We start from the raw sequence: 111,840 nt of genomic DNA on the forward strand, positions 1-111,840 counted from the left end.
AGAACAGCGTCACCGGCATGCCGTACGCGCAGGACGAGATCACCAAGCAGCTGCTGCCCCAGTCCCGCAAGCAGAGCGACCGGGGCACGGTCGCCAAGGAGTTCGAGCGGGCGCAGAAGATCCTGGTGGACGACGTGCGGCTGCTGCCGCTGTGGCAGGGCAAGCTGTACGTGGCGGAGGGCGAGGACATCGGCGGCGGCGAGCGCGCCCTGGACCCGCAGACCGTCATGCAGATGTGGGAGCTGTACCGCAAGGCCAGCTGGTGATCCCGCGGTCCCTGCGGGCCCCGGTGGCCCGCCCGGACCGCGTTGTCAGTGGCGCCCGGTAGGTTCTGGAAGCAAGAACGGATTGCTTACCGGAGGTTGTTCACGTGACCGACACCGACCTGCTGCCCGAGTCCTGGCGCGGCGTCCTCGGCGAAGAGCTGCAGAAGCCCTACTTCAAGGAACTCACCGAGTTCGTCGAGGAGGAGCGCTCCGCCGGACCGGTCTACCCGCCCCGGGAGCAGGTGTTCGCGGCCCTCGAAGCGACCCCGTACGACAAGGTGAAGGTCCTGGTCCTCGGCCAGGACCCCTACCACGGCGAGGGCCAGGGACACGGCCTCTGCTTCTCCGTGCGGCCCGGCGTGAAGACCCCGCCCTCGCTGCGCAACATCTACAAGGAGATGCAGGAGGAGCTGGGCCTGCCCGTCCCGGACAACGGCTATCTGATGCCGTGGGCCGAACAGGGCGTCCTGCTGCTCAACGCCGTGCTCACCGTCCGCGCGGGCGAGGCCAACTCGCACAAGGGCAAGGGCTGGGAGAAGGTGACCGACGCCGTGATCCGCGCCGTCGCCGCTCGTCCCGACCCGGCGGTCTTCGTCCTCTGGGGCAATTACGCGCAGAAGAAGCTCCCCCTGATCGACACCGAGCGCCATGTGGTGGTGAAGGGCGCCCACCCCTCGCCGCTGTCCGCGAAGAAGTTCTTCGGCTCCCGCCCCTTCACCCAGATAAACGAGGCCATCGCCCAGCAGGGCCACCAGCCCATCGACTGGCGCATCCCCGACCTGGGCTGAGCGCCCTTGAGCCTCCACGCGTCCGCCCGTCCCGGCGGCTAGCGTCGGAAGCCGGACCGCCGGTTTCGGGCGGACGGGCGCGAGGAGGCCGTGGTGACGGAGCAGCGGGAGGCGTCGGAGGACGTCTTCATGACCAGGATCGGCCAGGCGGTCATGCTGCTGCACGGAGGGGACCGGGAGGAGGCCCGCAACCGCTTCACCGTGCTCTGGTCCGAGATCGGCGACGAGGGCGACGCCCTGCACCGGTGCACCCTGGCGCACTACATGGCCGACACGCAGGACGACCCGGCCGACGAGCTGGCCTGGGACCTGCGTGCGCTGACGGCCGCCCGCGCCCTGGCCGACGAAGGCGCGGCCGGAGAGCGGGACGCCCTCGCGATGCGCGCCTTCTACCCGTCGCTGCACCTCAACCTCGCCGCGGACTACATGAAGCTCCAGCGGCCGGGCGCCGCCCGGGACCACCTGGAGCGGGCCCGGGCCGCCTCGGCGGTGCTGGCCGACGACGGCACGGACGACGGATACGGGGGCGGCGTCCGGGCGGCGATCGGCCGGCTGGAGCGGCGGCTGCGCGAGTGGTGACCGGCGACCTCGGAGCTCCGCCGCGTCACCGCCCGTAGGCGCGGTCGCAGATCCGGGACTGCGGGCTGCCCGCCGGCCAGTGGCCGTAGCCCCGGCCGAGATCGCACACCCCGGACCCGCCGCCGGGCGCGGGCAGGACCGGCGCGGGGCCGGGCGGGGCGATCCGGCGCGGCAGCGGCAGGTCCGGGGCGGGCACGGGCCGTCGCGGCAGCGGCAGCCGCGGTGCGCCGGGACGCGCGGCCGGGCGCCCCGGCGACGTCGTGTGCGCGGCGGACGGCGGGGCCGCGCGGGACGGCTTCGCCTTCGGTACGGCCTCCAGCGTGTCGTGCACCGGCGGCCCGGCGGTCTGCGGGGCCAGGTCGTGGGCCGGCCGGCTGACCCCCGGGCGCGGCGGGGCGGCCGGGTGCGGCTGGACGGACACGCACCCGGACAGGGCCGCGACCGTGAGGCAGACCAGGAGTTTCACGGCGGTTCTCGTTCGTTGCACGTGATCAACTCTGCGGGGCCAGGGACTGGTCCGTGCCGCCGTCGCCCCCGATCCGCCCGCACGAGTGACGTCGGTCAGCACGGCGCCGCGGGAACGGGGCGTCAGTGCCCCAGCATCCCGCGCAGCAGCTCACCGAATCCCGTCCGCAGCTCCGCCTCGCCGGGCACGTCGCGGTGGTAGGAACCGGCCGCGCACGAGAACATCAGCCCCTCGCACCAGGCCACCAGGGACAGCGTGTGCCGTTCCGGCTCCGGCGACCCGGCCGCCGTCATCAGCGCCACCAGCGGGGCGCGGAACTGCGTGCCCGTCGCGTCAAAGAACTCCCGCAGCTCGGGGCGTCGGGTGGCCTCCAGCGCCAGTTCGTACCGGCAGACCAGCAGCTCCGGGTGGTGCGTCAGATAGCGGTGCAGGGCCCGGGCCAGCCCCGCGACCAGCTCGGCGGTGTCCGTTCCCGCCCCCAGCCCGCCGGGTGCGAGGACCCGCCCCTCGCGCTCCGCCAGCCGTCGCACCGCCGCCTCCAGCAGTGCCTGCCGGGTCCGGGCGTGGTTCGACGTCGAGCCCTGGGGCAGCCCGGCCCGCTCGTCCACCGCCCGGTGCGTCAGCCCCCGCATGCCGCGCTCCGCGAGGAGGGCGAGCGCGGCGTCGGCGATCAGTTCGGCCCGGTCGGAGCCGGTGGGGCGTGCGGTCATGGGCCCAACCTACCGTCGTGACTACAGCTGTAGTAGGTTGGATGGTGGCACTACAGGTGTAGTCGCCGTGCTCCTCGGACCGGAGGGAAGTCATGGACAAGCACCGTGCGGTCGTCATCGGCAGCGGGATCGGCGGGCTCACCGCCGCCCTCGCCCTGCACCGGTCCGGCTGGCGGGTCACCGTGCTGGAACGCGCCGCCTCCCTGGAGCCCGTCGGCGCCGGCATCGGGCTCGCCCCCAACGCCCAGCGCGCGCTCGACGTCGTCGGCCTCGGCGACGAGATCAGGTCCCTGGCCGCCTGGCAGGGCGAGGGCGGGATGCGCGCCCCGTCCGGCCGCTGGCTCTCGCGCACCGACGCCTCGGCCGCGGCCGAGCGGTTCGGCGGCCCCCTCGTCCTCGTGCACCGCGCCGTTCTCATCGACCGCATCGCCGCCCGGCTCCCCGCCTCCGCCCTCCGCACCGGCTGCCCGGCCCGCCTGACCGACCCCGGCACCGCGGGCGGCGCCCCCGCAGTCGTCACCACGCCGGCCGGGGCGATCGAGGCCGAACTCGTCGTCGGCGCCGACGGCATCCACTCCGGCGTCCGCGGCGCCCTCTTCCCGGACGCCCCCGGCCCCTCCTACGCCGGCTTCACCACCTGGCGCGTCGTCGTCCCGGCACCGGACCGCCCCTTCCCGCCGCACGAGACCTGGGGGCGCGGCGCGCTCTGGGGCACCCAGCCGCTCAAGGACGGCAGGATCTACGCCTACGCGGCGATGACCGCCCCCGCCGGGGACCGGGCGGCCGACGACGAGAAGGCCGAACTCCTGCGCCGCTTCGGCGACTGGCACGACCCGGTCCCCGAGATCGTCGCCGCCACCGCACCCGAGGAGATCCTCCGCAACGACGTGTACCGGATGGCCGACCCGCTCCCCGCGTTCCACCGGGGCCGCACCGTGCTGCTCGGGGACTCCGCCCACGCCATGGCCCCCACCCTCGGCCAGGGCGGCAACCAGGCCATCGAGGACGGCATCGTCCTCGCCCACCACGTGGCCCCCGGCCGGGACCTGGGCGCCGGCCTCGCCGCGTACACCGCCGACCGGCTGCCGCGTACCTCCGCCGTCGTCCGCAAGGCCGACCGTGTCTCCCGGCTCATGAGCCTGAGCAGCGCCCCGGCCGTCGCCGCACGCGACTTCCTCATGTCCACCGTCTCCCGGCTCGGCCCCGGGCTCGTCCTGCGCACCTTCGACGGGATCGCCGACTGGCGGCCGCCGGGCGCCGCGTATGCTGCCGGGACCACGGAGGAGGCGCCCGGCACACGGCGCTGACCAGCGAGAGGAACACCCTGTGAAGGTCGGCTGCATCGGGCTCGGGGACATCGCGCGGAAGGCGTACCTGCCGGTGCTCGGCAGCCTGCCGGGCATCGAACTCCACCTCCAGACCCGTACCCAGGCCACCCTGGACGCGGTCGCCGCCGCCCACCGCGTCCCGGCGGACCGGTGCCACCAGAACCTGGACTCGCTGCTCGCCCAGGGGCTCGACGCCGCGTTCGTGCACGCCTCGACCGCCGCCCACCCCGAGATCGTGGGCCGGCTGCTCGACGCCGGCGTTCCCACTTACGTCGACAAGCCGCTCGCGTACACGCTGGAGGAGTCCACCCGGCTGGTGGAGCTCGCCGAGGCGCGCTCCACCGCCCTCGCCGTGGGCTTCAACCGCCGGCTGGCCCCGGGCTACGCCCAGTGCGCGGAGCACCCGCGCGAGCTGATCCTCATGCAGAAGAACCGGGTCGGGCTCCCCGAGAAGCCCCGGACCATGGTGTTCGACGACTTCATCCACGTCGTGGACACCCTGCGCTTCCTGGCACCCGGCCCCGTCGAGCGCACCGTGGTGAGCGGCCGGCTCGTGGACGGTCTGCTCCACCACGTGGTGCTCCAGCTCTCCGGCGACGGCTTCACCGCGATCGGCGCGATGAACCGGCTCAGCGGCTCGACCGAGGAGCGGCTGGAGGTCTCCGGCCAGGACTCCAAGCGCGAGGTGCTCAACCTCGCGGAGGTCATCGACCACAAGGGCCAGCCGAGCGTGCGCCGACGCGGCGACTGGGTCCCGGTGGCCCGTCAGCGAGGCATCGAGCAGGCCGTGCTGGCCTTCCTGGACGCCGTACGCGAGGGCCGACAGCTGAGCGCTCGCGACGCCCTGGAAACCCACGAGCTGTGCGAACGCGTCCTCAGGGAACTCGACGCGGCCTAGGTCCTGTCTGACAATTCCCGTCTGCCGGGCGACGCCATGCATGCACTCTCGCCGCACCGGCCCCAGACCCCAGTACATCCAGTACAGGGGTCTGGGGCCGGCACGCCGAGAGCACGCACCTGACGCCGCCCGGCCCGCCCTCCGGGCGGACGACGGGAATTGTCAGACAGGCCCTAGACAGCCTGCGCCGCCGCCCGCGTACGCCTCCGGGCCCGCACCCCCCGTACGCCCTCCGCCGCGCAGAAGACCGCCAGCACCCCCAGCGCCCCGTACACCGGCCAGTCGCCCAGCCGTACGTAGAGCGTCGTGCCCCGGGCCAGCGGCACCCCGTAGACGGCGGCGCCGCTGGTGTCCGTGCCGAGCCGGGGCCCGACCGCCTCGCCGTGCGGCCCGTACACCGCGCTCACGCCCGTGAGGGTGGCGTGCACCATCGGGCGGCCGCTCTCCGCAGCCCGCAGCGCGCCGAGCGAGGCATGCTGGCCCGGGGCCCAGCCGTGCTGGAAGGACGAGGTGGAGGACTGGGCGACCAGGATCCCCGCCCCGTCCCGGACCAGACGCCGGCTCATGTCCGGGAACGCGGACTCGAAGCAGACCAGCGGGCCGATGCGCAGTCCGTCCGCGCCGGGCACCCGCATCGTGACCGGGCCCGTACCGCGCAGCCGGTCCTCGCCTGCCGCCCGGCCCATCGAGGTCGCCCAGCCGAGCGCCGCCCGGGCCGGGATGTACTCACCGAACGGCACCAGCCGCATCTTGTCGTACCGGTCCCCGGTGAGCCCCTGGGGCCCGACCAGCACGGCGCTCTTGAAGATCCCGGTGCGCCCCACCGCGTCGGTCTGCCGGGCGTCCACGTTCACCAGGACGTCCGCGCCCACCGTCCGCGACAGCGCCGCCAGCCGGGCCGCTGTCTCCGGCCGCCGGACCGGATCGACACCGACGCTGCTCTCGCCCCACACCACCAGGTCGACGCCCTGGCCGGCGAGCGACCGGGTCAGCTCCTCGCTGAGGGCGAACCTGCGCTGAATGCTCCCCGGTCCCTCCACGATCCCGGGCTGCACGACGGCCACCTTGGCCGTCCCCGCCCGTTCCGGCTGCGGCGCCCACACCCAGGCCGCACCGACCACCAACGCGCCCACCAGGAGCGACACGGCGGCCACGGCCCGGGCGGCGGAGTGCACAAGCAGCACGGTGACCGCCGTGTTCACCGCCACCACCAGCAGGCTCACCAGCCACACCCCGCCCACCGAGGCCAGCCGCAGCGCCGGTTCCACCTGCCACTGGCTCGCCCCGAGCAGCCCCCACGGGCCGCCCAGAGCCTCCCAGGACCGCACCAGCTCGATCACCAGCCAGCCGCACGGCACCACGACCACCGCCGCGACCGCAGCCCGCCCGCTCACCGGACCCCGCAGCAGCCGGTGCGCCAGCAGCCCCCACGGCGCCCACAGCAGACCGAGCAGCGCCGCGAGGATCACGATGAACACATGCAGGCTCGGCATCAGCCAGTGGTGCACGGCGATCATGTAACCCGTGCCGCCCAGCCACGCGTCCCGCGCCGCCGCGCGCCCCGTCCCGGCGGACCGGACCAGCAACAGCAGCGGGACCAGGCAGACATAGGCGAACCACCACAGCGAGGGCGCGGGGAAGGCCAGGGCCGGCAGCGCACCGGCCACCAGCGCGGCGGCCGCGCGCCCCGGGGTCCGGTCCAGCACGCGCGCGCCCCGTTCGCGCCATCCGGTCCGCGCATCCATGCCGCACCTCCTCGCCCCGCCCGCCGGCAGGTCCGTCCGCCGTCCGGTCCCGATCTTCTGCCCAGTGTGCGGCAGCGGACGCGGCCCGGGCGTCAGCAGGGGACCACGGCCACCGGGCGCATCGCGTGCGTGAGCGTCGTGTGTGCCACCGGGGACAGCCCGAGGCCCAGCGACTCACCGCCGCGCCGCCGCCCGATGACGGTCAGCGAGGCCGTCGCCGAGGCGGTGACCAGTGTGCGTGTGGCGGAGCCGTTCACCGGCTCCTTCATGACCTCGACCTGCGGATACCGGGCACGCCAGCCGGCCGTCAGTTCCGCCAGCGACCGCTCGGCCGCGTTCGCCGCCGCGTCCCGGTCGAAGACCGGCCCGCCGGACAGCATGGACGAGAACATCGTCCAGCCGTGCACGATCCGCAGCCGGGCGCCCGGGTGCGCTGCCGCCGTCTCGAAGGCGAAGTCCAGCACCCCTTCGCTGCTCTCGTCGGCGGCCACCCCGGCGACGATGTCCGGGAAGACCTCGCCCGCGCCCTCACCGGCCGGTTCCTCGTCGTCCCGGCCGCCGTGCACGATCACCACGGGGCACTTCGCCATGGACGCCGTCGCCAGGCTGTTGGACCCGAGCATCAGGGACCGGAATCCGCCGAGCCCCCGCGAGCCGAGCACCAGCAGCGAGGCGTCCCGGCTCAGCGAGACCAGCGCCGCCGACGGGAAGTCGAGCGGGGCGAGCGTGGTGGGCCGCAGCCCCGGAGCGGTCCCGGCGACCCGGCGCACGGCCGAGGCCAGCAGTTCGCCCGCCTCCCGCTCCTGGACCTCCTGGTCGGTGCGCCGGGCCAGCTGCCTGACATGCACGATGAGCAGCGGCCAGTCCCGTACGACCGCCTCACGGGCCGCCCAGTCCAGCGCGTCCCAGCTGTGCGAGGAGCCGTCGACCGCCGCGATCACGGGAAGCTCGGTGCCGCTCATGGGTTCCTCTCCGCCGTCCTGACCTGCTCCGTACGCTACGGCGGCCCGGGCACCGGTGCCGAGGCGGAGGCGGCCGTCCGGGCCCCGGCACGGCATGACCTTGCACGTCGTTTGTCCCTCTGGGCCGGTCCGGCTGCGCCTATGCTCGCCGTATGGAGCAGAGCGAAGTGGTGAAGCGTGTGGTCGGCATCCTCACCGAAGCGGGGGAGATGCGCCGGCTGCTGGAGGAGAACCCGGACCGCGAAGACGCCGACACCGACTCGACCGTGGTGACCGCCCTCCTCAACGAGACCATGCCCCGGATCGCGATCCCGGAGGACGCCACCGTCGAGGACGTGGTGGTGGTCGTCGGGCGCGAGGTCGGCGGTGCGGTGGAACAGCTCGTCGGCGCGTTCACGCTGGCGTTCGCCATGCTGGCCCAGGTCCACGACTCCGGGCAGACGGACGTCACCTCGGCGGACGTGCTCCAGGACCTCGCCCTGCGCGCCGAGCAGTTCGGCGCCGAGGGCCCCGACGACACGGAGATCTGACGCGGTGCGCCGCCCCCGGTCACGGCCGGGGGCGGCACCGTATGCACGTCAGCCCGCGGACTCACCCGCGTGCGGGGACAGCGCGCCGGCACCGATGAGGATGAAGAGCAGCACGCCCAGCGCGATCCGGTAGATCACGAACGGCATGAAGCTCTTCGTCGTGATGAACTTCATGAACCATGCGATGACCGCGTATCCCACCCCGAACGCGATCACGGTCGCGAAGATCGTCGGGCCCCAGGCCACATGCCCCTCGCCCGCGTCCTTCAGCTCGAAGACGCCCGAGGCGAGCACCGCGGGGATCGCGAGCAGGAACGAGTAACGGGCCGCCGCCTCACGGGTGTAGCCCATCAGCAGACCGCCGCTGATCGTGGCGCCGGAGCGCGAGACGCCCGGGACCAGGGCGAGCGCCTGGCAGAACCCGTAGATCAGGCCGTCCTTGACGCCCAGTTCGCGCAGGGTCTTGCGCTGCTTGCCGGCCCGGTGCCGGCCGCCCGACTCGTCGCGCGCGGCCAGCCGGTCCGCGATGCCGAGCACGATGCCCATCACGATCAGGGTGGTGGCGATCAGCCGCAGATCGCGGAACGGACCCTCGATCTGGTCCTGGAACGCCAGGCCGAGCACACCGATGGGCAGCGAGCCGACGATGACCAGCCAGCCCATCTTCGCGTCGTGGTCGCCGCGCATCGAACGGTTCGTCAGCGACCTGAACCACGCCGAGACGATCCGCGCGATGTCCTTGCGGAAGTAGATGATGACCGCGGCCTCCGTGCCGATCTGGGTGATCGCGGTGAAGGCCGCACCCGGATCGTGCCAGTCGGCGAACGCTGCGGTGAGCCGCAGATGCGCGCTGGAGGAGATCGGCAGGAACTCGGTCAGTCCCTGGACGAGGCCGAGGACGAACGATTCGAACCAGCTCATGGGGCTTGGGCCATCCCGGGATACTCGTGCGCCGGCCGCCGGCGTCGGGCGCAGGCGGCGTGCGGTGTGCGGTCACGCGAGAACAGGGCCCGGCCGGGCCCTGTCTCGTCTGTCGGTCGCGGGCAGCGTATCGCCCCCGGGTGAACGCCCGGCGACAACCCCCGCGCGCCCCGCCCCGTCGTCCTCAGCCGCCCAGGCGGTGGCGGCGGCGCCAGGCGACCACGGCCGCGCCGGCCCCCGTCAGCACGATGAAGCCCATCGCCGCCAGGAACGCGGGCGAGGTCGGCGACGACGCCTCGCTGCCCGCCACCACATAGGCGGCGGTGTTCGGGATCGAGCCCAGGCCCGTCGCCACCAGGAACGGCGGATAGCCCATGCGCGAGACGGCCGCGCAGTAATTGGCGGCGGCGAACGGCACCCCGGGGAAGAGCCGCAGCGCCAGCATCGAGCGGAAGCCGTGCCGGCTCAGCTGCCCGTCAGCCGCCCGCAGCCAGCGCCCCCGGACCAGGGTCCGCAACGCGTCCTGGCCCAGGACCCGGCCGAGCATGAAGGAGACCCCCGCGCCCAGCACCGTGCCGCCGATCGCCGCCGCGAGGCCCGCCTGCACCCCGAACAGGGCGCCCGCCGCGAGATTCAGCAACGGACGCGGCACGAACGCCACCGTGCAGACGCCGTACGCGAGTCCGAAGAGCACCACCGCCGTCGAGCCGCCGCTCAGCTCCCCGAGTCTCCCGGAGGTCAGCAGCTGCTGCGGGTCCAGCAGCAGCATGGCCGTCGCGGCGGCCACCAGCACGGCGACGAGCAGCGAGAGCCGGGACCACGGCGAGAGCAGCACCCGCGTGCAGCGCACGGCGAGGCCGGGGGCGGGCCGGGTGGCGGGGACGACGTCGAGCATTCGGGGAGAGTAACCGAAAAGGTGTGTGATCGCCGTAATGCGCCCCCGCCGGTCCAACGGCCGCCCGCGCCCAATCCCCGTACGCCCCGCCGTAATTCGCTCGACGGGCGGGCGGCCCTTCGGAGATGATCGGCGCATGTCCCGGTACGCCTTCCTCGCCGCGCCGTCCGCAGTCGCGGACGCGCCGAAGGCTGCCGTGTGCGCACTCGCAGCAGGTGGCGCCGCAGCGGTCACCGCTGCCGCAGCGCCCCTCGGCGGCGCCCGAAGCTGACCCTCCCCCGACTGTCCGGCGGACCCCGCGAGGGGAGGGTCGGCCGGGCCCCGGGGTCCTCACGTCACGCTTCGCATCCCAAGGAATGAACCCATGCCCAAGACGGCATACGTGCGCACCAAGCCGCACCTCAACATCGGCACCATGGGCCACGTCGACCACGGCAAGACGACCCTGACCGCCGCCATCACCAAGGTGCTCAGCGACCGCGGCACCGGCACCTTCGTCCCCTTCGACCGCATCGACCGCGCGCCCGAGGAGGCGCAGCGCGGCATCACCATCAACATCGCGCACGTCGAGTACGAGACCGGCACCCGGCACTACGCGCACGTCGACATGCCCGGTCACGCCGACTACATCAAGAACATGGTCACCGGGGCCGCCCAGCTCGACGGGGCGATCCTCGTCGTCTCCGCGGTCGACGGGATCATGCCGCAGACCGCCGAGCACGTCCTGCTCGCCCGCCAGGTGGGTGTCGACCACATCGTGGTGGCCCTCAACAAGGCGGACGCGGGTGACCCCGAGCTGACCGACCTCGTGGAGCTGGAGGTCCGCGAGCTGCTGTCCGCGCACGGCTACGGCGGCGACACGGTGCCCGTCGTACGGGTGTCGGGGCTGCGGGCGCTGGAGGGCGACCCACGCTGGACGGGTGCCGTGGAGGCGCTGCTCGACGCCGTCGACACGTATGTGCCGATGCCGGTGCGCTACACCGACGCGCCGTTCCTGCTGCCGGTGGAGAACGTCCTGACCATCACCGGCCGGGGCACGGTCGTCACCGGCGCCGTGGAGCGCGGCACGGTGCGTGTCGGCGACCGGGTGTCGGTGCTCGGCCCGGACATCGAGACGGTCGTCACCGGCCTGGAGACCTTCGGCAAGCCGATGGAGTCCGCCGAGGCCGGCGACAACGTCGCGCTGCTCCTGCGCGGCGTCGAGCGCGACCGGGTGCGACGCGGCCATGTCGTCGCGGCGCCGGGCAGCGTCACCCCGAGCCGGCGCTTCACCGCGCGGGTGTACGTCCTGTCGGGGCGCGAGGGGGGCCGCACCACCCCGGTCACCACCGGGTACCGGCCGCAGTTCTACATCCGCACGGCCGACGTGGTCGGCGACGTGGACCTCGGCGAGGCGGCGGTCGCGCGGCCCGGCGACACGGTCACCATGACCGTCGAGCTGGGCCGGGACATCCCGCTGGAGCCGGGCCTCGGCTTCGCGATCCGCGAGGGCGGCCGCACGGTCGGCGCCGGCACGGTCACGGAGCTGCTCTGAGCCGTACGGGCCCCGGGCCCGCCTTCCCCGACCCCGGGGGAGGCGGGCCCGTCCGTCGTCGGCCCGGGCGGGCCCCTCCACCGGGAGCCCCCACAATGGGGGAGTGAACGAGTCGATACCCGTCATCCGGGACGTGGACCACGGCACCGCACGCCTCCTCCCGGACGTGGACCGGGAACGGGCCTGGCTGCTCACGGTCGACGGCGCCCCGCAGTCCTACGTCGACCTCGACGCGCCCGAGCACCTGGAGTTCGAGTACGCCCGTCGGCTCGGCCACGTCGTGGACTGCGCGGCGGACCCGGACGAGCCGCTGGACGTCCTGCACCTGGGCGGCGGCGGCCTCACCCTGCCCCGGTACGTCGCGGCCACCCGCCCCGGCTCCCGGCAGGAGGTGGCGGACGCGGACCGCGGGCTGCTCGGCCTCGTCGCGGAGCACCTGCCGCTGCCCGAGGACTCCGGCATCACCGTGCACGCGGCGGACGCCCGCGCCCGGCTTGAGGGGACCGCTCCCGGCTCGGTGGACCTGCTGATCGCGGACGTCTTCGGCGGGTCCCGGGTCCCCGCCCACCTCACCTCGGTCCCGTACGCCAGGGCGGCGGCGCTGGCGCTGCGCCCGGACGGGGTCTACGCCGCGAACCTGGCCGACGGGCCGCCGTTCGGCTTCCTGCGCTCGCAGCTGGCCACCTTCGCTGAGGTCTTCGGCGAGCTGGCGCTGATCGCGGAGCCGGGGGTGCTGCGCGGCCGCCGCTTCGGCAACGTGGTCCTGGTCGCCTCCCGCGCCCCGTTCGACACGGCGGCGCTGGCCCGCCGGTGCGCGGCGGACGCCTTCCCGGCGCGGGTGGAGCACGGCGCGTCGCTGGCCGCGTTCGTCAACGGGGCCCGGCCGGTCGGGGACGAGGACGCGGTGGCGTCACCCGAGCCGCCCGACGGCGCCTTCAGCCTCGGCTGAGGTGGGCGGCAGGAGCGGGGCGGCGGCGGCCACCTCGACCGTCGCGGTCCGGCGGGTCAGGTTGCGTACGTCCGGAACGAACAGCACCGCACCCGTGACGAGCACGACCAGGCCCGCGCACCCCCACAGCGCCTCGGAGCGCCCGACCAGCGACTCGACCGGTCCGGCGAGAGCGGTGGCGACCGGCACCATCGCCACCGAACCGAACCAGTCGTAGGCCGAGACGCGCGACAGCTTCTCCTCCGGGATCTCCTGGTGCATGGCCGTCATCCAGGAGACGCCGAACACCTCGATCGCCGTACCGCTGACGAACATCACCAGGCAGAGCCAGCTCGCCGACAGCGGCACCGCGAGCCCGGCCGACGGCAGGGCCAGCGGGAAGACGCAGAGCGTTCCGGCCAGCAGCAGCCGGCGCGGCTTCCACCGCATCATGAGCAGCGCCCCGGCGAGGTTGCCGACGCCGAACGCGGCGAGCGCGAAGCCCCAGGGCCGGGCGCCGCCCAGCTCGTCGCGGGCGACCAGCGGTCCGTAGACCGCCTCGGCGGCCCCGACTGCGGCGACCACCACGGAGAACTGGGCGACGATGGACCAGAGCCACGGTCGGCCGATGAACTCCTTCCAGCCGTCCCGCAGGTCCGCGAGCAGCCCGCCCCCGGGCTCGCGGGCCGGGATGTGGCTGACGTCGAGGAAGGCGCGCAGGGCGCCCGCGACCGCGAAGGCCGCCGCGTCGACGGCGAGCACCCAGCCCGGGTCCATGGCCGCGATCATGGCGCCGCCGAGGGCCGCGCCGCCGATCGCGGCGCCCTGGGTGGACATCCGGAAGAGCGCGAAGGCCCGGCTCGCCTGTTCGCCGCTGACGCTCGACATCAGCATGCCCTCGGCCGCCGGACTGAAGAACGCCTGCCCGGTGCCGCAGAGCGCGGTGAGCAGCATCATCTGCCACAGCTTCGGGTCGCCGGCCAGGACCAGCAGGGCGAAGAGGCCCTGCGAGACGCAGTTGAGGGTGTTGGCCGCGACCATCACCCGGTGGCGCGGCATCCGGTCGGCTATCGCCCCGCCGATGAGCAGGAACAGCACCAGCGGCACCGTCCTGGCGGCGGCGACGAGACCGACGTCACCGCCGTCGCCGCCCGCCTGGAGAACCGCGAACGCCGCCGCGATCAGCGCGCCGTGGGTGCCCAGGGCGGTGATGATCGAGGCGGCGGTCAGCAGCCGGTAGTTGCGGCCCGCCGGGACGGGACGGGTGGTGCGGGGGGCGGGGGCGGCTGCGTCGGTCACCCAGGGACTATCGCGGCCGCCGCCCGGTTGTGCAAATGCGTTGCCGGACCGGGGTCAGGAATCGCCGTCGGGGTCGACGACGGGCACCAGACGCACGGTGCTGAGGATCTTCTCGATCGTCGCGTTCGGCAGCTCGTCGTCCACGCCCGCGGCCGCGTACAGCACCCACGAGGCGAACTCGTTCTTCTTGTTCTTGAACGTGAAGGCGTACGTCTTGCCGTCACTGCTGCACTTGGAGCGCTTGGTGACATTGGGCGCGGTCGCGGTGACCAGGCTCCCGGTCACCCCCGACTTGGTGGTGTACTGCTTGGCCTTGCTGATCTTGATGGTCTTCTTCGGCATGTGCTGCGCGAACGCGGCCCAGGCCCAGGTGCCCGCCTCGTTACGGGCGTTCAGGTCGGGGTCCGTGGCGCCCTGCGCGCCCCGGGTGCCGGCGCCGGCCAGGCTGTACTTGTCCTCGACGCCGTCCTTGTCGGCGTCGTCGGTGCACCACTTCTCCTTGAGGTCCGCGGGACCGGTGAAGCCGATGAGCGGCGGGGCGTCGTCCTTCTTCTCGTCGTCGAAGTAGGAGAGCACGTCGGGCGCGGACACCTCCCAGTCGCCGGGCACGTCGAACTGGGTGCCCCACTTGGGGTTCGTCACGACCTTCCAGCCCGCGATCTGCGGCTTGGCGTCCTCGCCGCCGCGCGGGTTGTCCTCGGGCGACGCGGAGCCGGACGGCTTGACGGGCGCGGACGACTTCTTGTCGTCGGCGACGTTCTTTCCGTCCTTGTCGTCGTCCTTGTTCAGCACGATGACACCGGTGACCGCGGCGGCCACCACGACCGCGGTCGCCGCGACGATGGCGATGACCGTCGTCTTCTTCTTGTCGTTGCCCGGCTGCGGGTCACCGGGAGGACCGGGCACCGCGTACTGCGGAACGGTCGGCTGCTGGTACGGGTTGGGCTGTCCGTACCCCCCCTGCCCGCCCTGCTGCGGGTAGCCGTAACCGGGCTGCCCCGGCTGGCCGGGCTGCTGGCCCTGCTGCTGATATCCCGGCTGTTGATAGGGATTCGGCTGCTGGTACCCCGGCTGCTGGTACGGGTTCTGGTTCTGGTCCTGCGGGTTCTGCTCGCCCCCGGGCGGCTGCTGTCCTGGCCACATGGCGAGTAACGATAGAGGGGCCCCGCCCGGCGTGCTACGTCCGCCCCCGTGTGCGAACGGTGAAGGAGCGGGCGCGGCCCGGCCGGTGAGTGTCAGGAAGGCATGGCCAAAGCTGTCTACTCATGAGTAACATCCCGTCCATGAGCGCTGAACAGATGACCGCGGGCGAGATGCTCGCCGCGACGGTCCCCATGGTCCGGACCCTCAACCTCGAATTCCTGGAGTCCACCGCCGACCGCGCGGTGGTCCGCATGCCGGACCAGGCCGACTACCACAACCACGTCGGCGGACCGCACGCCGGAGCGATGTTCACGCTGGCCGAGTCGGCGAGCGGCGCCATCGTCATCGCCGCCTTCGGCGACCAGCTCTCCCGGGCCGTACCGCTCGCGGTCAGCGCCGAGATCGGCTACAAGAAGCTGGCCATGGGCGAGGTCACCGCGACCGCCGTCCTCGGCCGCCCCGCCGCCGAGGTCGTCGCCGAACTCGACGCGGGCGAGCGCCCCGAATTCCCGGTGACCGTGGAGATCCGGCGCGCGGACGGCGCCGTGACCGGTGAGATGACCGTGGTCTGGACGCTGCGCCCGAATTCCTGAGCCGTAGCCCCGCATCCGTACGAGAAGGGCCGCCCCGCACCGGCGGCCCTTCTCGCTGTCCGCCTCCGTGAAGCTGAGGGTAGGCTTCCCGGCGGTGCGCCGATGAGTGTCCGGCGGGCGACAGCACATCGACACGGAGGAAACGGCGTTGCACATCCAGGAGTGGCTGGAGACCGTCCCCGCGATCAGCGTCTACATCCTGGTGGGCGCCGTCATCGGGCTGGAGAGCCTGGGTATCCCGCTGCCGGGCGAGATCGTCCTGGTCAGCGCCGCGCTGCTGGCCGCGAGCCACGACGGAATCAACCCCTGGATCCTCGGCGCCTGCGCCACCGCCGGAGCCGTGATCGGGGACTCGATCGGCTACGCCATCGGCCGCAAGGGCGGACGGCCGCTGCTGGCCTGGCTCGGCGGGAAGTTCCCCAAGCACTTCGGCGAGAGCCATATCGCCATGGCCGAGCGCTCCTTCCAGAAGTGGGGCATGTGGGCCGTGTTCTTCGGCCGCTTCGTCGCCCTGCTGCGCATCTTCGCCGGTCCGCTGGCCGGTGTGCTGCACATGCCGTACTGGAAGTTCCTCATCGCCAACGTGCTCGGCGGGATCGCCTGGGCCGGCGGCACCACGGCCGTCATCTACTCGGTGGGCGTCGTCGCCGAGGCATGGCTCAAGCGGTTCTCCTACCTGGGCCTGGCCATCGCGGTCCTGATCGGCCTCGCCTCGATGCTGATCCTGAAGAACCGCGCCAAGAAGGCCGCCGCCGCGCACTCCGCCGAGGCCGCCGAGCCGGATACCGTGCCGGTCGCGGACTGAGCGGCAGCCCTCAGCCCTCGCAGGCCGCGCGGTGGGCCTTGGCCAGCTCCACGTAACCCACCGCGTTGAAGCGGACGCCCTCCAGCTCCTCCCCGGTCAGCTGCCGCTTCACCTTCGCCGGGACGCCCGCGACCAGCGACCCCGGCGGTACGCGCATCCCCTGCGGTACGAGGGCCTGCGCCGCGACCAGCGAGCCCGCGCCGATGTGCGCGCCGTTGAGGACGGTCGCCCCCATGCCGATGAGGACGTCGTCCTCGATGGTGCAGCCGTGCAGGACCGCGTTGTGGCCGACCGAGACCCGCTCGCCGACCGTCACCGTGAAGCCGGGGTCGACGTGGACGCTGCAGTTGTCCTGGATGTTGGAGTCCGCGCCGATCACGATGGGCCCGCAGTCCGCGCGCAGCACCGCCTGGTACCAGAGGCTGGAGCCCGCCGCCATGGTGATGTCGCCGATCGCCACCGACGTCGGGGCGGTGAACGCCTCCGCGTCGATGACCGGCTCCTTGCCGCCGATGCCCATGATCATCGCCTGCTCCGCCATCGCCCGTTCCTCCGTGCTCCGGTGCCGTCGGTCGCCGCCGGGGAAACCGTATGCGACGCGACGGCGCGGCCCCCTGTTGGGGTGAAGATCACAGGCCGGTCCCGCCGCCCGCCCGGTGGGCGCGGCTTACGGTGAGCGCGTGCCGAAGAACCGGAATCCGCTCGCCCCCCTGACCGCCTGGCGGCGGCGCGCCCTGTCCGGGGCCGTCCACCGCTGCTGGCGCTGGGCGCGCGAGGCGGGCGCGGTCACCGCCGAGCACCCCGGGGGGCTGCGGTTCGCCCGGATCGGCGAGGGCACACGCCTGGCGTTCCCGCAGGGCACGGTCTTCGGGGAGCCGTGGATCCGGCTCGGCGACCACTGCATCATCGGCGAACAGGTCACGCTCACCGCGGGCCTCATGCCCGATCTGGACCTCGGGCCGGACCCGATCCTCACCCTGGGCGACGGTGTCGTCCTCGGCCGGGGCAGCCATGTCGTCGCGGACACGACGGTGACCATCGGCTCGGACACGTACTGCGGTCCGTACGTCTACATCACCTCGACCAACCACAGCTACGACGACCCGCACCAGCCGGTCGGCAAGCAGTGGCCCCGGATGGAGCCCGTCTCCATCGGCCCCGGCTGCTGGATCGGCACCGGCGCGGTGATCCTGCCCGGCGCCCGCCTCGGCCGCAACGTCGTCGTGGCCGCCGGGGCGGTGGTCCGGGGCGAGGTGCCCGACCGGGCGGTGGTGGCCGGAGCGCCCGCCCGTGTCGTACGCGACTGGGACCCGGAGAAGGGCTGGCAGCCGCCCCTGCGGACACCGCCCCCGGTCCCGATCCCCGAGGGTGTCACCCCGGAACAACTCCTCGCCGTGGCCCAGCTCGAAGAGGGCTGAAGGCGCTATCCCGTCGCGAGCAGCACCGTGCCCACCAGGGCCAGCCCCGCGCCCGCCGCCTGCACGCGCCGCAGCCGCTCCTTCAGGAACCCGCGCGCGGCCAGCGCCGTCACCACCGGGTAGAGCGAGGCCAGCACGGCGGCGACGGTGACCGGGCCGTGCTGCGCGGCCACGGAGTACGTACCGTTGGCCGCGACATCCGCGAGGCCGACGAACGCCAGCGCCGGAAGCGCCGCCCGGACCGCCGAGGCGCCCCCGTCCTCCGGCAGCGCCCGGCCGCCGCGCCGCACGGAGACGTACAGCGCCCCGCCGCCCACCGCCACGTTGGTGACGCGCTGTACGAGCAGGGCGAGGAACAGCCCGGTCACCGTGGTCGACGCCTCGGCGATCAGCGACATCACGGCCCCGAAGCCGAAGGCCGCCGCCAGCGTCAGCAGGACCGCCCGCCGCTGCACCGGCGCCCCGCGCAGCTGCGGGCCGCCCGCCAGCACGATGCCTACGACGGCCACCGCGACCCCGGCGCCCTGGAGGAGGTCCGGGCGTTCCCCGGCGATCAGCCCGACGCCCACCGGCACGGCGACGCCGAGCGAGCCGAGCGGGGAGACCACCCCCATGGGGCCGAGCGCGAGCGCCTGGTAGAAGCAGAGCATCGCCACCGGTCCGACGACCCCCGCCGCGACCGCGTACCAGAGCCGGGGTCCCGCCTCGCTCCAGCCGCCCGTGACGGTCACGATCACCCCCAGCACCGCCGCCGCGATGCTCTGCGAGACCACGATCACGGTCAGCGCGGGCGTACGCCGGGTCAGCAGACCGCCCCCGAAGTCGGCCAGCCCCCACAGGATGCTGGTGGCCAGGGCGAGCAACGCGGTCATGGGGGCCTCGCAGTACAGTGCGGCGAACGGGTGGGTGCACCACACCGTAGTGCAGGATGATGGACCGCGTCATACAGAATATTGGACGGAATGTGACCGACCTCGATCAGCTGACCCAGTCCCTCGCGCGCAATCTCAAACGCTGGCGCGGTGAACGCGGCTTCACCCTGGACCAGTTGGCCACGCGCGCCGGAGTCAGCCGCGGCATGATCATCCAGATCGAGCAGGCCCGCACCAATCCGAGCGTCGGCACCACGGTCAAGCTGGCCGACGCGCTCGGCGTCAGCATCACCAGCCTGCTCGACTACGAACAGGGCTCCCCGGTCCGCCTGGTCCCCCCCGACCAGGCCGTCCGCCTCTGGTCCACCGACGCGGGCAGCGCCACCACGCTCCTGGTCGGCACGGACGCCCGGGGCCCGTTCGAACTCTGTTCCTGGCGGCTGATGCCCGGCGAGGGCACCCGCTCCGACCCGCACCCCGAGGGCACGGTCGAACTCCTCCACGTCACCGCCGGAACGCTCACGCTCGTCGTCGCCGACACCCCCTACGAGATGGGCACCGGCACCTCCGCCACCTTCGAGGCGCACCACCCGCACGCCTACCGCAACGACGGCACCGAACCGGTCGAACTCACCATGGCCGTAAGCGTTCCGCCCGTCGGATGAGACGGCGCACAGCCCCGCGTACGGCGCTGTTAGCGTGACGCGCATGCGCGCACCCATCGGCTCCTTCGAGGACGCCACCCCCGCCGTCGACCGTCAGGACCTCCTCACCGCGCCGGTGGCCGAGGCGGTGCGCACCGGCTGGGGCGGCATCGATCCCGACCAGGTCCTGCACGTCGACACCGATCCGGAGATCGCCGACACGGCGGCCTTCGTCGCCCACCACGGGGCCGGCCTGCTCGACCACTCGGCGAACTGCGTCGTCCTCTCCGGCAAGCGCGGCGCCGACGTCACCCTCGCCGCCTGCCTGGTCCTGTCGCACTCCCGCGTCGATGTGAACGGCGTCGCCCGCAAGCACCTCGGCCTGCGCAAGGCGCGCTTCGCCTCGATGGACACGGCGGTCGGCGAGACCGGCATGGAGTACGGCGGCATCACGCCCATCGGGCTCCCCGCCGCCTGGCCGCTGCTGATCGACTCCGCCGTCGTGGACGAGGAGTGGGTCCTCATCGGCAGCGGTTCGCGCCGGGGCAAGCTCATCGTGACCGGCAAGGCGCTGGGCGCCCTGCCGGGTGCGGTGATCCTCGACGGGCTGGGCGTGCGCGTCCCCGGGGCGTCCTAGCCGAGCCTCGGGATCTCGATGGCGGGGCAGCGGTCCATGACCATGTCCAGGCCGGCCGCCCGGGTGCGTTCGTACGCCTGCTCGTCCACCACGCCGAGCTGGAACCAGACGGCCCGGGCGCCCTGGGCGACCGCCTCGTCGGCGACCGCGCCCGCCAGGTCGCTGTTGACGAAGACGTCGACCACGTCCACCGGGAACGGGATGTCCGCCAGCGAGGCGTACCCCTCCTCGCCGTGCACCCGCTCGGCCTTCGGGTGCACCGGGACCACGCGCTTGCCGAAGCGCTGAAGCACCTCGGCGACCCCGTAGGCCGCGCGCGAGCGGTTGTTGGAAAGGCCCACCACCGCCCAGGTGTCGCCGGTGTCTTCCAGGATCCTGCGGATCGTCTCCGTGTCTGCGTACATGCACCGCACAACCGGCGGCCCGCCCGGGCCATTCCCGCAGGTGCGCATAGGGTGGCGGGATGCAGGAGGAGTACCGGACCGTCGCCCGCGCGGGCGTGCACGAGAGCGAGATCAACCGGTCCCGCTTCCTCTGCGCGCTCGCCCCCGCGGCCACCGAGGAGGAGGCGCAGGAGTTCATCGCCCGCGTCCGCAGGGAGCACCCGACCGCCACGCACAACTGCTACGCGTACGTGATCGGCGCCGACTCCTCCGTACAGAAGGCGAGCGACGACGGCGAGCCCGGCGGCACCGCCGGAGTCCCCATGCTCCAGATGCTCACCCGCCGCGAGGTCTGCTACGCCGTCGCCGTCGTCACCCGCTACTACGGCGGTGTGAAGCTGGGCGCCGGCGGGCTGATCAGGGCGTACGGGGGAGTGGTCGGCGAAGCCCTCGACGCCCTCGGCACCCGCACCCGCCGCCGCTTCCGCCTCGCCACGGTCACCGTCGGCCACCAGCGGGCGGGCCGGCTGGAGAACGAGCTGCGCGCCACCGGACGGACCGTGCGCGAGGTCCGGTACGCGGCCGAGGTGACCATCGAGATCGCGCTGCCGGACGCCGACGTCGAGGCGTTCCGCCGCTGGCTCGCCGACGCGACGGCGGGCGAGGCGCGGGTGGAGCTGGGCGGCGAGGCCTACGACGACGCGTGACGCGGGCCCGGACCGGCGGGACCTGACGGACGCGCCCCCGGACCCCCGGCGGGATGGGACACTGTGGGGCGTGAGGGCACAGGGGCGGAGGAAGCGCATGCGGACCGGAGCCGGGTCTTGAGGATTCTGCACACATCGGACTGGCACCTCGGCCGGTCGTTCCACCGGGTCCCCCTGCTCGACGCCCAGGCCGCCTACCTCGACCACCTGGTCGCCACCGTCGCCGAGCACGAGGTCGACGTCGTCGTCGTGGCGGGTGACGTGTACGACAGGGCGGTGCCCCCGCTCAGCGCGGTCCAGCTCTTCGACGACGCCCTGCACCGGCTCGCAGGCGCCGGGGTGCCCACGGTGATGATCTCCGGCAACCACGACTCCGCCCGCCGCCTCGGCGTCGGCGCCGGGCTCATCGGCCGGGCAGGCATCCACCTGCGCACCGACCCCGCGCACTGCGCGACGCCCGTCGTCATCCCCGACGCGCACGGCGACGTGGCGTTCTACGGGCTGCCGTACCTGGAACCGGCCCTGGTCAAGGACGTCTTCAAGGCCGAGCGCGCCGGGCACGAGGCCGTGCTGACCGCCGCCATGGACCGCGTCCGCGCCGACCTCGCCGCCCGCCCGGACGCCACCCGGTCCGTCGTCCTCGCCCACGCCTTCGTCGCCGGCGGCGAGCCCAGCGACAGCGAGCGCGACATCACCGTCGGCGGCGTCGCCGCGGTCCCGGCCGGGGTCTTCGACGGCGTCGACTACGTGGCGCTCGGCCACCTCCACGGCTGCCAGGCCGTCACCGACCGCGTCCGGTACTCCGGCTCCCCGCTCGCCTACTCCTTCTCCGAGGCCACCCACCGCAAGACCATGTGGCTCATCGACCTGGACGCCTCCGGGGCGGTCACCGGCGAACGGATCGACTGCCCGGTGCCCCGCCGCCTCGCCCGGCTGCACGGCCGGCTGGACGACCTCCTCGACGACCCCGCGCTCGACCGCCACGAGGACGCCTGGGTGGAGGCCACCCTCACCGACGCGGTCCGCCCCGCCGATCCCATGGCCCGCCTCACCGAGCGCTTCCCGCACACCCTCGCCCTCGTCTTCGAACCGGACCGGGCACCCGACGACCCGGACCTCTCCTACGCCCGCCGGCTGCGCGGCCGCGACGACCAGACCATCGCGGAGGACTTCGTGGCCCATGTGCGCGGCGGCTGGGGGACCGACGAGCGGGAACGGGCGGTGCTGCGGGGCGCTTTCGACCACGTCCGGGTGGACGACGGAGTACGCGAGGTGAACCGGTGAGGCTCCACACCCTCAGCATCACCGCGTTCGGCCCCTTCGGAGCCACCCAGGAGATCGGCTTCGACGCGCTCTCCGCCGCCGGCCTCTTCCTGCTCCACGGGCCGACCGGAGCCGGCAAGACCTCCGTCCTGGACGCCGTCTGCTACGCCCTGTACGGAGCGGTCCCCGGCGCCCGGCAGAGCCCCGGCACCTCCCTGCGCAGCGACCACGCCCCGGCGGACCTGCCGACCGAGGTCCTGCTCGACCTCACCGTCGGCGGGCGCCGCCTGGAGATCACCCGGCGCCCCGCCCAGCCCCGCCCCAAGAAGCGGGGCGGTGGCCACACCACGGAGAAGGCGCAGAGCTGGCTGCGCGAGTACGACCCCGAGGACGGCTGGCGGGCGCTCAGCCGGTCGCACCAGGAGATCGGGGAGGAGATCACCCAGCTCGTCGGCATGAGCCGCGAGCAGTTCTGCCAGGTGGTCCTGCTGCCGCAGGGCGACTTCGCCCGCTTCCTGCGCGCCGACGCCGAGGCGCGCGGACGGCTCCTCGGCCGGCTCTTCGACACCCGGCGCTTCGCGGCCGTCGAGGACCGCCTCGCCGAGCTGCGCCGGGTGGCCGAGGCCCAGGTCAAGGCCGGTGACGACCAGATCCTCGCGCTCGCCCAGCGCATCGCCCAGGCCGCCGGACCCGCCGCCCGCGAGTGCCCGCTGCCGGACCTCCAGCCCGGCGACCCCGGGCTCGCGGACGCGGTCCTCGGCTGGGCCGCGAACGCCCGCAGCGGCGCCGTCGAACGCCACGACATCGCCGCTTCGGTCCTGGCCACGGCGGAGCGACGGCACGCCGCAGCCCGTATCGCCCTGGACGCCGAACGGGAACTCGCCGCGCTCCAGCAGTGGTACGCCGAGACCCGGCACCGCGCCGACGCCGTGGAGACCGGCCGCGGCGCCTGCGAGGAGGCGCGGGACCGCCTCGCGCGCGCCCGCAAGGCGGACCTCGTCGCCCCGGCCCTTGAGCTGCGCGAGGCGGCGGACCGGGCGTACCGGCGGGCGCGCGAGGAGCGGGACGGCGCCCGGGGCCGACTGCCCGAGACCCTGGCCGACGCGGGCGCCGAACAGCTGGCGGCCCTGGAACACCGGCTCCGCGAGGACCTGGGCGGCCTCGAATCGGCCCGGCGCGCCGAGCAGCGGGCCACCGAGATCGCCGAGGAGCGCGCCGCGCTGGACCGGCAGGCCAGGGCCGACGAGGAGCTGGTCCGGGACACCGAGGACTGGCTCGCCGGCTGGGAGTCCACCCGGCAGGACCTCCAGACCCGCCTGGACGCAGCCCTCGAAGCCGCCACCCGCACCGAACTCCTGGCCCGCCGCCTCGACCCGGCCCGCCGCCGCCTGGACGCGGCGCGCCGCCGCGACGCGCTGGCCGCCGAGGTGGCCACGGCCGGGCACGCGCTGACCGATGCGCGGGAACACGCCGCCGCCGCCCACGAACGCCGGCTCGACCTGCGCGAGCGCCGCCTGCGCGACATCGCCGCCGAACTCGCCGCCCAGCTGGCCGACGGCACCCCCTGCGCGGTCTGCGGCGCGACGGCCCACCCGTCCCCGGCCCGGCCCGGCGACGGTCACGTGGACCGCGCGGCGGAGGAAGCCGCCGAACGCGCCCACCGCGACGCGGAACAGGCCCGCGCCTCGGCGGAACAGTCCCTGGCACTGGTACGCGAACGCCACGCGACGGCCCGCGCGGAGGCGGCGGGGGCCGCCGACACCGAGCCGGCCGGGGGCGCGGCGGCCGACGGCGACCCCACCGCCGCCGAACTCGCCGACCTCGTGGACGGGCTCGCCGCCGCGCACGCCGAGGCGTACCGCCTGGCCGCCGGGGCGCACTCCGCGCGGGAAGCGCTCGCCGGGGCCGAGCGGGAGCAGCGGCGGCGCGCCGAGGAGCGGCAGCGGGTCGGGCAGCGGGGCGCCGCGCGGACCTCGCGGCGCGAATCGCTGGACCGGGAGCAGACGGACATCGACGCGGTGCTGGACCGGGCGCGCGGGGGATACCCGAGCGTCGCCGAGCACGCTGCCGTGCTTCAGCGGCGGGTCGCCCTGCTCGCCGGGGCCGGCTCGGCGGTGCGCGAGGAGGAGAGTGCGGCGGCACGGCTGAAGGAGGCCGACGACCGGCTCGCGGACGCCGCGTTCCGGGCCGGGTTCGAGACGCCGGAGGCCGCCGCCGCGACCCTGCTGGACGACGCGGCGCAGCGTACGCTCCAGCACCGCATCGACGCCTGGCAGGCCGAGGCCGCCGCGGTCGCCGACCGGCTCGCCGAGACCGACGCCCGGGACGCCGCGAACCGCCCGCCCGCCGCCCCCGAAGCCGCCCGGGAGCGCTTCGACCGGGCCGACCGCGCGCTGCGCGAGGCCGCCGCAGGCCTGGACGCGGCGCGGGAACGCCGTACCGAACTCGCCAGGCTGTCCCGCCGCGTGACGGACGAGGTGCGCGCCCTCGGGCCGGTGCGCGAGGAGTACGAACGCGTCGCCCGGCTCGCCGGGCTCACCGCCGGCACCTCGGCGGACAACGCGCGCAAGATGCGGCTGGAGTCGTACGTGCTCGCGGCCCGGCTGGAGCAGGTCGCGGCGGCGGCCACCGCCCGGTTGCAGCGGATGTCCTCGGGCCGCTACCAGCTCGTCCACTCCGACGCCCGTACCGGCGGCCGCAGGGCGGGCCTCGGCCTGCACGTGATCGATGCCTGGACCGGCCGCGAGCGCGACACCGCCACGCTCTCCGGCGGCGAGACGTTCTTCGCCTCGCTCGCCCTGGCACTCGGCCTCGCCGACGTCGTGACCGACGAGGCCGGAGGCGTACGCCTGGACACGCTGTTCATCGACGAGGGGTTCGGCAGCCTGGACGACCAGACGCTGGACGAAGTACTCGACGTGCTCGACTCACTGCGGGAACGGGACCGCAGCGTCGGCATCGTCAGCCATGTCGCGGACCTGCGCCGCCGCATCCCCGCCCAGCTGGAGGTGGTGAAGGAGCGGCACGGGTCGGCCGTGCGGCTCCGGGCCGGGGCGGACGGGCTCAGCGACTGATCGGCCGCCCCGGCAGCGGCGAGGAGTAGACGACGCTGGTGGTGACGGAGCCGAGCGCGCCGATCTTCCCGGAGACGCTCTCCAGATGGCTCATCGAGCGGGCCGTCACCTTGAGCACGAAGCAGTCGTCGCCGGTGACGTGATGGGCCTCCACGATCTCCGGCGTGGTCTCCAACAGGTCGTGGAACGGTTTGTAGTTGCCGTTCGGATACCGCAGTCGTACGAAGGCGAGGATCGGCAGCCCGAGCCGCTCCGGATCGACCACGGCCGCATAACCGCTGATCACCCCGGCCTCCTCCAGCCGGCGGACCCGCTCCGTCACCGCGCTCGGCGACATGGCCACCGCCCGCGCCAGCTCCGCGAACGAGGCGCGCCCCTCGCGTTGCAGCACGTCGAGAATGCGCCAGTCGGTGGCGTCCGGGGAATAGTCGCTCATACGGACAGGGAACCGTGGAATCCCCGGCGGATCAAGGCTGCTGCCGGGGATCCCGCCTTCCGGAGCGAGGCCGCCGCTCATAGATTTTCAGGCATGACTCCCCAGCCCGGCGCCGCCCTCGTCGCCCACCCCGTCCTGAGCGTCCCGCCCGCCGAACCGGCCGACGCGGTCGCCTACTTCGGAGCCTCGCTCGCCTTCCACGCCGATGTCTCGGACGTCGCGGCGGCGCTGGCCGCCGGAGGGGACCCCGGCTTCGTCCTGCTCGACTCCCGGTCCGCCGAATCCTGGGACCAGGGACACATCCCGGGCGCCCTCCACCTGCCTACGGCGCTCATCGCCGCGCAGGCGCCCCGGCTCCTCGACCCGGCCGTGCCGGTCGTCACGTACTGCTGGGGCCCCGGCTGCAACGGCGCCACCCGCGCCGCCCTCGCCCTGGCCCGGCTCGGCTACCGGGTCAAGGAGATGCTGGGCGGCTTCGAGTACTGGGCGCGCGAGGGATTCCCGTACGAGACCTGGGAGGGCGAAGGGAAGCGCCCCGCCGACCCGCTGACCGCACCGGCCGGCACGGACGACTGCGGCTGCTGACGACGACCGGCCCCGGGACGGCGCCCCGGGGCCGGCCGCACGCGGTCAGAGCTTCGACAGCTCGTCCACCAGGTCGTCCAGACCCAGCGGACCCTGGGACAGGGCGGCCATGTGCCACGCCTTCAGGTCGAAGGCGTCACCGTGCGCCGCCCGGGCGTTCTCCCGGCCCAGCAGCCAGGCGCGCTCGCCCAGCTTGTAGCCGATGGCCTGGCCCGGCATCGAGAGGTAGCGGGTCAGCTCGCTCTCCACGAAGTCCGCGGGCCGGCCGCTGTGGTTGCCGAAGAACTCCTGCGCCAGCTCCGGCGTCCACCGCTCACCCGGGTGGAACGGCGAGTCGGCCGGGATCTCCAGGCCCACGTGCATGCCGATGTCCACGATCACCCGGCAGGCGCGCATCATCTGTGCGTCCAGATAGCCGAGCCGGCGCTCCGCGTCGGGCAGGAAGCCCAGCTCGTCCATCAGCCGCTCCGCGTACAGCGCCCAGCCCTCGGCGTTGGCGCTGACGATGCCGATCGACGCCTGGTAGCGCGACAGGCTCTCCGCCACGTGCGCCCACTGGGCGAGCTGGAGGTGGTGGCCGGGAACGCCCTCGTGGTACCAGGTGGACACCAGGTCGTACACCGGGAAGCGGGTCTCGCCCATGGTCGGCAGCCAGGTGCGGCCGGGCCGCGAGAAGTCCTCGGAGGGGCCCGTGTAGTACGGGGCGGCGGCGCCGCCGGGCGGGGCGATCCGCGACTCCACCCGGCGGACCCGCTCGGCCAGCTCGAAGTGCGTCCCGTCCAGCGCGTCGATCGCCTCGTCCATCAGGCCCTGGAGCCACGCCTGGACCTCGTCCACGCCCTCGATGTGCTTGCCGTGCACATCGAGATGGGCCAGCGCCTCCCAGGGGCCCGCACCCGGCAGCACCTTCCCGGCCTCGGTCTTCATCTCGGCGAGCAGCCGGTGGTATTCGGACCAGCCGTACGCGTACGCCTCGTCCAGGTCCAGGTCGGTGCCGTTGAAGTAACGCGACCAGCGGGCGTAGCGCTCGCGGCCCACCGTGTCGGACTCGCCCTCGATCTCGGGGGCGTACACCTCGCGCATCCACCTCCGCAGCTCGTCCAGCGCGCCGGTGGCCTGCGCGGCGGCCTCGTCCAGCTCCGCGCGCAGGCTGTCCGGGCCGCCGGCCGCGAAGTCCTGGAAGAAGCCGTTCGTGCCGTCCCCGACCCACTCGTCCAACTGCCCGACGAAGGTGGCGGTGGCGCGCGGACCGCCGTACAGCTTGCGCTCCAGACCGAGCGCCAGGGACTCCTGGTAGCCGGCGAGCGCCGCCGGGACGGCCCGCAGCCGCTCCACGACGGCCGCCCAGTCCTCGTCCGTCTCGGTCGGTGTCACCGTGAACACCTCACGGATCGAGTGCGCGGGGGAGTGCAGGTTGGAGACGGCCCGCAGCGCCTCGTCCGCCTCGTGCACGGCGAGTTCGGCCGTCAGCCGCTCCCGCAGCAGCCGGCCGCAGCGGCGCTCGGAGTCATCGGCGGCCCCGGGCAGCTGCTCCGCCCGGTCCAGCCGGGCGAGCGTGTCCCGGGCCAGCGCGGCCAGTTGTTCCTGGCCGGCGGGGGAGAAGTCGGGAAGGCGGCGCGAGCTTGCCGCGACACCGAGATAGGTGCCGGAGATCGGGTCGAGTTCGATGAAGGCGTCGACGTAGGAGTCGGCGATCTGGCGCGGCAGTGCGCTGCTGGAAGAGTCTGACATGTGGACATCCTCGTACGGAGAGGGCCTCCGCGTCACCATCAATCGGCAGGACGGACCTGACCGGGGACCGGAACCGACGCCCCCGGCACCGGCGGGAGCAGCGGTCCGCACTCCCACTGCTGGAAGATCAACCGCGTCTCCACCCGGGCCACTTCGCGCCGCGAGGTGAACTCGTCCAGCACGAGCCGTTGCAGATCCGCCGTGTCCGCCACGGCCACATGCACCAGATAGTCGTCGGGGCCGGTCAGATGGAACAGGGCCCGGGACTCCGGCAGCGACCTGATTCGCTCCACGAACGGCCCGATCAGCTCCCGCCGGTGCGGCCGCACCTGTACGGAGAGCAGCGCCTCCAGACCCCGGCCGAGCCTGGCCGGATCCAGCCGCAGCTGGTGCCCGAGGATGACACCGGTGCGGCGCAGCCGGGCCACCCGGTCCAGACACGTCGAGGGAGCCACGCCGACCTCGGCCGCCAGCTCCCGGTACGTGGTCCGGGCGTCGTTCTGCAACAGCCGCAGAATGTGCAGATCGACCGTGTCAAGAGCGACGGAATCAGTCATTCGGCGAACGTAGCACGGCCTTTGGACCGCATCTTCCGGTGAGCGTTCAGAGTGCGTGCATGGACAACGAATCCGTGCTGCCGCCCTCGACCACCCCGTCCCGGGCGCTCGCCACCGAAGCCGTGCACGCCGGACGCGACGACCTCGCGGCCCTCGGCCTGCACGCCGCACCGATCGACCTGTCGACCACCTACCCCTCGTACGACTCCCGCGCCGAGGCCGAGCGGATCGACGCCTTCGCGACCACCGGGGCCCGCCCGGACGGCCCGCCGGTCTACGCACGGCTCGACAACCCCACGACCGGTCGCTTCGAAACGGCCCTGGCCCGGCTCGAATCCACCGCGAGCGCGGTGGCGTTCGCCAGCGGCATGGCCGCGCTGACCGCCGTCCTGCTGGCCCGCGCGAGCGTGGGGCTGCGCCATGTGGTGGCCGTGCGGCCGCTGTACGGGTGCAGCGACCACCTGCTGGGCGCCGGGCTGCTGGGCACCGAGGTGACCTGGACGGACCCGGCGGGCATCGCCGAGGCGATCCGGCCCGACACGGGTCTGGTGATCGTGGAGACCCCGGCCAACCCGACCCTGGCCGAGGTGGACATCCGGGCCGTCGCCCACTCCTGCGGTTCGGTGCCGCTCCTGGTCGACAACACCTTCGCGACGCCCGTCCTCCAGCGTCCCGTCGAACTCGGTGCGCGGATCGTGCTGCACAGCGCGACGAAGTACCTGGGCGGGCACGGGGACGTGATGGGCGGGGTCGTCGCGTGTGACGAGGAGTTCGCCTCTTTGCTGCGCCGGGTCCGCTTCGCCACCGGCGGGGTCCTGCACCCGATGGCCGGCTATCTGCTGCTGCGCGGCCTGTCCACCCTGCCGGTGCGGGTCCGGGCCGCCTCCGCGAGCGCCGCCGAACTCGCCCGCCGGCTCTCCGCCGACCCCCGGGTGGCCCGGGTGCACTACCCGGAGATCGGCGGCGCCATGGTCTCGTTCGAGGTGTACGGGGACCCGCATCGGGTGATCGCGGCGGTGCGGCTGATCACCCCGGCCGTCAGCCTCGGCAGCGTGGACACCCTCATCCAGCACCCGGCCTCCATCAGCCACCGCATCGTGGACGAGGGAGACCGGCACGCCTCCGGCGTCGGCGACCGGCTGCTGCGGATGTCGGTGGGCCTGGAGGACGTCGAGGACCTGTGGGCCGACCTGTGTCAGGCGCTGGGCGGCGGCGACCCCGTACGCGGTGGGGCCGGCGCCCGGGTCAACGCTCGGCCTGCTCGTACGGCGGCAGCTGCGGCAGGGTCCGCGCCGGGGTCGCCGCGAGCCGTGCGGTGATCACGAGGGTGCCCTCCTCGATCTGGTAGTCGAGCGGCAGCGAGAGCGCGCGCATGGCGGCCACCATCCCGGTGTTGGACGCCTGGGTGACGGCGTAGACGTTCTCGCAGCCCGCCTCGACGGCCAGCGCCACCAGGCGGGCCAGCAGCTCGGAGCCGATGCCGCGCCGCTGCCACGCGTCCTCGACCAGGAGGGCCACCTCGGTCTCGTCGCCGTCCCAGAGCAGATGGCCCAGGGCCACCAGCTGCCCGGAGGCCGTCTGCACGGTGAGGGTGCGGCCGAAGCGCGGGCTCAGCAGGTGGTCCAGATAGCGGTCGGCGTCCCGGACCGGGCCGTGGTAGCGCAGCCGCAGGGTCTGCTCGGAGCACCGTGCGTGCATCTCCACGGCCGCGTCGAGGTCGGCCCGGTCCGCCCGGCGCACGGTGATCTCGTCGCCCTCGGGCAGCCGGAGCACCTGCTCGCCGCGCGGGACCCGGGGGCCGAGCCGGGCGTCGAGCTCCACCAGCGCACGGGCCCGCGCGAACTCCGTGGGCGTGAACGGCAGATACGGCCGCTCCACGGTGATGACCCCGCCCGACGGGTCGCGCAGCCGCATCACCGTCTCCTCCAGCACCCCTTCGACCGGGGCGGTCTCACCGGTTGCGCGTCCGGTGAACGACACGGCGGGCAGCGAGTGGATCGTGCACCGGCCGAGCAGCTGACGCAGGGCGAGCGGGAGTTCGGCGGCATCCAGGGCGGTACGGGTGGCGAGGCCGAGCACCCGGGTCGGCGCGTCCACCAGGTCGTGGGCGTCGGCCCGCTCCGTCCAGGTGGAGCTGCCCCCGGCGGCGGCGACCGCGCGGGACAGCTCCCGGGCCGGCAGCGACGCGGGCACCCTCAGCAGGAACTCGTCCACGGTGCCCTGCGCCAGCGGGTGTGTCTGGAGCGTGAGGATGTCGATGCCGTGCCGAGCCAGCACGGTGCACAGCGCGGCCAGGCTCCCCGGGACGTCCCGCACCGTGGTCCGCATCCGCCACAGCACGGTCTCGCCGGGGGCGGCGGAGGTGTCGTGGGCGTCGGATGCGGCGGTGGTATCCGGGGCCGGTACGGGGGGCGGGGCGTGGCTGTGGCGCCGTGCCCACCAGGTGTGGAACGCGGCTGTCGCGGTCAACGCCACGGCCGAGGCGATGAGCAGGTAGGGGCCGTCCGGCTGGTGCCCGATCAGGTTGGCGATCGCGTCGGCGACCGCCACCGCCGTGAACAGCGCGGCGAGTTCGATCACGTCCCGCCGCCAGTGGTGGGGGCGGCGGGCACTCTTCGCGGATGTCACATCAGTCATGAATCCACTGTGACCGTACGGTGTTGCCTGATCACGAACGCTTTGTGACCGATGGGTTAAAGGGCGATCGGGCTTCCTGTCGTCGGTTTCGAAGGCGTTGGAGGGGTGTTTCGCAAAGCGCCCGGGGGAGCGGGCGCCCGCGCCGCACGGGGCTCAGCCGGTCCCCGCCCGGCATGCCGTCTCCAGGCGTATCGCCTGCCGCACCAGCTGGGTCGTCCCGCCGCGCGCGGCCGTCTCCGCGAGCCCCGGGACCGGCCCGGTCTTCGGCGGGCCGCTGTGCTCCGCGCACTCCGCCGCCACGGCGAGCAGATCGCTCAGCCCCCGGGGCGCCCGCTCCCGCGCCAGCAGCGCGGGCAGCACCGGCACCAGGACGGACAGGACCGTCCCGTACGCCCCGGTCCCCGCCGCTGTCCGCGCCGCGTCCGCGAGCCGCCCCGGCTTGACCGACTCCCGCTGGATCAGCTGGGCCAGCTCGCCGCCGAGCATCCCCGCGTCCAGTCGGCCCCGGGACGCCAGCACCAGCAGGGCGTCCACCGCCGCGAGCCGGTCCTCCGCGTCCCGGGCGCCGAGCCCGTAGGCCAGGGCGAGATGGATCGCCCCGGCGGCCGGGCCGCCGGTCTCGGCGAGCGCGGGCAGCAGCCAGGTGGTGCCCCGCTGCTCCTCCACGCACGACGCGACGGTGGGCAGCAGCCACGTCGCCAGGGTCTCGCCGTCCTCGGGGAGGATGGCGGTCCAGTGCGGCGACTCCACGACCCAGTGGTAGCAGCGGTGGTCGAGCGGCGCGTGCGGGCTGCCGAGCCAGTGGAAGGAGCGGGGGAACCTGTGCTGGACGAGGCGGTTCCCGTCGGTGGACAGCAGCACGCGGCGCACCGTGGTCACCGTCTGCCGCAGCCAGTCCCGGGCGACGGGCACATCCGTCTCCACATGCCGGGGGAGCACGGTGGCCACCGGCTGGTCCGCCCGGAGCCATTCCGCCAGCCGGTCGCCCTCCGCGGTGCCCAGCGCGGCGGCCCGCTCCGCGGCCTCCTCCTCGCCGGTGCGCCGCACTCGCAGCAGGGCCTGCGCGAAGTCGACGGGCCCGGCCTTGACACCCAGCGCCCGGTACCCGCGCAGCCGCTCGACCAGCTCCGGGGCGTCGATGGCCCCCGTGTGCCAGGTGGGCGTGGCCAGCAGATACGGCAGCCTGCCCGTCCGTACCCCGGCGGCCGCCTCCCACAGGCGGGCGTACACGATCGCGTCGAGGGCCGCGTGGCTGCAACTGCCCGCCGCCGTCCCACGGGTCTGTCCGTCGTGGACGGCGCGCCGCGAGATCCGCCCGAGCAGCGAGGCCGCGACGATGTGCAGGCCGTCGCGGCCGCGGAGCATCCGGCGGTCGGCGTCCTCGGTGGGGACCGAGGTCCACCACTGTCCGGCGAGCGCGGACTCCAGCGCCGTGATCAGCTCCTCCCGGCCGGTGTGGACGTGCCGGATCAGCCCGTCCAGCGCCCGTTCGAACGCGGTGACGTCCGCCTGGTCCGACCGGAGCAGGGCAGCCGTCACCTCCTCGGTGAGCTCCGCCACGGACGCGGCCGACGGGCCGAGGGGGCGCGGGGCCGGGGGCGGCGGCAGGACCTCCTCGTAGGCGGCGATCCCCGGCGCGTCCTCCAGCAGCTCCCCGAACACCGCGCGCGCCGCCTCCCGGTGCACCGGCGCGAGCAGCGAGGCCATCCCGGCCGCCTCCTCGCGAACCTCCGGCGACGCGGCGCGCAGGGCGCGGGCGGCCAGCTTGAGCGCGCGCTCCTGCGCGTCGGTGTCCGGATGCCCGAAGACGTCCGCGATCACCGGCAGCAGCCCCTCCGCCGCCGCAGGGTCCCGGCGCAGCACCTTCCCGAGGTGGACCAACTGGGCGCGGACCAGCTTCTTCTCCGTACGGAAGAGCACCGCGCCGGACACCTCGGCCAGCTGCCGCACCGACAGCGCCCCCTGCGCGTCGAGCCGGACCAGCACCTCCTGGGCGTGCCCGGCCACCGGCGAGGGCCCGTCGGCCGCCATCGCCATCCAGTCGGCGACCCGAGCCGCCTCCTCCTCGGGGGTGGGCCCGAGGCCCCGGACGACCAGCAGGCAGAAGCGGAGATCGGTGTGCTTCCCGCCCCGCAGCAGCCGCGCGGTGCAGCTGTCGAGCAGGGCCGCGCGGTCGAGCCGGCCCTCCGCCACCAGGGCGGCCAGCGCGGCCGGCCAGTACCCGGCGGGGGAGCCGCTGTCGACCCACGCCACCACCGAGGGCAGCTCCGGCAACGTCAGGAGATGCGGCACGAGGACGTCGAGATGGGCGTCCGCCCGCAACACATCGATCAGGGGCTTCTCGGCCCCGCCCTGCCACCGCGCGCTGTTGACCCGCTCCGCCCACGCCCGGACCATGCCGTCCGAGACGGGCAGCGGACAGCCCGCCCGGCGGGCCAACTCCTCGACCAGCCGGTACTCCGCGTCGGACTCCACAGCGCGCGCGGCCAGCCGGCGGGCGAGATCGGCGAGCCAGTCCGGCTCACGGTCGCCCAGCACCTCCAGGACCCACGGATACGGCGAGTGCACCCAGTCCCGCATGTCCCTGGCGCCGAGCCACGTCGCGCAGGCCGCCGCCCCGGTGTGGCAGCCCGCACCGGCCACCAGGATCGCCTTGCGGACCCGGGTGCGCTCGCCCCAGCGCCAGCCCCGGGCCTCCTTGCGCAGGACCTTCAACTCGTCGAGGGCGGCCTTGCGTCCACCTCGGTCGAGCCGGGCCAGCCGGGGCCGGATGTCGTCCATGCGGCCTTCGCGGACCGCGTCCAGCAGGGTGGTCATCGCGCACCTCCGGCGACTGCCGCGCCACGGCGGACCATCCGGACCGCGAGGGCGTGCTTGCACGGGCCCCGGCGGCCCCGGTAGTCCGCCCACCACTGGCAGGTGCAGCTCAGCGCCCCCGACTGCTCACGGACCTGGTAGCGCCGGTCGCCCGAGCGCACCGCCGCCAGCGGGCCGTCCAGGACCACCGCCCCCTCCCGGGCCAGCCGCCGCGCCGCGACCAGCCGGGGGTTGTGGCGCTCGGCCCGGTCCGCGTCGTACGGCAGCTCGCGGTGGAAGTACGCGGCGTCCGCCAGGTCGTAGCCCACCCTCCCGGCCGTGCCCAGCCGGACCAGGGCCGCCCGGACCCGCTCCACCGGAAGGCCCGCCTGCTCCGCCAGCCGCTCCGGCTCGATCCGGGGCTCCCACGCCAGGAGCACCGACACCAGCTCCGCGTCGGCCGCGGCGTCGTCCGTGGCCAGCGCCTCCAGGACCCCGCCCTCGCCGGAGAAGCCGCGCGAGGCGTCGGGCGACAGCGTCAGCGTGAGCCGCATCCCGGGCAGCACGACCTCCCAGGCACTCGCGGCGGCCGCGCCGTCGGCCGGAGGCCCGTACACGCGGAGCGCCGACGCGTACCGCAGCACCCGTTGCAGGGCGGTCAGCCGCTGCGGTCCGGGAAGGCAGACGGCACCGGGCACCGGCCTGGTCGTGGGCCGGAGTGTCCGCCCGGCCGGCACCACCCACCGCGCGCCGCGCGCGGCCGCCCCCGAGGACGCGGGCAGCGACCTCAGGAACCGTACGGCGTCCGCCGCCGGGAGCTCCGCCCGCAGGTCGAAGGCGGCGGACGCCACCTGCGCCTCCGCGAAGCCGCGCAGCCAGCGGTCCGGCAGCGGCACCTTCTTCTCCACGACGGCGCCGTCCGTCGTGGTCACCGCCATCTCCTGCGGGCCCACCCGCAGATGCAGCGGCTCGTCACCGCCCATCCGCGAAAGCGCCTCCCGCAGGGGGTGGTTCACGTCCACATTGGTGGTGCCGTGGCCCGTCTCCACGCCCTCCAGACCCTCGCTGAGCACGTCAAGCCGCGCGTAGACCCCGCAGCAGCCGGAGAACGACTCGAAGCGCAGCCGGTCGCCGTTGCCCGTCACCACCGGGTCCAGGGACGACAGCAGGGTCCGCTGGTAATAGCGCGCGGCGGCGACATCGGCGACGGCGAGCAGCCCCCGCGCCGCTATCCGCGGCGTGGCCAGGAACCCGGAGAAGAACCGGGGGTGCGCCTCGGCGCCAAGCGGTGTGGAGCCGCCTGCCGTCTCCAGGCCGAGCGACCGCCCGGCCTGTGAGGAGGCCAGGACGGAAGGACGTGAGTAGGCCAGGGCCTGCAACGTTCGGGTCATGGAAAAACCGTAGAACCCACCACTGACAATCGGTCATCGCCGCAGGTAAACAGCGCTATTGAGCAAGGGTGGCCAGCGCGCGCACCCCGCGCACGAGGTCGGCCGGCGCCAGATGCGCGTAACCGAGGACGAGACGTACGCAGCCGTCCGCCGGCCGCTCCGTCCCGTACTCGCGCAGCAGCCGCACGGCGACCCCGGCGCCCGCCGCGCGCTCCGCGAACCACTCGTCGGGGCCCCAGCGTCCGGGGAGCCGCGCGATGGCGTGCAGCCCCGCCGCGACCCCGCTCACCTCCGTGCCCGGGAGGTGCTCGGACAGCGCCCGCGTGAGCACGTCACGGCGCTCCCGGTACGCGCGCTGGCAGCGCCTCAGCTGGCGGTCGTAGCCCCCACCGGTCACGAAGTCGGCGAGCACCGCCTGTTCGAGGGAAGGGTTGCCGAGGTCCATCATCCGCTTCCGCTCCACCAGCTCGGCGGTCATCGAAGCGGGCGCGATCAGCCAGCCCAGACGGAGCCCGGGAGCCAGCGACTTGCTGACCGACCCGGTGTACGCGACACGTTCCGGATCGAGGCCCTGGAGGGCGCCGACCGGCGCCCGGTCGTACCGGAAGTCACCGTCGTAGTCGTCCTCGATCAGCAGCCCGTCCACCTCCCGCGCCCACTCCAGGAGCCGGCTGCGACGGGCGGCGGAGTACGCCACTCCGGTCGGGAACTGGTGCGCCGGCGTCGTCACCACGGCCCGCACCCCGGAACGTTTCAGCGGCTCCAGGGCCAGGCCCTCGTCGTCCAGCGGGACCATGGCGGTCGCCACCCCGGCGGAGGCGAACAGCGCCGTGTGCTCCGGGCTTCCCGGATCCTCCACACCGACCGTGCGCACCCCGCGCCCGCGCAGGACGAACCCGAGCAGCGTCGTCGCCTGCGCGACCCCGGAACACACCAGCAGCCGTTCCGGATCGGCGACCACCCCGCGCCGCCGCGTCAGCAGCGCGGCCAGGGCCACGCGCAACTCCGGCAGACCGCGCGGGTCCGGGTAGCCGAGCGCGCCGTGCGGCAGCCGACCGAGCACCGAGCGGTGCGCGGCGGCCCAGGCGCTGCGCGGGAAGAGCGAAAGATCCGGCGTGCCCGGACGGAAGTCGACGCTGACACCACGGGCGCGCGGCGCCAGATCCCGCGCACCGCCCGCCGCCGCCCGCGCCGACCCGCTCACCCAGGTCCCCGAGCCCCGCCCGCTGCGCAGATAGCTCTCCGCCGTCAGCTGCTCGTACGCCTCGGTCACCAGGCCGCGCGAGACCCCCAGATCGGCGGCCAGTTCACGGCTGGCCGGCAGCCGGGTTCCCGGAGCCAGACGGCCCGAGCGGACCGCCTCGCGCAGCGCCGACTGGAGCGCCCGGCCCCGGCCGCGCGCCGGAGCCGACGCCACCGGAAGCAGCAACTCCCATGCCGTCGAGCCGGATTCACGGTCCCCGACAGGCGAATTGGTCCCCGAAGCTGTCATGGAAGTGGACCTTAAACCGAACCACCGCGCTCCCTAGCGTCGGTCCCATGAACGTGACCTCTCTGCGCGGCGCCCTGCTCGCCGCCTTCGCCTGCGTCCTCGTCGGCGCCTCCTTCACCGCCAACAGCGTCCTCGGCGACTACCCCTACGCGGGCGGCCAGGCGCTCCGCTACGGCCTCGCGGCGCTCCTCCTGCTGCCCCTGATCCACCGCCCCGGCGAACCCCGCCCCGCCGCCACGCTCCGCCTGCTCACCGGGCGGCAGTGGGGGCGCCTCGCCCTGCTCGCCGCCGTCGGCATGGTCGGCTTCAACCTCGCCGTCCTGGCCGCCGAACGCTCCGCGGAACCCGCTGTACCGGGCGTCTTCGTGGGCTGCGCCCCGATCCTCGTCGCCGTCCTCGTGCCCCTGCTGGAAGGACGCAGGCCCACCCGCCCCGTGCTGTACGCGGCGGGGCTGGTCGCCGCCGGGGCGTTCACCGTCCAGGGCTGGGGGCGCACCGACCTGAGCGGCCTCCTGTGCTCCGTCGGCGCGCTGGCCGGCGAGGTGGGCTTCGCCGTGATCGCGGTGCCGGTGCTGCGCCCGCTGGGCCCGAAGCTGCTGTCCGCGACCGTGTGCGCGATCGCGGCGGCCGAGTCGACGGTCCTCGGCCTGGTGCTGGACGGCGGCGGCTTCCTGCGCGTGCCGACCGGGGCCGAGGCGCTGGCGCTGGTCTGGCAGGCGGCCGTCGTGACGGTCATCGGCTTCGTCTGCTGGTACATGGGCATGCAGCGCATCGGCGCCGAGCGCGCCACCCTCTTCTCCGGCCTCATCCCGGTCTCCGCAGCGCTCACCGCCCCGCTCGTCGGCACCGGTTCCTACGGCCTCGCCCAGGCCGCCGGGTCCTGCCTCGTCGGCCTCGGTGTGGCGATCGGCTCGGGAGTGCTGGGGCGGCGCGGAGGTACGGCCCCGCAGGCGGAAGCCCCTGCTCCGAAGGCGGACACCGGGCCGCGCGCGGTGCGCCGGTCCGCGAACGTCCTGTGAACGCTGTGCGGCACACCGTCCATTCACAGGGTCTCCGGCGCACGATTGGTCTTGACCAAGGGGTTGCGCCGTCCTATGGTCTCAACGTTAAGACAGGAACCTTTAATAAATAACGTCGCGGAATAAGCCGCTGGGCGATTGCGGAGGACAGGGTGGGGACCACGCAGCTGGAAACGGTGCAGGAGCCGAAGTACTGGCACCTCAAGACCGTGCTCAGTGAGGCACTCGACTCGGACTTTGCGGTGGGGGAGATCCTTCCCAACGAGCGTGAGCTCGCCGCCCGGTTCGGCGTCGCCCGGGCCACGCTCCGGCAGGCCCTGGAGCAGCTCGAACTCGAAGGCAGGCTGCACCGCCGCCGGGGCGTCGGGACCACGGTCGCCCCGCCCCGCGTCGGCGTGGCCGTCTCCACCGCCCGCAACGACTGGAACGACGGCGGGGCCGACACGGCCTGGCAGCCGGTGGACTGCGAGAGCGCTCCCGCCCCGGCCGCCGTCGCCGCGCAGCTGAACGCCGGCGCCGAGGAGCCCGTGCACATCGTGCGCCGCATCCGCACGAGCCACGGCCAGGTGGTCGCCGCCGAGCTGCTCTACGTGCCGTCCGCCTCCGTGCCGGAGCTGTCCGGGATAGACGCCCCGTCCGGCGCGGCCCGCGCCCGCAACGTCGTCCGCGAACTGCACCGCCTCGGCCTCGACGGCCAGGACCGCTCCGTCGAGCTGGGCTCCGCCCGCGCCGACGACGCCCGGGAGCTGGACCGGCTCCCCGGTGCCCCCGTCCTCGTGGTCACCACCCGCTACCTCGCCGCGGGCGGCACGGCGGCGGTCTCGGTCGCCACGTACCGGGCCGACACCTGCCGGCTCACCTTCGGTGACTCGGGCGACCTGGAGATCAGCCACCCGGTCCAGGAAGAGCGCCAGGCTTCCTGAGCCCGGGCACATGCCCGCACCCACGGCCCGTCGCGCTCAGCGGCGGGCCGTCACCGTTCCCTCGACCGCGAACAGCTGCTCCTCCACATGGTCGAGCGCGAGCCGCAGCGCACCGGTCGCCACCGCCGCCTCGCCCAGGAGCGACAGGCACACCCGGGGCGGGCGCAGGCAGTAGCGCGCCAGCTCGCCCCGCAGCGGCTCCAGCACCCCGTCCAGACCGGCCGCCCAGCCCCCGACCACCACCAGTTCCGGGTCGAGCGCCAGCACCAGCGCCGCCACGTCGTGAACCAGCCGCTGGATGAACCGCTCCACCGCGGCCTGCGCCTGCTCGTCCCCGTGCCGCGCCTTCGCGAAGACCGCGGCCACCGCCTGCTCGTCCAGCGGGTCCAGCGGGGTGTCCGTCGTGGACAGCAGGTGCTCCGGCGTCACGTCCCGGCCGAGCAGGTGCAGCGCGCCGATCTCCCCGGCCGCGCCGCCGAACCCCCGGTGCAGCCGCCCCCCGATCAGGGAACCGGCGCCCGGGCTCAGCCCTGCCAGCACGAACACGATGTCGTCGGACTCGGTGGCCGCGCCCTTCCAGTGCTCGGCCACGGCGGCGGCGTTGGCGTCGTTCTCCACGAGGACCGGGCAGCGGAAGGAGCGCCTCAGCCTTTCGCCCAGCGGCAGGCCCGTCCAGTCCGGCAGCGCGGTGCCCAGCCGCACGGTCCCGTCGGCCTCCACGATGCCCGGGCTGCCCACGCCGACCGCGCGCAGGCTGCTGCGTGCCACGCCGGTACGACGCAGGACGTCGGCGACCACGGCCCGGACCCGGTCGAGCCGGTCGTCGGCACCGGCGGTCTCCGGCACCTCGCGGGAGCCGGCGCCGATGATCCTGCCGTCCAGCCCCGAGAGCAGGGCGGAGACACGGTGCGGGCCGATCTCGATACCCAGCAGGTGCCCGGCCTCGGCCCGGAAGCGGAAGCGGCGGGCGGGACGGCCCTGTCGTCGGGCCTCGGGTCCGTCCGGGGCGCACTCGACGACCAGCCCCGCCTCGAAGAGCCCCTCCACGACGCCCTCGACCGTCGGGCGGGACAGGCCCGTGATCCGGGTCAGGTCCGTGAGGGTCGAGGAGGAGGCGCCCCGGAGGGCATGGAGTACCACCGCGGAATTGATCCGCCGCAGCAGCGAGGGATCCCCGCCGGTCAGCCGGCCCACGGTGTGTCCTCCCAGCTCGTGCGCATGTCAGGCGGATGGTACTCGCTGCTCAGGGGGAGAGCGACCGTGGGCTGCGGTGCTGTTCGCGAGCGTCCGGGATCAGGCCGGAGCGACGAACCCGGACTCGTACGCGGCGATCACCGCCTGGGTGCGGTCACGCGCGCCCAACTTCGCGAGCACCGCGCTGACATGGGTCTTCACCGTCTCCACTCCCAACACGAGCTTTTCGGCGATCTCCGCATTGGTCAGGCCTCGGGCCATCAGCCGGAGCACCGTCGACTCACGCTCGGTGAGCGCGGCCCGCTTCAGTGCAGCGCGCGCCTTGCTCGTGCCGTACTCGGCGGCGAGCTGCCGGACCGCCGCCGGGAACAGCAGGGACTCGCCCTCCGCCACCAGCCGGACCGCATGGACGATCTCGGCCGGCCGGGCCCGCTTGAGCAGGAAACCGTCCGCCCCCGCGCGCAGCGCCTCGTAGACGTACTCGTCGTTCTCGAAAGTCGTCACCACCAGGATTTTCGGAGGTTCGGGCACCGTACGCAGTACCACCCGGGTGGCCTCTATACCGTCCATGAGCGGCATGCGGACGTCCATCGCCACCACATCGGGGCGCAGTTGCCGTACCAGGGGGATGACCGCGGCGCCGTCCCCCGCCTCACCCACCACCTCGATATCGGGCTGGGCCTCCAGAACCGCCCGCAGTCCCGCGCGGACCAGGGGCTCGTCGTCGACCAGAAGAACGGTTACCGGCATCGTGTCAGCCTATTCCGTGCAGCGGGAGGCTGGCGTGCACCGTCCACTCCCCGTCCGAGGGCCCTGTCCTGGCCCTTCCGCCCAGGAGAGCCGCGCGCTCCCGGATGCCCCGCAGTCCGCTCCCGCTGCCCGGCGCTCCGGGGGAACCCATGAGCGGATTGCTCACCTCCAACTCCAGCCGGCTGTCCGCGACCCGGATGCGGACGCGGACCGGGACCGCTCCCGAGTGCCGCAGGACGTTGGTGAGGGACTCCTGAAGGATGCGGTAGCCCTCCCGGGACACCGGCCCCGGCACCAGCTCCAGTGGCCCGGTCACCTCGGCGTCGACCTCGGCACCGGACCCCCGAGCGGAATCGAGCAGGCGGTCGGCCTCGGTCAGGGACGGCCGCTTCCCGGGAGGTGCGTCCGTCTCGCGCAGTACCCGCAGCACCCTTTCCAGATCCTCCAGGGCATTCCGGCCCGTCTCCTCGATCACCGCCAGGGCCCTGTCGGTGAAGGCCGGATCCTGTGCGGCCCTCGCCGCCCCCGCCTGCACCACGGCCACGGTCAGCGCGTGCCCGATCGAGTCGTGCAGTTCGCGGGCGATCCGGTTGCGTTCGAGGAGCTGCTCGGTGCGCTCCTCCAGTGCGGTCAGGCGCTGCACCGGTGTCGGACCGAGCAGCCACCGGGCTGCTGCGGTGATGATCTCGCCGCAGCTCACCACCACGGCGAACAGCATCACGACGGGGACGGGCGCCAGCACCGCGGCCCACCAGTGCGTCCCCAGCCCGACGGCGAACCCCGGCCCGGACGGCGCCGTGCCGAAGGAGGACCGGACGAGGTCGACGGTCGTCGTCGACAGCGTCACCAGGGCGAGGCCGGCGAGGCCCGCACCGAGCAGTCGTATCTCCAGCCAGAGAGCGGTCCTCCAGCGCTCCGACCACGAAGTCGACGGGGCCACGGAGATGGAGGCATCCGGAGCACCGCGTTCCGCGGGAGTGAGCAGCAACTGCGCCTGGATGCCCTCCGCGAGGCGCATCCCCGGCATCAGGCCGACCATCGCCGCGAGAAGCATGGGAACCCAGGGCGTCTCCATCGAGATGAACAGCCACACGCTCACGACCGCGGCGGGCATGAGCAGGTGCAGCCAGCGGGTGTACGTGACCGAGCGGGTCAACGGGCGAAGGAAGCGGCGCATGCCGCCATCGTGCCAGTGGACCGGGCACGCCAACTCCCCCGAGCGAGGGAGGTGATCCACACGCGCGGGGGAGGAAGGGAGCCGGCCCCGGCGGCGAGGCTGAGGGCATGACCAGCATCGATGTCCACGAGCTCACCAAGGACTACAGCGGCACCCGTGCCGTGGACCATCTCACCTTCCAAGTACGGCCGGGCCGCGTGACCGGCTTTCTCGGCCCCAACGGCGCCGGGAAGTCCACCACCATGCGGCTGTTGCTCGGCCTCGACCGTCCCACGAGCGGCACCGCGACGATCGGCGGACAGCCGTACGCGGCACTGCCCGAACCGATGCGGCACGTCGGGGCCCTGCTCGATCCGCAAGCCGCCCACGCGGCGCGGACGGCACGCGACCACCTCCTGGCCCTCGCCGTGAGCAACGGCCTCGGCGCGAACCGGGTCGGAGAGGTGCTGGACGAGACAGGTCTCGGGCACGTAGGCGGGCGAAGGATCAGGACGTTCTCCCTCGGCATGCGCCAGCGCCTCGGTATAGCGGCCGCGTTGCTCGGGGACCCGGCGGTCGTCATGCTGGACGAGCCGTCGAACGGGCTGGATCCCGAAGGCATCGTCTGGATCCGCGAACTGATGCGGAGACTCGCCCGCGAAGGGCGCACGGTGCTGGTCTCCAGCCACCTGATGAACGAGACGTCCTCGTTCGCCGACCATCTGATCGTCCTCGGACAGGGGCGGCTCCTCGCAGACCTCCCGATGCGTGCGTTCCTGGAATCCCGCAGCCGGCCCCGAGCGAGGGTGCGTACGACCGAACCCGCTCGCCTCGCCGAGCTCCTGGCCCGTGAGGGGTACCGAGTCGCGCCGGGCGAGGACGGCCGATGGACGGTCGAGGACGTCAGAGCAGAGGAGATAGGTGCGATGGCAGCAAAGGAAGGCATTCCGATCACGGAGCTGATGGACGAGCACACCACCCTGGAGCAGGCCTACCTCGACCTCACCGCCGACGCGACGGAGTTCGCGTCCGCCGGCCGACAGGAGGTCTGACCATGCCGGGCACCGCTGTTCTGCACTCGGAATGGATCAAGATCAGGTCGGTGCGGTCCGTGTTCGGATCGCTGGCAGCCATCCTTCTCGTGACAATGGCGATTACCGTGCTCACCGCCGCCACTGTCGGCCAGGCGGAGGCGGACGACGCCGACGCGGAACTGCTCTTCCGGGCCTTCTACGCCCTGAACTTCGGCCAGATCGCCGCCATAGGCTTCGGTGCGACGGCGGTTTCGACCGAGTACGCCAACGGCGCGCTGCGCATGTCGCTCGCCGCGGTCCCCGACCGCACCCGCTTCTTCGCGGCGAAGGTGTCCCTGATCGGCGCCGCAGGGCTGGGAGCAGGGCTCGTCACCAGCTTCGGCGCGTTCCTCGTGGGCCAGCTGTTCATGGGGGAGTACGCGATAGGGCTGGGCGAACCGGGCGCACTGCGTGCGGCGTTCGGCGGAGGGCTCTACCTGGCGCTGATGGCGCTGTTCGCAGCAGGTCTGACGTTCCTGTTGCGAAGCGCGGTCGCTGTCCTCAGCATGCTCATACCGTTCATCCTCATCGTCTCGTTCGTGGTCGGAGATGTCGCCGGCAGCGCGGCGGACTACTTGCCGGATCGGGCCGGGCAGTTGATCCTGCACCAGCACGTTGAGGGCGGCCTCGGCCCCTGGGCAGGGCTGGCCGTCACCGCAGCCTGGGCCGCCGCGGCCCTGCTCGGCGGCTGGTGGGCGTTGAAGCGCCGGGACGCCTAGAACCCGATCGACAAGCCCTGATCCGAAGGAAGGGCTCCAGCCAGGCTGGTTCGCGGGTACGAGGTGGACCAAACCGTCTCAAAGTACGGAGAGCGGCCCCGATTGTCAGTGGGGGGAGGTTTACTGACGGCATGACCACCGCACATCACCTCCGCCTCATCGACGGGATGCGCACCCGAGAGTTTCCCGAGGAACGGGTCCGGTCGGATTCGGGAGTCAGCGGTCCCGGTTACCACACGGCGTTCCTGTACGTGGACGATGTCTGGGAGGACGACGAGGCGGGCCGGCTGGAGCGCCGCGCCCAGTGCCTCGCGGACCACGAGGCGTTGGTCACCCTGCTCGGCAGCCGCTGGGGCGAGCCGCAGCTGGTCAGTCTGTTCAGCGCCCAGGAGCGGATGCTCGCCGGTGAGGAGATACCGCAGCCGTGGGCGGACACCGCCGCGGGCTGCGAGTATCTGCGCCTCTGGTACATCGAGGAGCGCTGGATAGCGCTGGCGCTCTACCTGGAGGAGGGCGGCTCCGGCTGCGAGCTGAGCGTGGTCGTGACGGAGACCGACCCGCCCTGAGGGCCGTCGGCCTCCACGGCCGCGCGCAGCCGGGCGTACTCCTCGGCCATCGTGGCGGCCGTCCAGTGCGCGTTGAGGCCGCTGGGGTTGGGAAGTGCCCAGACCCGGGCCCCGCCGACCGTCCGCTCCTGCGGGCCGATCCGGGCCCGGCGCTCGCCGAACGCGGTGCGGTACGCCGTGATGCCGACGACGGCCAGCCACTGCGGGCGCAGCCGCTCGACCTTGGCGGTCAGGATCCGCCCGCCCTCCCGGTACTCCTCGGCGGACAGCTCGTCGGCCCGGGCGGTGGCCCTGGCGACGACGTTGGTGATGCCGAGCCCGTGGTCGAGCAGTTGGGCCTGCTCGGCGGGGGCCAGCCGGCGCGGGGTGAAGCCCGACAGATGGAGGACCGGCCAGAAGCGGTTGCCGGGGAAGGCGAAGTGGTGGCCCGTCGCCGCCGTCGTCAGGCTCGGGTTGATCCCGCAGAACAGGACGCGCAGGCCGCCCGCGACCACGTCGGGAACGACGCGGTCGCGGGCGGCCTGGAGCTCTTCGGGCGTCATCCGCGAGGACGGTTCGGCCGGATCGCGGTCAGAGGATGGAGCCGGGCGCGTAGCCGGCGGCCTCGGGGTGCTGCTTGGTGATCTCCTCGATGCGCGCGACGAGCGCGGTGACCTGGTCGCCCGCGGCCCCCGTGAAGGAGAGCTTGTCGGCCATCAGCTCGTCCAGCTGGGCGCGGTTCAGCGGGATGCGCTCGTCGGCCGCGAGCTTGTCCAGCAGCTCGTTGCGCTCGGTGCCCTGCTCGCGCATGGCGAGGGCGGAGGCGACGGCGTTCTCCTTGATGGCCTCGTGGGCGACCTCGCGGCCCACGCCGGCGCGCACCGCGCCCATCAGGACCTTGGTCGTGGCGAGGAACGGGAGGTAGCGGTCCAGCTCGCGGGCCACGACGGCCGGGAACGCGCCGAACTCGTCCAGCACCGTCAGGAACGTCTCGACCAGCCCGTCGAACGCGAAGAACGCGTCCGGCAGGGCCACCCGGCGGACCACCGAGCAGGAGACGTCGCCCTCGTTCCACTGGTCGCCCGCCAGCTCGCCGGTCATCGAGGCGTAGCCGCGCAGGATGACCATCAGGCCGTTGACTCGCTCGCAGGAGCGGGTGTTCATCTTGTGCGGCATCGCGGACGAGCCGACCTGGCCCGGCTTGAAGCCCTCGGTGACCAGCTCGTGGCCGGCCATCAGCCGGATGGTCTTCGCCACCGAGGAAGGCGCCGCCGCCAGCTGGACGAGCGCGGTCACCACGTCGTAGTCGAGCGACCGGGGGTAGACCTGGCCGACCGAGGTGAAGGCGTGCGCGAAGCCGAGGTGAGAGGCGATGCGCTCCTCAAGCTCGGCGAGCTTCCCGGCATCGCCGCCCAGCAGGTCCAGCATGTCCTGCGCCGTGCCGACCGGGCCCTTGATGCCGCGGAGCGGGTAGCGGCCGAGGAGGTCATCGAGGCGGCCGTACGCCACCAGCAGCTCGTCGGCCGCGGTCGCGAAGCGCTTGCCGAGGGTCGTGGCCTGCGCGGCCACGTTGTGGGAGCGCCCGGCGACGACCAGCTCGCGGTACTCGGCGGCCAGCTTGCCGAGGCGGGCCAGGACGGCCACCGTGCGGTCGCGCATCAGCTCCAGGGAGAGCCGGATCTGCAGCTGCTCGACGTTCTCGGTGAGGTCGCGCGAGGTCATGCCCTTGTGGACGTGCTCATGGCCGGCGAGGGCGTTGAACTCCTCGATCCGGGCCTTCACATCGTGCCGGGTGACCTTCTCGCGCTCGGCGATCGAGGCCAGGTCGACCTGGTCGAGGACGCGCTCGTAATCGGCGAGGGCAGCGTCGGGCACCTCGATCCCGAGGTCCTTCTGGGCGCGCAGCACCGCCAGCCACAGCCGGCGTTCCAGCTTCACCTTCTGCTCGGGGGACCAGAGGACGGCCAGCTCCGTGGAGGCGTAGCGGCCGGCCAGGACATTGGGGATGCGAGGCTTCGCAGACACAGCAGTCACGTGTACGGATTCTACTGGCGGTTTGTGCAGCTCAGCGCCGAGGTCCGGTTTGTGCGTTGCTACGAACCGGACGCGTCCCGCGCCTTCCGCTCACCGGACTCCACCTGCCGCCACGTCGCCACCGGTTCCGCCCAGCCGTCCTCCTCCGGGGACACCCAGAAGCCCCGCCCCAGCTCGGCGTCGAACTGCGCCCCGGCCCGTCCGTCGCCGGACGAGCGCCCCGTGAGCCGCCGGCCGATCCAGGGCAGCAGGTGCTGCCGGGCGAAGCGCGCGTCCTCCACCCGCCGGGCGGCCCAGCGCGCCGGGGCCGAGTCGGGCAGTGGGGCCCGCCAGTCGCTCTCCGGCGGCAGCCCGAGAGTCTGCCAGACCGCCTCGGCGACCCGGCGGTGCCCCTCGGCGGTCAGGTGCAGCCGGTCGACGTCCCACATGCGCTGGTCGGCCAGCGCCGGGGCGCCGTACAGGTCGACCACCACCGCGTCGTGCCGGGCGGCCAGCTCGTCCACCAGCGCGAACAGCTCCTCCATGCGCGGCCGGAACCGGTCGAGCACGGGCCCGTTGCGGCCGGGGCTGCGCATCAGCACGAGTTGCTTGCACGACGGTGCCAGGCGCTCGACCGCCTCCTCCAGGCGCCCGCGCACCATGCCCATGTCGCACTTGGGGCGCAAGGTGTCGTTGAGGCCGCCGACCAGCGTCACCACGTCCGCCCGCATGGCCGCCGCCACATCCACCTGCTCGTCCACGATCTGGGCGATGAGCTTCCCGCGTACCGCGAGATTGGCGTACCGGAACCCCGGCGTACGGGCGGCGAGCCGGGAGGCGAGCACATCGGCCCAGCCCCGGTACGAGCCGTCGGGCAGCAGGTCCGACATGCCCTCGGTGAACGAGTCGCCGACCGCGACCAGACTGGTGTATGAGGCATTGATTTCCATGGCGATGCGATCGTATCGCGGTGCCGTACGGCACCGACGGGCGCTGGGCGGCTCCGGACCGGGGCCCGGAACCGCCGTGGCTCAGCGGCTCTGCGGCCGTCCCACCAGCTCCCGGAGCACGTCCTCCATCGTGACCATGCCCGCGAGCCTGCCGTCCTCGTCCAGGACCGCCGCCAGGTGCGTACGGCTGCGCCGCAGCGCCGTGAGCGCGTCGTCCAGCGGTGTCGCCGCCCGGACCCGGGCGATCGGCCGCATCGAGGACACCGGGAACGGCATGTCGCGTGGGAAGACGTCCAGGGCGTCCTTCACATGGAGATAGCCGAGGATGCGCTGCTCCGCGTCCATCACCGGGAAGCGCGAGAAGCCCGTCTCGTACGAAAGCCGCTCCAGCTCCTCCGGTGTCGCTCCGACCCGGATGTACATCACCCGGTCGACCGGCAGCACCACGTCCCGCACCGGGCGGCGGCCCAGCTCCAGTGCGTGGTGCAGGCGCTCGGCCGCCCGGTCGTCCACCAGCCCGGCGTCACCGGCGTCCTTCACCAGCCGCGCCAGCTCGTCGTCCGAGAACGTCGCCTCCACCTCGTCCTTCGTCTCCACCCGCAACAGCTTCAGCAGGGCGTTGGCGAAGGCGTTGATCGCGAAGATCACCGGGCGCAGCGCCCGGGCCAGCGTCACCAGCGGCGGACCGAGCAGCAGCGCGGACCGCACCGGCTCGGCCAGCGCGATGTTCTTGGGGACCATCTCGCCCAGCAGCATGTGCAGATAGGTCGCCACCGACAGCGCGATCACGAACGACACCGGGTGGACCAGGCCGTGCGGCACGCCCACCGCGTCGAAGACGGGTTCCAGCAGATGCGCGATCGCGGGCTCGGCGACGATACCGAGCACCAGGGTGCACAGCGTGATGCCCAGCTGAGCCGCCGCGAGCAGCGCCGAGACGTGTTCGAGGCCCCAGATGACGCTGCGCGCCCGCCGGTTCCCCTGCTCGGCCTGCGGCTCGATCTGGCTGCGGCGCACCGAGATCAGGGCGAACTCGGCGCCGACGAAGAAGGCGTTCACGACCAGCGTCAGCAGACCGATGAAGAGCTGTACGGCGGTCATCGCTCGTCCTCCGACGGCTGGTGGGAACCGGTCAGCGGTGCGTGCAGCAGCGCCCGGGCGGCGCGGCGCCCGGAGGCGTCCACCACGTCGAGCCGCCAGCCGGCCAGCTCGATCGAGTCGCCCACGGCCGGGATGCGGCCGATCTCCGTGGCGATCAGGCCGGCCAGGGTCTCGTACGGGCCGTCCGGCACCCGCAGCCCGATCGTCTCCAGCTGGTCCGTACGGGCGGCGCCGTCCGCCGACCACAGGACGCGCCCGTCGGCGTCCTCACCGGCCGGGGCCAGGTCCGGCGTCTCGTGCGGGTCGTGCTCGTCGCGCACCTCGCCGACGACCTCCTCCACGATGTCCTCCAGCGTCACGACGCCCGCCGTGCCGCCGTACTCGTCGATCACGACCGCCATCGCGAGCTTGCCGGACAGCCGGTCGAGCAGCCGGTCCACGGTCAGCGTCTCGGGGACGAGCACCGGCTCGCGCAGCATCTCGGAGACCCGCTTGCGGGGCCGCTCCTCGGCCGGGACCGCCAGCACGTCCTTGATGTGGGCGACGCCCACGACGGTGTCGAGGCTGCCCCGGTAGACGGGGAAGCGGGAGAGGCCGGTGGCCCGGGTCGCGTTGGCGACGTCCTCGGCGGTCGCGCTGACCTCCAGGGCGGTGACCTGCACGCGCGGGGTCATCACGTTCTCGGCGGTGAGCTCCGGGAGGTTGAGGGTGCGGACGAACAGCTCGGCGGTGTCCGCCTCCAGCGCGCCCTCCTTGGCGGAGTGCCGGGCCAGCGCCACCAGCTCCTGCGGGCTGCGGGCGGAGGCCAGCTCCTCGGCCGGTTCGAGCCCGAAGCGGCGCACGATCCGGTTGGCGGTGTTGTTGAGGTGGCTGATGAAGGGCCGGAAGACGGCCGTGAAGGCCCGCTGCGGGGTGGCGACCGTCTTCGCCACCGCGAGCGGCGAGGAGATGGCCCAGTTCTTCGGGACCAGCTCGCCGACGACCATCAGGAACACCGTGGACAGGGCCGTGCCGATGACGAGCGCGACGGACGAGGCCACACCGGGCGAAAGCCCGACGGCCTCCACCGGACCCCGGATCAGCTTGGCGATGGACGACTCGGAGAGCATGCCGACGACCAGATTGGTGACGGTGATCCCGAGCTGCGCCCCGGAGAGCTGGAAGGTGAGGCTGCGGACCGCCTTCATGGCGCTCGCGGCACCGCGCTCGCCCTGCTCGACGGCCCGCTCCAGCTGACCGCGCTCCACGGTGGTCAGGGAGAACTCCGCCGCGACGAAGGCGCCGCACGCGAGCGACAGCAGTACCGCAACGAGCAGCAGAAGCACTTCGGTCATCGGTTCACCTCCGTCCCATGATCGGGCAGGGACCGGCGGACCGCGCGATGTCGGTGGCTTCTGGGACTGGGAGGCTCGCCCATGGGCGGACGCTCACACCTTTCGTCGGAGGGGCGGGACTGCCTCCCCATAGTAAAGGATCGGCAAAGTCGTCGGGTGTGGCCGGTCACCTGCCCCCTGTGCCCGGCCCGAGCGGCTTCACCCACCGCCGCCAGTGGTTCTCGCGGTGGTAGCCGGCCGCCTGCCAGGCGTGGTGCGCCCGCTCGTTCTCCTCCAGGACCATGGCGTCCACCCGCCGCCCGCCCAGCGCGGCGAAGCGCTGCTCCGCCGCATCGAGGAGCGCGGTCGCGATGCCCTGCCGGCGGTGGTCCGGGTGGACGGCGAGCCGGTAGGCCGAGCACCGCCAGCCGTCGAAGCCCGCGATCACGGTCCCCACGAGCACCCCCTCCCGTTCCGCGAGGAGCAGCGCCCCCGGATCGCGGTCGATGAGCCGGGCCACCCCGTCGTGGTCGTCGCTGATGCTGGTGCCCTCCGCGGCCGTCCGCCAGAACAGCAGCACGGGGTCGATGTCGGCGAGGGCGGCGGGGCGTATGGAGAGATCACTCATGGGGCGAGCCAATCAGAGGGCCGTTCCCCGGGGCGAATGCTTTCCCGCCGGTACGGGGCGGCTCAGCGCAGTCGTGCGGGCAGCGTCTCGACGCCGTAGACGATGGACAGCTTGCGGAAAGCCAGGTCCTGCGGCGGTACGGCGAGCCGCATCGCGGGAAAGCGCCGGACCAGGGCCGGGAACGCGGAGCGCAGCTCCATCCGCGCGAGCTCCGCGCCGATGCAGCGGTGGATGCCGTACCCGAAGGCGAGGTGGCCTGCCGGAGTGATCCGGTCCACGTCGAACCGCCCGTCGTCCGCGACGTACGCCGGGTCGCGGTTGGCCCCGCTCAGCGAGCAGAGCACCATGTCGCCGCGCGGGATCACCACCCCCGCGATCTCGATGTCCTCGCGGGCGAACCGGGGGAACGCCATCTGCACGGCCGACAGGTAGCGCAGCACCTCCTCCACGAAGGGCGCCGTCACCGCGTCGTCCGCGCGCAGCCGGTCGGCCACCTCGGGGTTGCGCAGCAGTACGAGGGCGCCGAGCGCGATCGTGCTGGCGGTCGTCTCGAACCCCCCGGTGAGCACCCCGTCCGCCAGGCCCGCCAGTTCCTCGTCGTCCACGCTGTCCCCGTGCTCCCGCACGATCATCCCGAGCAGGCCGTCGCCCGGCGCGCGCCGCTGGTCCCGGACGACGCCCCGGAAGTAGTCGAGCGACTCGGACATGGCGCCGAACGGCGCGGTGGCCCCCTGGAACAGGTCGAAGCGGTCCATGGCCAGCTTCTGGAAGTCGTCGCGGTCCTCGTAGGGCACCCCGAGCAGTTCGCAGATGGTCAGCGACGGCACGGGCAGCGCGAACGCGTGCACCAGATCGACCGGCCCCGGCGCGGCGGCCATCGCGTCCAGCCGCTCCGCGACGATGGCGTCGATCCGGGGCGTCAGCCGGCGCAGCCGGCGCATCGTGAACTCCGGGGTCAGGATGCGGCGCAGCCGCGTGTGCACCGGAGGATCGCTGAACCCCAGGCCGCCGGGGCTGTGCTCGGCGGCTATGCCCGCGTTGCCCGCCAGATGGGCGAAGTCCGTGCTGAAGCCATCGGCCGACCCGAGCACGGCCTTCGACTCCTCGTAGCCGGTGACCACCCAGGCGTCCATCCCGAACGGCAGCGCCACCCTGGACACCGGTGCGTTCGTCCGGGTCTCGGCCAGCCGCCGCACCGGGTCGAGCCCGTCCCTGCGCAGCGGCATCAGGAGCTGTTCCGGGAGCAGTTTCATCGTGGTCGACCCGAATCCGTGCTTCTGGATCCTGGCCAGGTAGCCGCGCCCGAGCCGGGCCGTGATGCGGGAACGGAACGTCGTCGTACTCAATGTCACTCCATGAGTCGTCGCGAGAACTGGTCGGTTGGCGCGCCTGCTGCGCCAGGACGTGGCCGACCGCGGTGACTTCGGCTACCTGAGCCCTGAGCAGGAATTATGACCAGGTGTTCGACCCATGGGGGGCCGGGGTACGGAATCCGTCCGAATACGCCGGTGAACGGACGCGCGGGCGCCCCCCGGGCGCTCCCGGCCCGAGGATGCCGCCCGCTCCGCTCAGCCCAGCGGCCGGTCGCCGCCCAGCGGTGCGGCCAGCCAATCCGCCGCCCGCGCCCGGAAGTCCGCCGGGGTGAGCGATCCGGCGCCCTCCGGGACGACGCCCAGCAGCGGGGCCCCGGCGGCCACCGGGAGGTCCGCCACATTGCAGCGCTCCGCCAGACCGGGCGCGGCCGGCATGCTGCCGATGACCACGCCCGAGCAGTCGAGCTCCCGGGCCCGCAGCGCCTCCGCCGTCAGGGCCGTGGAGTTCAGCGTGCCGAGACCGGCCGGGGCGACCACCAGGACCGGGGCCGCGAGCAGCCGGGCCGCGTCCGCCAGGGTCGCGCCCTCGTCGTCGAACCGTACGAGCAGCCCGCCGGCGCCCTCGATCAGGACCAGGTCGTGGTCGGCGGCCAGCTTCTCGGCGGCCTCGGCGACCTCGTACGGGCGCACCGGGTCCATCCCGGCGCGGCGGGCGGCCGTCGCGGGCGCCAACGGCTCGGGGAAGCGGGCGAGTTCGACGGCCGTGACATGGGCGCCCGCCAGGCGCGCCACCTCCGCCACGTCACCGGGCTCGCCCGGCTCCAGGCCGGTCTGCGCCGGTTTGAGGACCGCGACGCGGCGGTGTGCGGCGGCCGCCGCCACGGCCGCCGTCACGATCGTCTTGCCGATCTCCGTACCGGTACCGGTCACCACCAGCACGCTCATGTCTCAGCCCTCCCGCGCCGCAGCGCACACCGCGCGGCAGATCCGTGCCACGTCGTCGTCACCCGTCACATACGGCGGCATGGTGTAGACGAGGTCCCGGAACGGCCGCAGCCACACCCCCTCGCGCACCGCCGCCGAGGTCGCCGCCGCCATGTCCACCTCGTGGTCCAGCTGGACGACCCCGATGGCGCCGAGCACCCGTACGTCGCGGACCCCGGGCAGCTCCCGCGCCGCCGCCAGGCCCTCGTTCAGCCCTGCCTCGATCCGCTTGACCTCCTGCTGCCAGTCCTGGCCGAGCAGCAGGTCGATGGAGGCGCAGGCCACCGCGGCAGCGAGCGGATTGCCCATGAACGTCGGGCCGTGGGCGAGCACCGGCACCTCGCCGCGCGAGATGCCGTCGGCCACTTCGCTCGTGCACAGCGTCGCCGCCATCGTCAGATAGCCGCCGGTCAGCGCCTTGCCGACGCACATCACATCGGGGGAGACCCCCGCGTGCTCGGCCGCGAACAGCTTTCCCGTACGGCCGAAGCCCGTCGCGATCTCGTCGAACACGAGCAGCACGCCGTACGCGTCGCACGCCTCGCGCAGCACCCGCAGATAGCCGGGGGAGTGGAAGCGCATGCCGCCCGCCCCCTGGACCACCGGCTCCACGATCACGGCCGCCAACTCGTCCGCGTGGCGCGCGATCAGCTCGCGCAGCTGCGCCGCGTACGCGGGGTCGGGCTCGGAACCGTAACCGGCGGGCGGTTCGTCCGCGAAGACCTGGCGGGGCAGGGCGCCGGACCACAGCTCGTGCATCCCGCCCTCGGGGTCGCACACCGACATCGGCTGCCAGGTGTCCCCGTGGTAGCCGCCGCGCCAGGTCAGCAGCCGCTTCTTGGCCGGCCGCCCGGCCGACCGCCAGTACTGGAGGCACATCTTCACGGCGACCTCGACCGACACGGAGCCCGAGTCGGCGAGGAAGACGTGGCGCAGCGGTTCCGGGGTGATCTCCACCAGCCGGGCCGCCAGCCGCACGGCGGGCTCGTGCGTGAGCCCGCCGAACATCACATGGCTCATCCGGTCCAGCTGGCCGCGCGCCGCCTCGTTCAGCACGGGGTGGTTGTAGCCGTGCACGGCCGACCACCACGAGGACATCCCGTCGACCAACTCGTGCTGTCCGTGGGCGGGTTCGGCGAGCCGCAGCCGGACCCCGGACGCGGACTCCACGACCAGCGGCTCCTGCCGGCCCGGCATGGGTCCGTACGGATGCCAGACGTGCGCCCGGTCCAGGTCCCGGAGTACGGCGGGGGAGAGCGGCTCAGGCATTGGGAGCGAGGTCCGTGCCCGCGCCGCGGCGGCGGACCGCCACCAGATCCGTCCGGGCACCCGGGGTTTCCGGCACCTCGGCGGCGGGAACGGTCGCCGCCTCCGCGCCTTCCCCGCACGGCCCGCAGCCGCCGCCCGCGTGCGAACCACAGCCCTCGGCCTCGGAGGCACAACCGCCGCCCGCGTGCGAGCCGCAGCCCGCCAACGCGTCCGCGCGGTGCCGGGGGAGCGTCGTCGTACCCGCTCCCTCCACCTCGAAACCGGCGTCCGCGATCATGTCCAGATCCGCCTGCCCGGCCTGGCCCTCACTGGTCAGGTAGTCGCCCAGGAAGATGGAGTTGACCAGGTGCAGGGCGAGCGGCTGCATCGAGCGCAGATGGACCTCGCGCCCGCCCGCGAGCCGCACCTCCACGTCCGGGCAGACGAACCGCACCATCGCCAGGATGCGCAGACACCGCTGCGGCGTCAGGTTCCACTCCTTGGCGAGCGGGGTCCCCTCGAACGGGATCAGGAAGTTGACCGGCACCGAGTCCGGGTCCAGCTCGCGCAGCGAGAAGACCACGTCGACCAGATCCTCGTCGCTCTCGCCCATGCCCGCGATCAGTCCCGAGCACGCGGAGAGCCCGGCGGCCTGCGCCTGCTGCACCGTGTCGACCCGGTCGGCGTAGGTGTGGGTGGTCGTGATCTCCCCGTACGTCCCCTCGGACGTGTTGAGGTTGTGGTTGTACGCGTCGGCGCCCGCCGTGCGCAGCCGGTCGGCCTGCCCCTCGGAGAGAAGGCCGAGGCACGCGCACACCTCGATGCCCTCGTTCTCCTCCTTGATGGCCTCGATGGTCTTCGAGACCCGGTCGACGTCCCGGTCCGTCGGGCCCCGGCCGCTCGCCACCAGGCAGACGCGCTTGGCGCCGCCGGCCACCCCGGCGGCCGCCGCCTTCGACGCCTCCTCGGGCTTCAGCCAGGTGTACTTGAGGATCTCGGCCTTGGAGCCGAGCCGTTGCGAACAGTAGGAGCAGTCCTCGGGGCAGAGCCCGGACTTCAGATTCACCAGATAGTTCAGTTTCACCCGCCGCCCGAACCACTGACGGCGCACCTTGCCGGCCGCGGCCACCACGTCGAGCAGTTGGTCGTCCGGGGTCGCCAGTACGGCGAGCGCTTCTTCACGGGTCGGCAGCTCGCGCCGCAGCCCCTTGTCCACCAGCGTGTTCAGGAGGTCCATGGCGATGATCCTGACGCACCGCACCGCCCGGAGCCAAGGAGGAACCGGACAACAGAGTTCGCGCGGGGTGTGTGCATGGCCACACCGTGTCTCGGCATGAGCCCGGTTAGGGTCTGTGAGCTGCCTACAAAAGGGACCGCCCATGCCCGCCACCCCGTTCGACTGGATCGACGACGAGGCGCGCCGGCGCGCGGACGCGGGCCTGGTCCGCCGACTGCGGCCCCGCGAGGCCGGGGCGGAGCTCCTGGACCTCGCGAGCAACGACTACCTCGGCCTCACCCGGCACCCGGAGGTGACCGCCGCGGCGGCGGACGCGGCGCACCGCTGGGGCGGCGGGGCGACCGGATCCCGCCTGGTCACCGGCTCGACCGCGCTCCACGCCGAGCTCGAACGCGAACTCGCCGCGTTCTGTGGCTTCGAGGCCGCGCTCGTCCTCTCCTCCGGTTACGCCGCCAACCTCGCGGCCCTCACCGCGCTCACCGGGCGCGGCGCCCTCATCGCGTCGGACGCCGGCAACCACGCCTCCATCGTGGACGGCTGCCGGCTCTCCCGGGCCGAGACCGCCGTCGTCCCACACTCCGATCCGGAGGCCGTCCGCAAGACGCTGCGCGGGCACGAAGGCCGGAAGCTGGCCGTCACCGACTCGGTGTTCTCCGTGGACGGCGACGCCGCGCCGCTGGCCGCACTGGCCGCCGTCTGCCGGGCGGAGGGCGCCGCGCTCCTGGTGGACGACGCGCACGGACTCGGGGTGCTCGGCGCGGGCGGCCGGGGCGCGCTCGACGCGGCCGGGCTCGCGGGCGACGCGGACGTCGTCGCCACGCTCACCCTCTCCAAGTCCCTGGGCAGCCAGGGCGGTGCGGTCCTCGGACCGGCCCGGGTCATCGACCACCTGGTCAACACCGCCCGGACGTTCATCTTCGACACCGGACTCGCGCCGGCCGCCGTCGGGGCCGCCCTGGGCGGACTGCGGCTGCTGCGCCGCGAACCGGAGCGCGCACTCAGGGCGCGTACGGTCGCCACCGCGCTGCACGAGGGGCTGACGGCGGCCGGACTGACCGCGGTGCGGCCCGACGCGGCGGTCGTCTCGGTCCGGGCGCCCTCGGCCGACGCCGCCGTGCGCTGGGCCGCCGACTGCCGGACGGCCGGGATGGCGGTGGGCTGCTTCCGGCCGCCGTCCGTGCCCGACGGCATCTCGCGGCTCCGGCTGACCGCCCGCGCGGACCTGACGGACGAGCAGATCGCGCGGGCGGTGGAAACGGTGCGGAGGACCGCGCCGCAGAGCTGAGCGGTGGTCCGCCTCAGCGTTTCAGGCCGGAGACGAAGGACGTCCAGGCCGCCGTGGAGAACTCCAGGGGCGTGCGGGCCACGTCCTTCGAGTCGCGCACGGCCAGCGGCCGCCCGCTTCCGGACGGCGCGGTCTCCACGCAGTTGTTCATCCCCGTGCTGTAGCTGCTGCTACGCCAGCGCAAGGCGTGCCGGGCGAGGTGTTCGGACATGACGCTTCCTCCGGGCGGTGGGGGGTCACCGGTCGCCGCGGTCGATCGCGGCGATCAGGTCCAGCGTGTGCTCCGGCGACAGCGCGTGCGTCTGAAGGGTCTCGAAGGCCGAGCTGTACGCCGCAAGGTCTTCTTTCCGTTCCAGATAGAGGCTACTCGTCAAGTGGTCAAGAACGACCACGTCAAGGTCGGAAGCAGTCGGAAAGGAGAAGATAACGAAAGGGCTGGTGAGGCTGACATAGCCGCCGACCGAGAACGGAAGTAACTGGAGTTGCACATGGGGAAGTTGTGCCACCCGGGCGAGATGGCGCAGCTGCTCCCGCATCACTCTTCGGCCACCGACCTCCCGGCGCAGCACCGCCTCGTCCAGGACCGCGCTCAGCCGCAGCGGCGGATCGCTCCGCAGCACCCCCTGCCGGGTCAGCCGCACCTCCACCAGCGAGTCCAGCTGACCGGACGGCAGTCCGTCCAGGGACGCCCGGGTCACCGCGCGGGCGTAATCGGCCGTCTGCAACAGCCCCGGCACCACCGTGGTCTCCAGGGTGCGGGCGGTGCGCGCCTGCGACTCCAGGCTGATGAAGTCGCGGTACTGGGGCGGGATGAGCCCCCGGTAGGCGTGCCACCAGCCGGCGCCGCCCCCGCCCGCCGAACCGGCCAGCGCGCCGAGGACCTCGCGGAGCTTCGGATCGTCCATGCCGTACGCGTCGAGCAGCCGGTTCACGTCATCCGGCCGCACCCCGCTGACACCTGTCTCGATCCTGCTCACCTTCGACTGGTGCCAGCCGAGCAGCGCCGCCGCCTCCCGGCTCGTGAGACCTGACGCCTGGCGCAGGCTCCGCAGCTCCTCTCCCAGCTTGCGGCGCCGCACCGCAGGACCGTGCTGCATCCGATGGCTCCCTCCGCTGCCCGACGAGCAGACAGTGTGGCGCCGGAGGGGGCCCGCGTGGGGAGAGTTCACCGGTTTGAGCGACAGATATATGCATATCTTGGTGGATCGCCGCCACGGAGGGCAGCATCGGTGGCACTCTGGCGCGAAGCGCAACCGGACCGCTCGCCGGGCCGGCATCGGGTGGGAAAGGGACGGCTCGCCATGGCAGACCATCAGGAAGCACGTGTCACCCTGCCGAGCGAGCCGGTCTCGGTCTCCGCGGCCCGCGGGTTCGTCGCCCGGGTGCTGACGGAGTGGGGCCTGCCCGAGGACGCGGAGATGGCCGACACCGTCCGCCTCATCCTCTCGGAGCTGGCCACCAACGCCGTCCTGCACACCTTCGGGCAGTCGCCCACCTTCACCGTCGACCTGCGCCTTGAGCGGGACGAGGAGCTGCGCCTCGGGGTGACGGACAGCCACCCCCGGCGACCCCAGCGGCTGCCCGCCGCCGTCCAGCAGGACAACGGACGCGGCATGGTCATCATCCGCTCGCTGGCCAAGGAGTACGGCGGCCGGCTGGCCGTCACACCCACCGCCGACGGCGGCAAGACCGTCTGGGTGGCGCTCCCGTGGCAGGTTCCCGTCCAGCCCTGAGGCGGCCGGGTCAGGCGACCCGGCCGTAGAAGACGCTCCGGGTCCAGATCTTCTCCAGGCGGACCACGGCGCCGGTCTTCGGCGAGTGCCAGATCTTCCCGCTGCCGGCGTAGATGCCCACGTGGTAGACGCTGCGCCCGGAATGGAAGAAGACCAGGTCACCTCGTTGGCGCTTCGACGCCGAGATGTGCCTGGTCCTGTTGTACTGCTGCTGGGCCGTCCGGGGGAGTCTCTTGCCGGCCTTCTTGAACGAGTAGAGCGTCAGCCCCGAACAGTCGAAACTGCCGGGCCCGGTGGCGCCCCAGCGGTAGGGCGCCCCCTTCTTCGACGCGGCGATCTTCAGGGCCTTCATCGCGTGGCCGGCCGCCTGCGCCTCGGGCGCGGCTCCTGGGACGCACAGCGTGCCGCCGACGGCGGCGAGAGTCATGACCGAGGCCGTGGTGGCCCGGGCGAGCAGAGACGGGACATGAACCTGCGCACTCATGCGCAACCCTTCGTCAGCCGCCTGTGAAGGATGACCTGTCGGGTTCGGGCTGGCGAAGTTGCCCGGCCGCGCGAGGCGGCTTCACCCCGAGGGACAACCGGAGATCCGGCGGTCCCGTAGTGCTCGGGTCCTCCACTCCTGCCGATCCACTCCTGTCGACCAGTCATCCGGGCGGCGGCAGGACTCGGCGTCCGCCCGGACCGCCCCGCCGCGGTGGCGGGGGCTTGTCGTCCCACGGATCTTGACTCACCTCGGGCCGGATTTCCGAGCCGGAACAGCCATCGGTGAAGACCGTCACGGATGGCCCGTTCAGGTGGACGGAAACCCGTACGGCGGTCCGCCGGCCGCCCTCGGCCGTGGCCGTACCAGCGGTGTCGCGGAGGAATCCGCTCCACGCGCATCAGGAAAGGGCAAATCGGCCCGTCGCTCGTGAGAGGGAACGCCTACGCCGAACGAGCGAGGAAATCCCGCGCCTCCCTCGGGCGTGTCGGTGACCTGCGGGGCGTCAGTCCGGCGGGGCGGGCGGCAGGGCCACCCGGGCCGCCCGCCGCTCACCGTCCAGCTCCCGCAGCGCGCGGGTCAACGTGGAGCTGTGGATACGGGTTTCGCCGCGCCGGTGCATCAGCGCGAGGGCGTCCCGTAAGGCCGCCGCGTGCGAGGCGAGCGCCTGGGCGGCGCGCAGGGCCGCATAGGTGTCGTCACCGTGCGCCGGGTTGATCCGGCCCACCTGGTCGACCACGCGCAGATAGCGGTCGATGAACTCGGACTCGGCCCGGGTCAGGGCGGGCAGCGGCGAGAACTCCGGTGGCTGCATCGCCCGTTCACCACCCGGAGCGCGGCGGCCCCGGGACCCGGCTCCGCACGATGTGGTCCACCAGCCCGTACGCCAGAGCCCCCTCCGCGTCGAGGACGAGGTCGCGCTCGGTGTCCTCGGTGACCTGTTCGGCGGAGCGCCCCGTGTGCCGGGCCAGCATGCCGGTCATCGTCGCGCGCATCCGGGCCAGTTCCCGCGCCTCGATCTCCAGGTCGGACGGCTGCCCCCGGAGCGGCTCGTCCAGCGCCGGCTGGCTCACGACCACCTTGGCGCCGGGCAGCATGTGCCGCCGGCCCGGGGCGCCCGCGGCCAGCAGCACCGCCGCCCCGGCCCCCGCCCGGCCCAGGCAGTAGGTCTCCACCTCGCAGCTGAGGAAGTTCATCGTGTCGTACAGGGTCGTCATCGCGCCGAACGAGCCGCCCGGCGAGTTGATGTACAGCGAGACGGGCCGGTCCGGCGCGTCGTGCTCCAGATACATCAGCTGGGCTACCAGATCGTTGGCGGCCGTCTCGTCCAGGGCCGTGCCGAGGAAGACGACGCGCTCGGCGAGCAGCTTGGAGTACGGGTCGAGGGTCCGGGATCCCTGGGACGTGCGCTCGGTGAACTCGGGCAGTACGTGACGGGCGACGGGACGGTACACGGCTGTGCCTCTCCTCCGGTCGCGCGGGCACCGCGGGGCGCCCGCGCACGCTTCCGTAAAAAATGTACAGGACGTACAGAAGGTTATGATGGGAGCATGGCCTACGAGATTCCGGTGACGCAAGCCCGGGCTGAACTCGCCGAACTGATCAACCGCGTCGTCTACGGCGGCGAACGCGTGGTCGTCACGCGGCACGGCAAACCGCTCGTCGCCCTCGTATCGGCCGCTGACCTCGAACGACTGGAGAAGGAGGAGGCGGCGGAGCAGGAGCAGGTGATCCGCTCGGTCTCCTCGATCGGCTCCGCCCCGTCCGCTGCAGGCGAACGGCAGCGCTTCGGCATCGCGGCGGAGCACCGGGGCCACCACGGACGCGAGGACTGACCTCCGTACGCAGGAAAGCGCCCCCGTCCGGCCGGACGGGGGCGCACTCCTGAGCGTGGTCAGCCGGCCAGTGCCGGCTCCCGCACCGGCTCCGGCGCCGTGGTGTCCGCGGCCGTCCTGCGGCGCGCGCCGACGAGCACCGCGACCAGCCCCAGCGCCGCCCACACGCCGAGCGTCAGAGCGGGGACGGCCGCCGCCGCGCCGTCGAAGAACGCCACCGATCGCAGCGCGGACCCGCCCGCCCCCGGCGGCAGCAGCTGACCGATCACGGCGATCGGGCGGGGGAGCAGCTCGGGCGCGCTGGTCACTCCGGAGAAGGGGTTGCCCAGCAGCACCATGAGCAGGGCGCCGATGCCGATGCCCGGAGTCCCGAGCAGGGCGGCGAAGCCCGCGACCGGCGCGCCGATGGCGAGCACGGTCAGGGCGATGGTCCCCGCCTCCATCCACCAGTCGCCGGTGAGGGCGCCGAGCCAGCTGTCCGTCACGGCGGTGGCCAGGAGCCCCACCCCGATCGCCACGCCGAGCAGTGCGATCCCCGCCCGCGCCCCGCGCAGCCTCAGCACGGTCACGGCCGCGCCGGCGGCGACGCCCGCGATGGCCAGCGGCAGGATGCTCGAACCGAGGACGGCGCCCCGAGGGTCGGCGGCGGGCGCGGCCACCACATCGGTGACCGGCACCTCGGAGCCGGCCGGCGCCCCGGCGGTCACCGCCTCGCGCAGCAGCTGGGCGACCACCGTGCTGCCCGCGCTCGCCGTCAGCAGCTCGGGGCCCTTGGCGGTCACGACGACCGCGCCGTAGACGGTCCGGTCCTCGATCGCGTCCCGGGCCGCGGCCTCGGAGTCGTAGCGGTGCACGTCGAAGGCCCCGTCGCGCTCCTCGAACCGCTGCTGGAGCTGGTCGGCGGCCGGCGCCGTCCCGGCGATCCCGACCGGCAGGTCGCGCGGTGCGGTCCGGGCGGCGGGCCAGGCGAAGGCCCACAGGGCGAGGGTCACCACCAGCGGAACCAGCAGGACCACCACCACCAGGCGGCGGTTCGGGGTGAGGGACATGGGGCGGGCCTCGATTCAGGGAGAACGATCTCTCAAAGAGAAGGATCGTTCGTTTTATACGACTCGGCCACTGTCACCCTCACGGTCGGTGGTTGTCAAGAATGAATGTTCGTTTTAGGTTGGCGGCATGGCCCGTGTATCCCAGGCGCACCTCGACGCCCGCCGCAGACAAATCCTCGACGGCGCCGCGCGCTGCTTCGCCCGTGACGGCTTCCACGGCACCTCGATGCAGGACGTGCTGAAGGAGGCCGGGCTGTCGGCGGGCGCGGTCTACCGCTACTTCAGCGGCAAGGAGGACCTGATCGCGGCCATCGCGACCGAGGCCGTGAACGGAGTGCGCCGGGCCTTCGAGGGGGCCGCCCGGGACACCCCCGTCCCCACCCCGGACGTCCTGATCGGCCGGGTGTCGCGGAGCCTGTTCACGGACGGCCTCGAAGCGGGGCGGGGGCTCGAACCCCGGGCGTACGCGGGGCTGATCATCCAGGTGTGGTCCGAGACCCTGCGCAGCGAGCGGCTGGCGGCCACCCTCGCCGAGGCGTTCGGCGGGCTGCTCGGCGCCTGGACGGAGCTGGTCGGGCTCTACCGGGAGGCCGGTGTGCTCCGGGCGGACGTGCCCGACGAGCACGTCGCCCGGGCCCTGATAGCGACGGCCCAGGGGTTCATCGCCCAGCTCGCCATGTTCGGCGACACCGGCCCGGAGGCCCTGGAGAACGGCCTGCGCGGGCTGATGTCGATGGACGCGGTGAAGGCGGGCTGACCCCGCCCGGTCTCACCCCTTGCGGTCGTGCTCCGTCAGCCAGGCGTCCTCCGCCGCGTAGTCGAACAGGCCCGTCCCGTACGCCCGCACCATGGCCGGGTACGCCTCCCGCCAGTCCCGTCCGGCCAGCTGCCCGGCGATCCACTCGACGGTCTCCGGCAGCGACTCGGCGTACCCCGTCACCGGCCGGTAGCCGAGTTCCCGCTCGGCCGCCGACATGTCGTACACGATGGGGTGCGGCGCGCTCCACGGCGTCGAGCCGACGCCCTCCGGAGTCGGGTCGCCCGGCATCAGCACCGTCTCCGTGCTCAGGCCCAGCACCGCGTCCACCGCCTCACCGATCTCCGCGACCGTCGGCGCCTGCGGATCGGCGGCGTTGAGCACCCGGGATCCGGGCCGGGCGGCGGCCAGCCGGATCAGCTCGGCCACGTTCGCCGCGTGGACCGGGTGGAAGCGGGACGCCCCGCCGTACGCCAGCACGCGCCGGGTCCGGCCGTCCAGCGCCCGCTTGACGAAGTACAGCTCACGCGGCGAGCGGCAGTACGGGCCGTGCACCGCGCCCGCCCGCAGCAGCGTGGCGGGCAGCGCGTCGCCCGCCGCGAGGAGATCGCGCTCCAGCCGGATCTTGCGCGTCGCGTACGTGTCCTCGCCCGGCGCCACGGTGGACAGCGACTCCCGGATCGGTACCGGATAGCAGGGCTCCCCGCCCGGTTCGCCCATCGTGTCGAAGCTGTGGCCCTTCTCGTCCTCGTACACCGCGCCGCTGGAGACGACGACCGCCGAGCCGATCCGGTCGGCGAGCCCGGTCAGCTGTTGGGCGTGCTGCCGCCCGTACGCCACCATGTCGACCAGGACGTCGCAGCCCGGCCCGAGCGCCGCCGCGAGCGCGCCCTCCTCGTCGCGGTCCAGGGCGACCGCCCTGACCCCGTCGTCCCACCGCCCGTCACGGCTCCCGCCGCGCGAGGCCGCCGTCACCTCCCAGCCGTCCTCCGACAGCGCGCGCACCGCGGCCCGCCCTATCTGTCCCGTTGCTCCCAGCACCCATGCGTGTCCCTTGCTCATGCCCGAACGCTAGGCCCGGGCCACCCCTCTGACCAGGGGCGTTCACTGCTCGCGAATCCGCTGTCGGCGTCGTCGTTTCGGGAACCGGCCCGGCTGCTTCTCCCCGGCCGCCTGCTTGACCTTCACCGCGTACTCGTCCACGTACTCCTGTCCGGAGAGCCGCAGGATCGCGTACATGATCTCGTCGGTCACCGCGCGGACGGCCGCCTTCTGGTCCTCCAGGCCCGCGTAGCGCGAGAAGTCCAGCGGTTCGCCGAAGCGGATGGTGACGGGCTTGAGGCGGGGGAGCCGGCGGCCGGGCGGCTGGATCTCGAACGTGCCGACCATCGCGCACGGCACCACCGGCACCCGCGCCCGGATGGCCATCACCGCCACCCCGACCTTGCCCTTGTAGAGGCGTCCGTCGTGCGAGCGGGTGCCCTCCGGGTAGATGCCCAGCAGCTCGCCCCGCTCCAGCACCCCGATGCCCTCGCGGATCGCGGCCTGCCCCGCCTCCTTGCCCGAGCGGTCCACCGGGATCTGGCCCGCGCTGCGGAAGAAGGCGGCCGTCAGCCGGCCCTTCACGCCCGGGCCCGTGAAGTACTCCGCCTTGGCCAGGAAGGTGATCCGCCGCTTGAGGATGGCGGGCATCAGGAAGTGGTCGGAGAACGACAGGTGGTTGCCCGCGACGATCGCGGCGCCGTCGTCCGGGATGTGCTCCGCGCCCTCGATGGCCGGCCTGAACAGCAGCCGCAGCACCGGCCCGAGAACGACGTACTTGAGGACGTAGTAGAACACGGTCTCTCCCCGGTCCGGTGGTATCAGCGGGTCGATGATGGAGACGTGTACCCCGCGCCCGCCGGGCGACGCCGGGGCCTCACATCCGCGCGCCGAAGTCCTGGGTCCAGACGATGCCGCCGGGGCTGTCCTGGATTCCCACGCCCAGCTCCTTGAACGAGCAGTTCAGGATGTTCGCCCGGTGGCCCGGGCTGTTCATCCAGGAGTTCATCACGTCCGCCGGCGTCCGCTGCCCCTTCGCTATGTTCTCCCCGTACGTGCTCCACCGGTAGCCGGCCGCCGTGATCCGCTCGCCGGGGCCCGAGCCGTCCTGCGAGGTGTGCGAGAAGTAGTCGTGCGCGGCCATGTCCTCGGAGTGCCGCTGCGCGGCGGTCGTCAGCTCGTCGTTGCCGGTCACCGGCGAGCAGCCCTCCTTCGCGCGCTCGGTGTTGACCAGGGCCAGGACCTGTTCCGCGTCCGAGGGCGGGCTCGGCGTGGGCCGGTCCGGGGCCGGCCGGGTCGCGGAGGGCGCCTTCGTGGCCGGCGGACGACTGGTCGCGGGGGACGTCTTCTTCGGCTTCGCCCGGTCCTTCTTCTTCGTGGCACTCGGGCTCGGACTCCCGGCGGAGTGCGAGGGCGAGGCGGACGGCGTCGCGGAGGCGGACTCCTCGGCCGAAGCGGTCGCGGTGACGGAGCCGTCGGCCTCGGGGGCGGAGGCGACGGAGACCTCCTCGTCCCCGTCGTCGCCCGTCGACAGATGGACGGCGGCGCCCCCGGCCCCCAGCACGCCCACCGCGAGGACGGACGCCACCACGGCGTTGCGCCGGCGGCGGCGCGCCTGGTCCCGCCGCCGCGCCGCCCGGCCCGGCCGCGCGGGCGCGTCGAGGGGCAGGCCGGCCGCGACCTCGGTCAGCCGGGGGTCCCGGCCCGCCCCGGCCACCGCGAGCGGCACCAGCGCGAGGCCCACGAGCAGGCCCTCCGCCGGCACCAGGCCCGAGCCGAACCCCGAGCAGACCGTGCAGCCGCGTGCGTGCCGTGCGATGCGCTTGCGCCAGAGCGGCGAGGGCGCCCCGTCCCAGCCGATCAGGATGTCGTCCAGCAGGACGCACCGGGGCTGCGCCGCCAGCGCGCCCACCACCACGCGGGCGGTGTCCAGCTGCGCCTTCATCCGCTGCACGCGTACGGCGGTGTGCTCGGGCGACAGATTCATCGCGGCGGCCACCTCGGCCCGGGTCAGCTCGCCCGCCGCCTCCAGCCACCAGAGCGAGAGCAGCGCCCGGTCGTCCTCGTCCACCCAGCGGGTCGCCTCGGCGACCTGGCGGCGCTGCCCGGACAGGCCGAGCCGCAGGATCGTCACGTCCACGAAGTCAGCCGCGGGATCGACCCGGTCGTGGCCGGTGGCCAGGGGTTCCACGGGAATGGCGGCGGACTGCCGGTCGCGCCAGTGCCCCCGTATCTCGTTCATCGCGATGGCCACCAGCCAGGAGCGGAAGCTCTCCGGATTCCGCAGGCCGGGCAGGGCGCGCAGCATGCGCAGGACCGTCTCCTGCACGACGTCGTCCACGTCCGCGTGGCCGTTCAGCGCGCGTCCGACGATGTTGTAGAGCAGCGGAAGACAGGACGCGACGAGCCGGTCCTTGGCGGCGGCGTCACCGGCCCGTGCCGCCTTGATCAACGCCCGTTCGCGGTCCTGGCCCATGCTGTGCTCACTCTTCCGGAGTCCTGTTCTGGCTTCACGCACACCTGGGAGATGCCGCCCGGCCGGAGACCATAACAAAAACCCGTCGCTCACTTGTACGTAAAGAGGTCCGCCCCTCGGCGCGCAAAGAAGTCCGGCCCCGCCACACAGGTGGCGGGGCCGGACGGAGTCACCGGGCTGTCCGGTCACTGATCAGGGCGCGGTGCCCCAGGAGAGCGCACCGGCCGTGTACACGCCGACCTTCGAAGCGTCGGCGAACGAGCTGCCCGTGCCGTGGCTGTAGTCGTCCGCCTCGTTGAAGTTGGACCAGTCACTCTTGTTCAGCCGCAGCTGCATCTCACCGGTGGAGGCGCCGGCCGCGAGGGTGCCGCTTCCGAAGGAGACCTCCAGGTAGTGGCTGGCCCCGGCCGTCGAACCGCCCGACTTCACCGCCAGGCTCAGCTTCCCGCAGCCCAGGACCGCGTAGTCGCACGCGGTGCCGAAGGTGGAGGCGCCGGACTCGGGGGTGAACCAGTAGCGCAGCTTCACGGTGGACAGGTCCACCGCCGTGCTGCCGGTGTTGACCAGCTGGAGACCGAACCGGATCTGGTTGTCGGTCGCGGAGTTGTCGTTGTTCTTGTACTGGACCTTCAGCGCGCCCGTTCCGGTGCCGCCCCCGGCGGAGGTGGTGACGGAGAGGGCCGAGGAGGCCGCCGAGACGTTACCGGCCGCGTCCTTCGCCTTGACCGTGTAGCTGTAGGCGGTCGAGGCCGACAGACCCGTGTCGGTGTACGAGGTGGTGGTGGTCGAACCCACCTTGGCGCTGCCCCGGTACACGTCGTAGCCGGTGACCGCCTTGTTGTCGCTCGAAGCCGACCAGGACAGCGAGACGCTGCTGCTGGTCTTCGCCGAGGACGTCAGACCCGTCGGCGCGGTCGGCGCCTGGGTGTCGGTGCCACCGCCGGGGTTCTCGCCACCGCCGCTGATCGGCGGGTAGGCGTTGCGGACCAGCTCCTGGAACTGCGCGGAGAACCAGTGACCCGCCAGCGGCGAGTTCGGCAGCGCGCCCGTCTTGCTGTTGCCGTTGCGCCCGTTGCCCTCGTAGGTCGGGTCGCACATCCGGTCGAAGCCCTTGCCCTCGTCGTTGTCGACGGGGGCGCTGTTGCCGTCCGACTCCCCCGGGGGCTTCGCCCACACATAGGCGTCGATCCCGGGCTCGGGGGCGCTGGTGGGACGCTCACCGATGCCGGCACCGCTCTGGTTGCACCAGTTGCCGGCGTGGATGCGCCGGTCGACGCGGCCGCCGTTCACGTAGTCGTCCACGCTGGTCAGCGGGCCCGCGGAGGTGGGACGGTCGGCGCCGCCCCAGCCGTTGCGGGCGGTGTCGATCAGCATGCCGATGTTCGAGTTGAAGCCCTGGCCCACCAGCTGGGTGCGCAGCGCCTGGGCGAACGACAGCTCATCGACGTAGTAGTTCCAGTCGACCCACTTGGACTGGCGCACGGTGGTGCCGTTGACCGAGTCGGTGACCTTGAAGTTCGGCTCCTTGAGGGCCGAGTAGTTGGCGGTGTTCACAATGAAGCCGGCGACGTCGTTCACGGTCGCGCCCTCGGAGGTCGCGGCCTTCTTGAACTCCAGGCCCGCCGGGGCCATGTTGGAGTCCCAGCCCAGCCAGCCGTGGTGGGCGGCGTCCACGTAGTTGTAGACGTTCGGGATCGCGCCCAGCGTGTGCAGCGCGTACCCGATGCCCTTCTCGTAGTTGCCGTTCGCCTTCATCGTCGCGCAGGCGTCGGTCGAACCGGCCGTGCCGCCCGCGTTGGTGACGATGTTGGGCAGCGAGTCCGGCTCGATGATGGTGACGATCCGCAGGTTCGCGTACGCCGGGTCGGCGAGGATGTCGGAAATCGGGTCGATGTAGTCGCTCTTGTACCGGTCGAGCTCCGTGGGGCCGAGCTCACCGTTGGAGGCCAGCGCCGCACAGTCGCGCCCCGGCAGGTCGTAGATGACCACCTGGAAGAGGTTCGCGCCCTGGTCGAGGGCGGTGTCCAGGTGCTCGCGCAGACTCATCGCCCCGGGCGTCCCGCCGATGGCCGCGATGCGGTCCATCCAGACGAAGGCCGGCGTGTCGGCTATGGCCGAACCGCCGGGCTCGGCTGCCGCCTTGGCGGACCAGTCCGGGTTCACATACGCCTTGGCGCCCACGTACGGGTTGTCGACCCGGGCCGCCGCCGCGTCGGCGGTGGTGGGGATCGCCACCGCCAGCGCCGCGCCCATGGCCAGGGCGGAGGCTGCGGCCAGCCTCCTGCTCAGCCGGTTCTTGATGGTGCCTCTGGTACTCATTGCGGCTCCGTGCTCCTCTCGTACGCCTGCGGAAACTCCCCGCAGACGGGTTCTTGGGGGGTGCTGCCCGATGGCGGGCTCAGCGGGGTGAGTGTTCGACCCGCCATCGGGAGTGATGGGTGACCGGCGGTGCGGCCGGTCAGGGGGCGGTGCCCGAGGACAGGGCGCCGTTGACGTACACCCCGACCTTCGGGGCGTCGGCGAAGGACGTGCCGGCGCCCCGGCTGTAGTCGTCGGACTCGTCGAACGCCGACCAGTCCGACTTGTTGAACCGGAGCTGGATCTCTCCGGTGGAGGCCCCGGGGGCGAGGCTGCCCCCGGTGAAGCCGACCTCCAGGTAGTGGCTCGCGCCGGCGGCGGAACCGGCCTGCTTCACCGTGTGCGTCACGTTTCCGCAGCCGACGACCGCGTAGTCGCACGCGGTGCCGAAGCCGGTGGCGCCGGACTCGGGGGTGAACCAGTAGCGCAGCTTCACCGTGGACAGGTCCACCGCCGTGCTGCCGGTGTTGACCAGCTGGAGGCCGGGCCGGATCTGGTTGTCGGTCGCGGAGGAGTCGTTGTTCCTGTACTGGGCCTTGAGGGCGCCGGTCGTGCCACCCCCGCCGGGATCCCCGTCGCCGTCGCCGCCGTCCTGGCCGGCGCTCGCCTCGAAGGAGAACTCCTTCATGCCGAGCCCCTGACCGCCCTGCCAGATCTCGAACCCGGCCTCGGCGTCGATGAGGTAGTGCGCCGGGTCGATCTGCCCCCGGCCGACACCGTCGTCGATCAGGCTCTTCACGTCGAAGCCGGTCAGCTCGGTCGCGCCGCCCTGGAGGACGTACGAGATCACCTTCCAGCCCGAGGCACCGGGACCGGTCCACACGTCCCAGGTCCGGCCGTCGAGCTGGACCGTCGCCGTGCGGGAGCCGATGGGCTGGACTCCGCCCCGGTGGTTCATCCAGATCATCAGCTCGGTGCCGTCCGGCTGGTCGTCGGTGGCCGGCGCCGAGTTGAACCAGACGTCCATCGAGACGTTGTACGCGCCGGAGCCGGTCTGGGTGGTCGACCAGTCGGTGCGTACGCTGCCCAGCTCGTCCACCCGCAGCGGCAGCCCGCTGTCCGTCGTGCACGCCCCCCAGTGACAGCCCTTGTAACTGGAGGGGTACGTCGCCGGCGCGCCGTTCGTCGGCAGGTTGAACGAGGCCGTGGTGACCGACCAGGCACCGGTGTCCGGGTCGACGCCGACGCACTGCTGGCTGTCGGAGTTCCACTCGTTCTGCTGGTAGAGGTACTCCCCGCCGCGCAGTTCGGTGGTGCCCCAGGGCGTGCAGTCGGTGACCGGCGACGCCGAGGCCGAGGACGCGCCGGTCAGCATCGACGCGGCGGCCAGGACCAGGGCGGCGGCGGTTCCGGCCAGCGCCGGCAGCGGTCGGCCCGTCACGGCCCGGCCTGTCACGGCTCGACCCCCCAGGCCAGGGCGCCGGCGACATAGGCGCCGACCTTGGAGGAGTCCGCGTACCCCGTGTTGGTGGCCCGGCTGTAGTCGTTCGCCTCGTTGAAGTTCGACCAGTCGCTCTTGTTGAGCCGGAGCTGGATTTCACCGGTGGAGGCGCCTGCGGCCAGCGAGCCCGCGCCGCCGGCGAACCCGACCTCCAGATAACGGTCGGCCCCCGTCTTCGGGCTCGACACGGCGACCACCGCGTGCGTGATGGTGGAGGAGCCGAGCGCCGCGTAGTCGCAGTAGGTGCCGAAGGTGCTCGGTCCGCCGTCCGCGGTGAACCAGTACCGGACCTTCACCGTCGACAGGTCGATGGGCGCGCTGCCCGTGTTCACCACCTGGAGGCCCAGCCGGATCTGGTTGTCGCTCGCCGAGGAGTCCGTGTTCTTGTACTGCACCTTCACCGCGCCGGTCCCCGACGAGCCGCCGGCCTTCGTCTTGGCGAGGACCGCGTCCGACAGCGCCGAGGTATTGCCGCCCGCGTCCCGCGCCGCGACCGCGTAGGTGTACTCGGTGGCGGCGGCGAGCCCGGAGTCGGTGAACGTCCGCCCGGTCGCGTTGCCCGCCAGCACACCGTTGCGGTACACGTCGTAGCCGGTCACCGCGGTGTTGTCGGTGGACGCGGACCAGGAGAGCGAGACGCTGTCCTTGGTGGTCGCCGTCACCGTGAGCCCGCCCGGCGCGGTCGGCGGCTCGGTGTCGCCGCCCGGCTCACCGCCGCCGCCCTCCACCAGCAGCTCCGCGTAGATCGCGAAGGCCAGGGCGAGCGCGGCCTGCGCCCAGAAGCGGTGGTACGTGAAGACGGGCGCGTCGCCGCCGTCCAGGTACGCCTGCACCTTCGGCCAGTCCGGGTCGTCCTTGTACCAGCTGCGGATGCCGATGAAGGTCGAACCGGGCCGGACCGGGTCGCCGTTGGGCATGGTGCCCGACCAGCCGGACGGGATGTACACCTCGTCGTCGAACCGGTTGTAGTCCAGCCGGGTCTCCGGCACCGAGATGCCCTTGTCCGTGGCGTTCAGCGCCATCGCGTCCAGCAGCGCCTTGGCGAGCGCCGCCGCGTCCTCGTCGCCCGACTTGGCGGCGTAGTAGGTGAGCGTCTTGACGTACGCGGCGCCCACGCCGACGTCGTTGGCGTAGTCCACCACGGACACGTGCAGGCCCGCGTTGTCACCGGGCGAGGAGGCGTTCCAAGTGTCGGGCTCCCCGGTCCAGTTGAGGGTCGAGGGGAAGCGGAAGCTGCCGTCGGAGCCGATGGTCGTCTCGCTCGACGCCCAGGCGACCCACTTCGAGAGCACCGCCTCGGCGGCCGCGTTGCCGGTCACGTAGTAGTAAGCGGCAACGCGCTCCATACCCCACGCCTGGAAGCCGAACCAGTTGTTGCTCGCCGGGTCGTGGTACACCGGCTGCCAGTCGTACGCCATCCCGTAAAACGTGGGCGAGCCGGCCGGGGGCTCGCTGTAGCTGCCCTCCCAGCTGTTGGTGCAGCCGCCCGCGAGGGCGCCCTCGCTGGACTGGAGCCAGGTCAGGAACTCCAGCTGCCGGGTCAGGCTCTTGGACCAGTCCGACCTGGCCGACGCCGACTTGGGGGTGAGCGAGGGCACGTTGGACAGCGCCCAGGCGGCGAGCGGGTTCTGGTAGCCCTGGTGCGAGGCGCCGTCCCCGATCCGCCAGGCCCAGCCGCCGCCGCTGCCCGCGGCGGCCCCGCCCCAGGCGTAGTACCAGGACAGCAGGTAGTGCTGGGAGTCGCGGCCGGAGGCGGCCGGGCAGGAGTTCGGGTCGGTGCAGTCGCCGACGCGCTTGAAGTACTTGTCGAACATGGCGTAGCGGAGGTAGTCGCCCATCTTGGCGGCCTTCGCCACCGAGGCCGCGACCTGGCTCTCCTTGCCCTGCTCGGAGGCCCAGCGGTACGCCCAGTAGGCCGCCTGCACCGCGCGGGCGTCGGCGTCCGGCGCGTTGGTGTACTTCCACTGCTTGGCGTAACTGGAGTCCTTGACGAACAGGTCGAGATACCCGTTGGGACCGCCGTACTTGAAGAGGTCCGTGGTCGGCTGCGGGACGGTCTCCCAGACCGATTCCTGCGCACCGCGCTGGTAGGTGTTGATGAAGGAGGCGCCGGCCCCCGGCCCGGCCTCGCCGCCGGTGCCCGGCTTGTTGCCGTAGCCGTAGACGTTGTCCAGGTCCATCAGCCAGTGCATGCCGTAGACGTCCATCGTCCCGTAGGACGAGGCGAGTTCGGCCGACAGCGGGTCGGTGCCCACCGGCACCGTGCCGTCCAGCGCGGAGGGGTAGCCGCTCGGCAGCGGGTGCTCGGGGGCGTAGGTCGCGGGCGCCGAGGGGTTGTACGAATCGCTGGTGGACTGGTCGGCGTGCTGCGGGATGATCGTCTTCTCCGCCACCGCCCAGGCCGCGTTGAACGGCGCCCAGTCACCGGTCACCCTGCCGTACGCCGCCTCCAGCCACATCCAGAAGCTGACGGCCTCCGACGTCGTCTGGTGGCCGTGGTCCGGCGCCTCGACCATCAGGGTCTCGACCGAGTGGTACGGGAGACCGTCCGGGCTGAAGTAGCCGTTCGCGGCGTCCTTGATCTTGCCGTACTGGGTGAGGAACGCCTGCGTGTACGGGTCGTCGCCGGCGGCGGCCGCGCGGGCTCCGGTACCGGTCTGTGCCGAGGCGGGCCGGGCGATCGCGGTGCCCTGGGCCAGTCCGAGGGCCAGCACGCTGCCGCCGAGGGCGCTGCTGAACGTTCTACGTGATATCGACACAAATCCTCCAGTGGCGGGTGTCGTCGAGGGGGAGGGGAGGAGGGGAAGCGGTGGGGACGGGGTGCGGCGGTTGCGCGAGGGTGTGTGCGGAGGGGGTGCGGGGGCCTGAGCGGGGCCCCCGGGATCAGGGCTCGATGCCCCAGACCAGTTCGCCGCCGACGTAGACGGTGACCTTCGAGGCGTCCGCGTACGAGACGCCGGTGCCGTGGCTGTAGTCGTCGGACTCGTTGAAGTTCGACCAGTCCGTCTTGCTGAGGCGCAGCTGCATCTCGCCGGTCGAGGCGCCCGGGGCGAGGGTGCCGCTCGCGAACCCGACTTCGAGGTAGTGGTCGGCGCCGGCCTTCGGGGTGCTCGGCGCGACCACCCGGTGCGTGATGGTGGAGCAGCCGATCGGGGACCAGTCGCACCAACTGCCGTACGTGGTCGCGCCGTTGTCACCGGAGAACCAGTAGCGGACGGTCACCGCGGGGAGGCTGACGGGGGTGGTGCCGGTGTTCACGAGTTGGAGGCCGGGCTTGATCTGGTTGTCGCCGGCCGAGGTGTCGTTGGCGCGGTACATGGCCTTCAACGTGCCCGGCGTGGAGCCGTCGTCGCCCCCGCCGTCCTCGTCACCCAGGGCGGTGCGCACGGCGGCGTAGGCGGGCTTGGGGGCCAGGTTGTCGTCGTACAGGTTGGCCGCACCCTCACCCGGGAAGGTGCTCGGGACCCAGGAGTACTTGTCCGTGTAGTCCCAGACCGTGATGCCGACGCAGCGCTGGACGGCGAGGCAGGCGTCGACCACCTGCGCGTAGTAGGAGGACTGGGTGGCGAGCTTGGCGGCGTCCGCCGGAAGTTGCATGCGCACGTCAAGTTCAGTGACGGCGACGTCCAGGCCCAGATCGGCGAACCGCTGCATGTTCCCCTGCATCTGGTACGGGAAGCCGTACTGGATCGCCAGGTGCGCCTGCATCCCGACCCCGTCGAGCGGCACGCCCTCGTCGAGCAGATCGCTCACGAGGTCGTACATCGCGTCGCTCTTCGCGCCCTTGCCCTCGACGTTGTAGTCGTTGATGTAGAGCTTGGCGTCCGGGTCGGCGGCGTGCGCCGCGCGCAGGGCCTTGGCGATGTAGTCCTTGCCCATCGCGTTGTAGAACGGGCTGGTACGGAAGGTCCCGTCCTCGTTGAACGGCTCGTTCACCACGTCCCACGCGGCCACCTCGCCGCGGTAGTGGGTCGCCTCCGCGGTGATGTGGTCGGTCATGGCCGTCTCCACCTCGGCGGAGGGCAGTGAGCCCACCCAGCCGGGCAGCTGGCTGTGCCAGACCAGGGTGTGGCCGCGCACGGTCTGGCCGTGCTCCTGGGCGAAATCGGTGATCACATCGCCCTTGGTGAAGTCGAACTGGCCCCGGACCGGCTCGGTGGTGTCCCACTTCATGGAGTTGCCGGGGGTGATCTGTCCGAACTCGCTGCCCAGTTTCGCCGCGTAGGCCGCGTCGGGGAGCTCGGGGTTGTCGGTGGCGGAGCCGAAGTACTTGCCCTGGGCCGTGGCGAGGTCGTGCAGTGTGTCCTGCGATGCGGCCGACGCCGGCCCACCCGCCGCCAGGCCGGTGGCCAGGGCCAGTGCGCCGACCACGAGGGCCGGGAGCCCCGGGGAGCGGCGGGGCCTACAACGCTTCACCAAGCTCATGACAAACGCCTTCCTCTGCCGACGACGCGGAACGTCACGGGGAGCGCGGCTGCGCCCCGTAACGCCCCTGCGGCTCAACGGCGTTGGGGGAGAAGGGGAGGGGGTGGAGTGTGCAAGTCTTGATTGTGGGAGCGCTCCCAAGGTGGCGTGGCGACAGGCACCTGTCAAGAGTTAAAGCGCAACTGGCTTACGGCGGTGTGAACGCGGCCACACGTCGAACGGACCGCCCGCGCAGCGGAGTTGACGACCGGGTAACCGCCGGTGACCGGGCCGGGGAGGCGTCCCGCCGCACCCGTGGAGACGTTCGCAATCGCACGCGCGGGGCCGCGGGCGCGGCGGGACGCCTCCCCGCGGTGGTCACTCGGGGGGAGGTATTCACCCTGTGCGGTGACGGGCTCCACGGTGCTCGGCCGACGGAGAACCACCAGGGCAGCGGCACCTGCGGGAGGTGCGTGCCGCCCTCGCGACGACAGCGACCCGTGCGTCGAAACCGACGGGGAGTGACCAGAGGTGCGGCAGCGGCGGCCGCCGCCCGGAGCGTTTGCGCCGTTCGCAACGCTGCCGCCGGGCTGGTAGGTGTACGCCGCAACGGCAGGGTGCCCATGGTGGCGCAGGCCCGACTGCGCACCCCGGCCGGAACCGGTTGCGGCCGGTCACCGTATGCACCGGTTCACCTTCGCGTAACGCCGCCGGAACCGCCCGCCCGAAGTTCCCGGAGCACCGCATGGGAGCGCTCCACCACCCCCGGCGCTATCAGAACCCCCGCGTTCGCCGGTACATCCGCCGCCCAAGACGGACGAGGTGAGGTTCGCCGGAGCTGCTCCGGGCAGGCTCGGCGCTTCGGCCCCGTAACAGACAGTGGGCGGCTCCGCCGCCCACTCACGTCTCCCGCGTAGCCGCCATCCCGATCGTAATCAGCCCCAGGATCACCCAGCCGAACCAGAGCCAGCCGTTGCTTCCCAGGGCCACCGTGTATGCGGTCACCGCCACCAAGGCGCCGGCGGTGAGCATCCCCATCGTCTTCGTGGATCCGGACATGCGCGCACCCTCCTCATCGGCCGCGCGGCCGTAAAGGCCATCGTCACCCGAAAGGAGGGTCCGCCGCTACTGTCCGCGCGCCTGCAACGACGCGAGATACGCGTTGTACGCCTGGAGCTCCTGGTCCCCGTCGCGGTCCGCCGCCCGGTCCGAGCGCTTCGCCGTCCGCTGTTCCGAGCGGTACCACTGGAACACCAGGGCCACCAGGACCACCACCGAGGGGATCTCGCTGAACGCCCACGCGATGCCACCCGCCGCGCTCTGGTCGGACAGCGCGTCGATGCCGAGCGAGGGCGACGGGTTCTTGTACACCTCCACCATCGGTGTGGAGGCCATCATCAGGGCGATCCCGAAGAACGCGTGGAACGGCATCCCGGCGAAGAGCTCCAGCATCCGCATCACATAGCCCGGGCGGTGCGGCCCCGGATCGACGCCCATGATCGGCCAGAAGAAGAACAGGCCGACCGCCAGGAAGTGCACCATCATCGCCAGGTGCCCGGCCGTGGAGCCCATCAGGTAGTCGAAGAGCGGCGTGAAGTACAGGCCGTACAGGCTGGCGATGAACAGCGGGATCGTGAACGCCGGATGCGTGACGATCTTCATGTACCGGCTGTGCAGGAGCATCAGCAGCAGCTCGCGCGGCCCCTTCGTGCCACGCGGCGCGACCGGCAGCGCGCGCAGCGCGAGCGTCACCGGCGCGCCCAGTAGCAGCAGGATCGGCGACAGCATGCTGATCACCATGTGCTGCACCATGTGCACGCTGAACATGACCATGCCGTAGTCGTTGAGCCGGGTGCACATCACCAGCGCGATCGTCAGCACACCGACCACGAACACGACCGTGCGCCCCACCGGCCACGCGTCCCCGCGCCGCCGCAGCTTCAGCACCCCGTACCCGTACAGCAGCACCGCCAGGACGCAGCCGATCAGGAAGAACGGGTCCGCGGAGAAGTGGAGTCCGCGTCCCAGCGTGAACGGCGGCAGGTCCATGTTCATGCCGTGCCCGCTGTGATCCATCTGTTCACTCCCGACGGGAACGCCGGGACGTCCCTGTTTCGTGCTGGTTGTCCCGACCAGACTAGAACCGCCCCCGGCCGAGGATGCGGCCGGGGGCGGTCTCGTGTCGGGGTGTCGCTCAGAGCACGCACTCCGCCTCGGCGTACCGGGCGGCCGGGACCGTCTTCAGGGTCTCCACCGCGTGCGCGAGGGGCACCAGCGTGATGTCCGTGCCGCGCAGCGCCGTCATCATGCCGAACTCGCCGCGGTGCGCCGCCTCCACCGCGTGCCAGCCGAACCGGGTCGCGAGCACGCGGTCGTACGCGGTCGGCGTGCCGCCGCGCTGGACGTGGCCCAGGATCACCGGGCGGGCCTCCTTGCCGAGGCGCTGCTCCAGCTCGACGGAGAGCTGGGTCGCCACGCCGGTGAAGCGCTCGTGGCCGTAGATGTCCTTGGCGCCCGACTGGAAGTCCATGGAGCCCTCACGCGGCTTCGCGCCCTCCGCGACGACGACGATCGCGAACTTCTTGCCGGCCGAGAAGCGCCGGCCCACGACCTCGGTCAGCTCGTCGATGTCGAAGGGGCGCTCCGGGACGACGATGGCGTGCGCGCCGGCCGCCATGCCGGAGTGCAGGGCGATCCAGCCGGTGTGGCGGCCCATGACCTCGACGATCATGACGCGCTGGTGCGACTCGGCGGTGGTCTTCAGCCGGTCCAGCGCCTCGGTGGCGACGCCGACGGCGGTGTCGAAGCCGAAGGTCACATCGGTCGACGCGATGTCGTTGTCGATGGTCTTCGGCACCCCGACGATCGGCAGACCCGCCTCGGACAGCAGGTTCGCCGCCTTGAGGGTGCCCTCGCCGCCGATCGGGATGATCGCGTCGAGCCCGAGATCCTGGACGTGGCCGCGGGCCGTCTCGACGCCCCCGCGCAGATGCGCCGGCTGGACCCGGGAGGAGCCGAGGATCGTACCGCCACGGGCGAGGATGCCGCCCACGGCGTCCAGGTCGAGCTTGCGGTAGTCGCACTCCAGGAGGCCCCGCCACCCGTCGTGGAAGCCGATGACCTCGTCGCCGTGGTCGACCACAGCGCGGTGGACGACGGACCGGATGACGGCATTGAGGCCGGGGCAGTCGCCGCCGGAGGTGAGCACACCAATTCGCATTGCCCGGGAAACCTTTGCAACGTGGGCCGACGACCGGACCACGTCGTCCGGTTGGATCCCCGCCACCCTACCGGCGCAGGGTGGCGGGACCGAACCGGGCGTCCGCCTGCTGGACGCCGCTCATCCGAGCCATGCGCCCCTCATCGGACGACCAGCGAAATGCCTGGTCAGGCGGGCTGGGTGGCAGCCGCGATGCGCTCCGCGCGCAGCGCCTCGTACCACCGGTCGTCGGTCGGCGGGAGCGCGTTCACATCGAGGGCCAGCTTCAGCAGCAGGTCCGCGATCATGGGGTTCCGCGCCATCACGGGACCGTGCATGTACGTGCCGAACACGGTGTCGTTGTACGCGCCCTCGGTGCCGTCGCCCGTCCCGTTGCCCCGGCCGAACCGCACCCGGGCGAACGGCCGCGCCGTCGGTCCGAGATGCGTGACGCCCTGGTGGTTCTCGAACCCGGTGAGCGGCGGAAGCCCCAGGTGCGGATCGATGTCCGCCAGCACGTCGCCGACGCACCGCGCGCCCTCGCCGCGCGTCGAGACCACGTCCAGCAGACCGAGACCCTGCTCGCGCTCACCGAGGTCGTTGATGAACTCGTGGCCGAGGATCTGGTAGCCGGCGCAGACCGAGAAGATGATCGCGCCGTTGGACGCGGCCCGGCTGAGCCCGCCGTCGCGGCGCAGCCGCTCCGCCGCGAGCCGCTGCGGCCGGTCCTCGCCGCCGCCGATCAGATAGATGTCGCCCGACGTGGGCACCGGCTGGTCGCTGCGCACGTCGACGCGCGCCACGTCCAGGCCGCGCTGGCGGGCCCGGCGCTCGACCACGAGGGCGTTGCCCTGGTCGCCGTAGGTGCTCAGCAGGTCCGGGTACACCCACACCAGCCGCAGGCTGTTGTTGCTCATGCTTCGTCCTCTCCGGAGGGGCCCGGGGCCGGGGTCAGTTGCCGACACGGCGGCGCAGGTCCTGGAAGGCGGTGTAGTTGGCGATGACCTCGATGCGCCCGGGCGGAGCCTGCTGGACGGCCTCGTCCAGGTTCTCGCAGACCCGGAAGTCGAGTCCGGCCACTTCGAGGCGGACCGCGAGGTCCAGCTTGCGGTCGCCGAGCACGAAGATCGGGTGGCCCGCGAGCTGGGTGTAGTCGACGTCCCACAGCCACGAGGTGTCCGTGCCGTCCGCGCCGCGCGCGTTCACGGAGAGGATGACCGGGGTCGGCGGCGGGTCGATCAGCGAGAACGTCTCCAGCCAGCCCGCCGGGTTCTTCGCGAGGAGGAGCCGCAGTTCACGGCCGAGGAAGTTCACCACGTCGTACCGGCCTGCGACGGCCTGCACCTGGTACATGCGCTCCAGGGCCACCTGCGGCGGCACCCCGAAGACGGCGGCGACGGCCGCCGAGCTCGTGGCGTTGGCCTTGTTGGCGCGGCCGGGGAGCTGGAGGTGGATCGGCCACGCCGAACCGTGCGGGTCGAGCACGTAGTCGCCGTGCAGCACCCAGCTCGGCGGCGGACGCCGGAAACCGCACTCGCCGCAGAACCAGTCGTCGCCGGGGCGCTGCATGACCCCGCCGCAGGACGGGCAGGACCAGGCGTCGTCCTTCCAGGCCTGGCCGGCCGCGACCCACACCACGTTGGGGGAGGAGGAGGCCGCCCAGACGATCAGCGGGTCGTCGGCGTTGGCGACGATCACGGCCTTGGAGCCGGAGAGGCCCTCGCGCCACTTCTCGGCCAGCATCCGCGTCTCCGCGGCCCGGTCCAGCTGGTCGCGCGAGAGGTTGAGGAGCGCGATCACCTTGGGCGTCGTGTCGCGGGCCACCCCGGCGAGGTACTTCTCGTCGACCTCGATCACGCCGTACTGCGCGTCGGAGCCGCCGGCCAGCGCCGATGTGATGCCCGCCGGCATGTTGGCGCCGAGCGCGTTCGACACGACCGGGCCGGCGGCACGCAGCGCCTCGGCGATCAGCCGTGTGGTGGTCGTCTTGCCGTTCGTCGCCGAGACGAGGATCACGTCCAGGTGCTGCGCCAGCCGCCCGAGCAGGTCGGGGTCGAGCTTGAGCGCCACCCGGCCGCCGATCACCGATCCGCTGCCCCGCCCGGCCGCCCGCGACACCGCCGCAGCGGCCTTGCCCGCCGTCACGGCCAGCTTGGCCCGCGGCGACAACGGCTCCGTGTTGCCTGCCATCGTCCTAGATCCTCCTTGCATCGGTCCGCCGCCCAGCCTATCGATGTCCGGCACTATGACCGCACGGCGGCACCGTCCGGCACGTGGACTTCCCGTGGAATGGAGGACGCGTGAGCGGGCCGTCGCGTTCTCCATGGGCCCGCCGACGACGAAATCCGGGTGCACGGGCGGCCGGGGGCGCGTTACCGTCGGCGTATGGACGTCAACGGCATCACCACCACCGCGACCGCGCGAGCGACCAGCTCGCCGGTTGCCGCCGTCTGACTTTCCCCTCCCCCGGCGACCGGAAACGGTCCGTCGGTGATTGCCGTGGTGATTCCTCCCCGGCCGGGTGACCGAACGGCCCGTTCTCCGGCGCCTCCCCGCCACCCGCGAAGGAGCCGTCCCCATGGACACCGAACAGCTCGCCCGTACCTTCCTGGAGTACTTCGAGGAGCGCGGCCACCGCCGCATCACCGGCTCCACCCTGCTGCCGCCGCCCGGCGACCCCGTGCTCTTCACCACATCCGGGATGCATCCCCTCACCCCGTACCTGGAGGGCCGCCCGCACCCGCTGGGCAACCGGCTGGTCAACCGGCAGCGGTGCCTGCGCACCACCGACCTGGACGAGGTCGGCGACGCCACCCACCTCACCGTCTTCGAGATGCTCGGCAGCTGGTCGCTGGGCGACTATGAGGGCCCGCGAAGCCTGGAATGGGGGTACGGGCTGCTCACCGAGGGCCTGGGCATCGACCCCGGCCGGCTGCACGCCACGGTGTACGCCGGGGACGAGCGCACCGGGCCCGACACCGCCTCGCTGCGGAGGTGGCAGGAGCTGGGCGTGCCCGTGGAGCCGACCGTCGAGGACAACTGGTGGTCCAACGGGCCGACCGGGCCGTGCGGACCCGATTCGGAGATTTTCCTGTGGAGCGGCGAGGGGCCGCCCGTGTCCACGCCCACCGGGGACGACCGCTGGGTCGAGGTGTGGAACCACGTCACGATGAGCCACCGCAGGCTCGACGACGGATCGCTGGTGCCCCTGCCGCAGCGCAATGTCGACACCGGGCTCGGTCTGGAGCGGCTGGCCTCGCTGCTCCAGGGCAAACGGTCGGTGTTCGAGTGCGATGTGTTCGACCCCTGGCGCCGTGTCGTACCGGGTCTCTGGCCGCTGGACGAGCCCTCGCTGCGGCTGGTCTGCGACCACCTCCGCTCCGCCGTCGTGGTCATCGGCGACGGGGTCCGCCCGGCCGCCACCGGGCGCGGTTACGTGCTGCGCCGGCTGCTGCGACGGGCCCTGACCGTGCTCCGCCGCGACGACCCCTCGCGCACGCTCGGCGATCTGCCGCCCGAGCCGGTCCGGCACACCCTGGACCACTTCCGGCAGGAGGTGGACCCCGGCGAGGTGCTGCGGGTGCTGGCCGACGAGGAGAGCCGGTTCGTCCGGCTCCTGGAACGGGGCCGGCAGGTGCTGGCCCGGCCCCGCTTCCGGGGCCCGCTGACGGAGGAGGACCTGCACTACCTCCACGACACCCACGGGCTGCCGCGCGACCTGGTCACGAGCCTGCGGGAGGAGTGAGACGGCGGCGGTGCCGGGGGTCGGCCACCCCCGGCACCGCCGGACGCGTTACGGAGTGACCACGGTCCCGCCGAAGGAGACGACCAGGCGGCCGTCGGAGGCGAACGACCAGTCCAGGGCCCCGTCGTACGCGGAGCAGCGGGAGCCGTTCGCGCCGGTCCAGAACTGGTTGGAGCCGTCCGCGTCGCCGACGGTCTTGTCGTTGGAGCCGTCACCGCCGCGGCAGGAGGTGTTGTCCCGGAACACCGAAGTGCCCTTGTCGAAGGAGAAGTTGCGCTCCTCGTTGTCGATGCCCACGTTGTCGGACACGGTCATCGAGCCGGGGTTGCTGTTGTACGTGAAGCCGTGGTGGCCGTTGTTGTAGGCGATGTTGCGCCGCACGATGTGGTCGACCTCGATTCCGTCGCCGCCGAGCTTGAAGCCGTTGCGGTCGCCGTCCTCGTTCACGGTCCCGTCGGAGAGGGTGCCGTTGTCGTAGCTGAGGGAGTCCTCGATGGTCACGGGGCCGATGGGGCCGGTGTCCTTCTTCGTGTAGAGGTCCCAGCCGTCGTCGATGTTGTTGTGCGAGACGGTGTAGCGGAAGACGTTGCCCGGTCCTGCGGTGAGCTTGGCGGCGAACCCGTCCGCGTCCTCGCCGTCGGAGTCCGCGTTGTCGTGGGACTCGGAGCTCAGGACGAGGTTGTTCGCGGGCCACTCGTTGTCGGGGGTGTCCGAGGAGATCCGGGAGATCTGGAGCCCCGAGTCGTGGTTGAAGCGGGTCACCACGTGCTCGATGACGTTGTCGCTGCCGCCGACGAAGATGCCGTTGTCGCCGGCGTGTTCGACGGTGAGCCCGTCGATGTGCCAGTAGTCGCCGTTCACGGCGAGCCCCCGGTTGGCCGGGTCCTCGTTCATCTCCGAGAAGTTCAGCACCGGCCGCTCGCCCGGGTACGCGGCCATGGTGGTGCGGGCGCCCGAGGTGCCGTCGTTGCCCGGCGGGACGGTGACCGTCTGCCCGTAGCGGTACGTGCCGCCGCGCAGGTAGATCGTGCCGCCGGCGTTCACCCGGCTGATCGCCGAGGCGAGCGTGGTGGGGTCCGACTCGGTCCCGGCGGCGTCGGCGGTGCCGTCCGGTGCCACGTACAACGCGGCGGCTGCGAGGGAAGCGTTTTCCTGGCCGGGGGCGGCCTGCGCGGTGGTACCCAGGACGGCGAGCGAACCGGCCAGCAGGCCGGCACATGCGAGAACAGGCTTGAGCTGCATCTTCGACTCCAGGTGGGGGGAGTGAACCGGACGGACTGCCGCCCGGCATGGTGCAAGCGCTTTCCGTCGACCGTAGAGTGGCGCCATGGGCACGTCAATGGTCATGCATGTGTTCGGTGATCGGATATGTGAACGCCGAATGCCGCGCCTTTGCGTGAAGGTGGACGCCTCTACGCGAACGTGTACGGGCGCAGCACCATGAGGGCGTCCTCCTGCGTCGCCACCATGGCGAAGGGGAAGCGGTCGAGTTCGAGGCAGAGCGCCACGTCATCGGGGTGGGCCCCCGCGCGTATCCCCTGGGCGAGCTCGGCGGCGGCGCGCGAATCGCCGGCCCGGCGCAGGAACGGCGCCGCGTCCGCCGCCTCCCCGGCCGCCCGGCGGGCGATGTACTGGGCGCACGCCAGGTCCTCCTCGGCGCGCCCGTCCTCACCGGTGACCACGAAGGTGACGTCGTCGCCCCCGCGTTCCCGCAGCAGCCGCGCCGTCGCCTCGGCCACCACGAAGCCGGCGCACAGCACCAGCGGCGCGTCCTTCACCGCGAGGGCGCCGACCGTCCCCGCCGTGGTCTTCTGCACCACGGTCCGGCCGCCCAGGTCCCGCGAGCGCAGCTGTCCCGGCGAGTTGACGGCGTCGAACCCGGGCGCGGGCGCACCGTCCTTGAGCGCCACCCAGTCCGGGTGACGGCCCTTGAGGGCCAGTGCCTCGTCCAGTGAGCCGGCGAGCACGATCTTCTCCGCGCCCCGCGCGAAGGCCCAGGCGGCCACCGTGTAAGCGCGCATGACGTCGACGACGACCGCCACGGAAGGGGTCGCGGACAGCTCGGCGATGCCGAGGAAGCGGGTGTTCATCCGCCCATGATCGCCCACGGCCGACCGCGTCCGCCCGGGTGACCGAGGCCGGGGCGTTGACGCGGGCTCCGGGTGGGCTGTCCGGCGTCTCCGGCGCCATCCCGTGGAACGTACGATGACCGCCATGCGCAACCGCCCGATCCCCGGCAGCTCCGGAATCGTCCGCACCATGAGCCTGCTCGGCGACCCCGTCCTGCACGCGGCGTGCGAACCGGTCACGGAGTTCGGCCCCTCGCTCGCCCGGCTCGTCGAGGACATGTTCGCCACGATGTACGAGGCACGGGGCGTCGGGCTCGCCGCCAACCAGATCGGTGTGCCGTCACGGGTGTTCGTCTTCGACTGCCCCGACGACGAGGACGTGCGCCACCTCGGGCACGTGGTGAACCCGGTCCTGGTGGAGGCGGACGGGGTCACCGTGCGCGGCTCCGAGGGCTGCCTCTCGCTTCCCGGTCTTGAGGCCGGCACCCCGCGCTTCGACCACGCGGTGGTCGAGGGTGTCACCGTGACCGGCGAGCCGGTCCGGATCGACGGCACCGGGTTCTTCGCCCGCTGCCTCCAGCACGAGTGCGACCACCTGGAGGGCCGGGTCTACACCGACCGGCTGACCGGGCTGCGCCGGGCGCGGGTGCTGCGCGCGGCGCGCCGGGCGTCGTGGGCGCGTAAGGGCTGACCGGCCGGGCGGTCCGTCAGAAGCCGGGGCCGTCCGCGCGGTCGCCCGCAGCGGCCAGCCTGCCCCAGAGGAGGTCGGCGAGGCTCCGGACCAACTGCTCGCGCGAGCACGGGCGTTCGCCCAGCCACCAGTCACCGGCCGCGTGCATCATGCCGACGATGCCATGGCCCCAGATCCGAGCCATCGCCTCGCTGTCCGGGCCGAGGTCCACCCGTTCCGCGATCACCATGGCCAATTCCTCGCCGAGGCGGCGCAGCAGCGGTGCGGAGTGCCGGCCGACGTCGAAGCCCTGCTCGGGGGAGGGGGCCGAGTCGTCGGACGGGTGCATCAGGAAGCGGTAGACCTGGGGGCGGGCCTCGATCGCCGCGAGGTAGGTGTCGAGCGTCGACTCGACCCGGGCGCGCCGCTCGGCGGGGGCGTCGAGTGCGGCGCGCAGGGCGCTCAGCAGTGCGTCGGTGTGCCGCTTGGCGAGGGCCCGGTAGAGCCCGCCCTTGTCACCGAAATGCCGGTAGAGGATCGGCTTCGTGATGCCCGCCTCCGCCGCGATGGCGTTCATCGAGGCCCCGGGGCCGTCCCTGAGCACCACGCGGTCGGCGGCGTCGAGCAGCTCTCGGCGGCGGCGCTCGGCCGTGGTCCGCTGGCGCTCGGCCTGTCGTGTGGTCTCCATGTCGTCTCTCCCACCCCTGGCCGTGCCTGTCCGTCGTGCCTGCGCAACGTAACACCCTGTCCGGCGGGGTGCGGATGGCGTCTCATGCGGTTGACACAGGCTACTTGCCAGTAACAGACTGTTGTTACCGCAAGTAACGAGGCGTTTCGACGGCAGCACGTGGAGGGGAACATGGCCGAGTTCACGCTTGAGCTCAACGATGACCAGAAGCAGGTCCGTGACTGGCTCCACGGCTTCGCCGCGGACGTGATCCGTCCGGCCGCTTCGGAGTGGGACGAGCGTGAGGAGACGCCCTGGCCCGTCATCCAGGAGGCGGCGAAGGTCGGGATCTACTCCCTCGACTTCTACGCGCAGCAGTTCTTCGATCCTACGGGGCTCGGCATCCCGATGGCCATGGAGGAGCTGTTCTGGGGCGACGCCGGCATCGCCCTGTCGATCGTCGGTACGGGCCTGGCGGCCGTCGGCGTCCTCGCCAACGGCACCGAGGAGCAGATCGGCACCTGGATCCCGCAGATGTACGGGGACGCCGACGACGTGAAGGTCGCGGCCTTCTGCTCCTCCGAGCCCGACGCCGGTTCCGACGTCGCCTCGATGCGCACCCGCGCGGTGTACGACCAGGCCAAGGACGAGTGGGTGCTCAACGGCACCAAGACCTGGGCGACCAACGGCGGCATCGCCAACGTCCACGTGGTCGTCGCGGTGGTCGACCCCGAGCTCGGCTCCAAGGGCCACGCCTCCTTCATCGTGCCGCCGAACACCCCCGGGCTCTCCCAGGGCCAGAAGTTCAAGAAGCACGGCATCCGCGCCTCGCACACCGCCGAGGTCGTCCTGGAGGACGTGCGCGTTCCCGGGCACTGCCTGCTCGGCGGCAAGGAGAAGCTGGACCAGCGCCTCGCCCGCGCCCGCGAGCGCGCCGCCACCGGTGGCGAGCGCGTGAAGAACGCCGCGATGGCCACCTTCGAGGCGTCCCGCCCGGCCGTCGGCGCCATGGCGGTCGGCACCGCCCGGGCCGCGTACGAAGTGGCGCTCGACTACGCGAAGACGCGGACCCAGTTCGGCCGCCCGATCATCGACAACCAGGGCGTCGCCTTCCAGCTCGCCGACATGCGGACGCAGATCGACGCGGCCCGGCTGCTGGTCTGGCGCGCCTCCTGGATGGCCACCACCGGCAAGCCGTTCGAGTCGGCCGAGGGCTCCATGTCCAAGCTGTACGCGAGCGAGACGGCCAAGAAGGTCACCGCCCAGGCCGTCCAGATCCTCGGCGGCAACGGCTTCACACGGGAGTACCCGGTGGAGCGCATGCACCGGGACGCCGCGATCTACACGATCTTCGAGGGCACCAGCGAGATCCAGCGCCTGGTCATCGCCCGCACCCTGTCGGGCATGCCCATCCGCTGACCGCGCGTGCGGCGGCCGCGGCCCCCGTCCCCCGGCACACACCGGGGGGGGGGGGCCGCGGCGCGCTCACGATGGTGTGCACCTGCCATGTACCTGTAGATTCCCCGTGGAGATCGTGACCGGGTGATGGAGGGAGCAGGCATGGCGAGATCCGGAGCGGCACGGATCGCGGTGACCGCGACGGCGGCCTTCGGGCTCGTGGTGACCGTGCAGACGACGGCGCACGCCGAGCCCCGGCCGGTCGACGCGGCCTTCGGCGGCTACGGGGAGTGGAACGCGGACCCGTACGGCACCGCCCCCGGCGACTCGATCCGCGCCTGCGACACCTCGGCCGACGGCTGGAGCATCGAGGTCAAGCTGGACATCGGCCGGGACGGCACCTGGGACCGCACCGCCACCACGCGCGGCCACACCTCGCCGTACTGCACGCCGTGGAAGACCGGCAACATCAAGGAGGGCACCCCCGTCCTCGTCCAGGTGGCGAACGTGGGCGGCGATGCCACTTACCCCAAGGGCTCCGTACTGCTCAGCCGCGCCTAGCCGGGCAGTTGCGCCTCGATCGCCTTCACCAGCTCCGGCGCGTCCGGCTCCGTGCGGGGGCGGATGCGGGCGACCGGCTCACCCGCCGGGGAGATCAGGAACTTCTCGAAGTTCCACTGGACGTCCCCGGCCTCGCCCCCGGCGTCCGCGAGCCGGGTCAGCTCCACGTACAGCGGGTGCCGGTTCGCGCCGTTCACCTCGGTCTTCTCCAGCAGCGGGAAGCTCACCCCGTACGTGGTCGAGCAGAACGTCTCGATCTCCTCGGCGGTCCCCGGCTCCTGGCCGCCGAACTGGTTGCACGGCACACCGAGCACGGTGAGGCCCCGGTCCCCGTACTCCTTCTGGAGCCGCTCCAGGCCCGCGTACTGCGGGGTCAGCCCGCACTTCGATGCCACGTTCACCAGCAGCACCGCCCGGCCGCGGTAGTCGCCCAGCGACGTCGGCTCGCCGGTGAGGGTGCGCAGCGGAATGTCGTACAGCGTCATGGATGTCTCCTCGTCGGTGTCTTCCCGGCCCATTCTCACCCCAGGGGTACGTCGGCGACGCGGCCGACCGACTTGTAGTAGAAGGTCGTCGGCTTCAGAACGCCGTCGGGACCGGCCGCGTAGTCCGGAACGGAACCGCACTCCGTCCACCCCGCCGCGCGGTACAGCCGCTCCGCCGGGCTGCCGCTCTCGGTGTCCAGGACCAGGAGCGTGACGCCGTCGTCGGCCGCCGTGCGCTCGGCCGCGGCCAGCAGCTCACGGCCGAGCCCGCGTCCGCGCGCCGAGGGGCGGACCATCAGCTTGGTCACCTCCGCGCGGTGGCGGGCGTTGGGCAGCGGCGCCCGGACCAGGCCGATCGTGCCCGCGATGCGTTCCCCGTCCCGGGCGATCCACGCCTGCAGCTGTCCTGCCTCCACGGACGCGGCCCGGGCGCGCCACCAGTCGGCGGCGGTGTCGCGGTCCAGCGGGGTGAGGAAGCCGACGGACGAGCCGTTCTCGACGGTCTCCACGAGCAGGGCGGCCAGCTCATCGGCGTAGGTGACCAGCTCGGGGCCGGACACCGGGACGATCTCGGTCATGGGGGTGAGGTCCTTCCGGGGAACTCCGGTCCGCATCCCCGCGCGGACCGGTCGCGACGTGATCCTAAGCGGGTGTCCGCCGGCAGCGGGCGTCCGGTCCGTCAGCCCCTGCCCGCCGTACTGCCGGACACGCCTTCCCGTGACACTCTGGAAACGGAACGTCCGGTTCGGCTCCGGGCCGCGCCGGGCGACCGTGCCAGCAAAGGAGGCCGACATGGCCAACACGGGCAGCGCACCGGCGGCTCCGCACGGCACCGACGGATCACACCATCCCGCCCGCACGGGCTGGACCGCGTTCGCCGCGGTCCTGATGATCTTCGGCGGTGCCATGGCGATCTTCCAGGGCATCGCGGCCATCGCCAAGGACGACGTGTTCGTCGCCACGCGCAACTACGTCTTCCAGTTCAACCTCACGGGCTGGGGCTGGATCCACCTCATCCTCGGAATCGTCATCGTCCTCGCCGGCTGCGCACTGTTCACCGGGGCCTTCTGGGCACGGGCGGTGGGCGTGGTCCTCGCCGGGCTCGGCGCACTGGCCAACTTCGCGTGGCTGCCGCACTATCCGCTGTGGTCCATCGTGCTCATCGCCATCGACATCTTCATCATCTGGGCGCTCTGCGCGGGCCCGGACCAGCGCGCGAAAGCCTGACGGGGCCTCACGGCTCCCGCAGCAGTACGAGCGTGTCGCCCGGAGCCGGCTCCGGGCGACCGCTCTGTGTGGCCGGGACGAGCCGGCCCTCGGGGCGCACCACGAACAGCAGGTACTCCCCGGGCGTCAGCGGCCCGTCCGCCGGCCGCGTCACCACCCGCGCCCCGGCCTCGTACTTCCGGGCGATCTCGGGCCGGGTGAGACCGGGTCCGAACAGGGCGTCGCCACCGGTGTACGGGGCCACCACACCCTGGCTCGCGGAGGGCGGGGCGAGCCGGCCGACCTCCCCCTCGACGCTCTCCCGGAGCGTGACCGACGCCAGCGCGTTGAAGTCGTCCTCGCCGGTGAGCAGCAGCACCGAGGTGATCCCCTCCAGCTCCGCACCGGCCCCCGTGGCCGAGGCGAACAGCTCACCCGGCGCCAGCTCCAGCCCGGCGGCCCTGATCCGCGCCCGCTCCTCGTCCGCGCCCGCCCACATCAGCACGTCGAGCCCCGCCCCGCGCAGGGCGCCCGCCAGGTCCACCGTCCAGGGCGCCCCGCCCACCAGCAGCGGCCGGGACCGGGACGGCCGCAGCACCCCGAGCCGCCGCGCCACCGGGAACGCGGTCAGGCCGTAGAGCGTCACCGTCGCCACGATCACCACGAAGGTGGCGGGCAGGATGCGCTCCGCACCGGCGACGTGGTGCCCGGCCAGCTCGGAGGAGAACGTGGAGGCGGTGGCCGCCGCGACGATGCCCCGGGGCGCCATCCAGCCGATGAACCACCGCTCCCGCGCGGGCACGTCGGTGCCGGCCGCCGCGAGGTGGGCGATGAGCGGCCGGGTCACCAGGACGAGGAGGGCGGTCAGCGCCAGCGAGGGCAGCACCACGTGCCGCAGCGACGCCGGGGTGACCGTCGCCGAGATGGAGACGAAGAGCAGGCCGATGACCAGGGAGACCAGCGTTTCGAAGAACGGGCGGCGCGTGGGCAGATCCAGGCCGGGCAGATTGGCCATGGCCATCCCCATCACGACCGCCGAGATCAGCCCCGTGTCGTCCCGCAGCGCGTCGCAGGCCGCCGCCACCCCGACCACGGCGGCCAGCTGGAGCGAGGTCTCCAGCTCCTCGCTGAGCCGCACCCGCCGCAGCACCAGCCACAGCACTGCCGCACCGGCCGAGCCCGCCCCGACACCCACGCCCGCGCTGGCCATGAAGTGCCCGAGCCCGCTGCCGAACCCCGGCCGGCCGCCCGCCAGGACCCCGTGGAGGACGAGTGCCCCCAGAATGCCGCCGACCGGGTCGATCAGGGCGCCCTCCCAGACGAGGATGCGCCGCAACCGCTCCGTGGGCCGTACGAAGGCGAGCAGCGGCCCCACCACCGTCGGGCCCGATACGACGAGGATCGCCGCGAGCATGACGGCCGCCTGTGTCGACATGTCCAGCACCGGTACGGCGAAGAGCGCGGCGGACACCAGCGTCAGCAGCGCCCCCAGCCACAGCAGCCGGATCACCACCCGCCGGTTGTGTCCCCTGAGCCGCTTCAGGTCCAGGCCGAGCCCGGCGTCGTAAAGGATCACGGCCACCGCCAGCGACACCAGCGGCGAGAACGCCGGTCCGAGCAGCCGCTCGGGATCGACGTCATCGGTGAGCGCCCCCGCGATGAACCCGGCCGGCAGCAGCACGAGCAGCGCCGGCACCCGCAGCCGCCTCGCCAGCAACTGCGAACCGACCGCGAGGACCACGATCAGCCCGAGCCCCACGTACACCTGGTCCGCCGTCATCGACCCGCCTCCTCCGGCGCACCCGGCCGTCGGACACGACCCGCACAGCAGCGCGCGCGACCACCTTCCGCGCCGCCGCCCGGCCCGGCCGCGAGGGCTCGCGCCGGGAGGCGCACCCAGTGGCCGGGATCGCCCGGACGGGCTATCCGCTCACGGCCGGGCGCGCCCCTCGGCGGCGTCGAACGCGGGCGCGAGCGGGGCCAGTGCCGCGCCGAGCAGGGCGGACGGTGAGCCGGCGGCCACGACCAGCCCTCCGGCCCCCGCACCGTCTCCGGCCGGCTGGATCCAGCCTTCGAGCGCGATGCGGATCGCGGCGGCCACGCTCGCCGCCAGGACGCGGGCGGTCGGCGCCGAGGCGTTGTCCAGGCGCGCGGCGATCGCCGCGGTGAGCGGGGGCTCGACGCCGGCGGTGGCGTCGAGGAAGGCCTCGCGCAGCGCGGGCCGGGTGGTGACGAGCAGCAGCGCCTCCCGGCCGTCCGCGCCGGGGTCCGTGTACTGCCCGACCACCGCGTCGGTGACGGCGTCCGCCAGGCGGACGTCCGCCGGCCGGGCCGCGACGGCCGCCGCGACGCGCGCCTCCCGGTCGGCGGTGACGGCCGAGACGATCGCCTGCTCCCGGCTGGCGAAGTAGTTGTTGTAGGTACGCGGCGAGACGCCGGCCGCCTCGGCGATGTCCTCGACCCGCACCCGTTCGGGCCCGTGCTCGATGGCCAGGCGCAGCGCCGCCTCGCGCAGCGCCTCGCGCGTGGCCTGCTTCTTGCGCTCCCGCAGTCCCGGTGGTGTCGTCACGGCGCCAGCGTTCCACAGAGGCTGCGCACACGCAAACTTGCGTGCACGCACTTTTCCTGTCAGTCTCGGCCCGACCCGAACGGATCGACGGAGAGGACGCCACCATGCGGGCCCGAGGAATGACCTACGACACCGGCTTCGTGATGCACGGCCGCACATCCCGCGAGCACTTCGACCTCGCGGTGGTCCGGCGGGAGCTCGCGATCATCCGCGACGACCTGCACTGCAACGCCGTCCAGATCATCGGCGGCGACCCGGACCGGCTGGAACAGGCCGCGGCCGCCGCCGCCGGGCTCGGCCTGGAGGTCTGGTTCTCGCCCTACCCGCTGGAGCTGGAACCGGAGCAGATCCTCACGCTCTTCCGTGACTGCGCCGCACGAGCGGAACGGCTCCGGCGGGAGGGCGCCGCGGTCGTGTTCGTCGCGGGCGTCGAGCTGAGCGTGATGAACCGGGGGTTCCTGCCCGGAGAGAGTCCCGAGGAACGGGTCGGACAGCTGATGAGCCGCCCCGAGCGACGGGCCGAGGCGATCCGCGAACTCGGCGTCCGCTTCAACGATTTCCTCCGCGATGCCGTGGCCGCCGTCCGCGCGCACTACCAGGGCACGCTCACGTACGCGGCCATCCAGTTCGAGCAGGTCGACTGGGCGCCCTTCGACATCGTGACGTACGAGCTGATCCGCTCCGCCGAGATCGCCGACCGGTTCCGCGACGCGATCCGCACCCTCGCCCGGGGCCCGAAGCCGCTCGCCGTCACCGGCTTCGGCACCGCGGCCTACCGCGGCGCGGGGGACCGGGGCGGGCGGGTCCTGGAGGTGGTCGAGCACGACCCGGTGACCAAGGACCCCGTACGGCTGGACGGCGTCTACGAACGCGACGAGGCCGGCCAGGCCGCGTATCTGAGCGAACTCCTGGAGGTCTTCGAGACCGAGGGCGTGGACAGCGCGTTCGTCTTCCTGTTCGCCCTGCCCGGCTACCCGCACCGCCCGGACGGCGACCCCAGGGACGACCTGGACCGGGCGGGACTGGGCATCGTCAAGCTCCTCGAAGGGCGCCGGGGGCGGACCTACCCCGACATGGAATGGGAGCCCAAGGCCGCCTTCGCCGCAGTGGCCCAGCGGTACCGGGGGTGACCGGGGCCGCTACTCCCGCTTGTCGTCCCAGGGCGCGCCCAGCCAGCTGTCGAACGAGGTGATCAGCGCCGTCAGGGCCGCCGCCAGCCGCTGGTCGGTGCCCTGGGCGTGTACGACGACCTCGCCGTCGGACAGGAACTCGAACGGGGTCTCACCCGCCGCCCGCCAGCGGATGCGCCGGGGCCCGCGCGGCACGTCGCCGCCGCCGCTCACCAGGCTGCCCACGCCGATCGCCAGCCACAGCGGGAACAGCAGCCACCACACGTACCACCAGAAGATCCGGCCCTTGAGACCGACGGCCTCCGGGCAGCCGGGCCGGGTGACCGTCCAGCGGGTGCGCAGGCCCTTGCCCGAGCACGCCTTCTCGCGGACGACGGTGCCCAGCACCTCCCCGTGACCACCCAGCACCTGGTACGCCGAAACGCCGTCACCGGCCGCCGAGGTGACGACCGTTGCCAGCCGGGCGCGGCGCTCCGGGTCGGCCCACAGCACGAAGGAGCGGGCGCCGGTCTTCCGGGCGGCGAGGTATGCCGGTATGCCGCCCGGCGGCGGTTCCCGCTCCAGATGCGCCAGCACCCGCGACTCTCCGCCCGGCTCGTCCGTGATCTTGACGACATGGCTGAAGGGCGAGAGGGGAGCGGGCGCCGGCGCGCCCTTGCGCGGCTTCCTCCCCGTCGCGACGGCACTCACATTCAGGACGGTGGCCACGTGCGCGCTCCTCCGTTGCGATGACCGGGAAGTCGAACAGTAGCCCTACCGTCCGAGGGGGTTACGCGGACGGGGCGCCGTCCAGCCGCCGGAACAGGCCCTCCTGCACCACCGACACCAGCAGATTGCCCGCCCGGTCGTAGATCCGGCCGCGCGCAAGACCCCGCCCGCCCGTCGCGACCGGCGACTCCTGGTCGTACAGGAACCACTCGTCCGCCCGGAACGGCCGGTGGAACCACATCGCGTGATCCAGGGACGCCATGTCGAAGCCGCGCGGCCCCCACAGCGGCTCCACCGGGATACGGACCGCGTCCAGCAGCGTCATGTCGCTCGCGTACGTCAACGCGCAGGTGTGCACCAGCGGGTCGTCGCCCAGCGGTCCCACCGCACGCATCCACACCGCGCTGCGCGGGTCCGCGTCCTTGATCTCCTCGCGCGTCCAGCGCAGCCGGTCCACGTACCGGATGTCGAACGGCTGGCGCCGCGCCATCCGTTCCAGCGCCTCCGGCAGACCGCCCAGGTGCTCGCGCACCTCCTCGGCGACCGTCGGCAGCTCCTCCGGATCCGGCACCATCCGGGCCGGCGGCAGCTGGTGTTCGAAGCCCGCCTCCTCCGGGCGGTGGAACGACGCCGTCAGGTTGAAGATCGTCCGGCCCTGCTGGACGGCCGTCACCCGGCGGGTGGTGAACGACCTGCCGTCCCGGACGCGCTCCACGTCGTACACGATCGGCACACCGGGACGGCCCGGCCGCAGGAAGTAGGCGTGCAGCGAGTGCACCGGCCGGTCCCCGTCCGTGGTGCGGCCCGCCGCCACCAGCGCCTGCCCCGCGACCTGGCCGCCGAAGACCCGTTGCAGGGACTCGTCAGGGCTCCGGCCCCGGAAGATGTTGACCTCGATCCGCTCCAGGTCGAGCAGGTCGACCAGGCGCTCGGCGGGGTTCGTCATGCCGTTCTTCTCCACTCTCACAACTGGCCCACGGACGTGACCCGCACGACCGCCCGGCCCTCCTCGTCCGACGCGGCGAGGTCGACCTCCGCGCTGATGCCCCAGTCATGGTCGCCGTTCGGGTCGGCGAACGTCTGGCGGACCCGCCACAGCCCGTGCGCCGTGTCCTCGTCGATCTTCAGCAGCTTCGGGCCGCGCGCGTCCGGACCGGTGCCCAGCTCCTCGTACTCGTCCCAGTACGCGTCCATCGCCTCGCCCCACGCGTCCTCGTCCCAGCCCGCGTCCCCGTCCAGCTCGCCCAGATCGCGGACCCGGTCCAGCGCGGCCAGCTCCACCCGGCGGAACATCGCGTTGCGCACCAGCACCCGGAAAGCGCGGGCGTTCGCCGTGACCGGCTTGACCTCGTCGGCCCGCTCCTGCGCCTGCTCGGCGGTCTCCACCTCCGGGTTGGCCAGCTGCTCCCACTCGTCCAGCAGACTGGAGTCCACCTGACGGACCATCTCGCCCAGCCAGGCGATCAGATCCTCCAGATCCTCCGACTTGAGGTCGTCCGGAATGGTGTGTTCCAGCGCCTTGTAGGCGCTCGCCAGATAGCGCAGCACGATGCCCTCGGTCCGCGCCAGCTCGTAATTCGACGTGAACTCCGTGAACGTCATGGCCCGTTCGTACATGTCCCGGATCACCGACTTCGGCGACACCGGATGGTCGCCCACCCACGGGTGGCTGCGCCGGTAGACGTCGTACGCGTGCCACAGCAGCTCGCTCAGCGGCTTCGGGTACGTCACCTCCTGGAGCAGCTCCATCCGCTCCTCGTACTCGATGCCGTCGGCCTTCATCTGCCCGACCGCCTCACCGCGCGCCTTGTTCTGCTGCGCGGCGAGGATCTGGCGCGGATCGTCCAGCGTCGACTCCACCACCGAGACCATGTCCAGCGCGTACGACGGCGAATCCGGGTCCAGCAGCTCGAACGAGGCCAGCGCGAACGTCGACAGCGGCTGGTTCAGCGCGAAGTCCTGCTGGAGGTCCACGGTGAGCCGCACGATGCGCCCCTCCGCGTCCGGCTCGTCCAGCTGCTCCACCACACCGCCGTCCAGCAGCGACCGGTAGATCGCGATGGCCCGGCGGATGTGCCGCAACTGCGCCCGGCGCGGCTCGTGGTTGTCCTCCAGCAGATGCCGCATCGCCTCGAACGCGTTGCCCGGGCGGGCGATCACGGAAAGGAGCATCGTGTGCGTCACCCGGAAACGCGAGGTCAGCGGCTCCGGATCGGACTGGATCAGCTTGTCGAACGTGGTCTCCGACCAGGCCACGAAGCCCTCGGGGGCCTTCTTGCGGACGACCTTCCGCTTCTTCTTCGGGTCGTCACCCGCCTTCTTAACCGCCTTCTCGTTCTCGATGACGTGCTCGGGCGCCTGGGCGACCACGAAGCCCGCCGTGTCGAAGCCCGCCCGCCCGGCCCGGCCGGCGATCTGGTGGAACTCCCGCGCCCGCAGCGTCCGCACCCGGGTGCCGTCGTACTTGGTGAGCGCGGTGAACAGCACCGTGCGGATCGGTACGTTGACGCCGACGCCCAGCGTGTCCGTACCGCAGATCACCTTCAGCAGACCCGCCTGCGCCAGCTTCTCCACGAGCCTGCGGTACTTGGGGAGCATGCCCGCGTGGTGCACGCCGATCCCGTGGCGCACGTACCGCGAGAGGTTCTGGCCGAACTTGGTGGTGAAGCGGAAGTTGCCGATGAGGTCGGCGATCTTCTCCTTCTCCTCCTTGGTGCACATGTTGATGCTCATCAGCGACTGCGCCCGCTCCACCGCGGCCGCCTGCGTGAAGTGCACGATGTAGACCGGCGACTGCCGCGTGTCCAGGAGCTCCGTGAGCGTCTCGGTGATCGGCGTCAGCCGGTACTCGTAGCTCAGCGGTACGGGACGGGTCGCCGAGCGGACCACGGAGGTCGGGCGGCCGGTGCGCCGCGTCAGGTCCTCCTCGAACATCCGGACGTCGCCGAGCGTCGCCGACATCAGGACGAACTGCGCCTGCGGAAGCTCCAGGATCGGGATCTGCCAGGCCCAGCCGCGGTCCTGCTCCGCGTAGAAGTGGAACTCGTCCATCACGACCTGGCCGATGTCCGCGTACTTCCCGTCACGCAGCGCGATGGAGGCCAGCACCTCGGCGGTGCAGCAGATCACCGGGGCGTCGGCGTTGACCGAGGCGTCCCCGGTGAGCATGCCGACGTTCTCCGTACCGAACAGCTTGCACAGGTCGAAGAACTTCTCCGACACCAGCGCCTTGATCGGCGCGGTGTAGAAGGTGACCTTGTCCTGGGCCAGCGCCGTGAAGTGCGCACCCGCCGCGACCAGGCTCTTCCCGGACCCCGTCGGCGTGGAGAGGATCACGTTGGCCCCGGACACCACCTCGATCAGCGCCTCCTCCTGAGCGGGGTAGAGGGTGATCCCCTGCGTCTCGGTCCAGGACGAGAAAGCCTCGAAGAGAGCGTCGGGATCGTCGGTCGGGGGCAGCTGATCGATAAGGGTCACGCCCCCATCTTGCCTGTCTTCCACCCCGATGAGGGAACCGGACGACGGCCCGAAGATCACGGACGATACGCTTCCCTCTCAACTCGGCCGCACCGCAACGGCGCTGGCCGGATCACGCGCCCGGGCACCACCCGGGGCACACGGCGACACCTACGGGGGCTCGGCAGTCATGATGGGACCGGCACACTCTCTGTCAGGGGCGGCGGCCTGGCTGGGGGTGGGTGCCGCGGCGGCGGCCACCGGCCACACCATGCCGTGGCCCGTCCTCGTCGTCGGCGCGCTGATCACCGCGGGTGCCGCGCTCGCCCCCGACCTCGACCACAAGTCGGCGACCATCTCGCGCGCCTTCGGGCCCCTCTCGCGCGGAGTCTGCGAGATCGTCGACAAGCTCTCGCACGCCGTCTACAAGGCCACCAAACTGCGGGGCGACTCCAACCGCAACGGCGGCCACCGCACCCTCACCCACACCTGGGTCTGGGCCGTCCTGATCGGGGCGGGCGCGTCCGCCGTCGCGTACACCGGCGGGCGCTGGGGGGTCCTCGCGATCCTCTTCGTCCACCTGGTCCTCGCCGTCGAGGGGCTGCTCTGGCGGGCGGCCCGGGTCTCCAGCGACGTCCTGGTGTGGCTGCTCGGCGCGACCAGCGCCTGGATCCTCGCCGGCATCCTCGACAAGCCGGGCAACGGCGCCGACTGGCTCTTCACCGACCCCGGCCAGGAATACCTGTGGCTCGGACTGCCGATCGTGCTCGGCGCCCTCGTCCACGACATCGGCGACGCGCTGACCGTCTCCGGCTGCCCGATCCTGTGGCCGATCCCGCTGGGCCGCAAGCGCTGGTACCCGATCGGCCCGCCGAAGGTCATGCGCTTCAAGGCCGGCAGCTGGGTGGAGATCAAGGTGCTGATGCCGGTCTTCATGATCCTCGGCGGTGTGGGCGCCGCGGCCGCGATGAACGTCATCTGAGCCACCCGGGGGCCGGCGCACCGGCCCCCGGGATCCGTCAGCCGTGCCAGGAGCGCCAGAGCGCGGCATACGCCCCGTCCGCCGCCACCAGCTCGTCATGGCTGCCCAGCTCCGTGATCCGGCCCTGCTCGACCACGGCGATCACGTCCGCGTCGTGCGCGGTGTGCAGCCGGTGCGCGATCGCCACCACCGTGCGGCCCTCCAGCACCCGGGCGAGCGAGCGCTCCAGGTTGCGGGCCGCCCGGGGGTCGAGCAGCGAGGTCGCCTCGTCCAGGACCAGGGTGTGCGGATCGGCCAGCACCAGCCGGGCGAGCGCGATCTGCTGGGCCTGCGCCGGGGTGATCACCAGGCCCCCCGAACCGATCTCCGCGTCGAGCCCCTGATCCAGGGCCCGCGCCCAGCCGTCCGCGTCGACCGCGGCGAGCGAAGCCCACAGCTCCGCGTCCTCCGCGTCCGTACGGGCCAGCCGCAGGTTGTCCCGCAGCGAGCCGACGAACACATGGTGCTCCTGGTTGACCAGCGCCACGTGCGACCGCACCCGCTCCGTCACCATCCGCGAAAGCCGCGCACCGCCGAGCGTGATCTCGCCGTCCCGGGGCTCGTAGATCCCCGCGAGCAGCCGGCCCAGCGTCGACTTGCCCGCACCCGAAGGGCCGACCAGCGCCAGCCGCGTACCCGGCGCGACGTCCAGCGACACCCGGTGCAGCACGTCCACCCCGTCCACGTACCCGAAGCGCACCTCGTCGGCGCGTACGTCCCGGCCGTCCGGGGACACCGAGGCGTCGCCCGCCTCCGGCTCGATCTCCCGGACGCCCACCAGCCGCGCCAGCGACACCTGGGCCACCTGCAACTCGTCGTACCAGCGCAGGATCAGACCGATCGGGTCCACCATCATCTGGGCGAGCAGCGCACCCGTGGTGAGCTGGCCGACGGTCATCCACCCCTCGATGACGAACCAGCCGCCCAGCAGCAGGACCGCGCCCAGAATCGTCGCGTACGTGATGTTGACGACCGGGAACAGCACGGTCCGCAGGAACAATGTGTACCGTTCCCACGCCGTCCACTGCTGGACGCGCAGGTCCGACAGCGCGACCCGGCGCGCCCCCAGCCGGTGCGCCTCCACGGTCCGCCCCGCGTCCACGGTCTCCGCCAGCGCCGCGGCGACCGCCGCGTAACCGGCGGCCTCCGAGCGGTACGCGGCCGGACCCCGGCGGAAGTACCAGCGGCAGCCGATGAGCAGCACCGGCAGCGCCACGACCACCGCCAGGGCCAGCGGGGGAGCGGTGACGGTGAGGGCGGCGACCAGCAGGCCCACCCACACCACGCCGATCGTCAGCTGCGGGACGGCCTCGCGCATGGCGTTGGCCAGCCGGTCGATGTCCGTGGTGATCCGGGACAGCAGATCACCGGTACCGGCCCGTTCCAGCACGCCCGGAGGCAGCCGCACCGAGCGGACGAGGAAGTCCTCGCGGAGGTCGGCGAGCATCTCCTCGCCCAGCATGGCGCTGCGCAGCCGCATCAACCGGGTCGCCACCGTCTGCACCACGAGCGCGCACGCGAACACGATGGCGGTGCGCTCCAGATGCAGGTCCTCGGCCCCGTCGGACAGGTCCTCCACAAGCCCGCCGAGCAGGTACGGGCCCACGATGGACGCGATCACCGCGAACGTGTTGAGCAGCGTCACCACGACGAACGGCTTGCGGTGGCGCCGCATCAGCTCCAGGACGTAGGCCCGTACGGTCGCGGGCCGGCCGACCGGCAGGGTGGTGGCCGTCTCGGGGGCCGCCGGGTCGAAAGCGGGGGGTACATGGGCCGGTGGGGCGACGCCGGTCATTGCCTGGCCTTTCATGCCCGTTCCTCGATTTCCTGGTGTGCTTCCTGGTGTGCTTCTTCGCGTACTTCCTGATGGGCTTCCTGGTGTGCGGCCGCTTCGTCGTCGGTGTCGCGGGTGACGACCCTGCGGTAGCGATCCTCGGTGCGCAGCAGCTCGCGGTGCGTGCCGACCGCCACGACCGTGCCGTCGTGCACCAGCGCCACCCGGTCGGCCAGGTCGAGCAGCAGGGGCGACGAGGAGAACACGACGGTCGTACGGTCCTCACGCAGCGCCTTGACGCCCGCCGCGACCCGGGCCTCGGTGTGCGAGTCGACCGCCGAGGTGGGCTCGTCCAGGACGAGCGTGTCCGGGTCGGTGAGCAGCGACCGGGCCAGGGCGAGCCGCTGGCGCTGGCCGCCGGACAGGGACCGGCCGCGTTCGGTGATCCGGGTGTCCAGCGGCTCGCAGTCCCGATCGGGGGACGCCTGCGCCAGCGCGGCCAGCACGTCGTCGCACTGCGCGGCGGACAGGGCGGCCGCGGCCTCCACCTGCCCGGACGACGGCACGTCCAGCAGTTCGCGCAGGGTGCCCGAGAGCAGCACGGGGTCCTTGTCCTGGACGAGCACGGCGGTCCGTGCCGCGCCCGGTTCCAGTTCGTCCAGCGGCACGCCGCCCAGCAACACGGAGGGCGGCTCGGGGGCGTCGGAGTCCGGGGCCTCGGAGGCGTCGGATTCCGGGGCCTCGGGCTGGGCGTGTCCGCCGAGCCGTTCCGCCAGCCGGCCCGCCTCGTCCGGGTCGCCGCAGACGACGGCGGTGAAGCGGCCCTGCGGGGCCAGCAGCCCGGTGACCGGGTCGTACAGGTCGCCGGACGGGATGGTGTCGACGGTGGCCGGGCGGGTGTTCCGGCTCAGCGACAGCACGCGGACGGCGCGCTGCGCGGAGGGGCGGGAGAAGGAGTACGCCATCGCGATCTCCTCGAAGCTCCGCAGCGGGAACAGGGCCAGGGTCACCGCGCTGTACACCGTCACCAACTGGCCCACCTCGATCCTGCCGTCCCGGGCCAGCGAGGCCCCGTGGACGACCAGGGCGAGCAGCAGGACGCCGGGCAGCAACACCTGGACCGCCGAGATCAGCGACCACATCCGGGCGCTGTGCACCGCGGCCTTGCGGACCTCCTGCGAGGCGCGCCGGTAGCGGTCCAGGAACAGCTCCTCGCCGCCGATGCCGCGCAGGACGCGCAGCCCGGCCACGGTGTCCGAGGCGAGCTCGGTGGCCCGGCCGCCCTTCTCGCGCTGCACGTCCGCCCGCCGGGTGGCGCGCGGCAGCAACGGCAGGACGGACAGGGCGAGGAACGGCATGGCGATCGCCACGAGAACGCCCAGCGACGGGAGGTAGAGGACGAGCCCCACGCTGATGACGACGAGGATCGTGGCGGCGGCCAGGAAGCGCGAGAGCGCCTCGACGAACCACCCGATCTTCTCGACGTCGCCGGTTGATACGGCGACCACTTCGCCGGCCGCGACCCTGCGCGTCAGCAGCGAGCCCAGCTCGGCGGTCTTGCGGGCCAGCAGCTGCTGGATCCGGGCGGCGGCGGTGATCCAGTTGGTGACGGCGGCCCGGTGGAGCATCGCGTCGCCCACCGCGGTCAGCACGCCCAGCAGCGCGGTCAGCCCACAGGCCAGCGCGAGCCTGCTGCCGGACCGGTCCACGACCGCCTGGACGGCCAGCCCCACCGCCAGTGGGTATCCCGCGATCGAACAGTGGTGCACCAGCCCCCAGAACAAGGACTTGAGCTGCCCGCGGATCTGATTGCGGCCCAGCCACAGCAGGAAGCGGGGGCCTGAACGGACATCGGGATCACCGGGGTCCGAGAACGGAAGATCGCGAATGCGCATGACATCCCAAAGGATCGGAAGAGGCAGGGCCGCGAGGCGCCGCTAAAGCGCGTCGGGGCAGCACTGAGTCGCCCACGGAGTACGCGGGCGGGGGGACCGGACCGCGCAAGCCTTGCCGGTCACGGGGATCGCGGCAAACGGTTTTATGCGGCGCGGGTAAAGATTCGGCACGCTTTCCCCGGGGCCGCCCGGGGTGGACAACGGCGTACATCGCCAGGTGCGAGCATGGACGGATGCGTATAGCCGGTGCGGTTCGGATGGTGGCCTCGGCGGCCGCCTGTGGTGTCCTGCTCACGACCCTGACGTCCTGCGGTGACGGACAGGACACGAAGAAGGGCGCCGCCGCCGAGCGGTCGGCCGCCGCGAAGGGCAGCACGAAGGCCCCCGTCAAGGACCTGAAGCGCATCCCCGATGTGGGCGACCGGCTCCAGTCGAAGATCCCCGCCGACTCCCGCCAGGTCGTCGCCGTCTACGGCGAGGGCAAGGACTCGGCGGACTCCACCGTCGTGCTCTACACCAAGTCCGGCTCCACCTGGGACAAGGCCGCCTCCTGGAAGGGCCACAACGGCAAGAAGGGCTGGACGCCCGACCACCACGAGAACGACAACCGCAGCCCCGTGGGCGTCTACACCCTCAGCGACGCGGCCGGTGTCCTGCCCGACCCGGGCGCCCGCCTCCCGTACACACAGACCGCCTCGATCCAGGCCCCGCACTACTGGGCCAAGTCGCACTGGCACGACTTCGACTACGTCATCGCCATCGACTACAACCGGGTCAAGGGCACCCCGCCCAACGACCCGACGCGCCCGCAGGGCCAGACCAAGGGCGGCAGCATCTGGCTGCACATGGACCACGGCAGCGGCACCTCGGCCTGCGTGAGCGTTCCCAAGGAGGCCATGGAGAAGCTGCTGCGCACCCTCGACCCGAAGCAGCACCCGGTCGTCGTCATGGGCGACCGCGCCGGCCTCCGCGCCTGACCCGCGCCGCTCGGGCGGGTCAGGCGGGGGCCGGGCGGCTCAGGCGGGGCCGGGGCGGGTCGCCCACTCCAGCTCCATCAGGGCGGAGTGGTACGAGCGGCCCGTCGCCCGGTCCATGCCGATCTCGCACATCCGGTTGGCCGAGAGGTACGCGTCGTACTCCCGGGACCGCACCTCGGCGGCCTCCTTGGCGGTCGCGGACGCCGTCAGCTCCTCGTGCAGCATCCCGCGGTCGCCCGCGAAACCGCAGCACGCGGCGTCGTCGGGCATCACGGCCTCGTCCGCGCAGGCATCGGCGACCGCGCGCAGCCGGTCGACGTCGTCCAGATGCTCCATGGAACAGGTCGGGTGCAGCACGGCCGAACGGGACCTGCGCACCACCGTCAGCTCCGGAAGCAACTCGTCCGCCGCCCAGACCAGGGAGTCGACCACGGTCAGCTCGCGGTGCAGCGCCCGGTTGTCCTCGGTGAGATACGGGACCACCTCATGGGCGATCCCCAGCGTGCACGAGGAGGCGTCGACCACCAGCGGCAGCTTCCCGCCGGCCGTCCAGCCCCAGGCCGCTTCCACGATCCGGTTGGCCATCACGGCGTTGCCGGAGTCGTAGCCCTTGGAGTGCCAGATGGTGGCGCAGCAGGTGCCGTTGACGTCGTCCGGGATCCAGACGGGCTTTCCCGCCCGGGCCGACACGGCCACCACGGCCTGCGGCAGCGAAGGGCCGCGATGGCTGTCCGGGCTGCCGAAGATGCGGTTGACGCAGGCCGGGTAGTACACCGCGCTCGCCCCCGTCCTGGAGGTGCGCGGCAGCTTGCGGGGCGCGGCGCCGGGGATCTCCGGCAGCCACTCGGGGACCAGATCGGGGCGCACGGCGCGGCGGGCGAGCCGGGTGACCCCTTGCAGCAGGCGGTCGTCGATCCGGCTCGCCGCGGCGACCGCGAGCCGTGCGGCCGTCTCCGCCGTACGGAAGTGCTTGGCGGCGAGCGCGGCGATCCGCTCCTCGCGCGGGGAGTGCCGCTGGTGGCGGAAGTTCTTCATCATGGCGCCCGTGTCGATGCCGACGGGGCAGGCCAGCTTGCAGGTGGAGTCACCGGCGCAGGTGTCCACGGCGTCGTAGCCGTAGGCGTCGACCAGGCCCGTCTCGACGGGTGAACCATCGGGCTGGCGCATCATCTCGCGGCGCAGCACGATCCGCTGACGCGGTGAGGTCGTCAGGTCGTGGCTGGGGCAGGTCGGTTCGCAGAAGCCGCACTCGATGCAGGGGTCGGCGATCGCCTCGACCTTCGGGATGGTCTTCAGCCCGCGCAGATGGGCCTTCGGGTCGCGGTCGAGGACGATCCGCGGCGCCAGGACCCCGTCGGGGTCGATGACCTGCTTCGTACGCCACATCAGTTCGGTGGCCTTCGGGCCCCATTCCAGTTCGAGGAAGGGGGCGATGTTGCGGCCCGTCGCGTGCTCCGCCTTGAGCGATCCGTCGAACCGCTCGACCGTCAGCTTGCAGAAGTCCGCCATGAAGGCGGCGTACCGGTCGACGTCGGACGGCCGCGCCGCGTCGAACGCCAGCAGGAAGTGCAGGTTGCCGTGGGCGGCGTGACCGGCGACGGCGGCGTCGAAGCCGTGCTCGGCCTGGAGCGCGAGCAGCGCCTCGCAGGCGTCGGCCAGCCGGGACGGCGGGACCGCGAAGTCCTCGGTGATCAGCGTCGTCCCCGAGGGGCGGGAGCCGCCGACCGCGGTGACGAACGCCTTGCGGGCCTTCCAGTACCCCGAGATGATGCGGGCTTCCCGGGTGAACTCGTTGGTCACCGAGGTGACGGGCCGGACCAGCTCCAGCCGCCGCACCACCTCGGCCGCAGCCTGCTCGTACGCCTCCTGGCCCGCCTCGTCCGGGGCCCGGAACTCCACCAGCAGCGCGGCGGTCTCCTTCGGCAGCCCGGCCCAGTCGGCGGGGACACCCTGCACGCTCACGGAGGCGCGCAGGGTGTTGCCGTCCATCAGCTCGACGGCGATGGCCCCCGCCTCGTTGAACAGCGGGACGGCGGCGGCCGCCGCGGTCAGCGAGGGGAAGAAGAGCAGCGCCGTGGAGATCCGGCGGTCCAGCGGCAGGGTGTCGAAGACGACCTCGGAGATGAAGCCGAACGTCCCCTCGGAGCCGACCATGAGGCCGCGCAGGATCTCGACCGGGGTCGAGCCGTCGAGGAACGCGTCCAGCCGGTAGCCGTTGGTGTTCTTGATCTCGTACTTGGCGCGGATGCGGGCGGTGAGCGCCGCGTCCGCCTCGATCTCCGCCTTCAGCGCCAGCAGCCCTTCGCACAGCTGCGGCTCGGCCCGGGCCAGATCCTCGTCGGCCGCCGGGTCGGCGGTGTCCACGACGGTGCCGCTCGGCAGCACGAAGGTGAGCGAGGAGACGGTCCGGTACGAATTGCGGGTGGTGCCCGCGGTCATGCCCGAGGCGTTGTTGGCGACGACTCCGCCGATCGTGCACGCGATGGCGCTGGCCGGGTCCGGGCCCAGCAGCCTGCCGTGCCGGGCGAGGGCCGCGTTGGCCCGTACGACCGTCGTCCCCGGGCGGATACGGGCGCGGGCGCCGTCGTCCAGGACCTCGATGCCCGCCCAGTTCCGCCGGACGTCGACGAGGATGTCCTCGCCCTGGGCCTGGCCGTTGAGGCTGGTGCCGGCGGCGCGGAAGACCACGTCGCGGCCCTTGCCGTGCGCGTACGACAGGATCGCGGAGATGTCGTCCAGGTCCTCGGGGACGACGACCACCTGGGGCACGAAGCGGTACGGGCTGGCGTCCGAGGCGTACTTCACCAGGTCGGAAACCTTCCAGAGCACCTTGTCCGCGCCGAGCAGGGCGGTGAGCTCGGAGCGCAGCGTCTCCGGTGTGCCCTTCGCCTGCGCGTCGGGGACGCGGTCGTGGGAGGGCGGGCGCACCGCCGCGGGGCGCAGCGTGTCCGGGTCGGGCTCCAGCAGCGGCATGGTGGTTCTCCTCGGCGGGCTTGTCGGTCAGACGGCTCGGCGCCGCGTCCCGTGGCCGGTCAGCAGCGGCGCTCCGGCATTCCGTCGACCAGTGCGGTCAGCAGACCGCCGAGCACCTCGCGCTGCTCGGCGGTCAACGGAGCCAGGATCTCCTCCGCGGCCGCCCGGCGCGCGTCGCGCAGCGAGCGGAGCGTGGCGATGCCCTCGTCCGTGATCTCGATCCTGACCACCCTACGACTGTCCGGATCGGGGACGCGGCGCACCCTGCCACTCGCCTCCAGGGCGTCGACCAGCGTGGTCACGGCGCGGGGGACCACATCGAGGCGCTGCGCGAGATCCGCCATCCGGGGCGGTCCGTCGTAATGGGCGACGGTGCGCAGCAGCCGGAACTGCGCGGGCGTGATGCCGATCGGCTCCAGCTGGCGGCCCTGGATGCGCTGGAGCCTGCGGGTGAGCCGCAGCAGCTGTTCGGCGAGCATGCCATCGGGGTCGGGGGAGTCCATGGGAAGAACAGTATCAGGACTTCATTCATTGTGAATAGGGGTAACAATGAGCTATGCTCTCATTCGGCTGGACTGTCACGGTCGCGATCCCCGTGTCCGTGCGGCCCCGCCCCGCCCCATTGCCGCACGTCCGACGAAGGAGCCCATGAAACCCGACGAACCCGCGTGGACACCCCCGCCCAAGGACCCCGCCCAGCCGCCGGCCGAGCTGCGCCGCATCCTCCGCCTCTTCCGCCCGTACCGCGGCCGCCTCGCGGTGGTCGGACTGCTCGTCGGCGCCTCGTCGCTGGTGTCGGTCGCCTCGCCGTTCCTGCTGCGCGAGATCCTGGACACCGCCCTCCCGCAGGGCCGGACCGGGCTGCTCACGCTGCTCGCCCTCGGCATGATCCTCACCGCCGTGATGAACAGCGTCTTCGGTGTGCTCCAGACGCTCATCTCCACCACCGTCGGCCAGCGCGTCATGCACGACCTCCGCACCGCCGTCTACACCCAGCTGCAGCGGATGCCGCTCGCCTTCTTCACCCGCACCCGTACGGGTGAGGTCCAGTCCCGGATCGCCAACGACATCGGCGGCATGCAGGCCACCGTCACCTCGACTGCGACCTCGCTCGTCTCCAACCTCACCGCGGTCATCGCCACCGTCGTCGCCATGCTCGCGCTCGACTGGCGGCTCACCGTCGTCTCGCTGCTCCTGCTGCCCGTCTTCGTCTGGATCAGCCGCCGGGTCGGCCGCGAGCGCAAGAAGATCACCACCCAGCGCCAGAAGCAGATGGCCGCCATGGCCGCCACCGTCACCGAGTCGCTGTCCGTCAGCGGCATCCTCCTCGGTCGCACGATGGGCCGCTCCGACTCGCTCACCCAGAGCTTCTCCGAGGAGTCCGAGCGGCTGGTCGACCTCGAAGTGCGCTCCAGCATGGCCGGACGCTGGCGGATGTCCACGATCGGCATCGTCATGGCCGCCATGCCGGCCGTCATCTACTGGGCCGCGGGCATGGCCCTCCAGTCCGGCGGGCCCGACGTCTCGATCGGCACCCTGGTCGCCTTCGTCTCCCTCCAGCAGGGCCTCTTCCGCCCCGCCGTGAGCCTGCTCTCCACCGGGGTGCAGATGCAGACCTCCCTCGCGCTCTTCCAGCGGATCTTCGAATACCTCGACCTCACCGTGGACATCACGGAGCCGGAGCATCCGGTGCGCCTGGAGACGATCCGCGGCGAGGTCCGCTTCGAGAACGTGGACTTCAGCTACGACGAGAAGAGCGGCCCGACCCTCAGCGGCGTCGACGTCACCGTGCCCGCCGGAGCCGGACTGGCCGTCGTCGGCCCCACGGGGTCCGGCAAGTCCACCCTCAGCTATCTGGTGCCCCGCCTGTACGACGTGACCGGCGGCCGGGTGACCCTCGACGGGGTCGACGTGCGCGACCTCGACTTTGACACCCTCGCCCGCGCGGTCGGCGTCGTCTCGCAGGAGACGTACCTCTTCCACGCCTCGGTCGCCGAGAACCTGCGCTTCGCGAAGCCGGACGCCACCGACGAGGAGATCGAGGCGGCGGCCCGCGCCGCGCAGATCCACGATCACATCGCCTCGCTCCCCGACGGCTACGACACCCTCGTCGGCGAACGCGGATACCGCTTCTCCGGCGGTGAGAAGCAGCGCCTGGCCATCGCGCGGACCATCCTGCGCGACCCGCCGGTGCTGATCCTGGACGAGGCGACGAGCGCGCTCGACACCCGTACCGAATTCGCCGTGCAGGAGGCCATCGACGCACTCTCCGCCGGACGCACCACGATCACCATCGCCCACCGGCTCTCCACCGTCCGCGACGCCGACCAGATCGTCGTCCTCGACGGCGGCCGCACGGCGGAGCGCGGCACCCACGAGGAACTGCTCCGGCTCGACGGACGGTACGCAGCACTGGTCCGCCGGGACACGGAGATGGCCCCCGTGGCGGGCTGACCGGGGGGCTTGCCGCCGGGCATGGCGTCCCCGAGCCCGGGACCGGCGCGGGTTAGCGTGCCCGCATGGCGCACGAGAGCCCGGATACGCAGCCCCCGGTCACCCCGCCCCGCCGCCGCACGCGCCTGACCCGGCGCGGCCGCCTGACGCTGTTCATCGGCTCCCTGCTCGTCCTCGTCGTGGCCGCGGCGGTGCTCGTCCCCCTGCTCACACGGGAACCGAAGACCGAGGAAACCGCCCGCACGCTGGTGATCCCCGAGGGCCGCCGGGCGACCCAGGTCTACGAGGCCGTCGATCAGGCCCTCGGCGTACCCGCCGGCACGACCGCCTCTGCCGCGCCGACGTCGGACCTGCCGCTCCCGGCCGCTGCGAAGGACAACCCCGAGGGCTACCTCTACCCGGCGACGTACCCGGTCACCTCCGCGACGACCCCGAAGAGCCTGCTGCGCTACATGACCGCCACGGCGGGCCGGCACTTCGGCGCCGACCACATCACGGCGGGCGCCCGCCGCAACGACGTGACCGTGTACCAGACGGTGACCATCGCCAGCATCGTCCAGGCCGAGGCGGACACCGAGTCGGACATGGGCAAGGTCGCCCGCGTCATCCACAACCGCCTCGACCGGGGCATGCCGCTCCAGATGGACTCCACCCTCAACTACGCGTTGAACCGCAGCACCCTGGACACCACCACCGGCGACACGAAGCTCGACAGCCCCTACAACAGCTACGCCCACAAGGGGCTCCCGCCCACGCCCATCGGCAACCCGGGCGAACAGGCGATGACCGCCGCGATCACCCCCACCCCGGGCCCCTGGCTGTACTTCGTGACGGTGGCCCCGGGCGACACCCGCTTCACGGACGACTACGCGGAACAGCAGCGGAACGTGGCGGAGTTCAACCGGAACCGTGGGGGAGGGAGCTGAGGGGGTGGGCGCCCGCCCGTCAGACGAAGGCGGGCACCTCTACGGGCTCCGCAGACGCGCTCGACACCCCTACGGGCTCCGCAGGCGCGTCCGACACCCCGTCCCGCAGCAGCGCGATGATCTCCCGCACGGCGGCGCGTCCGGCGCGATTGGCACCGATCGTGCTGGCGGAGGGGCCGTAGCCGACGAGATGGACGCGCGGGTCGCGTGCGGCGCGGGTGCCCTCGACCTGGATGCCGCCGCCGCGCTCCCGCAGCCGCAGCGGCGCGAGATGGTCGATGGCCGCGCGGAAGCCGGTGGCCCAGAGGATGACGTCGGCCTCGATGCGGCGGCCGTCGTCCCAGGCGACACCGGAGGGCGTGATCCGGTCGAACATGGGGAGCCGGTCCAGCACCCCGGACTCGCGGGCGCGCCGGATGGCGTCGTTGACGGGCAGCCCGGTCACGCTCACCACGCTCTGCGGCGGCAGCCCGCGCCGGACCCGCTCCTCCACCATGGCGACGGCGGCCCGCCCCTGGTCCGCCCCGAAGGGCCCTTCCCGGAAGACCGGCGGCCGGCGCGTCACCCAGTGGGTCTCCGCCGCCACCTCGGCGATCTCCATCAGATGCTGCGTACCGGAGGCACCGCCGCCGACGACGACCACCCGCTGTCCGGCGAACCCGGCGGGGCCCGGATAGCCGGCCGTGTGCAGCTGCCGGCCCCGGAACGTCTCCTGCCCCGGGTAGCGCGGCCAGAAGGGCCGGTCCCAGGTCCCGGTCGCGTTGATCAGGGCGCGCGTCGCGTACGTACCCTCGGAGGTCTCGACCAGCAGCCGGCCGCCGTCGCCCTCGCGCACGGCGCGGACGTCGACCGGCCGGTGCACGCGCAGCCCGAAGGTGCGCTCGTACCGGTCGAAGTAGGCGCCGATGACCTCGGACGACGGCCGCTCCTCGTCCGCGCCGGTCAGCTCCATGGCCGGCAGCGCGTGCATGCCGTGCACCTTGCCGTACGTCAGCGAGGGCCACCGGAACTGCCAGGCGCCGCCCGGGGCCGGCGCATGGTCGAGGACCACGAAGTCGCGGTCCGGTTCCAGACCGCCGCGCCGCAAATGGTACGCGGCGGACAGCCCCGCCTGCCCGGCGCCGACCACTACGACGTCCACCGACCGCATCGCCAAATCGTTCACGCTTCTACCAACTACGACGGCCCCACGGAACTTCCCGCGCGCCCGTCGCTCAACGCTTCCGGCCCCGCGCCACGGCAGGATGGGCCCATGTCTTCTGCCTTCACCACCACGGTCCTGCACCTCACGACGGGCTCGACGGAGACGGTCACCGACCTGACGTCGGACTGCGAACAGTTCCTCGCCCGCGCGGCCTCCGGCCGCGACGGCCTGCTCAACCTCTTCGTCCCGCACGCCACCGCCGGAATCGCGGTCCTGGAAACCGGCGCGGGCAGCGACGACGACCTCCTCTCCGCCCTGCACACCCTGCTCCCGGCCGACGACCGCTGGCAACACCGCCACGGCCACCCCGGCCACGGCCGCGACCACGTCGTCCCGGCCTTCGTCCCCCCGCACGCCACCCTCCCGGTGATCGCGGGCCGCCTGGAACTAGGCACCTGGCAGTCGGTATGCCTGGTGGACACGAACATGGCTAAAGACAACCGTCAGGTTCGTCTGAGCTTCCTGGGCTGACCGAGATCGTTCAGCTGGGTCGTGCCGCCGAATCTCCGTACCATGCGCGCTCGAACGGAGAGAAGAAATGCGCGGTACGGACCTCAATGCGATCGAACGACCCTACGACGGATGCGGCAGTGCCTGCTCGGAGGGCGGCGGCTGTCGCGCGTGAAGCTGGCGACGTCCTCGCCTGAGCGCCAGCGCGAGAACGTGCTCACCGCCGCCGCCTCCGTCGGGGCTCACATCATCGGCTGGGCGGACGACTGGGAGGTCTCCGGCGCCACCGATCCCGTGACCCGCCCCAGCCTGGGCCCGTGGCTCCGTGACGAGAAGGGCCCGTACGACGGCTTGGTCGCCGCAGCGGTGGACCGGCTCGGCCGCAGCGTCGTCGACTGCCTGAACACCGGCTACAAGATGCGGGACGAGAAGAAGATGCTCGTCACGTACGGGCACGACGGAGCCTGGAACCTCGACGACCCCGCTGACGAGAACCGTTTCACCATGGAGGCCTGGGGTGCGCAGATGGAACTGCGCGCGATCCAGCGCAGGAACCGTGACGCCCCTTTGGTGCCTTCTGATGTCGGCAAGCCTGGGGTCCGGGAGGCTCCTCGATGATCGCGCTGACGTGATCTAGCCAAGTACGTGAGGTGCCGCTGCGTACGGTGCAGTTCGGTCGGAGGACGCTTGTGCTGGGTGCGCGGGCAGCGGAGGGGCTGACACCGAGTTCTGGCAAGGTGTCGAACGCGGCGGAAACTGATTCCGATCACCCTTCGACTGTCAGACTGGCCTGGTACAGCGCCTGGGCTGGTCAGATCGCCGTGCCGTGGGCCCGCCCGATTTTAGGAACGATTGGCGCGGGCAGAGTGGTCACGCATGGCATGAGGACGGCCGGCGACGAGCGTTGCGGCTCCTAGCCAGCTTTCCGGAACGGAAGTGACGAGCTGACAACGCGAAGGAAGTGCCACGGTCGACTTATGCGCGCTGTACCCGCCTGTGAGCCGCAGCGTGCCCCCGCAAGGTGATGCCGTGGCAGGCGCTCGGTGCGCGTCGTCATCCGGTTAGTCTGGGGTTTCCTTAGAACTCGTAACACGTTCTTGCTGGCGTGCAGCGGCCTGGTCGGCGGCAGCTGAGTAGGCCGCTGCTTCCTGTGCCAAGACCGTTCAAGGGCCTCGCCAGAGTCATGCCGGGACGAAGCTCGGCCACCAGGGTGGGACGTTAGCCGGGCACAGCGGGGCGGGGTAGGAGTTCGGCATGCCGAGCCATGTGACGAGGAACCAGGCCAACCACAGGGTGAAGACGAGCCCTGCAGCCAGGGCTGTCCTACGATGACGTTTCCCGAGGGTGCCGTACAGGATCACCCACGGAACTGCTGCGGCGATCCATATGAGAGGCGCAAGAAGTAGCAACAACATGTTGTTGGCTGCTGCGCCGCTACCGATGTCACAAGCAGCCCAGGCCCTCCCAATGGCAGCAGTGGTCACCACCGCGGTCAGCCCACCGAAGGCGACTCCAAAGCCAGATCCTCTGAACCAGCGGCTCGGTGGACTCGACGGCTCTACTCCCACGAGCATCTCCCCCGCCTCGCCGTGGATGCAGAGGGTACCAACGTCTGAAGCAGCCCGTCGGGTCCCTGGCCTGCCCTGACACCAGTCAGCCGTTCTTGGGCTTCCGAAGCCGCCGCCAGCAGATGAGGCTACAGGCGAGGGAGACGAAGGCGTCGTGGAGTTCGGTGCGGCGTTCCCAGCGGACGGCCAGGCGCTTGAAGTGGTGGAGCAGAGCGAAGGTCTGCTCGACAACGTAGCGGAGCTTGCCCAAGCCCTTGATGTTCGGTGATCCCTTGCGGGAGATGATCGGCAGGATCCGCCGGTGACGGAGCTCGTCGCGGTGGGCGTTGGAGTCGTATCCCTTGTCGCCAAGCAAAGCTTCAGGTCTGCGGCGGGGCCGGCCTGGGCGGCCCGCGACGGGCGGGATGCCGTCAACCAAGGGGAGCGTCTGGGTGACGTCGTTGACGTTGGCCGCGGTGGTGATGACCTTGAGAGGGGTGCCACGTCCATCGCAGATCAAGTGGTGTTCGCTGCCCGTCTTCCGCCGGTCGACCGGCGACGGGCCGGTATCTGCGCCCCCTTTTTTTCGCGCGGATGTGGGAACCATCCACGCACGCACGTGACCAGTCGAGTTCGCCGGCGGCGTTCAGCTCGGCAAGCAGGACCCGGTGCACCGGTCGAAGAATCCTGCTTTCTGCCACCGGTCCAGGCGAC

The 111,840-nt window shown here is 72.6% G+C and carries 102 protein-coding genes, 3 pseudogenes and 1 riboswitch (2 of these 106 only partly in view); of the genes and pseudogenes, 39 read left to right on the forward strand and 66 right to left on the reverse strand.

Annotated features, from left to right (window positions below):
• The 3 genes from ACIQZN_RS13235 to ACIQZN_RS13245 all read left to right on the forward strand — a co-directional run.
• On the forward strand, positions 1–266 hold the end of the coding sequence (locus ACIQZN_RS13235) for an ABC transporter substrate-binding protein (RefSeq protein ID WP_403991776.1). 1,327 nt of this gene lie to the left of the window's left edge; only the last 266 of its 1,593 coding nucleotides appear in the window; its start codon lies off the left edge, out of view; it ends in the stop codon at positions 264–266.
• Between the two features lie 104 nt (positions 267–370).
• Entirely contained in the window at positions 371–1,054 is a 684-nt protein-coding gene (locus ACIQZN_RS13240; protein WP_403991779.1) for a uracil-DNA glycosylase, read from the forward strand.
• Between the two features lie 93 nt (positions 1,055–1,147).
• Positions 1,148–1,633, forward strand: coding sequence for a hypothetical protein (locus ACIQZN_RS13245; protein WP_265545582.1), 486 nt, complete (start codon positions 1,148–1,150; stop codon positions 1,631–1,633).
• A gap of 25 nt (positions 1,634–1,658) precedes the next feature.
• On the opposite strand, the gene ACIQZN_RS13250 is transcribed toward ACIQZN_RS13245, so the two are convergent.
• Both ACIQZN_RS13250 and ACIQZN_RS13255 read right to left on the reverse strand, forming a co-directional pair.
• Positions 1,659–2,099 carry a hypothetical protein gene (locus tag ACIQZN_RS13250; protein ID WP_403992307.1) on the reverse strand — a complete coding sequence of 147 codons (441 nt, stop codon included), beginning with the start codon at positions 2,097–2,099 and terminating at the stop codon, positions 1,659–1,661.
• A gap of 122 nt (positions 2,100–2,221) precedes the next feature.
• Complete coding sequence (locus ACIQZN_RS13255) at positions 2,222–2,809, reverse strand: TetR/AcrR family transcriptional regulator (RefSeq protein WP_403991782.1); 588 nt, start codon at positions 2,807–2,809, stop codon at positions 2,222–2,224.
• Positions 2,810–2,901: 92 nt separating this feature from the next.
• Here ACIQZN_RS13255 and ACIQZN_RS13260 point away from each other — a divergent pair, with 92 nt between their 5' ends.
• Both ACIQZN_RS13260 and ACIQZN_RS13265 read left to right on the forward strand, forming a co-directional pair.
• Positions 2,902–4,116 (forward strand): FAD-dependent monooxygenase, encoded by a 1,215-nt coding sequence (locus tag ACIQZN_RS13260; RefSeq protein WP_403991785.1) that lies wholly within the window; start codon positions 2,902–2,904, stop codon positions 4,114–4,116.
• Positions 4,117–4,135: 19 nt separating this feature from the next.
• On the forward strand, positions 4,136–5,035 hold the full coding sequence (locus ACIQZN_RS13265) for a Gfo/Idh/MocA family protein (protein WP_403991788.1): 900 nt from the start codon (positions 4,136–4,138) through the stop codon (positions 5,033–5,035).
• Between the two features lie 173 nt (positions 5,036–5,208).
• Here ACIQZN_RS13265 and lnt read toward each other — a convergent pair whose 3' ends face one another.
• Entirely contained in the window at positions 5,209–6,780 is a 1,572-nt protein-coding gene (gene lnt / locus ACIQZN_RS13270; protein WP_403991791.1) for an apolipoprotein N-acyltransferase, read from the reverse strand.
• 92 nt (positions 6,781–6,872) lie between these two features.
• Positions 6,873–7,742, reverse strand: a complete 870-nt coding sequence (locus ACIQZN_RS13275; protein WP_403991794.1) for a universal stress protein — start codon at positions 7,740–7,742, stop codon at positions 6,873–6,875.
• Between the two features lie 152 nt (positions 7,743–7,894).
• Here ACIQZN_RS13275 and ACIQZN_RS13280 point away from each other — a divergent pair, with 152 nt between their 5' ends.
• Entirely contained in the window at positions 7,895–8,272 is a 378-nt protein-coding gene (locus ACIQZN_RS13280) for a hypothetical protein (RefSeq protein WP_403991796.1), read from the forward strand.
• 48 nt (positions 8,273–8,320) lie between these two features.
• On the opposite strand, the gene ACIQZN_RS13285 is transcribed toward ACIQZN_RS13280, so the two are convergent.
• Together ACIQZN_RS13285 and ACIQZN_RS13290 are read right to left on the reverse strand one after the other, a co-directional pair.
• Complete coding sequence (locus ACIQZN_RS13285; protein WP_403991799.1) at positions 8,321–9,193, reverse strand: undecaprenyl-diphosphate phosphatase; 873 nt, start codon at positions 9,191–9,193, stop codon at positions 8,321–8,323.
• A 184-nt stretch (positions 9,194–9,377) separates the two neighbouring features.
• Complete coding sequence (locus tag ACIQZN_RS13290) at positions 9,378–10,088, reverse strand: TVP38/TMEM64 family protein (RefSeq protein ID WP_403991802.1); 711 nt, start codon at positions 10,086–10,088, stop codon at positions 9,378–9,380.
• 364 nt (positions 10,089–10,452) lie between these two features.
• On the opposite strand from ACIQZN_RS13290, the gene tuf reads away from it, so the two are divergent.
• Positions 10,453–11,622 carry an elongation factor Tu gene (gene tuf / locus ACIQZN_RS13295; RefSeq protein WP_403991805.1) on the forward strand — a complete coding sequence of 390 codons (1,170 nt, stop codon included), beginning with the start codon at positions 10,453–10,455 and terminating at the stop codon, positions 11,620–11,622.
• A 103-nt stretch (positions 11,623–11,725) separates the two neighbouring features.
• Positions 11,726–12,571 carry a spermidine synthase gene (locus ACIQZN_RS13300; protein WP_403991808.1) on the forward strand — a complete coding sequence of 282 codons (846 nt, stop codon included), beginning with the start codon at positions 11,726–11,728 and terminating at the stop codon, positions 12,569–12,571.
• On the opposite strand, the gene ACIQZN_RS13305 is transcribed toward ACIQZN_RS13300, so the two are convergent.
• Entirely contained in the window at positions 12,533–13,849 is a 1,317-nt protein-coding gene (locus tag ACIQZN_RS13305) for an MFS transporter (RefSeq protein ID WP_403991811.1), read from the reverse strand. The genes ACIQZN_RS13300 and ACIQZN_RS13305 overlap by 39 nt on opposite strands.
• A gap of 54 nt (positions 13,850–13,903) precedes the next feature.
• On the reverse strand, positions 13,904–14,992 hold the full coding sequence (locus ACIQZN_RS13310; protein ID WP_403991814.1) for a hypothetical protein: 1,089 nt from the start codon (positions 14,990–14,992) through the stop codon (positions 13,904–13,906).
• Between the two features lie 155 nt (positions 14,993–15,147).
• Here ACIQZN_RS13310 and ACIQZN_RS13315 point away from each other — a divergent pair, with 155 nt between their 5' ends.
• Positions 15,148–15,585, forward strand: a complete 438-nt coding sequence (locus ACIQZN_RS13315; protein ID WP_403992310.1) for a DUF4442 domain-containing protein — start codon at positions 15,148–15,150, stop codon at positions 15,583–15,585.
• A 148-nt stretch (positions 15,586–15,733) separates the two neighbouring features.
• A complete protein-coding gene (locus tag ACIQZN_RS13320) occupies positions 15,734–16,390 on the forward strand; it encodes a DedA family protein (RefSeq protein WP_403991817.1) in 657 nt (218 codons plus the stop codon).
• Positions 16,391–16,400: 10 nt separating this feature from the next.
• Here the strand turns inward: ACIQZN_RS13320 and ACIQZN_RS13325 are convergent, their stop codons facing one another.
• A complete protein-coding gene (locus tag ACIQZN_RS13325) occupies positions 16,401–16,931 on the reverse strand; it encodes a gamma carbonic anhydrase family protein (protein ID WP_403991820.1) in 531 nt (176 codons plus the stop codon).
• Between the two features lie 139 nt (positions 16,932–17,070).
• Between ACIQZN_RS13325 and ACIQZN_RS13330 the strand changes: the two genes are divergently transcribed.
• The gene (locus ACIQZN_RS13330) at positions 17,071–17,808 is read left to right on the forward strand and encodes an acyltransferase (RefSeq protein ID WP_403991823.1); all 738 of its coding nucleotides are present in this window, start codon (positions 17,071–17,073) and stop codon (positions 17,806–17,808) included.
• A 5-nt stretch (positions 17,809–17,813) separates the two neighbouring features.
• On the opposite strand, the gene ACIQZN_RS13335 is transcribed toward ACIQZN_RS13330, so the two are convergent.
• Positions 17,814–18,680, reverse strand: a complete 867-nt coding sequence (locus ACIQZN_RS13335; protein WP_403991826.1) for an EamA family transporter — start codon at positions 18,678–18,680, stop codon at positions 17,814–17,816.
• Positions 18,681–18,772: 92 nt separating this feature from the next.
• On the opposite strand from ACIQZN_RS13335, the gene ACIQZN_RS13340 reads away from it, so the two are divergent.
• Together ACIQZN_RS13340 and ACIQZN_RS13345 are read left to right on the forward strand one after the other, a co-directional pair.
• Positions 18,773–19,345: a helix-turn-helix domain-containing protein gene (locus ACIQZN_RS13340; protein ID WP_403991829.1), complete on the forward strand. Its 573-nt coding sequence runs from the start codon at positions 18,773–18,775 to the stop codon at positions 19,343–19,345.
• Between the two features lie 43 nt (positions 19,346–19,388).
• Positions 19,389–19,961: a YbaK/EbsC family protein gene (locus ACIQZN_RS13345; RefSeq protein ID WP_403991832.1), complete on the forward strand. Its 573-nt coding sequence runs from the start codon at positions 19,389–19,391 to the stop codon at positions 19,959–19,961.
• Here the strand turns inward: ACIQZN_RS13345 and ACIQZN_RS13350 are convergent.
• The gene (locus ACIQZN_RS13350) at positions 19,958–20,365 is read right to left on the reverse strand and encodes a CoA-binding protein (RefSeq protein ID WP_403991835.1); all 408 of its coding nucleotides are present in this window, start codon (positions 20,363–20,365) and stop codon (positions 19,958–19,960) included. The two genes, ACIQZN_RS13345 and ACIQZN_RS13350, sit on opposite strands and share 4 nt — an antisense overlap.
• 59 nt (positions 20,366–20,424) lie before the next feature.
• Here ACIQZN_RS13350 and ACIQZN_RS13355 point away from each other — a divergent pair, with 59 nt between their 5' ends.
• From ACIQZN_RS13355 to ACIQZN_RS13365, 3 genes are all read left to right on the forward strand, one after another.
• Positions 20,425–21,051 carry a YigZ family protein gene (locus ACIQZN_RS13355; RefSeq protein WP_403991838.1) on the forward strand — a complete coding sequence of 209 codons (627 nt, stop codon included), beginning with the start codon at positions 20,425–20,427 and terminating at the stop codon, positions 21,049–21,051.
• Between the two features lie 117 nt (positions 21,052–21,168).
• Complete coding sequence (locus ACIQZN_RS13360) at positions 21,169–22,335, forward strand: exonuclease SbcCD subunit D (protein WP_403991841.1); 1,167 nt, start codon at positions 21,169–21,171, stop codon at positions 22,333–22,335.
• Positions 22,332–25,388, forward strand: a complete 3,057-nt coding sequence (locus ACIQZN_RS13365; RefSeq protein ID WP_403991844.1) for an AAA family ATPase — start codon at positions 22,332–22,334, stop codon at positions 25,386–25,388. The genes ACIQZN_RS13360 and ACIQZN_RS13365 overlap by 4 nt, the downstream gene beginning before the upstream one ends.
• Here ACIQZN_RS13365 and ACIQZN_RS13370 read toward each other — a convergent pair.
• On the reverse strand, positions 25,378–25,824 hold the full coding sequence (locus ACIQZN_RS13370) for an Lrp/AsnC family transcriptional regulator (RefSeq protein WP_403991847.1): 447 nt from the start codon (positions 25,822–25,824) through the stop codon (positions 25,378–25,380). The two genes, ACIQZN_RS13365 and ACIQZN_RS13370, sit on opposite strands and share 11 nt — an antisense overlap.
• Positions 25,825–25,917: 93 nt before the next feature.
• On the opposite strand from ACIQZN_RS13370, the gene ACIQZN_RS13375 reads away from it, so the two are divergent.
• Complete coding sequence (locus ACIQZN_RS13375; protein WP_403991850.1) at positions 25,918–26,409, forward strand: rhodanese-like domain-containing protein; 492 nt, start codon at positions 25,918–25,920, stop codon at positions 26,407–26,409.
• A 45-nt stretch (positions 26,410–26,454) separates the two neighbouring features.
• On the opposite strand, the gene ACIQZN_RS13380 is transcribed toward ACIQZN_RS13375, so the two are convergent.
• Together ACIQZN_RS13380 and ACIQZN_RS13385 are read right to left on the reverse strand one after the other, a co-directional pair.
• Positions 26,455–28,140, reverse strand: coding sequence for a DUF885 domain-containing protein (locus ACIQZN_RS13380; RefSeq protein WP_403991853.1), 1,686 nt, complete (start codon positions 28,138–28,140; stop codon positions 26,455–26,457).
• 38 nt (positions 28,141–28,178) lie between these two features.
• Positions 28,179–28,697 (reverse strand): Lrp/AsnC family transcriptional regulator, encoded by a 519-nt coding sequence (locus tag ACIQZN_RS13385; RefSeq protein ID WP_403991856.1) that lies wholly within the window; start codon positions 28,695–28,697, stop codon positions 28,179–28,181.
• 59 nt (positions 28,698–28,756) lie between these two features.
• On the opposite strand from ACIQZN_RS13385, the gene ACIQZN_RS13390 reads away from it, so the two are divergent.
• Entirely contained in the window at positions 28,757–30,016 is a 1,260-nt protein-coding gene (locus ACIQZN_RS13390; protein ID WP_403991859.1) for a trans-sulfuration enzyme family protein, read from the forward strand.
• On the opposite strand, the gene ACIQZN_RS13395 is transcribed toward ACIQZN_RS13390, so the two are convergent.
• From ACIQZN_RS13395 to ACIQZN_RS13410, 4 genes are all read right to left on the reverse strand, one after another.
• Positions 29,943–31,334 carry a GNAT family N-acetyltransferase gene (locus ACIQZN_RS13395; protein ID WP_403991862.1) on the reverse strand — a complete coding sequence of 464 codons (1,392 nt, stop codon included), beginning with the start codon at positions 31,332–31,334 and terminating at the stop codon, positions 29,943–29,945. The genes ACIQZN_RS13390 and ACIQZN_RS13395 overlap by 74 nt on opposite strands.
• Before the next feature lie 153 nt (positions 31,335–31,487).
• Positions 31,488–34,151, reverse strand: coding sequence for a DUF6493 family protein (locus ACIQZN_RS13400; RefSeq protein ID WP_403991865.1), 2,664 nt, complete (start codon positions 34,149–34,151; stop codon positions 31,488–31,490).
• Positions 34,148–35,521, reverse strand: coding sequence for an SWIM zinc finger family protein (locus ACIQZN_RS13405; RefSeq protein WP_403991868.1), 1,374 nt, complete (start codon positions 35,519–35,521; stop codon positions 34,148–34,150). Before ACIQZN_RS13405 ends, ACIQZN_RS13400 begins: the two co-directional genes overlap by 4 nt.
• Positions 35,522–35,576: 55 nt before the next feature.
• Positions 35,577–37,013, reverse strand: coding sequence for a PLP-dependent aminotransferase family protein (locus ACIQZN_RS13410; protein ID WP_403991870.1), 1,437 nt, complete (start codon positions 37,011–37,013; stop codon positions 35,577–35,579).
• A gap of 47 nt (positions 37,014–37,060) precedes the next feature.
• On the opposite strand from ACIQZN_RS13410, the gene ACIQZN_RS13415 reads away from it, so the two are divergent.
• Positions 37,061–38,032, forward strand: a complete 972-nt coding sequence (locus tag ACIQZN_RS13415) for a DMT family transporter (RefSeq protein WP_403991872.1) — start codon at positions 37,061–37,063, stop codon at positions 38,030–38,032.
• A 152-nt stretch (positions 38,033–38,184) separates the two neighbouring features.
• A complete protein-coding gene (locus tag ACIQZN_RS13420) occupies positions 38,185–38,955 on the forward strand; it encodes a GntR family transcriptional regulator (protein ID WP_403991875.1) in 771 nt (256 codons plus the stop codon).
• 36 nt (positions 38,956–38,991) lie between these two features.
• On the opposite strand, the gene ACIQZN_RS13425 is transcribed toward ACIQZN_RS13420, so the two are convergent.
• The 3 genes from ACIQZN_RS13425 to ACIQZN_RS13435 form a co-directional block, all read right to left on the reverse strand.
• A complete protein-coding gene (locus tag ACIQZN_RS13425) occupies positions 38,992–40,149 on the reverse strand; it encodes an ROK family transcriptional regulator (protein ID WP_403991878.1) in 1,158 nt (385 codons plus the stop codon).
• Positions 40,150–40,248: 99 nt separating this feature from the next.
• Positions 40,249–40,899 (reverse strand): response regulator, encoded by a 651-nt coding sequence (locus tag ACIQZN_RS13430; RefSeq protein ID WP_403991881.1) that lies wholly within the window; start codon positions 40,897–40,899, stop codon positions 40,249–40,251.
• A gap of 4 nt (positions 40,900–40,903) precedes the next feature.
• Positions 40,904–42,076 (reverse strand): sensor histidine kinase, encoded by a 1,173-nt coding sequence (locus ACIQZN_RS13435; protein ID WP_403991884.1) that lies wholly within the window; start codon positions 42,074–42,076, stop codon positions 40,904–40,906.
• 107 nt (positions 42,077–42,183) lie between these two features.
• Here ACIQZN_RS13435 and ACIQZN_RS13440 point away from each other — a divergent pair, with 107 nt between their 5' ends.
• The 3 genes from ACIQZN_RS13440 (at position 42,184) to ACIQZN_RS13450 (ending at position 44,413) form a co-directional block, all read left to right on the forward strand.
• The gene (locus ACIQZN_RS13440) at positions 42,184–43,107 is read left to right on the forward strand and encodes an ATP-binding cassette domain-containing protein (protein WP_403991886.1); all 924 of its coding nucleotides are present in this window, start codon (positions 42,184–42,186) and stop codon (positions 43,105–43,107) included.
• 2 nt (positions 43,108–43,109) lie between these two features.
• On the forward strand, positions 43,110–43,847 hold the full coding sequence (locus tag ACIQZN_RS13445; protein ID WP_403991889.1) for an ABC transporter permease: 738 nt from the start codon (positions 43,110–43,112) through the stop codon (positions 43,845–43,847).
• Positions 43,848–43,978: 131 nt separating this feature from the next.
• Positions 43,979–44,413: a hypothetical protein gene (locus ACIQZN_RS13450; RefSeq protein ID WP_403991892.1), complete on the forward strand. Its 435-nt coding sequence runs from the start codon at positions 43,979–43,981 to the stop codon at positions 44,411–44,413.
• Here the strand turns inward: ACIQZN_RS13450 and mug are convergent.
• The 10 genes from mug to bioB form a co-directional block, all read right to left on the reverse strand.
• Positions 44,347–44,955, reverse strand: coding sequence for a G/U mismatch-specific DNA glycosylase (mug, locus tag ACIQZN_RS13455; RefSeq protein ID WP_403991895.1), 609 nt, complete (start codon positions 44,953–44,955; stop codon positions 44,347–44,349). The two genes, ACIQZN_RS13450 and mug, sit on opposite strands and share 67 nt — an antisense overlap.
• 28 nt (positions 44,956–44,983) lie before the next feature.
• Positions 44,984–46,426, reverse strand: a complete 1,443-nt coding sequence (gene purB / locus ACIQZN_RS13460; protein WP_403991898.1) for an adenylosuccinate lyase — start codon at positions 46,424–46,426, stop codon at positions 44,984–44,986.
• A 59-nt stretch (positions 46,427–46,485) separates the two neighbouring features.
• Complete coding sequence (locus tag ACIQZN_RS13465) at positions 46,486–47,355, reverse strand: SGNH/GDSL hydrolase family protein (RefSeq protein WP_403991901.1); 870 nt, start codon at positions 47,353–47,355, stop codon at positions 46,486–46,488.
• Between the two features lie 81 nt (positions 47,356–47,436).
• Complete coding sequence (locus ACIQZN_RS13470) at positions 47,437–48,456, reverse strand: hemolysin family protein (protein ID WP_403991904.1); 1,020 nt, start codon at positions 48,454–48,456, stop codon at positions 47,437–47,439.
• The gene (locus tag ACIQZN_RS13475) at positions 48,453–49,790 is read right to left on the reverse strand and encodes a hemolysin family protein (RefSeq protein WP_403991907.1); all 1,338 of its coding nucleotides are present in this window, start codon (positions 49,788–49,790) and stop codon (positions 48,453–48,455) included. The genes ACIQZN_RS13470 and ACIQZN_RS13475 overlap by 4 nt, the downstream gene beginning before the upstream one ends.
• Positions 49,791–49,956: 166 nt before the next feature.
• On the reverse strand, positions 49,957–50,397 hold the full coding sequence (locus tag ACIQZN_RS13480; RefSeq protein WP_403991910.1) for a GNAT family N-acetyltransferase: 441 nt from the start codon (positions 50,395–50,397) through the stop codon (positions 49,957–49,959).
• A 62-nt stretch (positions 50,398–50,459) separates the two neighbouring features.
• Positions 50,460–51,743 (reverse strand): cytochrome P450, encoded by a 1,284-nt coding sequence (locus ACIQZN_RS13485; protein WP_403991913.1) that lies wholly within the window; start codon positions 51,741–51,743, stop codon positions 50,460–50,462.
• 222 nt (positions 51,744–51,965) lie between these two features.
• Complete coding sequence (gene bioD, locus ACIQZN_RS13490; protein WP_403991916.1) at positions 51,966–52,655, reverse strand: dethiobiotin synthase; 690 nt, start codon at positions 52,653–52,655, stop codon at positions 51,966–51,968.
• 3 nt (positions 52,656–52,658) lie between these two features.
• Entirely contained in the window at positions 52,659–53,963 is a 1,305-nt protein-coding gene (locus ACIQZN_RS13495) for an adenosylmethionine--8-amino-7-oxononanoate transaminase (RefSeq protein ID WP_403991919.1), read from the reverse strand.
• On the reverse strand, positions 53,956–55,179 hold the full coding sequence (gene bioB, locus ACIQZN_RS13500; RefSeq protein WP_403991921.1) for a biotin synthase BioB: 1,224 nt from the start codon (positions 55,177–55,179) through the stop codon (positions 53,956–53,958). The genes ACIQZN_RS13495 and bioB overlap by 8 nt, the downstream gene beginning before the upstream one ends.
• Positions 55,180–55,321: 142 nt before the next feature.
• Between bioB and ACIQZN_RS13505 the strand changes: the two genes are divergently transcribed.
• Positions 55,322–56,464, forward strand: a complete 1,143-nt coding sequence (locus tag ACIQZN_RS13505) for an 8-amino-7-oxononanoate synthase (protein ID WP_403991924.1) — start codon at positions 55,322–55,324, stop codon at positions 56,462–56,464.
• 13 nt (positions 56,465–56,477) lie between these two features.
• Here the strand turns inward: ACIQZN_RS13505 and ACIQZN_RS13510 are convergent, their stop codons facing one another.
• Together ACIQZN_RS13510 and ACIQZN_RS13515 are read right to left on the reverse strand one after the other, a co-directional pair.
• On the reverse strand, positions 56,478–56,675 hold the full coding sequence (locus ACIQZN_RS13510) for a DUF397 domain-containing protein (protein WP_403991927.1): 198 nt from the start codon (positions 56,673–56,675) through the stop codon (positions 56,478–56,480).
• 25 nt (positions 56,676–56,700) lie between these two features.
• A complete protein-coding gene (locus ACIQZN_RS13515; protein WP_018105215.1) occupies positions 56,701–57,561 on the reverse strand; it encodes a helix-turn-helix transcriptional regulator in 861 nt (286 codons plus the stop codon).
• A gap of 204 nt (positions 57,562–57,765) precedes the next feature.
• Here ACIQZN_RS13515 and ACIQZN_RS13520 point away from each other — a divergent pair, with 204 nt between their 5' ends.
• A complete protein-coding gene (locus tag ACIQZN_RS13520; protein ID WP_018105216.1) occupies positions 57,766–58,197 on the forward strand; it encodes an ATP-binding protein in 432 nt (143 codons plus the stop codon).
• 10 nt (positions 58,198–58,207) lie between these two features.
• On the opposite strand, the gene ACIQZN_RS13525 is transcribed toward ACIQZN_RS13520, so the two are convergent.
• The 3 genes from ACIQZN_RS13525 to ACIQZN_RS13535 all read right to left on the reverse strand — a co-directional run bounded on the left by ACIQZN_RS13525 (position 58,208) and on the right by ACIQZN_RS13535 (position 60,135).
• Positions 58,208–58,681: a C40 family peptidase gene (locus ACIQZN_RS13525; RefSeq protein ID WP_403991930.1), complete on the reverse strand. Its 474-nt coding sequence runs from the start codon at positions 58,679–58,681 to the stop codon at positions 58,208–58,210.
• Positions 58,682–58,684: 3 nt separating this feature from the next.
• Positions 58,685–58,881: riboswitch (cyclic di-AMP (ydaO/yuaA leader) on the reverse strand.
• A 305-nt stretch (positions 58,882–59,186) separates the two neighbouring features.
• Positions 59,187–59,495 (reverse strand): hypothetical protein, encoded by a 309-nt coding sequence (locus ACIQZN_RS13530; protein ID WP_403991933.1) that lies wholly within the window; start codon positions 59,493–59,495, stop codon positions 59,187–59,189.
• Positions 59,496–59,502: 7 nt separating this feature from the next.
• Positions 59,503–60,135: an ATP-dependent Clp protease proteolytic subunit gene (locus tag ACIQZN_RS13535; protein ID WP_403991936.1), complete on the reverse strand. Its 633-nt coding sequence runs from the start codon at positions 60,133–60,135 to the stop codon at positions 59,503–59,505.
• A 96-nt stretch (positions 60,136–60,231) separates the two neighbouring features.
• Here ACIQZN_RS13535 and ACIQZN_RS13540 point away from each other — a divergent pair, with 96 nt between their 5' ends.
• Complete coding sequence (locus ACIQZN_RS13540) at positions 60,232–60,516, forward strand: type II toxin-antitoxin system Phd/YefM family antitoxin (protein WP_403991939.1); 285 nt, start codon at positions 60,232–60,234, stop codon at positions 60,514–60,516.
• 59 nt (positions 60,517–60,575) lie between these two features.
• On the opposite strand, the gene ACIQZN_RS13545 is transcribed toward ACIQZN_RS13540, so the two are convergent.
• On the reverse strand, positions 60,576–61,565 hold the full coding sequence (locus tag ACIQZN_RS13545) for an ABC transporter permease (RefSeq protein ID WP_403991942.1): 990 nt from the start codon (positions 61,563–61,565) through the stop codon (positions 60,576–60,578).
• A 127-nt stretch (positions 61,566–61,692) separates the two neighbouring features.
• Between ACIQZN_RS13545 and ACIQZN_RS13550 the strand changes: the two genes are divergently transcribed.
• The gene (locus ACIQZN_RS13550; RefSeq protein WP_403991945.1) at positions 61,693–62,322 is read left to right on the forward strand and encodes a TetR/AcrR family transcriptional regulator; all 630 of its coding nucleotides are present in this window, start codon (positions 61,693–61,695) and stop codon (positions 62,320–62,322) included.
• Between the two features lie 12 nt (positions 62,323–62,334).
• Here ACIQZN_RS13550 and ACIQZN_RS13555 read toward each other — a convergent pair whose 3' ends face one another.
• The 13 genes and pseudogenes from ACIQZN_RS13555 to ACIQZN_RS13615 form a co-directional block, all read right to left on the reverse strand.
• Positions 62,335–63,384: an NAD-dependent epimerase/dehydratase family protein gene (locus ACIQZN_RS13555; RefSeq protein ID WP_403991948.1), complete on the reverse strand. Its 1,050-nt coding sequence runs from the start codon at positions 63,382–63,384 to the stop codon at positions 62,335–62,337.
• Positions 63,385–63,426: 42 nt separating this feature from the next.
• Entirely contained in the window at positions 63,427–64,161 is a 735-nt protein-coding gene (locus tag ACIQZN_RS13560; RefSeq protein ID WP_403991951.1) for a lysophospholipid acyltransferase family protein, read from the reverse strand.
• A gap of 79 nt (positions 64,162–64,240) precedes the next feature.
• Entirely contained in the window at positions 64,241–65,839 is a 1,599-nt protein-coding gene (locus tag ACIQZN_RS13565; protein ID WP_403991954.1) for a sigma-70 family RNA polymerase sigma factor, read from the reverse strand.
• 192 nt (positions 65,840–66,031) lie between these two features.
• Positions 66,032–68,158 carry a glycoside hydrolase family 6 protein gene (locus ACIQZN_RS13570; protein WP_403991957.1) on the reverse strand — a complete coding sequence of 709 codons (2,127 nt, stop codon included), beginning with the start codon at positions 68,156–68,158 and terminating at the stop codon, positions 66,032–66,034.
• Positions 68,159–68,297: 139 nt separating this feature from the next.
• Positions 68,298–68,762, reverse strand: a pseudogene (locus ACIQZN_RS13575) (cellulose binding domain-containing protein); the annotation flags it as partial.
• Positions 68,763–68,819: 57 nt separating this feature from the next.
• A pseudogene (locus ACIQZN_RS13580) lies at positions 68,820–69,512 on the reverse strand (hypothetical protein); the annotation flags it as partial.
• 77 nt (positions 69,513–69,589) lie between these two features.
• The gene (locus ACIQZN_RS13585; RefSeq protein ID WP_403992313.1) at positions 69,590–72,352 is read right to left on the reverse strand and encodes a glycoside hydrolase family 48 protein; all 2,763 of its coding nucleotides are present in this window, start codon (positions 72,350–72,352) and stop codon (positions 69,590–69,592) included.
• A 169-nt stretch (positions 72,353–72,521) separates the two neighbouring features.
• Entirely contained in the window at positions 72,522–74,063 is a 1,542-nt protein-coding gene (locus ACIQZN_RS13590; RefSeq protein WP_403991960.1) for an endo-1,4-beta-xylanase, read from the reverse strand.
• Between the two features lie 879 nt (positions 74,064–74,942).
• Positions 74,943–75,101, reverse strand: a complete 159-nt coding sequence (locus tag ACIQZN_RS13595) for a hypothetical protein (protein ID WP_185992839.1) — start codon at positions 75,099–75,101, stop codon at positions 74,943–74,945.
• A 66-nt stretch (positions 75,102–75,167) separates the two neighbouring features.
• Positions 75,168–76,118 carry a cytochrome c oxidase assembly protein gene (locus ACIQZN_RS13600; protein WP_403991963.1) on the reverse strand — a complete coding sequence of 317 codons (951 nt, stop codon included), beginning with the start codon at positions 76,116–76,118 and terminating at the stop codon, positions 75,168–75,170.
• Positions 76,119–76,236: 118 nt separating this feature from the next.
• Complete coding sequence (locus ACIQZN_RS13605; protein WP_403991966.1) at positions 76,237–77,262, reverse strand: 6-phosphofructokinase; 1,026 nt, start codon at positions 77,260–77,262, stop codon at positions 76,237–76,239.
• A gap of 167 nt (positions 77,263–77,429) precedes the next feature.
• Positions 77,430–78,158: a type 1 glutamine amidotransferase gene (locus ACIQZN_RS13610; RefSeq protein WP_403991969.1), complete on the reverse strand. Its 729-nt coding sequence runs from the start codon at positions 78,156–78,158 to the stop codon at positions 77,430–77,432.
• Between the two features lie 34 nt (positions 78,159–78,192).
• The gene (locus tag ACIQZN_RS13615) at positions 78,193–79,431 is read right to left on the reverse strand and encodes a MurT ligase domain-containing protein (protein WP_018105235.1); all 1,239 of its coding nucleotides are present in this window, start codon (positions 79,429–79,431) and stop codon (positions 78,193–78,195) included.
• A gap of 388 nt (positions 79,432–79,819) precedes the next feature.
• Here ACIQZN_RS13615 and ACIQZN_RS13620 point away from each other — a divergent pair, with 388 nt between their 5' ends.
• Positions 79,820–80,986, forward strand: a complete 1,167-nt coding sequence (locus ACIQZN_RS13620) for an alanine--tRNA ligase-related protein (RefSeq protein WP_403991972.1) — start codon at positions 79,820–79,822, stop codon at positions 80,984–80,986.
• Positions 80,987–81,034: 48 nt separating this feature from the next.
• Here the strand turns inward: ACIQZN_RS13620 and ACIQZN_RS13625 are convergent, their stop codons facing one another.
• A complete protein-coding gene (locus tag ACIQZN_RS13625; protein ID WP_403991975.1) occupies positions 81,035–82,228 on the reverse strand; it encodes a right-handed parallel beta-helix repeat-containing protein in 1,194 nt (397 codons plus the stop codon).
• A 170-nt stretch (positions 82,229–82,398) separates the two neighbouring features.
• On the reverse strand, positions 82,399–83,076 hold the full coding sequence (locus ACIQZN_RS13630) for a 2-phosphosulfolactate phosphatase (protein WP_403991979.1): 678 nt from the start codon (positions 83,074–83,076) through the stop codon (positions 82,399–82,401).
• 124 nt (positions 83,077–83,200) lie between these two features.
• Between ACIQZN_RS13630 and def the strand changes: the two genes are divergently transcribed.
• Positions 83,201–83,746 (forward strand): peptide deformylase, encoded by a 546-nt coding sequence (gene def, locus ACIQZN_RS13635; RefSeq protein ID WP_403991982.1) that lies wholly within the window; start codon positions 83,201–83,203, stop codon positions 83,744–83,746.
• 16 nt (positions 83,747–83,762) lie between these two features.
• Here def and ACIQZN_RS13640 read toward each other — a convergent pair whose 3' ends face one another.
• Positions 83,763–84,413 carry a TetR family transcriptional regulator gene (locus tag ACIQZN_RS13640; protein ID WP_403991985.1) on the reverse strand — a complete coding sequence of 217 codons (651 nt, stop codon included), beginning with the start codon at positions 84,411–84,413 and terminating at the stop codon, positions 83,763–83,765.
• 171 nt (positions 84,414–84,584) lie between these two features.
• Between ACIQZN_RS13640 and ACIQZN_RS13645 the strand changes: the two genes are divergently transcribed.
• Positions 84,585–85,811 (forward strand): acyl-CoA dehydrogenase family protein, encoded by a 1,227-nt coding sequence (locus ACIQZN_RS13645; RefSeq protein ID WP_164634176.1) that lies wholly within the window; start codon positions 84,585–84,587, stop codon positions 85,809–85,811.
• Positions 85,812–85,952: 141 nt separating this feature from the next.
• Positions 85,953–86,351, forward strand: coding sequence for a hypothetical protein (locus ACIQZN_RS13650; protein WP_403991988.1), 399 nt, complete (start codon positions 85,953–85,955; stop codon positions 86,349–86,351).
• On the opposite strand, the gene ACIQZN_RS13655 is transcribed toward ACIQZN_RS13650, so the two are convergent.
• Complete coding sequence (locus tag ACIQZN_RS13655) at positions 86,348–86,836, reverse strand: glutathione peroxidase (protein WP_073865260.1); 489 nt, start codon at positions 86,834–86,836, stop codon at positions 86,348–86,350. The two genes, ACIQZN_RS13650 and ACIQZN_RS13655, sit on opposite strands and share 4 nt — an antisense overlap.
• A 35-nt stretch (positions 86,837–86,871) precedes the next feature.
• On the reverse strand, positions 86,872–87,414 hold the full coding sequence (locus ACIQZN_RS13660; protein WP_403991991.1) for a GNAT family N-acetyltransferase: 543 nt from the start codon (positions 87,412–87,414) through the stop codon (positions 86,872–86,874).
• A gap of 214 nt (positions 87,415–87,628) precedes the next feature.
• Here ACIQZN_RS13660 and ACIQZN_RS13665 point away from each other — a divergent pair, with 214 nt between their 5' ends.
• Positions 87,629–88,063: a hypothetical protein gene (locus ACIQZN_RS13665; RefSeq protein WP_403991994.1), complete on the forward strand. Its 435-nt coding sequence runs from the start codon at positions 87,629–87,631 to the stop codon at positions 88,061–88,063.
• A 7-nt stretch (positions 88,064–88,070) separates the two neighbouring features.
• Here ACIQZN_RS13665 and ACIQZN_RS13670 read toward each other — a convergent pair whose 3' ends face one another.
• Together ACIQZN_RS13670 and ACIQZN_RS13675 are read right to left on the reverse strand one after the other, a co-directional pair.
• Positions 88,071–89,822, reverse strand: coding sequence for a cation:proton antiporter (locus ACIQZN_RS13670; RefSeq protein WP_403991997.1), 1,752 nt, complete (start codon positions 89,820–89,822; stop codon positions 88,071–88,073).
• A 150-nt stretch (positions 89,823–89,972) separates the two neighbouring features.
• Positions 89,973–90,611: a TetR/AcrR family transcriptional regulator gene (locus tag ACIQZN_RS13675; RefSeq protein ID WP_403992000.1), complete on the reverse strand. Its 639-nt coding sequence runs from the start codon at positions 90,609–90,611 to the stop codon at positions 89,973–89,975.
• Between the two features lie 119 nt (positions 90,612–90,730).
• Between ACIQZN_RS13675 and ACIQZN_RS13680 the strand changes: the two genes are divergently transcribed.
• Positions 90,731–91,741, forward strand: a complete 1,011-nt coding sequence (locus tag ACIQZN_RS13680; RefSeq protein ID WP_403992003.1) for a hypothetical protein — start codon at positions 90,731–90,733, stop codon at positions 91,739–91,741.
• A 9-nt stretch (positions 91,742–91,750) separates the two neighbouring features.
• On the opposite strand, the gene ACIQZN_RS13685 is transcribed toward ACIQZN_RS13680, so the two are convergent.
• From ACIQZN_RS13685 to ACIQZN_RS13695, 3 genes are all read right to left on the reverse strand, one after another.
• Positions 91,751–92,449, reverse strand: a complete 699-nt coding sequence (locus ACIQZN_RS13685; RefSeq protein ID WP_403992006.1) for a hypothetical protein — start codon at positions 92,447–92,449, stop codon at positions 91,751–91,753.
• Positions 92,450–92,510: 61 nt separating this feature from the next.
• A complete protein-coding gene (locus tag ACIQZN_RS13690) occupies positions 92,511–93,395 on the reverse strand; it encodes an acyl-CoA thioesterase (protein ID WP_403992009.1) in 885 nt (294 codons plus the stop codon).
• A 17-nt stretch (positions 93,396–93,412) separates the two neighbouring features.
• Positions 93,413–95,926 carry a DEAD/DEAH box helicase gene (locus tag ACIQZN_RS13695; RefSeq protein WP_403992012.1) on the reverse strand — a complete coding sequence of 838 codons (2,514 nt, stop codon included), beginning with the start codon at positions 95,924–95,926 and terminating at the stop codon, positions 93,413–93,415.
• A 169-nt stretch (positions 95,927–96,095) separates the two neighbouring features.
• Between ACIQZN_RS13695 and ACIQZN_RS13700 the strand changes: the two genes are divergently transcribed.
• Complete coding sequence (locus tag ACIQZN_RS13700) at positions 96,096–96,887, forward strand: metal-dependent hydrolase (protein WP_403992015.1); 792 nt, start codon at positions 96,096–96,098, stop codon at positions 96,885–96,887.
• 37 nt (positions 96,888–96,924) lie between these two features.
• On the opposite strand, the gene ACIQZN_RS13705 is transcribed toward ACIQZN_RS13700, so the two are convergent.
• Positions 96,925–98,721, reverse strand: a complete 1,797-nt coding sequence (locus ACIQZN_RS13705) for an ABC transporter ATP-binding protein (protein WP_403992316.1) — start codon at positions 98,719–98,721, stop codon at positions 96,925–96,927.
• 11 nt (positions 98,722–98,732) lie between these two features.
• Complete coding sequence (locus tag ACIQZN_RS13710) at positions 98,733–100,595, reverse strand: ABC transporter transmembrane domain-containing protein (RefSeq protein ID WP_403992018.1); 1,863 nt, start codon at positions 100,593–100,595, stop codon at positions 98,733–98,735.
• A 257-nt stretch (positions 100,596–100,852) separates the two neighbouring features.
• On the opposite strand from ACIQZN_RS13710, the gene ACIQZN_RS13715 reads away from it, so the two are divergent.
• Complete coding sequence (locus ACIQZN_RS13715; protein WP_403992319.1) at positions 100,853–101,572, forward strand: L,D-transpeptidase family protein; 720 nt, start codon at positions 100,853–100,855, stop codon at positions 101,570–101,572.
• Positions 101,573–101,611: 39 nt separating this feature from the next.
• Here the strand turns inward: ACIQZN_RS13715 and ACIQZN_RS13720 are convergent, their stop codons facing one another.
• Complete coding sequence (locus ACIQZN_RS13720; protein WP_403992021.1) at positions 101,612–104,545, reverse strand: FAD-binding and (Fe-S)-binding domain-containing protein; 2,934 nt, start codon at positions 104,543–104,545, stop codon at positions 101,612–101,614.
• 59 nt (positions 104,546–104,604) lie between these two features.
• Complete coding sequence (locus ACIQZN_RS13725; RefSeq protein WP_403992023.1) at positions 104,605–105,048, reverse strand: MarR family winged helix-turn-helix transcriptional regulator; 444 nt, start codon at positions 105,046–105,048, stop codon at positions 104,605–104,607.
• Positions 105,049–105,193: 145 nt separating this feature from the next.
• Between ACIQZN_RS13725 and ACIQZN_RS13730 the strand changes: the two genes are divergently transcribed.
• Positions 105,194–106,999, forward strand: coding sequence for an ABC transporter ATP-binding protein (locus ACIQZN_RS13730; protein ID WP_403992026.1), 1,806 nt, complete (start codon positions 105,194–105,196; stop codon positions 106,997–106,999).
• A 65-nt stretch (positions 107,000–107,064) separates the two neighbouring features.
• Positions 107,065–107,925: an endolytic transglycosylase MltG gene (mltG, locus tag ACIQZN_RS13735; RefSeq protein WP_403992029.1), complete on the forward strand. Its 861-nt coding sequence runs from the start codon at positions 107,065–107,067 to the stop codon at positions 107,923–107,925.
• Between the two features lie 19 nt (positions 107,926–107,944).
• Here the strand turns inward: mltG and ACIQZN_RS13740 are convergent, their stop codons facing one another.
• Complete coding sequence (locus ACIQZN_RS13740; RefSeq protein WP_403992032.1) at positions 107,945–109,075, reverse strand: NAD(P)-binding domain-containing protein; 1,131 nt, start codon at positions 109,073–109,075, stop codon at positions 107,945–107,947.
• Between the two features lie 102 nt (positions 109,076–109,177).
• On the opposite strand from ACIQZN_RS13740, the gene ACIQZN_RS13745 reads away from it, so the two are divergent.
• The gene (locus tag ACIQZN_RS13745) at positions 109,178–109,600 is read left to right on the forward strand and encodes a YjbQ family protein (RefSeq protein ID WP_403992035.1); all 423 of its coding nucleotides are present in this window, start codon (positions 109,178–109,180) and stop codon (positions 109,598–109,600) included.
• A gap of 111 nt (positions 109,601–109,711) precedes the next feature.
• Positions 109,712–110,197: a recombinase family protein gene (locus tag ACIQZN_RS13750; RefSeq protein ID WP_403992038.1), complete on the forward strand. Its 486-nt coding sequence runs from the start codon at positions 109,712–109,714 to the stop codon at positions 110,195–110,197.
• A 1,035-nt stretch (positions 110,198–111,232) separates the two neighbouring features.
• Here ACIQZN_RS13750 and ACIQZN_RS13755 read toward each other — a convergent pair.
• Positions 111,233–111,840, reverse strand: a pseudogene (locus tag ACIQZN_RS13755) (IS5 family transposase); it runs 205 nt beyond the window's last position.

It is taken from the genome of Streptomyces sp. NPDC097595, from assembly GCF_044761525.1.
In the GTDB taxonomy this organism is placed as follows: domain Bacteria; phylum Actinomycetota; class Actinomycetes; order Streptomycetales; family Streptomycetaceae; genus Streptomyces; species Streptomyces drozdowiczii_A.

Excerpts from the sequence above, each read along its gene's own strand:
- ACIQZN_RS13255 (WP_403991782.1), bottom strand. The coding sequence starts at position 2,809 with ATGACCGCACGCCCCACCGGCTCCGACCGGGCCGAACTGATCGCCGAC.
- ACIQZN_RS13260 (WP_403991785.1), top strand. The coding sequence starts at position 2,902 with ATGGACAAGCACCGTGCGGTCGTCATCGGCAGCGGGATCGGCGGGCTC.
- lnt (WP_403991791.1), bottom strand. The coding sequence starts at position 6,780 with ATGGATGCGCGGACCGGATGGCGCGAACGGGGCGCGCGCGTGCTGGAC.
- ACIQZN_RS13275 (WP_403991794.1), bottom strand. The coding sequence starts at position 7,742 with ATGAGCGGCACCGAGCTTCCCGTGATCGCGGCGGTCGACGGCTCCTCG.
- ACIQZN_RS13280 (WP_403991796.1), top strand. The coding sequence starts at position 7,895 with ATGGAGCAGAGCGAAGTGGTGAAGCGTGTGGTCGGCATCCTCACCGAA.
- ACIQZN_RS13285 (WP_403991799.1), bottom strand. The coding sequence starts at position 9,193 with ATGAGCTGGTTCGAATCGTTCGTCCTCGGCCTCGTCCAGGGACTGACC.
- ACIQZN_RS13290 (WP_403991802.1), bottom strand. The coding sequence starts at position 10,088 with ATGCTCGACGTCGTCCCCGCCACCCGGCCCGCCCCCGGCCTCGCCGTG.
- tuf (WP_403991805.1), top strand. The coding sequence starts at position 10,453 with ATGCCCAAGACGGCATACGTGCGCACCAAGCCGCACCTCAACATCGGC.
- ACIQZN_RS13310 (WP_403991814.1), bottom strand. The coding sequence starts at position 14,992 with ATGTGGCCAGGACAGCAGCCGCCCGGGGGCGAGCAGAACCCGCAGGAC.
- ACIQZN_RS13315 (WP_403992310.1), top strand. The coding sequence starts at position 15,148 with ATGACCGCGGGCGAGATGCTCGCCGCGACGGTCCCCATGGTCCGGACC.
- ACIQZN_RS13325 (WP_403991820.1), bottom strand. The coding sequence starts at position 16,931 with ATGGCGGAGCAGGCGATGATCATGGGCATCGGCGGCAAGGAGCCGGTC.
- ACIQZN_RS13335 (WP_403991826.1), bottom strand. The coding sequence starts at position 18,680 with ATGACCGCGTTGCTCGCCCTGGCCACCAGCATCCTGTGGGGGCTGGCC.
- ACIQZN_RS13345 (WP_403991832.1), top strand. The coding sequence starts at position 19,389 with ATGCGCGCACCCATCGGCTCCTTCGAGGACGCCACCCCCGCCGTCGAC.
- ACIQZN_RS13350 (WP_403991835.1), bottom strand. The coding sequence starts at position 20,365 with ATGTACGCAGACACGGAGACGATCCGCAGGATCCTGGAAGACACCGGC.
- ACIQZN_RS13355 (WP_403991838.1), top strand. The coding sequence starts at position 20,425 with ATGCAGGAGGAGTACCGGACCGTCGCCCGCGCGGGCGTGCACGAGAGC.
- ACIQZN_RS13370 (WP_403991847.1), bottom strand. The coding sequence starts at position 25,824 with ATGAGCGACTATTCCCCGGACGCCACCGACTGGCGCATTCTCGACGTG.
- ACIQZN_RS13375 (WP_403991850.1), top strand. The coding sequence starts at position 25,918 with ATGACTCCCCAGCCCGGCGCCGCCCTCGTCGCCCACCCCGTCCTGAGC.
- ACIQZN_RS13380 (WP_403991853.1), bottom strand. The coding sequence starts at position 28,140 with ATGTCAGACTCTTCCAGCAGCGCACTGCCGCGCCAGATCGCCGACTCC.
- ACIQZN_RS13385 (WP_403991856.1), bottom strand. The coding sequence starts at position 28,697 with ATGACTGATTCCGTCGCTCTTGACACGGTCGATCTGCACATTCTGCGG.
- ACIQZN_RS13390 (WP_403991859.1), top strand. The coding sequence starts at position 28,757 with ATGGACAACGAATCCGTGCTGCCGCCCTCGACCACCCCGTCCCGGGCG.
- ACIQZN_RS13395 (WP_403991862.1), bottom strand. The coding sequence starts at position 31,334 with ATGACTGATGTGACATCCGCGAAGAGTGCCCGCCGCCCCCACCACTGG.
- ACIQZN_RS13400 (WP_403991865.1), bottom strand. The coding sequence starts at position 34,151 with ATGACCACCCTGCTGGACGCGGTCCGCGAAGGCCGCATGGACGACATC.
- ACIQZN_RS13405 (WP_403991868.1), bottom strand. The coding sequence starts at position 35,521 with ATGACCCGAACGTTGCAGGCCCTGGCCTACTCACGTCCTTCCGTCCTG.
- ACIQZN_RS13410 (WP_403991870.1), bottom strand. The coding sequence starts at position 37,013 with ATGACAGCTTCGGGGACCAATTCGCCTGTCGGGGACCGTGAATCCGGC.
- ACIQZN_RS13415 (WP_403991872.1), top strand. The coding sequence starts at position 37,061 with ATGAACGTGACCTCTCTGCGCGGCGCCCTGCTCGCCGCCTTCGCCTGC.
- ACIQZN_RS13430 (WP_403991881.1), bottom strand. The coding sequence starts at position 40,899 with ATGCCGGTAACCGTTCTTCTGGTCGACGACGAGCCCCTGGTCCGCGCG.
- ACIQZN_RS13435 (WP_403991884.1), bottom strand. The coding sequence starts at position 42,076 with ATGCGCCGCTTCCTTCGCCCGTTGACCCGCTCGGTCACGTACACCCGC.
- ACIQZN_RS13440 (WP_403991886.1), top strand. The coding sequence starts at position 42,184 with ATGACCAGCATCGATGTCCACGAGCTCACCAAGGACTACAGCGGCACC.
- ACIQZN_RS13445 (WP_403991889.1), top strand. The coding sequence starts at position 43,110 with ATGCCGGGCACCGCTGTTCTGCACTCGGAATGGATCAAGATCAGGTCG.
- ACIQZN_RS13450 (WP_403991892.1), top strand. The coding sequence starts at position 43,979 with ATGACCACCGCACATCACCTCCGCCTCATCGACGGGATGCGCACCCGA.
- mug (WP_403991895.1), bottom strand. The coding sequence starts at position 44,955 with ATGACGCCCGAAGAGCTCCAGGCCGCCCGCGACCGCGTCGTTCCCGAC.
- ACIQZN_RS13465 (WP_403991901.1), bottom strand. The coding sequence starts at position 47,355 with ATGGAAATCAATGCCTCATACACCAGTCTGGTCGCGGTCGGCGACTCG.
- ACIQZN_RS13470 (WP_403991904.1), bottom strand. The coding sequence starts at position 48,456 with ATGACCGCCGTACAGCTCTTCATCGGTCTGCTGACGCTGGTCGTGAAC.
- ACIQZN_RS13475 (WP_403991907.1), bottom strand. The coding sequence starts at position 49,790 with ATGACCGAAGTGCTTCTGCTGCTCGTTGCGGTACTGCTGTCGCTCGCG.
- ACIQZN_RS13480 (WP_403991910.1), bottom strand. The coding sequence starts at position 50,397 with ATGAGTGATCTCTCCATACGCCCCGCCGCCCTCGCCGACATCGACCCC.
- bioD (WP_403991916.1), bottom strand. The coding sequence starts at position 52,655 with ATGAGCGTGCTGGTGGTGACCGGTACCGGTACGGAGATCGGCAAGACG.
- ACIQZN_RS13495 (WP_403991919.1), bottom strand. The coding sequence starts at position 53,963 with ATGCCTGAGCCGCTCTCCCCCGCCGTACTCCGGGACCTGGACCGGGCG.
- bioB (WP_403991921.1), bottom strand. The coding sequence starts at position 55,179 with ATGGACCTCCTGAACACGCTGGTGGACAAGGGGCTGCGGCGCGAGCTG.
- ACIQZN_RS13505 (WP_403991924.1), top strand. The coding sequence starts at position 55,322 with ATGCCCGCCACCCCGTTCGACTGGATCGACGACGAGGCGCGCCGGCGC.
- ACIQZN_RS13510 (WP_403991927.1), bottom strand. The coding sequence starts at position 56,675 with ATGTCCGAACACCTCGCCCGGCACGCCTTGCGCTGGCGTAGCAGCAGC.
- ACIQZN_RS13515 (WP_018105215.1), bottom strand. The coding sequence starts at position 57,561 with ATGCAGCACGGTCCTGCGGTGCGGCGCCGCAAGCTGGGAGAGGAGCTG.
- ACIQZN_RS13520 (WP_018105216.1), top strand. The coding sequence starts at position 57,766 with ATGGCAGACCATCAGGAAGCACGTGTCACCCTGCCGAGCGAGCCGGTC.
- ACIQZN_RS13525 (WP_403991930.1), bottom strand. The coding sequence starts at position 58,681 with ATGAGTGCGCAGGTTCATGTCCCGTCTCTGCTCGCCCGGGCCACCACG.
- ACIQZN_RS13530 (WP_403991933.1), bottom strand. The coding sequence starts at position 59,495 with ATGCAGCCACCGGAGTTCTCGCCGCTGCCCGCCCTGACCCGGGCCGAG.
- ACIQZN_RS13540 (WP_403991939.1), top strand. The coding sequence starts at position 60,232 with ATGGCCTACGAGATTCCGGTGACGCAAGCCCGGGCTGAACTCGCCGAA.
- ACIQZN_RS13545 (WP_403991942.1), bottom strand. The coding sequence starts at position 61,565 with ATGTCCCTCACCCCGAACCGCCGCCTGGTGGTGGTGGTCCTGCTGGTT.
- ACIQZN_RS13550 (WP_403991945.1), top strand. The coding sequence starts at position 61,693 with ATGGCCCGTGTATCCCAGGCGCACCTCGACGCCCGCCGCAGACAAATC.
- ACIQZN_RS13555 (WP_403991948.1), bottom strand. The coding sequence starts at position 63,384 with ATGAGCAAGGGACACGCATGGGTGCTGGGAGCAACGGGACAGATAGGG.
- ACIQZN_RS13565 (WP_403991954.1), bottom strand. The coding sequence starts at position 65,839 with ATGGGCCAGGACCGCGAACGGGCGTTGATCAAGGCGGCACGGGCCGGT.
- ACIQZN_RS13570 (WP_403991957.1), bottom strand. The coding sequence starts at position 68,158 with ATGAGTACCAGAGGCACCATCAAGAACCGGCTGAGCAGGAGGCTGGCC.
- ACIQZN_RS13590 (WP_403991960.1), bottom strand. The coding sequence starts at position 74,063 with ATGAGCTTGGTGAAGCGTTGTAGGCCCCGCCGCTCCCCGGGGCTCCCG.
- ACIQZN_RS13595 (WP_185992839.1), bottom strand. The coding sequence starts at position 75,101 with ATGTCCGGATCCACGAAGACGATGGGGATGCTCACCGCCGGCGCCTTG.
- ACIQZN_RS13600 (WP_403991963.1), bottom strand. The coding sequence starts at position 76,118 with ATGGATCACAGCGGGCACGGCATGAACATGGACCTGCCGCCGTTCACG.
- ACIQZN_RS13605 (WP_403991966.1), bottom strand. The coding sequence starts at position 77,262 with ATGCGAATTGGTGTGCTCACCTCCGGCGGCGACTGCCCCGGCCTCAAT.
- ACIQZN_RS13610 (WP_403991969.1), bottom strand. The coding sequence starts at position 78,158 with ATGAGCAACAACAGCCTGCGGCTGGTGTGGGTGTACCCGGACCTGCTG.
- ACIQZN_RS13615 (WP_018105235.1), bottom strand. The coding sequence starts at position 79,431 with ATGGCAGGCAACACGGAGCCGTTGTCGCCGCGGGCCAAGCTGGCCGTG.
- ACIQZN_RS13620 (WP_403991972.1), top strand. The coding sequence starts at position 79,820 with ATGGACACCGAACAGCTCGCCCGTACCTTCCTGGAGTACTTCGAGGAG.
- ACIQZN_RS13625 (WP_403991975.1), bottom strand. The coding sequence starts at position 82,228 with ATGCAGCTCAAGCCTGTTCTCGCATGTGCCGGCCTGCTGGCCGGTTCG.
- ACIQZN_RS13630 (WP_403991979.1), bottom strand. The coding sequence starts at position 83,076 with ATGAACACCCGCTTCCTCGGCATCGCCGAGCTGTCCGCGACCCCTTCC.
- def (WP_403991982.1), top strand. The coding sequence starts at position 83,201 with ATGCGCAACCGCCCGATCCCCGGCAGCTCCGGAATCGTCCGCACCATG.
- ACIQZN_RS13640 (WP_403991985.1), bottom strand. The coding sequence starts at position 84,413 with ATGGAGACCACACGACAGGCCGAGCGCCAGCGGACCACGGCCGAGCGC.
- ACIQZN_RS13645 (WP_164634176.1), top strand. The coding sequence starts at position 84,585 with ATGGCCGAGTTCACGCTTGAGCTCAACGATGACCAGAAGCAGGTCCGT.
- ACIQZN_RS13650 (WP_403991988.1), top strand. The coding sequence starts at position 85,953 with ATGGCGAGATCCGGAGCGGCACGGATCGCGGTGACCGCGACGGCGGCC.
- ACIQZN_RS13655 (WP_073865260.1), bottom strand. The coding sequence starts at position 86,836 with ATGACGCTGTACGACATTCCGCTGCGCACCCTCACCGGCGAGCCGACG.
- ACIQZN_RS13660 (WP_403991991.1), bottom strand. The coding sequence starts at position 87,414 with ATGACCGAGATCGTCCCGGTGTCCGGCCCCGAGCTGGTCACCTACGCC.
- ACIQZN_RS13665 (WP_403991994.1), top strand. The coding sequence starts at position 87,629 with ATGGCCAACACGGGCAGCGCACCGGCGGCTCCGCACGGCACCGACGGA.
- ACIQZN_RS13670 (WP_403991997.1), bottom strand. The coding sequence starts at position 89,822 with ATGACGGCGGACCAGGTGTACGTGGGGCTCGGGCTGATCGTGGTCCTC.
- ACIQZN_RS13680 (WP_403992003.1), top strand. The coding sequence starts at position 90,731 with ATGACCTACGACACCGGCTTCGTGATGCACGGCCGCACATCCCGCGAG.
- ACIQZN_RS13690 (WP_403992009.1), bottom strand. The coding sequence starts at position 93,395 with ATGACGAACCCCGCCGAGCGCCTGGTCGACCTGCTCGACCTGGAGCGG.
- ACIQZN_RS13700 (WP_403992015.1), top strand. The coding sequence starts at position 96,096 with ATGATGGGACCGGCACACTCTCTGTCAGGGGCGGCGGCCTGGCTGGGG.
- ACIQZN_RS13705 (WP_403992316.1), bottom strand. The coding sequence starts at position 98,721 with ATGACCGGCGTCGCCCCACCGGCCCATGTACCCCCCGCTTTCGACCCG.
- ACIQZN_RS13710 (WP_403992018.1), bottom strand. The coding sequence starts at position 100,595 with ATGCGCATTCGCGATCTTCCGTTCTCGGACCCCGGTGATCCCGATGTC.
- ACIQZN_RS13715 (WP_403992319.1), top strand. The coding sequence starts at position 100,853 with ATGGTGGCCTCGGCGGCCGCCTGTGGTGTCCTGCTCACGACCCTGACG.
- ACIQZN_RS13720 (WP_403992021.1), bottom strand. The coding sequence starts at position 104,545 with ATGCCGCTGCTGGAGCCCGACCCGGACACGCTGCGCCCCGCGGCGGTG.
- ACIQZN_RS13725 (WP_403992023.1), bottom strand. The coding sequence starts at position 105,048 with ATGGACTCCCCCGACCCCGATGGCATGCTCGCCGAACAGCTGCTGCGG.
- ACIQZN_RS13730 (WP_403992026.1), top strand. The coding sequence starts at position 105,194 with ATGAAACCCGACGAACCCGCGTGGACACCCCCGCCCAAGGACCCCGCC.
- mltG (WP_403992029.1), top strand. The coding sequence starts at position 107,065 with ATGGCGCACGAGAGCCCGGATACGCAGCCCCCGGTCACCCCGCCCCGC.
- ACIQZN_RS13740 (WP_403992032.1), bottom strand. The coding sequence starts at position 109,075 with ATGCGGTCGGTGGACGTCGTAGTGGTCGGCGCCGGGCAGGCGGGGCTG.
- ACIQZN_RS13745 (WP_403992035.1), top strand. The coding sequence starts at position 109,178 with ATGTCTTCTGCCTTCACCACCACGGTCCTGCACCTCACGACGGGCTCG.
- ACIQZN_RS13750 (WP_403992038.1), top strand. The coding sequence starts at position 109,712 with ATGCGGCAGTGCCTGCTCGGAGGGCGGCGGCTGTCGCGCGTGAAGCTG.